Source organism: Lentzea sp. NPDC051838 (assembly GCF_040681245.1).
Classification (GTDB): Bacteria; Actinomycetota; Actinomycetes; order Mycobacteriales; family Pseudonocardiaceae; genus Lentzea.
Genome location: NZ_JBFAYI010000014.1, coordinates 1 through 111,876, shown reverse-complemented (window position 1 = coordinate 111,876; position 111,876 = coordinate 1). Strand labels below are relative to the sequence as shown.

At 68.4% G+C, this 111,876-nt stretch carries 107 protein-coding genes; 54 read left to right on the top strand and 53 right to left on the bottom strand.

Going from position 1 to position 111,876, the window contains the following annotated elements:
* Positions 1 to 5 precede the first annotated feature (5 nt).
* Entirely contained in the window at positions 6 to 557 is a 552-nt protein-coding gene (locus AB0M24_RS27490; RefSeq protein WP_363773776.1) for a DivIVA domain-containing protein, read from the bottom strand.
* A 96-nt stretch (positions 558 to 653) separates the two neighbouring features.
* Here AB0M24_RS27490 and AB0M24_RS27485 point away from each other — a divergent pair, with 96 nt between their 5' ends.
* The 4 genes from AB0M24_RS27485 (at position 654) to AB0M24_RS27470 (ending at position 5,207) form a co-directional block, all read left to right on the top strand.
* Positions 654 to 1,022, top strand: coding sequence for a YchJ family metal-binding protein (locus tag AB0M24_RS27485; RefSeq protein ID WP_363773773.1), 369 nt, complete (start codon positions 654 to 656; stop codon positions 1,020 to 1,022).
* On the top strand, positions 1,019 to 1,708 hold the full coding sequence (locus AB0M24_RS27480) for a hypothetical protein (protein ID WP_363773770.1): 690 nt from the start codon (positions 1,019 to 1,021) through the stop codon (positions 1,706 to 1,708). Before AB0M24_RS27485 ends, AB0M24_RS27480 begins: the two co-directional genes overlap by 4 nt.
* A gap of 188 nt (positions 1,709 to 1,896) precedes the next feature.
* Positions 1,897 to 4,308 (top strand): hypothetical protein, encoded by a 2,412-nt coding sequence (locus AB0M24_RS27475; protein WP_363773767.1) that lies wholly within the window; start codon positions 1,897 to 1,899, stop codon positions 4,306 to 4,308.
* Positions 4,309 to 4,406: 98 nt separating this feature from the next.
* Complete coding sequence (locus AB0M24_RS27470) at positions 4,407 to 5,207, top strand: carboxylesterase family protein (RefSeq protein ID WP_363773764.1); 801 nt, start codon at positions 4,407 to 4,409, stop codon at positions 5,205 to 5,207.
* Here AB0M24_RS27470 and AB0M24_RS27465 read toward each other — a convergent pair.
* Together AB0M24_RS27465 and AB0M24_RS27460 are read right to left on the bottom strand one after the other, a co-directional pair.
* Positions 5,191 to 6,189 (bottom strand): GDSL-type esterase/lipase family protein, encoded by a 999-nt coding sequence (locus AB0M24_RS27465; RefSeq protein WP_363773762.1) that lies wholly within the window; start codon positions 6,187 to 6,189, stop codon positions 5,191 to 5,193. The two genes, AB0M24_RS27470 and AB0M24_RS27465, sit on opposite strands and share 17 nt — an antisense overlap.
* 22 nt (positions 6,190 to 6,211) lie before the next feature.
* Positions 6,212 to 6,646: a hypothetical protein gene (locus AB0M24_RS27460; protein ID WP_363773759.1), complete on the bottom strand. Its 435-nt coding sequence runs from the start codon at positions 6,644 to 6,646 to the stop codon at positions 6,212 to 6,214.
* 109 nt (positions 6,647 to 6,755) lie between these two features.
* Here AB0M24_RS27460 and AB0M24_RS27455 point away from each other — a divergent pair, with 109 nt between their 5' ends.
* Together AB0M24_RS27455 and AB0M24_RS27450 are read left to right on the top strand one after the other, a co-directional pair.
* The gene (locus AB0M24_RS27455) at positions 6,756 to 7,718 is read left to right on the top strand and encodes a DJ-1/PfpI family protein (RefSeq protein WP_363773756.1); all 963 of its coding nucleotides are present in this window, start codon (positions 6,756 to 6,758) and stop codon (positions 7,716 to 7,718) included.
* Positions 7,718 to 8,338, top strand: a complete 621-nt coding sequence (locus AB0M24_RS27450) for a DJ-1/PfpI family protein (RefSeq protein ID WP_363773753.1) — start codon at positions 7,718 to 7,720, stop codon at positions 8,336 to 8,338. Before AB0M24_RS27455 ends, AB0M24_RS27450 begins: the two co-directional genes overlap by 1 nt.
* On the opposite strand, the gene AB0M24_RS27445 is transcribed toward AB0M24_RS27450, so the two are convergent.
* The gene (locus tag AB0M24_RS27445) at positions 8,324 to 8,968 is read right to left on the bottom strand and encodes a response regulator transcription factor (protein WP_363773750.1); all 645 of its coding nucleotides are present in this window, start codon (positions 8,966 to 8,968) and stop codon (positions 8,324 to 8,326) included. The genes AB0M24_RS27450 and AB0M24_RS27445 overlap by 15 nt on opposite strands.
* Complete coding sequence (locus tag AB0M24_RS27440; protein WP_363773747.1) at positions 8,965 to 10,014, bottom strand: histidine kinase; 1,050 nt, start codon at positions 10,012 to 10,014, stop codon at positions 8,965 to 8,967. The genes AB0M24_RS27445 and AB0M24_RS27440 overlap by 4 nt, the downstream gene beginning before the upstream one ends.
* Positions 10,015 to 10,113: 99 nt before the next feature.
* Here AB0M24_RS27440 and AB0M24_RS27435 point away from each other — a divergent pair, with 99 nt between their 5' ends.
* The gene (locus AB0M24_RS27435; RefSeq protein ID WP_363773744.1) at positions 10,114 to 10,974 is read left to right on the top strand and encodes an ABC transporter ATP-binding protein; all 861 of its coding nucleotides are present in this window, start codon (positions 10,114 to 10,116) and stop codon (positions 10,972 to 10,974) included.
* On the top strand, positions 10,974 to 11,789 hold the full coding sequence (locus AB0M24_RS27430) for a hypothetical protein (RefSeq protein WP_363773741.1): 816 nt from the start codon (positions 10,974 to 10,976) through the stop codon (positions 11,787 to 11,789). Before AB0M24_RS27435 ends, AB0M24_RS27430 begins: the two co-directional genes overlap by 1 nt.
* 365 nt (positions 11,790 to 12,154) lie before the next feature.
* Here the strand turns inward: AB0M24_RS27430 and AB0M24_RS27425 are convergent, their stop codons facing one another.
* Genes AB0M24_RS27425 through AB0M24_RS27410 form a run of 4 tightly spaced genes read right to left on the bottom strand, consistent with a single transcriptional unit; the run spans position 12,155 to position 15,127 of the window.
* A complete protein-coding gene (locus AB0M24_RS27425) occupies positions 12,155 to 13,201 on the bottom strand; it encodes a molybdopterin-dependent oxidoreductase (RefSeq protein WP_363773738.1) in 1,047 nt (348 codons plus the stop codon).
* On the bottom strand, positions 13,198 to 13,860 hold the full coding sequence (locus AB0M24_RS27420) for a class I SAM-dependent methyltransferase (protein ID WP_363773735.1): 663 nt from the start codon (positions 13,858 to 13,860) through the stop codon (positions 13,198 to 13,200). Before AB0M24_RS27420 ends, AB0M24_RS27425 begins: the two co-directional genes overlap by 4 nt.
* Positions 13,857 to 14,492 carry a DUF2064 domain-containing protein gene (locus AB0M24_RS27415; RefSeq protein ID WP_363773732.1) on the bottom strand — a complete coding sequence of 212 codons (636 nt, stop codon included), beginning with the start codon at positions 14,490 to 14,492 and terminating at the stop codon, positions 13,857 to 13,859. Before AB0M24_RS27415 ends, AB0M24_RS27420 begins: the two co-directional genes overlap by 4 nt.
* Positions 14,489 to 15,127: a glycosyltransferase family 2 protein gene (locus AB0M24_RS27410; RefSeq protein ID WP_363773729.1), complete on the bottom strand. Its 639-nt coding sequence runs from the start codon at positions 15,125 to 15,127 to the stop codon at positions 14,489 to 14,491. The genes AB0M24_RS27415 and AB0M24_RS27410 overlap by 4 nt, the downstream gene beginning before the upstream one ends.
* Positions 15,128 to 15,248: 121 nt before the next feature.
* On the opposite strand from AB0M24_RS27410, the gene AB0M24_RS27405 reads away from it, so the two are divergent.
* Positions 15,249 to 16,442: a hypothetical protein gene (locus tag AB0M24_RS27405; protein ID WP_363773726.1), complete on the top strand. Its 1,194-nt coding sequence runs from the start codon at positions 15,249 to 15,251 to the stop codon at positions 16,440 to 16,442.
* On the opposite strand, the gene AB0M24_RS27400 is transcribed toward AB0M24_RS27405, so the two are convergent.
* The 5 genes from AB0M24_RS27400 to AB0M24_RS27380 all read right to left on the bottom strand — a co-directional run bounded on the left by AB0M24_RS27400 (position 16,429) and on the right by AB0M24_RS27380 (position 21,441).
* On the bottom strand, positions 16,429 to 17,469 hold the full coding sequence (locus AB0M24_RS27400; RefSeq protein ID WP_363773723.1) for an NAD-dependent epimerase/dehydratase family protein: 1,041 nt from the start codon (positions 17,467 to 17,469) through the stop codon (positions 16,429 to 16,431). The two genes, AB0M24_RS27405 and AB0M24_RS27400, sit on opposite strands and share 14 nt — an antisense overlap.
* A gap of 69 nt (positions 17,470 to 17,538) precedes the next feature.
* Positions 17,539 to 18,189: a hypothetical protein gene (locus AB0M24_RS27395; RefSeq protein ID WP_363773720.1), complete on the bottom strand. Its 651-nt coding sequence runs from the start codon at positions 18,187 to 18,189 to the stop codon at positions 17,539 to 17,541.
* A gap of 18 nt (positions 18,190 to 18,207) precedes the next feature.
* Entirely contained in the window at positions 18,208 to 19,524 is a 1,317-nt protein-coding gene (locus tag AB0M24_RS27390; RefSeq protein WP_363773717.1) for a HAMP domain-containing sensor histidine kinase, read from the bottom strand.
* Positions 19,521 to 20,192 carry a response regulator transcription factor gene (locus AB0M24_RS27385; protein WP_363773715.1) on the bottom strand — a complete coding sequence of 224 codons (672 nt, stop codon included), beginning with the start codon at positions 20,190 to 20,192 and terminating at the stop codon, positions 19,521 to 19,523. The genes AB0M24_RS27390 and AB0M24_RS27385 overlap by 4 nt, the downstream gene beginning before the upstream one ends.
* Positions 20,193 to 20,274: 82 nt before the next feature.
* On the bottom strand, positions 20,275 to 21,441 hold the full coding sequence (locus AB0M24_RS27380; RefSeq protein ID WP_363773712.1) for a beta-1,3-glucanase family protein: 1,167 nt from the start codon (positions 21,439 to 21,441) through the stop codon (positions 20,275 to 20,277).
* A gap of 100 nt (positions 21,442 to 21,541) precedes the next feature.
* Between AB0M24_RS27380 and AB0M24_RS27375 the strand changes: the two genes are divergently transcribed.
* Entirely contained in the window at positions 21,542 to 22,513 is a 972-nt protein-coding gene (locus tag AB0M24_RS27375) for an alcohol dehydrogenase catalytic domain-containing protein (RefSeq protein WP_363773709.1), read from the top strand.
* On the opposite strand, the gene AB0M24_RS27370 is transcribed toward AB0M24_RS27375, so the two are convergent.
* Entirely contained in the window at positions 22,431 to 23,522 is a 1,092-nt protein-coding gene (locus tag AB0M24_RS27370) for a YbfB/YjiJ family MFS transporter (protein WP_363773706.1), read from the bottom strand. The genes AB0M24_RS27375 and AB0M24_RS27370 overlap by 83 nt on opposite strands.
* Positions 23,519 to 23,809, bottom strand: coding sequence for a muconolactone Delta-isomerase family protein (locus tag AB0M24_RS27365; protein ID WP_363773703.1), 291 nt, complete (start codon positions 23,807 to 23,809; stop codon positions 23,519 to 23,521). The genes AB0M24_RS27370 and AB0M24_RS27365 overlap by 4 nt, the downstream gene beginning before the upstream one ends.
* Positions 23,810 to 23,885: 76 nt before the next feature.
* Here AB0M24_RS27365 and AB0M24_RS27360 point away from each other — a divergent pair, with 76 nt between their 5' ends.
* The 3 genes from AB0M24_RS27360 to AB0M24_RS27350 all read left to right on the top strand — a co-directional run bounded on the left by AB0M24_RS27360 (position 23,886) and on the right by AB0M24_RS27350 (position 25,932).
* Complete coding sequence (locus AB0M24_RS27360) at positions 23,886 to 24,818, top strand: LysR family transcriptional regulator (protein ID WP_363773700.1); 933 nt, start codon at positions 23,886 to 23,888, stop codon at positions 24,816 to 24,818.
* A 71-nt stretch (positions 24,819 to 24,889) separates the two neighbouring features.
* Positions 24,890 to 25,591 carry an SDR family oxidoreductase gene (locus tag AB0M24_RS27355; protein ID WP_363773697.1) on the top strand — a complete coding sequence of 234 codons (702 nt, stop codon included), beginning with the start codon at positions 24,890 to 24,892 and terminating at the stop codon, positions 25,589 to 25,591.
* Between the two features lie 2 nt (positions 25,592 to 25,593).
* Complete coding sequence (locus tag AB0M24_RS27350) at positions 25,594 to 25,932, top strand: hypothetical protein (RefSeq protein ID WP_363773694.1); 339 nt, start codon at positions 25,594 to 25,596, stop codon at positions 25,930 to 25,932.
* On the opposite strand, the gene AB0M24_RS27345 is transcribed toward AB0M24_RS27350, so the two are convergent.
* From AB0M24_RS27345 to AB0M24_RS27330, 4 genes are read right to left on the bottom strand one after another with little or no spacing between them, the layout of a single operon-like run.
* The gene (locus AB0M24_RS27345; RefSeq protein ID WP_363773691.1) at positions 25,929 to 28,247 is read right to left on the bottom strand and encodes a glycosyl hydrolase family 65 protein; all 2,319 of its coding nucleotides are present in this window, start codon (positions 28,245 to 28,247) and stop codon (positions 25,929 to 25,931) included. The two genes, AB0M24_RS27350 and AB0M24_RS27345, sit on opposite strands and share 4 nt — an antisense overlap.
* Positions 28,244 to 28,921, bottom strand: a complete 678-nt coding sequence (locus AB0M24_RS27340; RefSeq protein ID WP_363773688.1) for a beta-phosphoglucomutase family hydrolase — start codon at positions 28,919 to 28,921, stop codon at positions 28,244 to 28,246. The genes AB0M24_RS27345 and AB0M24_RS27340 overlap by 4 nt, the downstream gene beginning before the upstream one ends.
* Positions 28,922 to 28,928: 7 nt before the next feature.
* On the bottom strand, positions 28,929 to 29,141 hold the full coding sequence (locus AB0M24_RS27335; protein WP_363773685.1) for a hypothetical protein: 213 nt from the start codon (positions 29,139 to 29,141) through the stop codon (positions 28,929 to 28,931).
* A gap of 24 nt (positions 29,142 to 29,165) precedes the next feature.
* A complete protein-coding gene (locus AB0M24_RS27330) occupies positions 29,166 to 29,867 on the bottom strand; it encodes a VIT family protein (RefSeq protein ID WP_363773682.1) in 702 nt (233 codons plus the stop codon).
* A 23-nt stretch (positions 29,868 to 29,890) separates the two neighbouring features.
* Here AB0M24_RS27330 and AB0M24_RS27325 point away from each other — a divergent pair, with 23 nt between their 5' ends.
* From AB0M24_RS27325 to AB0M24_RS27315, 3 genes are all read left to right on the top strand, one after another.
* A complete protein-coding gene (locus AB0M24_RS27325; protein WP_363773679.1) occupies positions 29,891 to 30,850 on the top strand; it encodes a zinc-binding alcohol dehydrogenase family protein in 960 nt (319 codons plus the stop codon).
* A gap of 98 nt (positions 30,851 to 30,948) precedes the next feature.
* Complete coding sequence (locus AB0M24_RS27320; protein ID WP_363773676.1) at positions 30,949 to 31,593, top strand: hypothetical protein; 645 nt, start codon at positions 30,949 to 30,951, stop codon at positions 31,591 to 31,593.
* Between the two features lie 77 nt (positions 31,594 to 31,670).
* On the top strand, positions 31,671 to 31,973 hold the full coding sequence (locus AB0M24_RS27315; protein WP_363773673.1) for an iron-sulfur cluster biosynthesis protein: 303 nt from the start codon (positions 31,671 to 31,673) through the stop codon (positions 31,971 to 31,973).
* A gap of 379 nt (positions 31,974 to 32,352) precedes the next feature.
* Here AB0M24_RS27315 and AB0M24_RS27310 read toward each other — a convergent pair whose 3' ends face one another.
* The 7 genes from AB0M24_RS27310 to AB0M24_RS27280 form a co-directional block, all read right to left on the bottom strand.
* Positions 32,353 to 33,279, bottom strand: coding sequence for an NlpC/P60 family protein (locus AB0M24_RS27310; RefSeq protein WP_363773670.1), 927 nt, complete (start codon positions 33,277 to 33,279; stop codon positions 32,353 to 32,355).
* Positions 33,280 to 33,561: 282 nt separating this feature from the next.
* Positions 33,562 to 34,533: an NlpC/P60 family protein gene (locus tag AB0M24_RS27305; protein ID WP_363773667.1), complete on the bottom strand. Its 972-nt coding sequence runs from the start codon at positions 34,531 to 34,533 to the stop codon at positions 33,562 to 33,564.
* A gap of 65 nt (positions 34,534 to 34,598) precedes the next feature.
* Positions 34,599 to 34,850 (bottom strand): hypothetical protein, encoded by a 252-nt coding sequence (locus AB0M24_RS27300; RefSeq protein WP_363773664.1) that lies wholly within the window; start codon positions 34,848 to 34,850, stop codon positions 34,599 to 34,601.
* A 50-nt stretch (positions 34,851 to 34,900) separates the two neighbouring features.
* Complete coding sequence (locus tag AB0M24_RS27295) at positions 34,901 to 35,218, bottom strand: hypothetical protein (RefSeq protein WP_363773661.1); 318 nt, start codon at positions 35,216 to 35,218, stop codon at positions 34,901 to 34,903.
* A gap of 31 nt (positions 35,219 to 35,249) precedes the next feature.
* A complete protein-coding gene (locus tag AB0M24_RS27290) occupies positions 35,250 to 36,494 on the bottom strand; it encodes an MFS transporter (RefSeq protein ID WP_363773658.1) in 1,245 nt (414 codons plus the stop codon).
* Positions 36,446 to 37,513, bottom strand: a complete 1,068-nt coding sequence (locus AB0M24_RS27285) for a PLP-dependent cysteine synthase family protein (protein WP_363773655.1) — start codon at positions 37,511 to 37,513, stop codon at positions 36,446 to 36,448. The genes AB0M24_RS27290 and AB0M24_RS27285 overlap by 49 nt, the downstream gene beginning before the upstream one ends.
* A gap of 100 nt (positions 37,514 to 37,613) precedes the next feature.
* Positions 37,614 to 37,961 (bottom strand): hypothetical protein, encoded by a 348-nt coding sequence (locus AB0M24_RS27280; protein ID WP_363773652.1) that lies wholly within the window; start codon positions 37,959 to 37,961, stop codon positions 37,614 to 37,616.
* Between the two features lie 79 nt (positions 37,962 to 38,040).
* On the opposite strand from AB0M24_RS27280, the gene AB0M24_RS27275 reads away from it, so the two are divergent.
* From AB0M24_RS27275 to AB0M24_RS27255, 5 genes are read left to right on the top strand one after another with little or no spacing between them, the layout of a single operon-like run.
* The gene (locus tag AB0M24_RS27275) at positions 38,041 to 39,030 is read left to right on the top strand and encodes an ABC transporter substrate-binding protein (protein WP_363773649.1); all 990 of its coding nucleotides are present in this window, start codon (positions 38,041 to 38,043) and stop codon (positions 39,028 to 39,030) included.
* A gap of 4 nt (positions 39,031 to 39,034) precedes the next feature.
* Positions 39,035 to 40,234: an MFS transporter gene (locus AB0M24_RS27270; protein WP_363773646.1), complete on the top strand. Its 1,200-nt coding sequence runs from the start codon at positions 39,035 to 39,037 to the stop codon at positions 40,232 to 40,234.
* Between the two features lie 12 nt (positions 40,235 to 40,246).
* Positions 40,247 to 41,251 (top strand): hypothetical protein, encoded by a 1,005-nt coding sequence (locus AB0M24_RS27265; protein ID WP_363773643.1) that lies wholly within the window; start codon positions 40,247 to 40,249, stop codon positions 41,249 to 41,251.
* Positions 41,252 to 41,264: 13 nt separating this feature from the next.
* Complete coding sequence (pip, locus tag AB0M24_RS27260) at positions 41,265 to 42,182, top strand: prolyl aminopeptidase (RefSeq protein ID WP_363773640.1); 918 nt, start codon at positions 41,265 to 41,267, stop codon at positions 42,180 to 42,182.
* Positions 42,179 to 42,586 carry a DUF1992 domain-containing protein gene (locus tag AB0M24_RS27255; protein WP_363773637.1) on the top strand — a complete coding sequence of 136 codons (408 nt, stop codon included), beginning with the start codon at positions 42,179 to 42,181 and terminating at the stop codon, positions 42,584 to 42,586. Before pip ends, AB0M24_RS27255 begins: the two co-directional genes overlap by 4 nt.
* Before the next feature lie 5 nt (positions 42,587 to 42,591).
* Here AB0M24_RS27255 and AB0M24_RS27250 read toward each other — a convergent pair whose 3' ends face one another.
* Positions 42,592 to 43,107 carry a lytic polysaccharide monooxygenase auxiliary activity family 9 protein gene (locus AB0M24_RS27250; RefSeq protein WP_363773634.1) on the bottom strand — a complete coding sequence of 172 codons (516 nt, stop codon included), beginning with the start codon at positions 43,105 to 43,107 and terminating at the stop codon, positions 42,592 to 42,594.
* 320 nt (positions 43,108 to 43,427) lie between these two features.
* On the opposite strand from AB0M24_RS27250, the gene AB0M24_RS27245 reads away from it, so the two are divergent.
* The 3 genes from AB0M24_RS27245 to AB0M24_RS27235 all read left to right on the top strand — a co-directional run bounded on the left by AB0M24_RS27245 (position 43,428) and on the right by AB0M24_RS27235 (position 50,360).
* Positions 43,428 to 46,910 carry a glycoside hydrolase family 2 TIM barrel-domain containing protein gene (locus tag AB0M24_RS27245; RefSeq protein ID WP_363773631.1) on the top strand — a complete coding sequence of 1,161 codons (3,483 nt, stop codon included), beginning with the start codon at positions 43,428 to 43,430 and terminating at the stop codon, positions 46,908 to 46,910.
* Positions 46,911 to 47,073: 163 nt separating this feature from the next.
* Positions 47,074 to 49,095: a LuxR C-terminal-related transcriptional regulator gene (locus AB0M24_RS27240; RefSeq protein ID WP_363773628.1), complete on the top strand. Its 2,022-nt coding sequence runs from the start codon at positions 47,074 to 47,076 to the stop codon at positions 49,093 to 49,095.
* A gap of 95 nt (positions 49,096 to 49,190) precedes the next feature.
* Positions 49,191 to 50,360, top strand: coding sequence for a LuxR C-terminal-related transcriptional regulator (locus AB0M24_RS27235; RefSeq protein WP_363773625.1), 1,170 nt, complete (start codon positions 49,191 to 49,193; stop codon positions 50,358 to 50,360).
* On the opposite strand, the gene AB0M24_RS27230 is transcribed toward AB0M24_RS27235, so the two are convergent.
* Positions 50,344 to 50,991 (bottom strand): DedA family protein, encoded by a 648-nt coding sequence (locus AB0M24_RS27230; RefSeq protein WP_363773622.1) that lies wholly within the window; start codon positions 50,989 to 50,991, stop codon positions 50,344 to 50,346. The two genes, AB0M24_RS27235 and AB0M24_RS27230, sit on opposite strands and share 17 nt — an antisense overlap.
* 23 nt (positions 50,992 to 51,014) lie before the next feature.
* Here AB0M24_RS27230 and AB0M24_RS27225 point away from each other — a divergent pair, with 23 nt between their 5' ends.
* The 3 genes from AB0M24_RS27225 to AB0M24_RS27215 all read left to right on the top strand — a co-directional run bounded on the left by AB0M24_RS27225 (position 51,015) and on the right by AB0M24_RS27215 (position 52,705).
* Positions 51,015 to 51,806, top strand: coding sequence for a cytochrome c biogenesis protein CcdA (locus AB0M24_RS27225; protein WP_363773619.1), 792 nt, complete (start codon positions 51,015 to 51,017; stop codon positions 51,804 to 51,806).
* A gap of 8 nt (positions 51,807 to 51,814) precedes the next feature.
* On the top strand, positions 51,815 to 52,285 hold the full coding sequence (locus tag AB0M24_RS27220) for a redoxin domain-containing protein (RefSeq protein WP_363773616.1): 471 nt from the start codon (positions 51,815 to 51,817) through the stop codon (positions 52,283 to 52,285).
* A 144-nt stretch (positions 52,286 to 52,429) separates the two neighbouring features.
* Positions 52,430 to 52,705, top strand: coding sequence for an HPF/RaiA family ribosome-associated protein (locus AB0M24_RS27215; RefSeq protein ID WP_363773613.1), 276 nt, complete (start codon positions 52,430 to 52,432; stop codon positions 52,703 to 52,705).
* Positions 52,706 to 52,847: 142 nt separating this feature from the next.
* Here the strand turns inward: AB0M24_RS27215 and AB0M24_RS27210 are convergent, their stop codons facing one another.
* Positions 52,848 to 55,076, bottom strand: a complete 2,229-nt coding sequence (locus tag AB0M24_RS27210) for a PEP/pyruvate-binding domain-containing protein (protein WP_363773610.1) — start codon at positions 55,074 to 55,076, stop codon at positions 52,848 to 52,850.
* A gap of 61 nt (positions 55,077 to 55,137) precedes the next feature.
* Between AB0M24_RS27210 and AB0M24_RS27205 the strand changes: the two genes are divergently transcribed.
* Together AB0M24_RS27205 and AB0M24_RS27200 are read left to right on the top strand one after the other, a co-directional pair.
* Positions 55,138 to 55,482: a YciI family protein gene (locus tag AB0M24_RS27205; RefSeq protein ID WP_363773607.1), complete on the top strand. Its 345-nt coding sequence runs from the start codon at positions 55,138 to 55,140 to the stop codon at positions 55,480 to 55,482.
* Positions 55,479 to 56,708, top strand: coding sequence for a DUF6596 domain-containing protein (locus AB0M24_RS27200; protein WP_363773604.1), 1,230 nt, complete (start codon positions 55,479 to 55,481; stop codon positions 56,706 to 56,708). Before AB0M24_RS27205 ends, AB0M24_RS27200 begins: the two co-directional genes overlap by 4 nt.
* Here the strand turns inward: AB0M24_RS27200 and AB0M24_RS27195 are convergent.
* A complete protein-coding gene (locus tag AB0M24_RS27195; RefSeq protein ID WP_363773602.1) occupies positions 56,613 to 57,158 on the bottom strand; it encodes a copper resistance CopC family protein in 546 nt (181 codons plus the stop codon). The two genes, AB0M24_RS27200 and AB0M24_RS27195, sit on opposite strands and share 96 nt — an antisense overlap.
* Positions 57,159 to 57,253: 95 nt before the next feature.
* Between AB0M24_RS27195 and AB0M24_RS27190 the strand changes: the two genes are divergently transcribed.
* Complete coding sequence (locus AB0M24_RS27190) at positions 57,254 to 57,757, top strand: sigma-70 family RNA polymerase sigma factor (RefSeq protein ID WP_363773599.1); 504 nt, start codon at positions 57,254 to 57,256, stop codon at positions 57,755 to 57,757.
* On the opposite strand, the gene AB0M24_RS27185 is transcribed toward AB0M24_RS27190, so the two are convergent.
* A complete protein-coding gene (locus tag AB0M24_RS27185) occupies positions 57,704 to 58,198 on the bottom strand; it encodes a hypothetical protein (protein WP_363773596.1) in 495 nt (164 codons plus the stop codon). The two genes, AB0M24_RS27190 and AB0M24_RS27185, sit on opposite strands and share 54 nt — an antisense overlap.
* Positions 58,195 to 59,358: an MFS transporter gene (locus tag AB0M24_RS27180; RefSeq protein WP_363773593.1), complete on the bottom strand. Its 1,164-nt coding sequence runs from the start codon at positions 59,356 to 59,358 to the stop codon at positions 58,195 to 58,197. Before AB0M24_RS27180 ends, AB0M24_RS27185 begins: the two co-directional genes overlap by 4 nt.
* A 103-nt stretch (positions 59,359 to 59,461) precedes the next feature.
* Here AB0M24_RS27180 and AB0M24_RS27175 point away from each other — a divergent pair, with 103 nt between their 5' ends.
* Entirely contained in the window at positions 59,462 to 59,857 is a 396-nt protein-coding gene (locus AB0M24_RS27175; protein ID WP_363773590.1) for an ATP-binding protein, read from the top strand.
* Between the two features lie 82 nt (positions 59,858 to 59,939).
* Positions 59,940 to 60,341, top strand: a complete 402-nt coding sequence (locus AB0M24_RS27170; protein WP_363773587.1) for an ATP-binding protein — start codon at positions 59,940 to 59,942, stop codon at positions 60,339 to 60,341.
* Here the strand turns inward: AB0M24_RS27170 and bla are convergent.
* The 5 genes from bla to AB0M24_RS27145 form a co-directional block, all read right to left on the bottom strand.
* Positions 60,334 to 61,218: a class A beta-lactamase gene (bla, locus tag AB0M24_RS27165; RefSeq protein WP_363773584.1), complete on the bottom strand. Its 885-nt coding sequence runs from the start codon at positions 61,216 to 61,218 to the stop codon at positions 60,334 to 60,336. The two genes, AB0M24_RS27170 and bla, sit on opposite strands and share 8 nt — an antisense overlap.
* A 9-nt stretch (positions 61,219 to 61,227) precedes the next feature.
* Positions 61,228 to 65,145, bottom strand: a complete 3,918-nt coding sequence (locus tag AB0M24_RS27160) for an amino acid adenylation domain-containing protein (protein ID WP_363773581.1) — start codon at positions 65,143 to 65,145, stop codon at positions 61,228 to 61,230.
* 238 nt (positions 65,146 to 65,383) lie between these two features.
* Complete coding sequence (locus AB0M24_RS27155) at positions 65,384 to 66,064, bottom strand: GntR family transcriptional regulator (protein WP_363773578.1); 681 nt, start codon at positions 66,062 to 66,064, stop codon at positions 65,384 to 65,386.
* Positions 66,065 to 66,098: 34 nt separating this feature from the next.
* Complete coding sequence (locus AB0M24_RS27150; protein ID WP_363773575.1) at positions 66,099 to 69,614, bottom strand: BTAD domain-containing putative transcriptional regulator; 3,516 nt, start codon at positions 69,612 to 69,614, stop codon at positions 66,099 to 66,101.
* A gap of 18 nt (positions 69,615 to 69,632) precedes the next feature.
* Positions 69,633 to 70,745 (bottom strand): lipase, encoded by a 1,113-nt coding sequence (locus tag AB0M24_RS27145; protein ID WP_363773572.1) that lies wholly within the window; start codon positions 70,743 to 70,745, stop codon positions 69,633 to 69,635.
* 133 nt (positions 70,746 to 70,878) lie between these two features.
* Between AB0M24_RS27145 and AB0M24_RS27140 the strand changes: the two genes are divergently transcribed.
* The 5 genes from AB0M24_RS27140 (at position 70,879) to AB0M24_RS27120 (ending at position 75,695) form a co-directional block, all read left to right on the top strand.
* Positions 70,879 to 72,258, top strand: a complete 1,380-nt coding sequence (locus AB0M24_RS27140) for an extracellular solute-binding protein (protein ID WP_363773569.1) — start codon at positions 70,879 to 70,881, stop codon at positions 72,256 to 72,258.
* A gap of 119 nt (positions 72,259 to 72,377) precedes the next feature.
* Positions 72,378 to 73,202, top strand: a complete 825-nt coding sequence (locus AB0M24_RS27135) for a sugar ABC transporter permease (RefSeq protein ID WP_363773566.1) — start codon at positions 72,378 to 72,380, stop codon at positions 73,200 to 73,202.
* Entirely contained in the window at positions 73,199 to 74,020 is an 822-nt protein-coding gene (locus AB0M24_RS27130; protein ID WP_363773563.1) for a carbohydrate ABC transporter permease, read from the top strand. Before AB0M24_RS27135 ends, AB0M24_RS27130 begins: the two co-directional genes overlap by 4 nt.
* Positions 74,020 to 75,003, top strand: a complete 984-nt coding sequence (locus AB0M24_RS27125; RefSeq protein ID WP_363773560.1) for an ABC transporter ATP-binding protein — start codon at positions 74,020 to 74,022, stop codon at positions 75,001 to 75,003. The genes AB0M24_RS27130 and AB0M24_RS27125 overlap by 1 nt, the downstream gene beginning before the upstream one ends.
* Before the next feature lie 5 nt (positions 75,004 to 75,008).
* Positions 75,009 to 75,695 (top strand): phytanoyl-CoA dioxygenase family protein, encoded by a 687-nt coding sequence (locus AB0M24_RS27120; RefSeq protein WP_363773557.1) that lies wholly within the window; start codon positions 75,009 to 75,011, stop codon positions 75,693 to 75,695.
* A 1-nt stretch (position 75,696) separates the two neighbouring features.
* Here AB0M24_RS27120 and AB0M24_RS27115 read toward each other — a convergent pair whose 3' ends face one another.
* Positions 75,697 to 76,836 carry a mandelate racemase/muconate lactonizing enzyme family protein gene (locus tag AB0M24_RS27115; protein ID WP_363773554.1) on the bottom strand — a complete coding sequence of 380 codons (1,140 nt, stop codon included), beginning with the start codon at positions 76,834 to 76,836 and terminating at the stop codon, positions 75,697 to 75,699.
* 73 nt (positions 76,837 to 76,909) lie between these two features.
* Between AB0M24_RS27115 and AB0M24_RS27110 the strand changes: the two genes are divergently transcribed.
* The 7 genes from AB0M24_RS27110 to AB0M24_RS27080 all read left to right on the top strand — a co-directional run bounded on the left by AB0M24_RS27110 (position 76,910) and on the right by AB0M24_RS27080 (position 85,680).
* Entirely contained in the window at positions 76,910 to 77,731 is an 822-nt protein-coding gene (locus AB0M24_RS27110; RefSeq protein ID WP_363773551.1) for an ABC transporter permease, read from the top strand.
* Positions 77,728 to 78,735 carry an ABC transporter substrate-binding protein gene (locus AB0M24_RS27105; RefSeq protein WP_363773548.1) on the top strand — a complete coding sequence of 336 codons (1,008 nt, stop codon included), beginning with the start codon at positions 77,728 to 77,730 and terminating at the stop codon, positions 78,733 to 78,735. Before AB0M24_RS27110 ends, AB0M24_RS27105 begins: the two co-directional genes overlap by 4 nt.
* Positions 78,732 to 79,523, top strand: coding sequence for an ABC transporter ATP-binding protein (locus AB0M24_RS27100; RefSeq protein WP_363773545.1), 792 nt, complete (start codon positions 78,732 to 78,734; stop codon positions 79,521 to 79,523). The genes AB0M24_RS27105 and AB0M24_RS27100 overlap by 4 nt, the downstream gene beginning before the upstream one ends.
* A 103-nt stretch (positions 79,524 to 79,626) precedes the next feature.
* Positions 79,627 to 81,648: a PQQ-dependent sugar dehydrogenase gene (locus AB0M24_RS27095; RefSeq protein ID WP_363773542.1), complete on the top strand. Its 2,022-nt coding sequence runs from the start codon at positions 79,627 to 79,629 to the stop codon at positions 81,646 to 81,648.
* Positions 81,648 to 82,586, top strand: a complete 939-nt coding sequence (locus tag AB0M24_RS27090; RefSeq protein ID WP_363773539.1) for a LamG-like jellyroll fold domain-containing protein — start codon at positions 81,648 to 81,650, stop codon at positions 82,584 to 82,586. Before AB0M24_RS27095 ends, AB0M24_RS27090 begins: the two co-directional genes overlap by 1 nt.
* Before the next feature lie 155 nt (positions 82,587 to 82,741).
* The gene (locus AB0M24_RS27085) at positions 82,742 to 84,751 is read left to right on the top strand and encodes a PQQ-dependent sugar dehydrogenase (protein WP_363773536.1); all 2,010 of its coding nucleotides are present in this window, start codon (positions 82,742 to 82,744) and stop codon (positions 84,749 to 84,751) included.
* On the top strand, positions 84,751 to 85,680 hold the full coding sequence (locus tag AB0M24_RS27080) for a hypothetical protein (RefSeq protein WP_363773533.1): 930 nt from the start codon (positions 84,751 to 84,753) through the stop codon (positions 85,678 to 85,680). Before AB0M24_RS27085 ends, AB0M24_RS27080 begins: the two co-directional genes overlap by 1 nt.
* Before the next feature lie 36 nt (positions 85,681 to 85,716).
* Here the strand turns inward: AB0M24_RS27080 and AB0M24_RS27075 are convergent, their stop codons facing one another.
* Complete coding sequence (locus AB0M24_RS27075; RefSeq protein ID WP_363773530.1) at positions 85,717 to 86,271, bottom strand: DUF4232 domain-containing protein; 555 nt, start codon at positions 86,269 to 86,271, stop codon at positions 85,717 to 85,719.
* Between the two features lie 211 nt (positions 86,272 to 86,482).
* On the opposite strand from AB0M24_RS27075, the gene AB0M24_RS27070 reads away from it, so the two are divergent.
* Together AB0M24_RS27070 and AB0M24_RS27065 are read left to right on the top strand one after the other, a co-directional pair.
* Positions 86,483 to 86,704 (top strand): hypothetical protein, encoded by a 222-nt coding sequence (locus tag AB0M24_RS27070; RefSeq protein WP_363773527.1) that lies wholly within the window; start codon positions 86,483 to 86,485, stop codon positions 86,702 to 86,704.
* Positions 86,701 to 88,827: a TOMM precursor leader peptide-binding protein gene (locus AB0M24_RS27065; RefSeq protein WP_363773524.1), complete on the top strand. Its 2,127-nt coding sequence runs from the start codon at positions 86,701 to 86,703 to the stop codon at positions 88,825 to 88,827. Before AB0M24_RS27070 ends, AB0M24_RS27065 begins: the two co-directional genes overlap by 4 nt.
* Here AB0M24_RS27065 and AB0M24_RS27060 read toward each other — a convergent pair whose 3' ends face one another.
* Positions 88,828 to 90,003 carry an SGNH/GDSL hydrolase family protein gene (locus AB0M24_RS27060; protein ID WP_363773521.1) on the bottom strand — a complete coding sequence of 392 codons (1,176 nt, stop codon included), beginning with the start codon at positions 90,001 to 90,003 and terminating at the stop codon, positions 88,828 to 88,830.
* Between the two features lie 66 nt (positions 90,004 to 90,069).
* Here AB0M24_RS27060 and AB0M24_RS27055 point away from each other — a divergent pair, with 66 nt between their 5' ends.
* Both AB0M24_RS27055 and AB0M24_RS27050 read left to right on the top strand, forming a co-directional pair.
* Complete coding sequence (locus AB0M24_RS27055; protein ID WP_363773519.1) at positions 90,070 to 90,600, top strand: class I SAM-dependent methyltransferase; 531 nt, start codon at positions 90,070 to 90,072, stop codon at positions 90,598 to 90,600.
* Positions 90,601 to 90,673: 73 nt separating this feature from the next.
* Complete coding sequence (locus tag AB0M24_RS27050; RefSeq protein WP_363773516.1) at positions 90,674 to 92,359, top strand: hypothetical protein; 1,686 nt, start codon at positions 90,674 to 90,676, stop codon at positions 92,357 to 92,359.
* Here AB0M24_RS27050 and AB0M24_RS27045 read toward each other — a convergent pair.
* Both AB0M24_RS27045 and AB0M24_RS27040 read right to left on the bottom strand, forming a co-directional pair.
* Positions 92,356 to 92,997 carry a response regulator transcription factor gene (locus tag AB0M24_RS27045; protein WP_363773513.1) on the bottom strand — a complete coding sequence of 214 codons (642 nt, stop codon included), beginning with the start codon at positions 92,995 to 92,997 and terminating at the stop codon, positions 92,356 to 92,358. The two genes, AB0M24_RS27050 and AB0M24_RS27045, sit on opposite strands and share 4 nt — an antisense overlap.
* A complete protein-coding gene (locus AB0M24_RS27040) occupies positions 92,994 to 94,157 on the bottom strand; it encodes a sensor histidine kinase (RefSeq protein WP_363773510.1) in 1,164 nt (387 codons plus the stop codon). Before AB0M24_RS27040 ends, AB0M24_RS27045 begins: the two co-directional genes overlap by 4 nt.
* A gap of 140 nt (positions 94,158 to 94,297) precedes the next feature.
* On the opposite strand from AB0M24_RS27040, the gene AB0M24_RS27035 reads away from it, so the two are divergent.
* From AB0M24_RS27035 to AB0M24_RS27025, 3 genes are read left to right on the top strand one after another with little or no spacing between them, the layout of a single operon-like run.
* Positions 94,298 to 95,284 (top strand): FtsX-like permease family protein, encoded by a 987-nt coding sequence (locus tag AB0M24_RS27035; RefSeq protein WP_363773507.1) that lies wholly within the window; start codon positions 94,298 to 94,300, stop codon positions 95,282 to 95,284.
* Entirely contained in the window at positions 95,281 to 95,940 is a 660-nt protein-coding gene (locus tag AB0M24_RS27030; RefSeq protein WP_363773504.1) for an ABC transporter ATP-binding protein, read from the top strand. The genes AB0M24_RS27035 and AB0M24_RS27030 overlap by 4 nt, the downstream gene beginning before the upstream one ends.
* Positions 95,941 to 95,982: 42 nt before the next feature.
* On the top strand, positions 95,983 to 96,375 hold the full coding sequence (locus AB0M24_RS27025; RefSeq protein WP_363773501.1) for a hypothetical protein: 393 nt from the start codon (positions 95,983 to 95,985) through the stop codon (positions 96,373 to 96,375).
* Here the strand turns inward: AB0M24_RS27025 and AB0M24_RS27020 are convergent.
* Complete coding sequence (locus tag AB0M24_RS27020; protein WP_363773499.1) at positions 96,372 to 97,037, bottom strand: alpha/beta hydrolase; 666 nt, start codon at positions 97,035 to 97,037, stop codon at positions 96,372 to 96,374. The two genes, AB0M24_RS27025 and AB0M24_RS27020, sit on opposite strands and share 4 nt — an antisense overlap.
* 55 nt (positions 97,038 to 97,092) lie before the next feature.
* Between AB0M24_RS27020 and AB0M24_RS27015 the strand changes: the two genes are divergently transcribed.
* Positions 97,093 to 97,500 carry a MarR family transcriptional regulator gene (locus AB0M24_RS27015; RefSeq protein WP_363773496.1) on the top strand — a complete coding sequence of 136 codons (408 nt, stop codon included), beginning with the start codon at positions 97,093 to 97,095 and terminating at the stop codon, positions 97,498 to 97,500.
* On the opposite strand, the gene AB0M24_RS27010 is transcribed toward AB0M24_RS27015, so the two are convergent.
* The 5 genes from AB0M24_RS27010 to AB0M24_RS26990 form a co-directional block, all read right to left on the bottom strand.
* Complete coding sequence (locus AB0M24_RS27010) at positions 97,497 to 98,585, bottom strand: hypothetical protein (RefSeq protein ID WP_363773493.1); 1,089 nt, start codon at positions 98,583 to 98,585, stop codon at positions 97,497 to 97,499. The genes AB0M24_RS27015 and AB0M24_RS27010 overlap by 4 nt on opposite strands.
* A 711-nt stretch (positions 98,586 to 99,296) precedes the next feature.
* Positions 99,297 to 101,984, bottom strand: a complete 2,688-nt coding sequence (locus AB0M24_RS27005) for a BTAD domain-containing putative transcriptional regulator (protein WP_363773490.1) — start codon at positions 101,982 to 101,984, stop codon at positions 99,297 to 99,299.
* Between the two features lie 22 nt (positions 101,985 to 102,006).
* Entirely contained in the window at positions 102,007 to 102,561 is a 555-nt protein-coding gene (locus AB0M24_RS27000) for a TetR/AcrR family transcriptional regulator (RefSeq protein ID WP_363773487.1), read from the bottom strand.
* Entirely contained in the window at positions 102,558 to 103,949 is a 1,392-nt protein-coding gene (locus tag AB0M24_RS26995; protein WP_363773483.1) for a fatty acid desaturase, read from the bottom strand. Before AB0M24_RS26995 ends, AB0M24_RS27000 begins: the two co-directional genes overlap by 4 nt.
* Before the next feature lie 74 nt (positions 103,950 to 104,023).
* A complete protein-coding gene (locus tag AB0M24_RS26990; protein ID WP_363773480.1) occupies positions 104,024 to 104,836 on the bottom strand; it encodes a LysR family transcriptional regulator in 813 nt (270 codons plus the stop codon).
* Positions 104,837 to 104,918: 82 nt separating this feature from the next.
* On the opposite strand from AB0M24_RS26990, the gene AB0M24_RS26985 reads away from it, so the two are divergent.
* Positions 104,919 to 105,776, top strand: a complete 858-nt coding sequence (locus tag AB0M24_RS26985) for an MBL fold metallo-hydrolase (protein WP_363773477.1) — start codon at positions 104,919 to 104,921, stop codon at positions 105,774 to 105,776.
* Positions 105,777 to 106,077: 301 nt separating this feature from the next.
* Here AB0M24_RS26985 and AB0M24_RS26980 read toward each other — a convergent pair whose 3' ends face one another.
* The 4 genes from AB0M24_RS26980 to AB0M24_RS26965 all read right to left on the bottom strand — a co-directional run bounded on the left by AB0M24_RS26980 (position 106,078) and on the right by AB0M24_RS26965 (position 110,654).
* Positions 106,078 to 107,691: a hypothetical protein gene (locus AB0M24_RS26980; protein WP_363773474.1), complete on the bottom strand. Its 1,614-nt coding sequence runs from the start codon at positions 107,689 to 107,691 to the stop codon at positions 106,078 to 106,080.
* 124 nt (positions 107,692 to 107,815) lie between these two features.
* Positions 107,816 to 108,166: an MmcQ/YjbR family DNA-binding protein gene (locus AB0M24_RS26975; RefSeq protein WP_363773471.1), complete on the bottom strand. Its 351-nt coding sequence runs from the start codon at positions 108,164 to 108,166 to the stop codon at positions 107,816 to 107,818.
* Positions 108,166 to 109,404: a serine hydrolase domain-containing protein gene (locus AB0M24_RS26970; RefSeq protein WP_363773468.1), complete on the bottom strand. Its 1,239-nt coding sequence runs from the start codon at positions 109,402 to 109,404 to the stop codon at positions 108,166 to 108,168. The genes AB0M24_RS26975 and AB0M24_RS26970 overlap by 1 nt, the downstream gene beginning before the upstream one ends.
* Positions 109,404 to 110,654 (bottom strand): serine hydrolase domain-containing protein, encoded by a 1,251-nt coding sequence (locus tag AB0M24_RS26965; protein WP_363773465.1) that lies wholly within the window; start codon positions 110,652 to 110,654, stop codon positions 109,404 to 109,406. The genes AB0M24_RS26970 and AB0M24_RS26965 overlap by 1 nt, the downstream gene beginning before the upstream one ends.
* A gap of 113 nt (positions 110,655 to 110,767) precedes the next feature.
* Between AB0M24_RS26965 and AB0M24_RS26960 the strand changes: the two genes are divergently transcribed.
* The gene (locus AB0M24_RS26960; RefSeq protein ID WP_363773462.1) at positions 110,768 to 111,505 is read left to right on the top strand and encodes a carbonic anhydrase family protein; all 738 of its coding nucleotides are present in this window, start codon (positions 110,768 to 110,770) and stop codon (positions 111,503 to 111,505) included.
* Positions 111,506 to 111,876: the final 371 nt, after the last annotated feature.

Sequence of the window (111,876 nt, the reverse complement as noted above, 5' to 3'; positions counted from 1 at the left end):
TATCCCTAGTCGATTCTTGCGCCATGCACCTTCGCTTCTGCGATAATGCGCTCCGCCTCGTCGATGGCGACATTGCGCAATTCCGCGAGGGCTCGCATCGCTTCCGCTCGGCGTGCCGACATGGCGAGCCGGAAGTCCTCGCGAATCTCCTCGCGCTTGGCCGCCGCCTCCTCGTCGAGCTTGCGGGCGCGCTGTTCGGCCTCGCCCACGATCATCAGGGCCTTGAGCTGGGCGTCCCTGATGACGTCACGACGTTCTTCCTCGGCCAGCGCGACCATGCGGGCGAGCCGTTCCGGCAGGCCCTTCGGGTCGATCGGGGTCAGGCAGATGCGGTGCAGGCCGTCCTGCAACCCCGCGTTCTCCTCCTGAACCGACATCAACCTGCTGGCCAGGGCGTCGGCACGCGCTTCTGACGCGTCCCTGTCCGCGGTGACCAGGCGAAGCTCGGCCTCCAGCTCGGCGACGTAGTCGTCCACCTCGTCGCGGTCGTAGCCGCGCCACCTCAACCCGAACCACGTGCGCAGCGGTACGAGCTCAGTCCTGCTCTCGACACTCACCTGACGTCTCCTCTGCCTCCCGCGAGTCAGTCTTGACAAGGTGTACGTACGGGGCGTGCCATCGGTTCTAACGGGTTCACCAGGCACAATGTCGGCGTGAACAACAAACTGTGCCCCTGCGGTACCGGCCAGTCCTATGTGGACTGTTGCGGTGCGCTGCACTCCGGGGCCCGCACCGCGGCCACCGCCGAGCAGCTGATGCGGTCGCGTTACAGCGCTTTCGCCGTGTCCGATGAGGACTACCTGCTGCGCACGTGGGCAGCGAAACACCGCCCCGCGAGCGCCGGGATCGACGCGACCGACCGCTGGTTGAAGCTCGAAATTCTGGCAACGGAAAACGGCGGGTTGTTGCAGAGCGAAGGAGTTGTGGAGTTCCGCGCGCACTACGTCGGGGGCGTCGTGCACGAGCGGAGCCGGTTCGTCCGGGAGAACGGTCAGTGGGTCTACGCGGAGGCGCTGTCGTGAGCTCTGCTGTGCACACCGTGAAGGTCGCGAGCCGCTTCAACGGGCCGCCCGGGATGGGCAACGGCGGCTATTCCGCCGGTCTGCTCGCCGCGCACGTCGACTCGGCGGCGGTCAGTGTCCGTTTGCGCAAGCCCGTGCCGCTCGACCGCGAGATGGAGGTTCGCGGAGGTGACCTGTTCGACGGTGACCTGCTGATCGCGTCCGCCGAGCCCGCCACGCTCGATCTGGACGTTCCCGCTGTTCCGACGCTGGACGAGGCGCGCGAGGCCGCCGCGAAGGTGCCGTGGCGGGGGAAGCACCCGTTCCCGACGTGTTTCGGTTGTGGTCCCGGTCGGGAGGACGGGATCGCGGCGCTGCTCGGGCCGCTGGACGGGCGTCCCGAGTGGGCCGGCGTGTGGCGGCCGACCGACCTGCTGCCGAACGACGGCGTGAGCGTGCTGCCGGAGATCGTCTGGGCCGCGCTGGACTGCCCGTCGGCACAGCCCGTGGCGCCCGACGGCGGTCCGGCGTTCGTGCTGGGCACTTTCGTCGCCCAAGTGGAGCAGCCGGTGGAACTGGGCGTGGACCACGTGCTCCTCGCGTGGGAACTTGGCCGGGATGGACGCAAGGCCTACTCGGCGTCAGTCATCATCGGCCCTCACGGAGTGTGCGGACGAGCGCGCGCCGTGTGGGTCTCGATCGGATGAGATCAAATAACCCGACTGGGTGACATGAGTGCGTCGCGCCTTGATAGCGTGCACGACCGTTGCCCGATTAAGCCGAAAGGGCGAGTGAACGGGATGGCACGGAGGTGATCAGGCGCTTGATGGGCCGACGTGCCGCCGCCCATGGCGACCAAAAAACACAGACCCGGAGTTCACAGGCCTCGAATCCTGTGACGAACACGGATCTGTTCCCCGTCGAGCAGCCCCCGGCAGCGGTGGCGGCAGCGCCGCCGCCGGAGCCGTTGCCGCAACGAACGCCGTTCGCGGCGAACTTCGTCGGCGCGACGCTCGTGGTGTCCGCACCGGAAGGGCCGAGTCAGGCCGCTTCCGGGCTCGCGCGCACGCTGCCGGTCGACCGCGGCAGGACCGTGGTCGTCGTCGACTTCCCCGCCGGTGACCAGAGCACCTTCTGGCCGCACGTGGTGACCGCGCTCGGCGGCCGCGGGCCGATCCGGCTCGCCGTGTCGCACGCGGGCACCATGCGGCCCACCGCGCCCGCGCAGTGGCTCGCCGAGCAGCTGCAGAGCGAGGTCGTGGCGCCGGACGGCGTGCTGACCACCGTGCCGGGTGCCGCGTTCGTCGTAGGAACCCAGGGCTACGGCAGCTGGGTGCGGTTCCAGCCGAACGCGTCGCCGATGCCGTTCGGCCGCCGGTTCCCGGTGCCGCAGTGGGAGGCGATGGACCCGAACTCGCCGTGGCCGACGGGCGAGATCGGCATCTCCGAGCCGATTCCTGCCGGTCTGTGGCTGCGTGCGCAGACGCCGCCGTTCGACCCGGCCGCGCAGGACGCGCGGCCGATCGTGGCGCTGCCGTGCCGCGACAACGTGCTGACCGTCGTCGTCGGCGGGCCTGGCCAGTCGGCGATCCCGACCGACGAGGTGTGCCGGCTGCTGACCGCGCTGCCCCAGGCGGCCCGGTCTCGCGTGCGGCTCGTCCCGTACGGCATCGACACGTCGCTCGGCCGGCTCGTCGCGGATCAGCTGGGCGAGCCGATCGCGATGTTCACCGGTCTGCCGGTGGGCAACCTGCGTTCGGGCGGACCCGCGGTGATCGCGGTCGACCCGCGCGGGCAGCAGACGTGGCGGCCGTTCGTGACCGAGGTGATGTGTTCGCCGCACGAGCCCGTGCCTGTTGTGTCCGGGTATCGCGCGCCGGTTGCCGGTCTCACCGAGGTCGAGTCCGGGGTGTTCTCCCTCGGCGACGGGGTCGTGCTGGAGGTCGTGCCGTCCGGTCTGTGGGTGCGTGAGCAGGACGAGCCGTACAACGCGGCCGATGTGCGCTCTCAGCCCGTCGACCCGGAGTGGGCGCGTCTGACCGTGGGCACGCCGGGGCGCACCACGCCCGGTGCGGTCGCGGTGCACGGTGCTGCTCTCGTGGAACGCCTTGAGCCCGAGGTGCGCAAGCTGCTGCGGGTCGTGTTCTGCGACTCCAAGGTGTCGGCACCTCCGCCGCCACCGCCGCCCGCTCCGCCTGCCGCGCCGGCCCATGCCATCGCGGAAAGCCCCGCGCCTGCGCCGACGTTCGGCACCCAGACCACCGGCTTCCAGACGAGCGGGAGCGGTTCGCCGACGATCGGGGCGGCGCTGAGCGCTGCCGCGCAGGCGTTGTCGAACCGCGACTCGCCGGGCAACGGCACCGGCTTGTTCGCCGCGAACATCCCGGCCGAGCCCGAGCCCGCCTACGTCCAGCTGCCGCCGTCGGAGACCGCGACCGTCACGGTGTCGTCGCAGATGGTCGCCGACGCGGAGGAGGCGGCGTTCCCGTCCGCCGACCCGGACGCGGCCGCTGTCCGGTTCCGCGTGGACGGTCCGCTGCCGACGCAGCCGCTGGCGTCCTGGGAGCTCCCGGCTCAGAGCAACGGTGAGCGCGAGACCATCCTGCCGGACCACAGCAGCTCGGACATCGAGCGCGACGCCGTCCGCCGGGCTCTGGGCGAGCGTTACGGCGTGCACGCGGCCACCGTGTGCCGCCTGCTGGCCCAGCGTCCTGACGCCGAGGAGGACCCGACGGCGTTCGAGGCCATGGTCACGGACCTGACGGCGTTGCTGGCGTGCGTGTCGCAGGACGAGGAAATGGTCGTCGACACGCTCCGCATGGGTCGTCTCGGCCGCCTGCGTCCGTACGTCGCGTGCATCGTGTCGGGTCTGAACCGCCTGCCGTTGCACAGCGGTGTCGCGGCGGTGTGGGGGCAGAGCGGCCCGACCGGCCCGCGTCGCTACCGCAGCGGCGACGTGCTGGTGGAGCACGGCCTGCTCGACGCCATCGCGAACCCGACCCAGCGCGTCGAGGGCGCCACCGAGTACCTGATCTGGTCGGTCACCGGCCGCAGGGTCGAGGTGGCGGACCGCGTCGCCGTGGCCACCGAGGAACGCGTGGTCTTCCCGCCCGGCACGGCTTTCCGCGTGCTGGCGGTCGCCGACGCCGAGGGCGATCACCCGCAGCAGGTGCTGATGCAGGAGATGGCCGGCGCCGCGGCGGACCAGGAGATCGCGTCCTTGCGGCCCAGCGTGCTCTCGCAGCTCGAACGAGCGGCGGCGAACCTGCGGGTGCTGCCGTCGTACCAGGTGACGGTGGAAGCCTGACCTCGCGATCGAGCGGCCGGCCCGCCGGACCGGCCGCTCCGCACCTCGGCATCCGGTACGCCGAGCCCGCGTCGGGTCCGCTGCGCTTCGAGCCACCCGTGGACTGCGACGGCGAGCCTGCGGGCGCGTTCGGCGACTCCCACACGCTCAACGTGTGGTCCACTGTGGACTCCCTTGGCCCGGTGGTGTTGTGGGTGCACGGCGGGGCGAACACCGTCGGCTCGTCCTCGCAACCCGAGTACGCGGGTGACGTGCTGGCGTCGCTCGGTGTGGTGTTCGTGAGTTGCAACTACCGGCTCGCGGTCGACGGATATGGTGCGGTGGAAGGGTTTCCGCACAACCGAGGGCTGCTCGACGTCGTGTCCGCGTTGAGGTGGATCCAGCGGAACATCGCCCGGTACGGCGGCGATCCGGGCAACGTCACGGTCGCCGGGCAGTCTTCCGGTGCACAGACCGTGGCGTCGTTGATGGTCATGCCTTCCGCTCGTGGCTTGTTCCACCGGGCGATCGTGCACAGTCTGGCCGGTCGGTTCTTCACTCCTGCGGAAGCTGTCGCGGTGCAACGGGCCGCTGAGCCGGATGTCGTGCTGTACCAGCCGATCGTGGACGGTGTTTCGTTGCCGCGGTCGCCGCTGGAAGGCCCGTACGACGTGGATCTGCTCGCGTGCCACACCGCCGACGAGGACGTCGAACTGTTCGTGAAGCCGACGGTGCGGCTGGCGGAGGAGCACGGGCGGGCGTTCCGGTCGGTCTACGCGGGACCGCCGACGCATCACGGCGCGGACGTGCCGTCGATGTTCCGCGGCGACATCGCTTCCGCGTGGGCTTCCTTCGCCCGTGACGGTGATCCCGGCTGGTCTCTCGCGGAAGTGCGGCGCTGGGTCAGCCCTCGGTCGTGAGGCCCAGCGAGCCGTCCAGCTTCGGCAGGCACGCGCCGTCGCGCTTGTCCGTCGCCAGGAAGTCGGTGAGGCAGCGGCCGATCTGCTCGTGACCGAGTGCGTTGGGGTGGAACGACTCCTGCAACGCGTGCGGTGCGCGTTTGCTGTCCTTGAGGCCGTCCCAGTCGACCGTCAGCCTGGTGAACCACTCGTTGCCCGGCTTGCTCACGCACGCCTCGTGGCCCTCGCCGGCCCGGGACAGGTCCAGGAACCGGGCGTTGACCTTCTCCGCGGCGGTGCGCAGGCCGTTCGACAGCTCCGGCACCGCCTCCTCGACGACCCAGTCCAGGTCGGAGCTCCGCAGCGGGCAGCCGGACAGGTTCTGCAGCGAGCGTTGCATCTTCGGCGACACCGGTGCCGCGTACGACTGCACGACCAGCTGGTAGCCCGAGTCCGGGTGGCCCGAGTCGCGCATGGTCTGGCGGATGGCGTTGAGCGTGTTCTCGACCTTGGGAATCATCCTGCGCACGCGCTTCGACCACTCCGGCGCCACCGCCGACGTGCAGTCGCTGCGCTTGCCCCACGCCTCGAAGCACTTGTTGAGCACCTCGGCGAAGTGCGGGTCGTCGTTCGCCCCGATCGCGACGACGATCGCGGTGATCCGGTTCGCCCCGGCGATCTTGCGCAGCTGCGGCAGCTGGTCGTTGCGCAGCTTGTCGGAGTTCGCGCCCGAGCACGCCAGGTTGAACTTCTGGTCGGCCTGGATCTGCGCTTTCATGATCGACGCCTGGGTCGACCGGTGGCACCAGTTGCCGCCGTCCTCGCCGTTCGTGCCGGGCTCGTAACTGCCCGCGCCCTCACCGGACATCGTGCTGTCGCCGAGCGCCACGACCGCGGTTCTGGACTCGCGATCGGGTTCCGAGGGCGGCGGGAACGGGTGGTCGCTCACGATCAGCAGGACCGCGAGCAGGCCGATCACCGCGAGGGGCAGCACTTTCCGCATCGCGCACCAGTTTACCGGCGCCTCAGAAGTGCATCTCGGACCACATGCGCACGCACCGGTAGAGCATCTGCTCCGGGATCAGCACCCACCCCGCCACGACGCCGGCGACGCCGATCGCCGTCCCCCAGACGTTGCGGGACAACAGCGCCGCCACCACACCGAACGGCAGGCTGCAGAACAGGATTCCCCACTGCGTGTGCTTCGTCGCCACGTAGACCAGCGTGGCGGCGGCGAAGCCGACCAGCGAGACCACGAGCCCCCAGAAGACCCGCCACGTCCAGTCGCCGTCGACGACCCAGCACCCGATCGCGATGAAGAGCCCGGTGAGCAGGGCGACGTAGAGCACCACCCCCGGCGCCCATTTCAGCCCGAACGCGAGAGCCAGCAGCCATCCGGAACTGATCAGGCAGAGCACGCCGGCGACCACGGGAAGTCCGATCTGGACAGCGATTCTCACCCGGCCGAGTGTGGCAGTTCGTCGATCGGCGTATGACCGTTTTCGTGGTGGCCGAATGCGAGGGGGATAAGGCGTTGCCGCCACCACCCGTGCTGAGGAAAGTGGAGGTGTGGGGAATCTGAGGGAAATAGTCGTGGTCGGTTACGACCGCACGGCGCTGCTGGATCTGGCGGGACCGATCGAGGTGTTCCAGGCAGCGAACTACGGGGGCGACCGGTACCGGGTCACGGTGGCCACGCTCGGGGGCGGGCCCTTCACCGCGACGGCCGGGGTGCGGATCGAGGCAGGAGCGGACCTGCGCACGCTCGACCACGAGATCGACACGCTGCTGGTCGTCGGCGGCTGGGGGTACGACGAGGCCGCGGCGGACGCGGTGCTCACCACGAACCTGCGCCGCCTTGCTTTGAAGTCCCGGCGGGTCGCGGGCGTCTGCACCGGGGCCGTGGTGCTGGCCGGGGCGGGGTTGCTGGAGGGGCGGCGGGCGACGACGCACTGGGCGTTCACCGGCGAGCTGGAGAACCGCGGTGTCTCCGTCGAACCGGACGCGATCTTCGTGTGCGACGGGCAGGTGTCCACGTCCGCGGGTGTGACCGCGGGCATCGACCTGGCCCTGGCCATGGTCGAGCAGGACCACGGACCGGGGCTCGCCCGCAAGATCGCGCAGTACCTGGTCGTCTTCCTGCAGCGTTCGGGCGGCCAGTCGCAGTTCAGCGTGCACACCAGGTCGAAGCCGGTGTCGGACACCTCGTTGCGGGCGTTGCTGGACGACATCCACGCCGACCCGACCCGCGAGTGGACCGTCCCGGTGATGGCCCGCAAGGCGATGATGAGCGTGCGGCACTTCGCCCGCGTCTTCTCGCGCAACGTGGGCGTCTCGCCCGCTGTCTACGTCGAACGAGCCCGCGTCGAAGCCGCCGCGGACCGGCTGACGTCGACCGGCGACTCGCTCGACCTCGTAGCCCGTCAGTCGGGATTCGGCTCGGCCGAAACCCTGCGGCGGGCCTTCCTGCGCGTGCTCGGCGTGTCGCCGGGCAGCTACCGCGCCCGTTTCCGGACCACTGGGGTTGCCTGATGGATGCGACGTTCGTGCTCTACCCGAACATGACCGCTCTCGACTTCGTAGGCCCGTACGAGGTGCTCGGCTCCGTGCCGGTCGTCTCCGCGCGGTTCGTGGCGGCGACTTTGGACCCGGTCCGCTCGGACAACGGGCTCGTCGTGACGCCGACCGACACGTTCGCCTCGCTGAAGTCGACCGACATCGTCGTCGTGCCCGGCTCAGGCCACTGGCGGGAGCTGCTCAAGGACTCCGGCGGCGTCGTCGAGTGGTTGCAGGAGATCCACCCGACGACGAAGTGGACGACGTCGGTGTGCACGGGGTCGACGCTGCTGGCCGAGGCCGGGCTGGTCTCGCGGGCCACCACGCACTGGGCCGCGCGTTCGGACCTTTCGGATCGCGGTGTGGAGGTGTCCGAGGACAGGGTCGTGTTCGACGGCAAGGTCGTGACCGGCGCGGGCGTGTCCGCGGGCATCGACATGGCGTTGCGGCTGGTCGAGGCCGAGTTCGGGGAGATGGTGGCGCAGGCGGTGCAGGTCGGCATCGAGTACGACCCGCAGCCGCCGCGCGCCTACGACTCGATTCCCGCGTCGGTCGCGGAGGGCCTCAAGGCCGCGTTCGAGTCACGTCAGGCCTGACTGGACGGCGAACACGACGAGCTGGGCGCGATCTCGCGCGCCCAGCTTCACCATCGCCCGTGACACGTGCGTGCGCACCGTCGCGGGCGAGATCACCAGCACCGCCGCGATCTCGTCGTTCGACGCGCCGGACGCGACGTGCCGCATGATCTCCCGCTCGCGCTCGGTCAGCTTGTCCAGGTGCGGCACGGGCCTGGCCGAGGCGCCGGACGCGAACCGGTCGATCACGCGGCGGGTGACGGAGGGCGACAACAAGGAGCCGCCGTCGGCGACCACGTGGACGGCGCGCAGCAGGTCGGTCGGGTCGGAGTCCTTCACCAGGAAGCCGGACGCGCCGGTGCGCAGTGCCTCGAAGACGTACTCGTCGAGGTCGAACGTCGTGAGCATGACGATCCGGACGTCGGCGCACGAAGGATCGGCCGAGACTCGGCGCAACACCTCCAGGCCGTCCATCAAAGGCATGCGGATGTCGAGGAAGACGACGTCGGGGCGTATCGACTGGATCAGCGACAGGGCTTCGCGGCCGTCGGCGGCCTCGCCCGCGAACTGGACGCCGTCCTCGGTCTCGATCAGGGTCCGCAGTCCCATCCGGACGAGCGGCTGGTCGTCGGCCACCACCACGCGAATCATGAGGGCAACGGTATCCGGGCGGTCACCTGGAAACCGTGCGATGTGGAGACTTCGAGCGTGCCGCCCAGAGCCGAAGCCCGTGAGCGCATGCCGGTGATGCCGTGGCCTTCGACAAAAACACTCGGCGTGCCGGTGTCGGCGACTTCCACTACGAGAGACCCGCGCACGCTGTAGACGCGGACCGAGGCGGTGACGCCGGGGGAGGAGTGGCGCAGCACGTTGGTCAGCGACTCCTGCACGATCCGGTAGGCGGCCAGCTGGTAGTTGTCGGGCAGGGGAACGTCATCGACTTCGACGCTCACGACCAGGCCCGCCTCGCGCATCCGCGAAGCCAGGGCCGGGATGTCCGCCAGGGAAATCGTGGGGCGCAACGGGGCTGAGCCGCGCAGAGTGTCCAGTTCGGACCGGAGGCCGTCCAGGGCCTCGCGAGACGTGTCGCGGATCGCCTCCAGCGAGGCGCGGGCCTTCGCGGGATCCTTGTCCAGCACGTACAACGCGACGCCCGCCTGCATGGCGATCACTGAGAGGCCGTGGCCGACGACGTCGTGGACTTCCTGGGCCAGCCGCAACCGTTCGGACACCACGGCGTGCTCGCGAGCGTCCACTGCGGACCGCCGGCGCAGCTTCATCAGCACGCCGAAAGCCGCGGGCAGCAGGATCCAGCCCGCGGACCAGGTGATCCACGACGTCACAGAGTCGTTCCACCACGGCAGGATCGCCAGCGCGTAGAGCAGGGCGCAGCCGGCGGCCAGTTCGAGGGACGAGTACGTGGCCACCGCGTACATCGCCGCGACGCCGCTGATCAGGATCGGCCCGAACGGGTAGCCCAGGGCCAGGTACACGGCGATGGACAGGACGGTCACGCCGAACGTCCACAGCGGACGGACCGAGCGGAACAGCAGGCCCGCCGCCGCCACCGCGATGAGCAGGTAGGCGAGGACGTCGAGCGTGACAGCGCCCTGCAGGCGGGCGGCGAACCGCGTGCCCACCAGGCCGAAGAACAACAGCGCCACGGTCAGCGCGATGTCCTGCCATTTGATCCGCATGCCGCTGACGATACGACCGGGGGCGTACGCAGATGTGCGTATCTTCATGACGCTCCGGAGCGGACGACCCGCGGCCTCGCCGAGCCCAATCTAGTACCCATGATCGTGACGACGGAGAAGCTGACGAAGCGCTACGGCGACCGCGCCGTGGTGGACGAGGTCAGTCTGTCCGTGCGGCGGGGCGAGGTCTACGGGTTCCTCGGTCCGAACGGCGCGGGCAAGACGACCACGATCCGCATGCTGCTGGGGCTCGTGAAGCCGACCAGCGGGACCGCGACGGTGCTCGGTGAGGCGCCGGGCACCCCGAAGGCGTTGCTGAAGGTCGGGTCGCTGATCGAGGGACCCGGTTTCTACCCGTACCTGTCCGGGCGCGACAACCTGCGCGTGCACGCCCACCGGCGTGGCGTCACCAAGACGCACGTCGAGGCCGCGCTGGAGCAGGTCGACCTGGTCAGCGCCGCCAACGAGAAGTTCCGCCGGTACTCGCTCGGCATGAAGCAACGGCTCGGCGTCGCGGCGGCGCTGCTCGGCCGGCCCGAGCTGTTGATCCTGGACGAGCCGACCAACGGGCTCGACCCGGCGGGCATGGCGGACATGCGCGACCTGGTGCGGGCACTCGCCGCGCAGGGGCAGACGGTGCTGCTGTCGAGCCACCTGCTCGGTGAGGTCGAGGAGATCTGCGACCGGGTCGGCGTGATCTCGCAGGGCAAGTTGGTCGCGGAGAGCACGGTCGAGCAGCTGCGCGGCGACACCGTGCTGCTGATCAAAGCGGACCCGATCGAGAAGGCGCACGTGCTGATCGAGGGCAGCGAACTGCGCGGCGACGTGCTGCACGTCCGGGAAACAGACCCCGGCGCGCTGATCAGGACGCTCGTCCACGCCGACGTGGACGTGCGGGAGGTCCGGCCGCTGCGCCGGACCTTGGAAGAGGTGTTCTTCGAGATGACGGGAGTCGCGTGATGGGCAGCGTCAAGGCGGAGCTGCTTCGCCTGTGGAAGTGGCCGGCGACGTGGGTGCTGATCGGCGTGTGGCTGGTGATGACGCTGACGTTCGGCTACGTGTTCAACTACCTGGCGCTCAACGGCGGCACCAACACGCGGGGCGCGTCCCAGCAGCAGCTGATCAGCGCGATGCAGCCGGAGAACGTGGGCGCGGCCGTCGTGCGCGGCCTGCCGATGTTCGGCGGCGCGATCATCCTGGTGCTGGCGGCGCTGGCGGTCGGTTCCGGCTACGGCTGGGGCACCTGGAAGACCACGCTGACCGCCGGTCCGCGCCGGGTGTCCGCGATGGCGGGCACGCTGGGCGCGTTGGCGATCATCGTGGTGATCCTGGTGGCGCTGACGTTCGTGGTGAACCTCGGTGCGTCGATCACGGTGGCGTCGCTGGAGGGCTGGGACTGGAGCCTGCCTGGCTTCGAGGTGTGGAAGCCGCTGGTCGCGTCACTGCTGATCGCCGCGATGTGGACGGGGTTCGGCGTGTTCCTCGGCGTGATCACCAAGGGGCCCGCGCTGGCCGTCGGCCTCGGGCTGATGTGGGCGATCGTCACCGAGAACCTGTTGCGCGGCGTCGGTTCCCTGCTCGGGCCGATCGAGGACCTGACCAAGGTCCTGCCCGGCGGTTCCGCGGGCAACCTCGCCGGTGCTGTCGGCGGATCCGGTGCGCCCGGCGTGCTGAACGACCTGAGCGGCACCACGGCCGCCCTGTTCCTCGTCGGCTACGTGGTGGTCTTCGTGGGCGCGGCGACGCTTCTGAAGGCGCGCCGCGACCTCGTATAGGGCCACGGCGGCCCAGACCACGGCCAGCGCGACCGCGACTCCGGTGGGGTAGTCGCGGTCGTGCAGGCCTGGGTTGGTGCCGCCGCTGTGTTCGCGCCACAGCAACGGAACCGCGAGCAGCCCGAGGACTCCGGTGACGACCAGCCCGATGCCGATCGACGCGCGTTTGACGACGAACCCGGACATGCCGACGAGCGGGGCGATCAGGAAGTCGTGCAGCACTACGCCACCGCCGAGCCAGAGCAGCAGGTTGATCGTGATCTGGGGGAGGAGCAGCCACGCGCCCCACGCACCCAGACCCACGCCTGCGGCGCCGAGCACGATCCTCGCCACGCCGCTTCCGGTGACGCCCCGAGTCTGATTCCTCACGCCAGCACCTCCAGCGACGTGACCCACTTGGTCTGCAACACACCCGGCCGGTTCGGAGCGATCAGCCGGCACGGATAGCCGTGGTCCGGGCTGAGCTCCTCGCCGTCGAGCCGGAGCGCCAGCAACGTCAGCGGGTCCTGCGCGAACGCCTCCGGCAGCGTGGTCTCGCGGTACAGCCCCTCCTGCTCCAGCGACTTCACCCTGATGTCGCCCTTCTCGACCAGGTCGACGACGCGAACGCCGGTCCAGGTCGCGTTCTGGCTCCAGCCCTCGACGCACGCGATCGGCAGTTCGACGGTGGTCTGCGGCATGGCATTCAGGTCGGCGAGCGAGTAGCTCTTCGCACCCACCTTCAATCGCCAGTCTTGTGGCACAACGATGTTCGCGGCTTTCGCCGTCCGGTTCACCGGCAGCGCACCGGGTGACCTCCAGGCCAGAACCGAGATCTCCCGCAGCCACGGCACGGTGGCACCTGCCGTCGCGACGACCGCGACACCTGTCGTCAGGGCGGTCGTACGGAGGAAAGCCCTGCGGGACAACAGGGTTTTCTCGGTCGACGCCGGTTCGAGCGTGCGCCGGATGACCGGGATCTTCACCGCGATGTGCACGAGCAGCGCGCCGATCGCGATCCACGCCACCGCGTAGTGGGCGGTCGGGAAGTAGAACGACCACGGGTAGTTCTGCGCCGCGTTGAAGAGCCCGGTCGCCAGCTCGAAGAACGACGCCCCGATGAGCACGAAGATCGAGCCGCGTTCCAGCGCGTGCGGCACGTTGCGGACCAGCGGCCGTTCGAACAGCTTCGGGTAGACGCTCCACAACTTGGCCAGCAGCAACGGGATCGACGCGACCCCGGAGATCACGTGCACCCCCTGCGTGACCCGGTACAGGTCGACGGGCCGGGTCGGCCACGGCCAGTCGTGCTGCACACCGTGGCTGAGCAGCCCGGTGATGAAGCACAGCCCGAACGTGATGCCGAGCCACGTCCCGACGCGGCTGGTCACGCCGGTGTGGTGCGCGGGTGCCCTGAAAGTCGGCAGTTTCACAGTTTCTCCCAGCACGCGAAGAAGCGTCCGGCGCGTTCTTCTTGCCACAGCAGGAAGAACCCGTCGGCGGGAACGGACTCGGCGTCGCTCCAGGCCCACGGGAACCACGGGCCGAGCGTGCCTTCCGTGCGCACCCGTGCCTGGCCGATCGCGAGCCCGGAGCCGGGTTGCTCGACCTCGACGACGACGGTGCCGCTGGGCTTTAGCAAAGCCCTGGTGCGCCTCAGTAGCGCGGCCGGGTCGCCGCCGATGCCGATGTTGCCGTCGGCGAGCAGCACGTGTTGCCAGTGACCTTCGCCGGGCAGCAGGTCGAACACGTCGCGCCGGATCGCGATGCCGCCGCGCTCGGTGGTGCGGCGGATCGCTTCCGGGGACACGTCGACGCCGAGCGCCTGGACGCCACGGGCCAGGAGGGCGGCCACGAGACGGCCTGGGCCGCAGCCGATGTCGAGGGTGGGGCCGGTACAGGCGTCGAGCAGAACGTCATCGGCGCCGCCGGCAGCAGCGTGCCACCGGGAGACGCTGAGCTCACGCGGACTGGTGCCGCGCTCGCGCGGGGTGGTGGCTGGGCGTCGCGGGCCGGTGGTGAGGTCGCGCGGGCTGAGGACGGCGAGATCGAGCCAGCTGGGATGGCCCTGCAGAGCCTGGTCGAACATCATCGGGCCACCGCCGCTATCTCGGCCAGGGTTGCGGCGAACCGGCTCTGCGGCACCTGAGCCGCGACCGCGCGGGCGTCGACCATCGTGTCCACATCAGACAGAATCGGGAGCTGGCGGATCTTCAACCCGCGCAACGCCTCCATCGTTCGCAGGCCGGTGTCCGCCTGCGACATCGGGACGCCACTCAGCACGTCCGCGCGCTGCGGATCCCGCAAGCCCAGCGCCCACCAGCCGCCGTCCAACGCGAAGCCGAGCGCCGCCTCCTCGAACTCCGCGCACGACTCCAGCAGCGACGGCGTCACCTGTGGCGTGTCCATCCCGATCTGCAGGACCGGCATCCCGAACCGTGCGACATCCGCGTGCGCGTTGACCAGCCGTTCGGCGAACGTCCAGCCCCGCTGCGGAATCACCACGCACTCGGCGAGCGCGTCCCGCACGTCCTCTCGCCGCACGATCCCCGCCAGCGCCACCACGGGCACCGCGCCAGGGGTCTCGAGCGCTGCCGAGATCGTGTCGAGCAACGAAGCCGCGGCCACGTCGGCGGCCTCCTCAGCCGTCAGCGGCGGGCACAGCCGGGTCTTCACCTGGCCCGGCACCGGCGACTTGGCCATGATCAGCAGACAGAACCTCACCGCAGCACCCCCGCCATGTCCCGCGCCGCCCGCAGCGTGCCGCGCACCGAACCAGAGACCTTGGAACGCGTTCCCGCCGCGCGTGGGCCGTACGAGACGTCGACCTCGCGCACCCGCCATCCCGCGGCCCCGGCGCGCACCAGCAGTTCCAGCGGGTAGCCGAACGCGCGGTCCTGCACGTCCAACGCCAGCAACGCTTCCCGGCGGCACACCCGCAGCGGCGCGATGTCGTGCACGTTCAGCCCCCGTCGGCGGAGCAACCCCGAGATCACGGCGTTGCCCGCCCGCGCGTGCCACGGCCACACACCGGCGGACACCGGCACCCGCCGGCCGACCACCAGATCGGCATCGGAGAGCAACTCCGCCATCGCGGGCAGCTCGGCCAGGTCCAGCGAGCCGTCCGCGTCGGCGAACGCCACGACGTCAGAAGTGGCAGCGAGCAGGCCCGTGTGCACGGCGGCGCCATAACCGCGCTTCTGCTCGTGCACGACCAAGGCGCCCAGAGACGCCGCCACGGAAGGAGAGCCGTCGACCGAGCCGTTGTCCACGACGATCGCGCGGTGGCCGGGAGGCAGGGAGGCGAGCACCGCCGGTAGTGCGGCGGCCTCGTCCAGGCAGGGCAACACGACATCCATGTGTCCACCCTGGACCATCGGAAAGTGTTGTGGTGCTTACGGAATTGTGACGCACGAAAGAGTTCTTACGATTGTCTTGCGTGGTCTGCGAGGCCGGCCGACTGGGCCTAAGTTGGGCGCGGTGCGTCTAGTCATCGCGGGCCTGCTCGTCGCTGCCGCCGTCATCGTCGGCCTTGTGGTCAACACCTACCACCCCGGCCTGACCTATGTGTCCGCCCCGCCGTTCTTCGGCGAGTGGCAGCCCCACATCGGGCCCGGCACGCCCGCGGCGATCCTCATCGCGTTCCTCGTCGTCGCCAAGGGGCCCGAGCTGGCGCGGCACCGGTTCGCGTTGCCGATCGCCTACGTGACGGCGGTGGCCTGGACGTTCGCGCTCGCGATGATCGACGGCTGGAACCTGTTCGTCGGCCGGCTCGCCACCATGGACGAGTACCTGCACCACGTTCCGGAGATCACCGACATCCCGGCCACGTTGAACAGCTTCACCACCCGCATTCTCGACTTCCAGCCCGACTCGTGGACCACGCACGTCTCCGCGCATCCGCCGGGCGCGCTGCTCACGTTCGTCTGGCTCGACCGCATCGGACTCGGGGGCGGGACGATCGCGTCGATCTTCTGCGTGCTCGTCGGAGCGCTCGTCGTCGTGGCGGTTCCCAAAGCGATCGACAACTACGCGGTGCTGCCGTTCCTGGTGCTGTTCCCCGGCGCGGTGTGGGTGGGGGCGTCCGCGGACGGCATGTTCATGGGCGTCGCGGCGGTCGGGCTCTACCTGCTCACCAGGTGGCCGGTGCTGGGCGGGATCGTGCTGGGCTGGTGCCTGTTCCTGTCGTACGGCCTGATCCTGCTCGCCCCGCTCGCGCTCGCGGCTGTGTGGCAGAAAGGCGACCTCGGTGCCACCGGCCGGAGGGTCGTGCTGGCGCTGGGAGGCGCGCTCGCGGTCGTGGGGGCCTTCGCACTGTTCGGCTTCTGGTGGTACGACGGCTACGAGCTCGTCAAAGAGCGCTACTACCAGGGTTACGGCATCGTCCGGCCGTACTGGTACTTCGTGTGGGCGAACCTGGCGGCTCTCGCGGTCGTCATCGGCCCGGCCGGAATCAAGGGGTTGCGCAAGGACAAGTGGGTCATCGCGGCGGGCGTCGCCGTCCTGGCCGCGGACCTGTCCGGGTTGAGCAAGGCCGAGACCGAACGCATCTGGCTGCCGTTCGCGATCTGGCTCCTGGTCGGAACCTCGAAACTGGAAAACCAGAAGAGGTGGCTCACCGCCCAGGCCGTCACAGCCCTGGCGGTGAACCACCTCGTGCTCACGAACTGGTGACCGGCTCCCGCTGCTCGGCGAACGCGAACTCCCGCACGCCCTCGGCGAACCCGACCTGAGCCTCGAAACCCAGCACTTCCAACGCTTTCGCGGGCGAGGCGACGACGTGCCGCACATCGCCGGGCCGCGCCCCGCCGACGATCGACGGCGTGGGCCCGTCGCACGCGTCGGCCAGCGCGAACGCCAGCTCGCCGATCGTGTGCGGAGAGCCGGAACAGACGTTCACGGCCTCGAACCCGGGACGCGGCGACGACAACGCGAGCACGTTCGCCCGCGCCACATCGGTGACGTGCACGAAGTCCCGCCGCTGCCGCCCGTCTTCCATCACGCGCGGCGACTCGCCGTTCTGCAACGCCGACCGGAAGATCGACGCCACGCCGGCGTACGGGGTGTCGCGCGGCATCCGCGGCCCGTAGACGTTGTGGTACCGCAACGCCCACACGCTCCCGCCGGTCTGCCGCGCCCACGCCGACGCCAGGTGCTCCTGCGCCAGCTTCGTCGCCGCGTAGGTGCTGCGCGGGTCGAGCGGCGCGTCCTCGGGCACCAGTTCGGGCACGAGGAAGTCGCCGCAGAAGCAGCGCGGCTCGTACAGGCCGTTCTTGAGATCGTCGGCGTTGCGCTCGGCCCGCACCACGCCGTGCGACAGGCAGCGGTAGCGCCCCTCGCCGTACACGACCATCGACGACGCCAGCACCAGCCGCGACACCCCGGCCCGGTACATCTCGGCCAGCACCACCGCCGTGCCGAGGTCGTTGTGCCGCGCGTACGACGGCGCGTCGAAGGGATCGACGCCGTGCCCGACCATCGCCGCCTGGTGGCACACCGCGTCCACTGTGGACAGCAATGGCCGCAGCACGTCGGGAGAGGTCACGTCGCCAATGACAAGTTCGTGGTCCAGCTCCGGGAGGGAACCGTGCGCCTCGGGCAGCAGCGCGTCGAGCAGCACGCAGTCGTGGCCTTGGGCGGCCAGCTCGTCCGCGACGTGCGACCCGATGAACCCGGCCCCGCCGGTGATCAGTACTCGCATGCGTCGACCGTAGGACCGCTGGGCGTGCCGGGCGCTCCGAGAGGCGATGACGTCAGAACTCCGTAATGGCTAGTGGTCGGCGAGCCATCTGCCGTGCAGTTCGTGCAGCACGCGAAGGGCCTCGTCCGGTTCGATGACTCCGGCGCCCTCGTAGTCGAGGGTGTAGGACTTCCAGCCGAAGCCGTCCACCTCGACCTGGAAGCAGCACTCGTCACCGCGGCACTTGATCTCGTACTCCTCGCCCGTCGGCACATGGCCTTCCAGCACCACCGGCGGACCGTCGATCCTCAGCCAGGTCTCCCGCCAGCCCTGCGCGTTGAGCGCCGCGACGACGCGCTCCCACCCGCCACTGCGCCGCAGATCCGCTGCTGTCGCACGCGGCATGATGTAGTTCAGGCGGAACGGCGGACCGGACAACGCCTCGACGATCTCCCGGCCCACAGCGGTGTGCCGCACGTAGATCGAGGACGGCTCCGGCCCGATGGCCTCCCGCATCGACGCTTTCTCCTCGTCGGTCAGGAAGTCGGGAATCTCCCGGTCGTTCGCGGACACGCTGACCGTCGCGCCGGACGCGTCCGGTCCGCGGAACCGCCCGTGCTCGTTCTCGACGAGCCGGATCCCGAGCCGTTCCTCGACCAGCCGCACGGCCGTGGCGAGGTCGGCGTCCACCTTGATCGACACGGTCTGCGTGGACCAGTCGTCCTCGAAGTCGTCCCCCATGAACCCAATCTAGTGCGTTCAGACCGCCGGCAACTCGACGACGAACCGCGCGCCACGCGGGAAGCGATCCTCCACCCACACGCGGCCGCGGTGGCGGTGCACGTGCTCGCGAACCAGCGCGAGCCCGAGGCCGCTGCCCGTGTCGTCGCCGCGGCTGCCGGGCCTGCCGCGCGCGAACCGTTCGAAGATCTGCTCCCGCAACGCTTCCGGCACACCAGGCCCGTCGTCCTCCACCTCGATGCGCGCCACGGAACCGTACTGGCGCACCGACACGAAGATCGCGCCGTCCGCGTGGCGTTCGGCGTTCTCCATCAGGTTCGCGAGCACGCGGTCGAGCCGGCGGCGGTCGCCCTGCACCGTCACCGGCGACGCCGAGACGGGGACCGCGCGCCACCGGGAAGCGATCACGTGACGCACCAACGCACTCAGGTCGAGCTCCTCGGTCTCGTAGTCGTCGGTCTGGTCGGCGCGCGAGATCTCCAGCAGGTCCACGACCATCCGGGCGAACCGATCCACCTCGGAGGTGAGCAGTTCCAACGCGGTTCCGGCGGTGCCTGGAAGGTGTTCGCGACGGCGCCGCAGCACCGCGCCCGCGTTGACCATCGTCGTCAGCGGCGACCGCAGCTCGTGCGACACGTCGGAGGCGAACCTGGCGTCCCGCAAAGCCCTCTGCTCCAGGGCCTGAGCCGTCGAGTTGAACTTCGCCGCCAAAGCAGCGAGATCCGGGTCGTCCTGGTCGGGCAGCCGGGCGCGGAGGTCGCCGCCCGCGATTCGTCCGGCGGCGGAGTTCAGTTCCGCCAACGGTTTCAACGCGCGCTTCGACGCCCACGAGCCCAGCGCCGCGCCGAGCAGCGCGGAGCCGATCGTGCCCGCGATCAGAACAGCGCTGAGGAACCCGAACGTCCGATCCAGCTGCTGCAACGGGAACAGCTCCACGTACACGGAACCGCCGGCCACCGGCCGCGTCACGGCGATCACGGACAGGCCCGCGACCGTCAGCCGCGCCTTGCCCGGCGGGTGCTCCACCAGATCGGCCGGCAGCTCGGACGGCTCGACCTTGCGGCCCGCCGTCACCAGCCGGTCGGGGCTGAGCACCAGGATCGACGAGTCCGGGCCGGTGGTGAGCCCGGTCAGCAGCTCGTCGAGTCCTGGCGAGGACAGCGACTTCTCGATCAGCCGCACGTTGACCTCCGCCTGCCGCGCCGCGCTGGCTTCCCGTTGCCGCATCATGTAGCCGGAGGCGAGGTTCCAGGTCGCGAACGCCAGCACGCTCGTGACAACCAGCAGGCCGAAGCCGAACGAGAGGGTGACGCGGCAGCGCAGGGAGAGCTTCACGACCGGATCCGATACCCGGTGCCGCGCACGGTGAGCACCAGGGCGGGATCGTCCGGGTTCGCCTCGATCTTGCGGCGGAGCCTTCTTATGTGCACGTCGAGCAGTCGGGTGTCACCAAAGTAGTCATATCCCCAAACCTTTTGCAGCAACTGTTCCCTGGTGACGATTCGTCCGCCCGCACCAGCGAGTTCCAGCAGCAGCCGGAATTCGGTGCGAGTGAGATGAACGCGTTCGCCCGCTCGGTGCACGAGTCCTTCCTGCGGACGGATTTCCAGATCGCCGATCCGGACTGCTTCCCTGCCGGGTCCGCGTCTGCGCAACAAGGCGCGTATCCGTGCCGCGAGAACGCTCGCCATCAACGGTTTCGTGACGTAGTCGTCCGCGCCGGCCTCCAGCCCGGCGATCACGTCACGGGCGTCCGTCCTGGCTGTCACGACGATGATCGGCAGGTCACCGCGGGACCTGAGCGTGCGCACGACCTCCAGGCCGTCGACGCCGGGCAGCGTCAGGTCGAGCAGCACCACGTCGAACGACTCGGACTCCAGACGCCGCAACGCCTCTTCACCCGACTCCGCCTCGTCAACGGTGAATTCCTCGTCGGACAAGGCGAGACTGAGCGCCTGACGGATTCGCTCGTCGTCCTCGACCAACAGGACCTGTACGCACACAACGACTCCACTGTGTGAGAGCCGCGGCGACGGCGTCTCACACAGTGGAGTGAAAGTCGATCAAAAGCAAGAACACTTCGGTTCAGAATGCGGTCAGGGTGACTTTTGCCGAACGCGGGTTCGGTTCGTGGACAAGTGACTCGAAGGCGCCGACGTCATCGAACGCGAACCCGTACGCCTTCCCGTCGACCATGTTGGCGTGCACGATCTTCGAGTAGTGGTTGGTGGTCGGGCGGGTGTAGAACTGGCTCGCGTCGTAGGTCGGCGCGGTGTGGATGAAGCCGAGCGTCGAGCGGTTCAGCGCCGCGCAGAGCGACCGCGAGATCGCGCCGACGTCGTTGTTCGGTGCCGCGAGCCGGCCGTCGCAGTTGAGGACGTCCCGCGTCGGCGGCTGCTGGAACGACGCGACCTGCTGGCCCGCCGTGTTGGTGAAGTTCAGGACCCCGCCGCTGGTGCGTCCGGTGAACTTGCGGTTCGGCTCGTTCTGGAACGGCACCACGGTCAGCGGCGTGTTCTGGTACGTCGCCCACGTGTTGCTGACGTAGCTCGCGAAGTACGAGCTCGAGAACAGGCCCGCGTCGAGACCCTTGCTGGGGTTGAGGACGCGCAGCCGCGTGCCGTCACCGCGCGTGTAGACCAGCCGAGCCCAGTCGCCGCCGAGCTGCTGGTGCTGGTCGAAGACGCGGTTGCGACCGTTCGCGACGAGCTGGCCGGTCTTCTTGGTGGCACCGGCCTGCGACGTCGCCTCGACCGCGTGCGGCACCGAGAACATGTCGACCTGCGAGCTGTTCAACCACAACCCGCCGCCGTTGTAGGTGAACTCGCTCCAGTCGAACAGGATGTCGCGGTTGGGGTCGCCGCCCGCCCAAGGCGCCGGCTGCACCAGGCCGTTGGGCACGAGACTGAACTTCAGCTTGTCCCGGAAGGACATGTAGAGCCGGCCGCCGGCGAGGTTGATCGGGATCTGCAGGGTCCTGCTACCGCCGTTGGCAGGACCGGGGATCGAGACGTCCGGAGCGGGCACCGGGGGGATGGCGCCGCCGGACCAGGCTGTGAACTGGCCGTTCGCGTTCACGTAGCCGAGCCTGCCTCCCATCTCGCCGGTGATGTACAGGAACACGGCGTCGCCGCGGCCCGAGCTGTTCGTGACGGTGAGCGGGAGCAGGTTGGGTGGAGCTGCTTGCACTGGTGCGGACATCGTTGTCAGCCCAAGTAGGGCCGATGTCGCGAGCAGCAGGAGCTTGCGCATCGACTATCTCCTCACTGAGACAGGGCACTCACCGGGTTCAGGGCGGTGAGAGCGCTCTCATACTCAGCGTGAAGGTGTTGATGTGTCAAGAATGGTCTTCATGCGCGCACTGACGGTTGATCTTGCACGAGCCGGCTCTTTGTCGATCTCCGAACTGCCCGATCCGGTGCCGGGACCGGACGAGCTGCTGGTGGAGGGCGTGGCGATCGGGATCTGCGGGACCGACCGCGAGATCGTGCGCGGCGAGTTCGGTGTCGGCGGAACTCTCGTGATCGGACACGAGTCGCTGGGGCGCGTGGTCAGCGGTCCGGGGTTCACGCCGGGCTCACTCGTGGCGGGCGTGGTCAGGAGACCCGACCCGGTGCCGTGCGTGGCGTGTGCGCGCGGGGAGTTCGACATGTGCCGGAACGGGCAGTACACCGAGCGCGGGATCACCGGGCTCGACGGCTACGGCTCGACGTTGTGGACGATTCCCGCCGAGTACGCCGTGGGTGTCAGCTCGTCGACAGGTGTGCTCCTGGAGCCGTTGTCGGTGGTGGTGAAGGCGTGGGAGCGGCTGGATCGGCTCGCGTTGTTCCCGTTTTCCAGTGTTCTCGTGACGGGTGCGGGGCCGATCGGCCTGTTGGCGGCGTTGGTCGGGGTGCAGCGCGGGCTCGACGTGCACGTCTTCGACCTGGCCACCGACGGCCCGAAGCCCGCTTTGGTGGAGTCTTTGGGTGCGACCTACCACCGTTCGTTGCCTGATCATCAGGTCGTGATCGAGGCGACGGGCGCGCCTTCGCTGGTGGCGCGGCTGCTCGGGCGGGAGCTGGTGTGCCTGACCGGGGTACCGTCCACAGAGGTCGTTCCGGTGGATCTGGGGCAGGCGAACCGGGATCTGGTGCTGCGCAACGGAATCGTGTTCGGCACCGTCAACTCGAACGTCCGGCACTACCAGGAGGCCGCCGCCGTGCTGGACAGGGCGGACGACTCCTGGGTGTCGTCGCTGATCACTCGACGAGTTCCGCTGGAGTCCTTCGCGGAGGCGTTCGAGTCACGGCCGGGAGACGTGAAAGTGGTGCTAGAGCTGTGAGAACGATCGCCGCGGCCAGCAGCAGCGCGTCGTGGTAGCCGTGGTGGAGCACGGGAGTCGCGACGAGCGGGCCGATGATCTGGCCCGCCGAGTAGCCGGTGGTGAGAATCGCGGCTGAGCGCGGGAAGCCAAGGCCCGCGCCGGTCTTGAGCGTGATTCCCGCGATGGTGAGGAACGTGGCTCCGAACAGCGTCACCGCGATCAGAGCGGCGACCGTTCCGCCGACGAGAGCGGGTAGAGCGATGCCCACGGCCTGCACGGCGAAGACGGCCGGCAGGAGGTAGCGGCCGCCGAGCTTCACCAGAGCGGGGGAGAGGGCGGCGGAAGCGCCCACGAGGACCCAGGAGAGGGTGCCGAGAGGGCCGCTGATGGCGGCGACGAGGAAGGTGCCCGCGATGATGTAGCCGACGCCTTCGAGGGTGTAGGCGGCGAGGAGGGCCGCGAACTCGCGACGGTTGGGGCGGGTCGACCACGGCCGCGTGTGGATCTCTTCGTTCCCGCCGGGCGGAAGCTGGGGCGCCGGACCCTTCGGCTGCATCCGCCAGGCCACTGCCGTCAGCAAGGCCGACACCCCCGCCGCGACCCACCAGGCGAACCCCCACTCCGCCCGCACCAGCACGATCACACCCGACAGCGCGATCCCCAGCCCTACTCCGCTCAGCCCCCACCCCGGCCCGGCGTTCACCGCGGCGACGAACACCACCGCACTCGCCACCCCGGCCACCAACCGCAACACGAACCACGCGGCGAAGCTGTGCGTCAGCGGCATCCCGGCGAGCGTCACCACGAGCAGCACTAGCGCCCATCGGTTCGTGGCGCGTGAAGGTGCCCGGACGATCGTGGCGAGCGCGCCCACGAAGTACCCCAGGTAGTTGGCGGTGGCCAGGCTCGCCGCTCCCGTCGCGCTCAGCCCTGCCTGAGCGGTCATCAGCGGCAGGATCGGGGTGTAGACGAACCGTCCGATGCCCATGGCGGCCGCGAGTGCCGCACCGGCCTGGCGAGCGCTCACGAGCGGCCGGGGTCGTTCGGGTGCGGCTGCACGGCGGTGACCTCGAACGTCATGTACGGGCTCAGCGGCAGTGTCCCGAGGACGTTCGTGTGGAGGTCGGACTCGTCCTCGGCCGCCCACACGCCGATGCTGCGCATCTCGCCGATCGGGCGCCACAGCCGGACCAGGTTGCCGGAAGCAGTGAATTCCTTGGCTCGCACGGCTTCCAAAGCACGCAGCGAGTCCACTTCGGACTGCGCCATGGTCGACGGGAACGTGGTGGTGATCTCGACGATGAACTCTCTCATGGACCCATCGTGCGTCCGCGCGCGTGGGGAGCGCCACGACCGGCTTTCTCCTGCGTGAGAGGCTCAGCCTCCTAGGATGCGGGGTGTGGAACTGCGTCAGCTCCGGTACTTCCTCGCGGTCGCCGAGGAGCTTCACTTCGGCCGGGCCGCCGCACGCCTGCTGATCGCGGGGCCGTCGCTGTCGCAGCAGATCAAGGCCCTCGAACGCGACCTCGGCGTGCCGTTGTTCGCGCGTGATCGCCGGACGGTGGCGCTGACCTCTGCCGGAGCGGCGCTGGTGCCCGAGGTGCGGGCGTTGCTGGAACGGGCCGACGAGCTGCAACGGCACGCGCGGCAGCTGTCCGGGTCGCAGCCGGTGCGGATCGGGTACGTGAACTGGCTTCCGCCGGATCTGACCGCGCGCACGGCCGGTGTCGCGCAGCTCTACGTCGACGCGTGGGTGGTGCCGTCGCACGCGCAGGCCGCACGGGTCGCGGACGGCAGCCTCGACCTCGCGGTGTGCTGGATTCGTCAGAAGGACGTCGAGCAGCTCGGGCTCACCGCGCAGCTGCTCGGCGCCGACCGGCTCTACGCGGTGTCGACGGGCACCGACACGAGTCCGGTGCACGCCAAGGACATCGCGGTGCTGGTCGACGACGACGTCACGTCGTGGCAGTCGTGGAACGAGTACGCGGAGGAGTTCGCGCACGACACCGGTGCCGCCGTCCGGCGCATCCACAACGGTGCCATCACCGGGCCGGCGTTCTTCGACCACGTGCGGGTGTGCACCACACCGGTGCTGAACTCGCCCAAGGGACAGACCACCCCGTTGCCGCCGGACCTGGTGCAGCGGCCGGTGATCGACCCCGAGGTGCTGTGGACGTGGTCGCTGGTCCGGCGCGCCGACGAGGTCCGGACGGGTGTGCTGGCGGCAGCGGAGGCCATCACGCGGCCCGTGGGCGACCTCGGGCTGCATCGAGAGGGCGTCTGGCTGCCCGCGGACGACCCCTGGCGTGCCGTGGAAGGCTGAGCCTCCCACGTCGGAGAAAACGCGTCGCAATTCCGGGAAATCAACCCGGAGCGCGTGCCGTTGTGGCGAGCATGGAAAACACGAACAAAGTTGCTGTCATCACGGGAGCGTCGCAGGGAATCGGTGGTGCGCTCGTTCCGGCCTATCGCAAGCTCGGCTATTCGGTCGTAGCGGTGTCGCGGTCCATCGAATCCTCGGACGACCCCGAGGTGCTGGCGATTCGCGCCGACTTGTCGAAGCCCGGTGAAGGCGCACGGGTCGTCGAGGAAGCGCTTGCGCGGTTCGGTCGCGTCGACACGCTCGTCAACAACGCCGGGATCTTCGTCGCCAAGCCGTTCACCGAGTACACCGACGAGGACTTCGCGAACGTCGTCGGCACGAACCTGGTCGGCTTCTTCGACATCACCCGCAGCGCGGTCGCCGCCATGACCGGCGGGCACGTGGTCAACGTGTCGACGACGCTGGTCGACCACGCGCTGTCCGCCGTGCCGTCCGCACTCGCGTCGCTGACCAAGGGCGGTCTGAACGCCGTCACCAAGTCGCTCGCCATCGAGTACGCGGCCCAGGACATCCGCTTCAACACGGTGGCGCTGGGCATCATCCGCACGCCGATGCACGCCCCCGAGACCCACGACGCGCTCGCCGACCTGCACCCCGTCGGCCGCATCGGCGAGATCTCCGACGTCGTCGACGCGATCACCTTCCTGGAACAGGCCGGCTTCGTCACGGGCGAGATCCTGCACGTCGACGGCGGCCAGAGCGCGGGGCACTGATCATGAGCATCGAGACGGTCATGAACCGGTGGAAGGACGCCGTGGACGCGCACGAACCCGAGCGTGTGTCGTCGAACTTCACCGAGGACGCCATTTTTCAAGGCCTGCACCCGTACGGGGTGGGCAGAAAAGCGATCGCCGAGTACTACGATTCCCAGCCCATCGGTCTCAAAGCCGAGTACAAGATTCTGGAAACGCGTTTGCTCGCCGACGATCTGGAGCTCGCCTATTTGACGGTCGATTTCTCGTTCGTCGACCGGCCCACGATCACGGTGAACCTCAGCGTGCTCGTGAGGGGAGACCTGATCACGCACTACCAGGTCTCCCTCCTCCCGAACTAGTGCCTGCGCGGCTCCCGGCCGAACGGTGAAGGCGGCCGTTCGAGCTCGGGAGCCTTCGGGATCGGCAGCGTTACCGGGGTGTCCGCGGTGATCGTGATCGGCTCGCCGTGGTGCTTGGTCCGGAGCTCGGCGCCGTCGACGATCCGGTAGGTGGCCTCGGTCTCGTGCACGTCGATGGCGATTCTGGTGCCCTGGAAGCACATGCGGAACGAGAACCGGGTGAGGGCGTCCGGCAGCCGCGGCGCGAACGTGAGCTCACCGCCGTGGTCGCGCATGCCGCCGAACCCGGCCACCAGCGCCATCCACGCGCCCGCGAGCGAGGCCATGTGCAGGCCGTTGTCGACGTTGCTGTGCAGGTCGTGGAGGTCGGTGTAGACGGCCTCGACGAGGTAGTCGAACGCCAGCCCGAGGTGCCCGACCTCCGCGGCCAGCACCGCCTGCGTGCCGGCCGACAACGACGAGTCGCGCACCGTCCGCGCCTCGTAGTAGGCGAAGTTGCGGGCCTTCTCCTCGGGCGTGAAAGCGTCGCCGCGCACGTGCATCGCCAGCACGAGGTCGGCCTGCTTCACCACCTGGCGCCGGTACAGGTCGAAGTACGGGAAGTGCAGCAGCAGCGGGTACTTCTCCGGCGGTGTGTTCTCGAAGTTCCACTCCGCGTGCTTGGTGAAGTTGTCCGCCTGCGAGTGCACCTGCAGCATCTCGTCGTACGGAATCGCCATCGCGTCAGCGGCCTTCCGCCACGCCGCGATCTCCGCCTCGGACGCGTCCGCCTTGTCCGGGTGGCGTTCCGCGGCATCGGCGGCGGCGCGCAGGTTCTGCTGGGCGATCAGGTTGGTGTAGAGGTTGTTGTCGACGATCGCCGAGTACTCGTCCGGGCCTGTCACGCCGTCGATGCGGAACCCGTCGTGCCGGTCGTGGTGGCCGAGCGACATCCACAGACGTGCTGTCTCCGCAAGGATTTCCGTGGCCTCGTCGCGGTCGAAGCACTCGTCGTTCGTGGCGTTGAGGTACTGCTGCGTGGCGTAGGCGACGTCGCCGTTGACGTGGAACGCAGCCGTGCCCGCCGGCCAGTACGCACTGCACTCGGCGCCGTTGATCGAACGCCACGGGAACGCGGCTCCCTTGAGTCCCAGCACCTTCGCGCGGTCGCGGGCCTTGTCCAAAGTGGAGTGACGCCAGCGCAGGGCGTCCCGTGCGGCGTCCGGGAGCGTGTAGGTGAGCACCGGGAGCACGAACATCTCGGTGTCCCAGAACGCGTGACCGTCGTAGCCCGGCCCGGTGAGGCCTTTCCCCGGAATGGCACGGGTTTCGCCGCGGGCACCGGCCTGCAGGATGTGGAACAACGCGAACCGGATCGCCTGCTGCAGCTCGTCGTCGCCGTCGATCTCGATGTCGGCGACCTGCCAGAAGTCGTCCAGGAACGCCCTTTGCTCCTGTTGCAGGCCTTCCCAGCCGGTCTGGCACGCACCGGCGAGCGCGGCCTCCACCTGGGCTCGCAGTGCCGGGGTGGAACGCTGGCCGGACCAGCCGTACGCGAGGTACTTGGTGAGCTTGAGGCAGCTGCCCGCCTTGACGTCGACGGCGGCGGTGAAGCGCGCCAGGTCGGCCTCGGCGCGGATGTCGGTGCTGACGACGCTGTCGACGTCGATCTCGTGGTCCATCGCGGCGGCCATGCGAAGACCGGACACCTTGGTGTGGTGGCACAGCACGGCGCGCGTCTTCTCGGCCATCGTGAAGTCGTCGACCAGCGGGGCGTCCAGCGCGGCGGCGACGCGGGGATCGTTGGAGCGGCTGACGGTCGGCTCGTTGGCGAGCAGGTCGGACTGGACGACGAGCTGCACGTCGTCCATCGGCTCGACCTCGTACCGGATGGCGGCGACCGCGCGCTGCGTGAACGACACGAGCCGTTCGCTGCGCACGATCACACGGCGACCGGTCGGCGACTCCCAGACCGTGCGGCGGCGCAGCGTGCCGGAGCGGAAGTCGAGGACGCGTTCGTGCTCGATCGCGGTGCCGTAGCGCATGTCCAGCGGCTCGTCCTCGACCAGCAACCGGATGATCTTGCCGTCGGTGACGTTGACGACCGTCTGCCCGGCCTCGGGATAGCCGTAGCCCGCTTCCCCGTACGGCAGCTGGTGCTGTTCGTAGAAGCCGTTGAGGTAGGTGCCGGGCAGGCCGCGCGGCTCGCCTTCGTCGAGGGTGCCTCTGAACCCGATGTGACCGTTGGCCAGGGCGAACGTCGACTCGGTCCGGTGCAGCTGGTCCACGGCGAGGCCCTGCCAGCGCAGTGCCCACGGTTCGACGGTGTAGCTCATGACAGCAGCTCGTCGAGCTCGTCGACGACCTGGTCGGCGCCGTTGGTCTTGAGGGCTTCCCGCTGGTGGCCGCGGTCGACGCCCACGACGAAGCCGAAACCGCCGTCGTGGCCCGCTTTCACGCCCGCGAGCGCGTCTTCGAACACCGCGGCGTTCTCCGGTGCTGACTTCAGTCTCCTGGCGCCTTCGAGGAACGAGTCCGGTGCCGGTTTGCCCTGCAGGTTCGACGCGGTGATGACGTTGCCGTCCACCAGCGCGTCGACGTAGTCCAGGAGATCGCCCGCCCTGAGCACGCGCATGGCGTTGGCCGAGGACGTGACGACACCGATGGGGACGCCGGCCTTTCTCGCGGCTTGGAGGTAGCGGACCGAGCCGGGGTAGGGCGTGATGCCCTCTTCGTCGATGATCTGGTTGACCAGGTCGTTCTTCTGGTCGCCGATGCGGCGGATCTCGTCTTCTGGTGGCGTGAGGTCGCGCGAGGCGAGGAAGCTGCGGACGCCGTCGTAGCGCGGCTTGCCGTCGACGTAGGCGAGGTAGTCCTGCTCGCTGAACGGCTGACCCATGGCTTCGAACGTCTGCTTCCACGCCTTGCGGTGCAGGACCGCGGTGCTCGTGAGCACGCCGTCGAGGTCGAACAGCAACGCCGTGATCCGCTCCGGGAGGCCGAGGCTCATACCTCGATCATGCACCCGTCTCGTCGTCCTCGCCGCGCTCTTCCTTGAGACGTTCATCGAGTGGTCGCGGGTGGGCCTGCTCGTATTCGGTCATCCCGTACTTGTCGGACTCCGCCCAGCCGTCCGCGAGCTCCTGCGGGTCCGGTCCGAGGTTGTCCTCGTCGACCGCCTCGAAGTCCTCCGTGCCCTGGGCGACGTATGCCTCGCGTTCTTCGCTCATCGCGTTGCAGTACCCAGTTCGGTGCTATCCGATGCTTTGGCCCACCAACGAGCCGATGGCGTACGTGACGCCCATCGCGATCAGTCCACCCGCGATGTTGCGGATGATCGCGCGCTGCCTGTCGGCGCCGCTGAGCTTCGCGCTGATGAAGCCGGTCAGGGCGAGGGTGAGGATGGCGGTGGCGACCGTGACCGGGACTCTGGCGCTGGTTGGGGTCAGGGCGATCGCGGCGAGGGGGAGGAGTGCGCCGATCGTGAAGCTGATGAAGCTCGCGATGGCGGCGCCCCACGGGTTGGTGAGCTCGTCCGGGTCGATGTGCAGCTCGGCTTCGGCGTGGGCGGCCAGGGCGTCGTGCTTGGTGAGCTGCTTGGCGACCTCTTGCGCGGTGTCCTCGTCGAGGCCCTTGCCCTCGTAGATCTCCTTGAGCTCCTCGAGTTCTTCGTCGGGCATGTCTTTCAGCTCTTGGCGTTCCTTGGCGAGCAGGGCGCGTTCGGCGTCTCGTTGGCTGCTGACCGAGACGTACTCGCCGCTGGCCATGGACATCGCGCCCGCGAAGAGTCCCGCGAGGCCCGCGATGAGGATCTGGGCCCTGTCGGTGGTGGCGCCGGCGACACCTACCACGAGGCTGGCGGTGGAGACGATGCCGTCGTTCGCGCCCAGAACACCCGCGCGGAGCCAGTTCATCCGATCGCCGGTGACCTCGTCGTGGGGCTCGTGGTGTGCCATTTTCGGAGGCTAACCTGGGGATCATGCTTTCGTGGCAGACCACGCCGCTGAGGTTGACCGACGTGCCGGTGCCGTCACCCGCTCCGGGTGAGCTGCTGGTGCGGGTGCTGGCTTGTGGGGTGTGCCGGACGGATCTGCACGTGGTGGACGGCGATCTGCCCGTGCATCGTGCGTCGGTCGTGCCTGGCCATCAGGTCGTGGGTGAGGTTGTCGTCGCTGCCGGGGACTTCGCTGTCGGCTCGCTGGTGGGAATCGCCTGGTTGCGGCACACATGTGGTTCTTGCCGGTTCTGTTTGCGCGGTGACGAGAACCTTTGTCCGTCCTCGCTTTTCACCGGGTGGGACGCTGATGGTGGATATGCGTCTTATGCGGTCGTTCCTGCTGCGTATGCGCTGCGGCTGCCTTCCGGGTATTCCGCCGAGGCGGTGGCGCCGTTGTTGTGCGCGGGGATCATCGGGTATCGGGCTTTGCAGCGTGCTTGTGTTCCTGACGGTGGGCGGCTGGGGATCTACGGGTTCGGCGGGTCGGCTCACCTGGCCTTGCAGGTCGCGGTGGCTCGCGGGTACGAGGTGCACGTCGTGACGCGGTCTGCTTCCGCTCGCTCGCTGGCGTTGTCGTTGGGGGCTGTGTCGGCTTCTTCGGACGCGCCTCCGGTGTTGTTGGACTCGGCTGTGTTGTTCGCGCCGGTGGGGACGTTGGTGCCTCCTGCTCTGGAGGCGCTGGACCGGGGTGGGACGTTGGCGATCGCCGGGATCCATCTGTCGGATGTGCCGGTTTTGTCTTACTCGCGGCACCTCTTCCAGGAGCGGCAGATCCGTTCGGTCACCGCGAACACCCGTGCTGATGCTGCTGAGTTCTTGGCCTTCTGCGCCTCGCACCGGCTGTCGGTGGCGACACAGGCTTATGGGTTGGCTGAGGCGAACCTGGCGTTGTCGGACCTCCGTGCCGGCCGCGTGACGGGTGCGGCAGTGCTCGTGGCGTGAGGTTTTGCCTGGTCATCGCTTGGATGTTCAGTTTTTGTCAGACCTCCGTGGCACCATGTCGAACAGGTGTTCGTCTGTGGTGTAGGAGGTAGGTCAAGATGCAGATCGATCCCCGTCGCTGGCCGGGCCGCGTGGTGCCTACCACCGACGCCGACGTGGCCATCGCGGTCGAGTCGCTGGTCACGCGCGCCTCGTGGCCGGACGCGGACCGCCGCTGGGTCCGCCGCACGCTCGAGCCGTGGTTCAAGGCGGGGTGGAGCGTCGACGCCGTGCTGGTGGCGCTCGACAAACGCCCGGACGGCACCCGCCAGGGCGCGCCTCGCTCCCGCGCGCAGGTGGCGCACGAGTTCCTGCGCGCCCGGATGATGGTGTGGACCGACGACGGAGCGCGCCTCGCCCGCCCGCCTTTAACCGGCATGTCGCTGGGCGAGTGGTTCCGCGTCAACCGCCGCAACGCCCTGCTGCACGCCCGTCGTTCGTCCGCGGTCTTGACGTCCGAGGGCGAGCGCGCACGGGCGGAGTCGCGCGCCCTGGCCCACCGCCGCGACCCGGTGGAACGCAGCCGCGAGAAGGCCCGCCGCCGCACGGAGGCGCTGGACAGCCTGCTGGTCCCAGGCCAGGAGGCCCCGTCCTTCGCCGACTCGTGGCGCCTGGTAGCCGAACTGATCCCGGTCCCGCGCGTCTGCTCGGCGTGCGGCCACGTGCGAAACGAGGTGACCCGCCCAGCCCACCGCGTGGCCTGAGTTTTTCGGCCGTCGATGGTTGAAGCCGGCGTCGGCAGGGAACACGAGTCCTTTGTTTCCTGTCTGAAGGGGCCGACATGCTCGAAGTGACGCCGATGGCTGCCGAGGTCATCAACGAGCTGACGTCACAGTCAGCCGCCACCAACGACGGCGTCGGCCTGCGCTTCGCCCTCGCCGCCGAGCAGAACAGCCAGGCGGCGCTGGAACTCTCGCTGAGCGAAGCGGTGGACGGCGACCAGGTCGTGACGGCCGACGCGGGCGCGAAGGTCATCATGGAACCCGCGGCGGCCCAGTACCTGGACGACAAGGTGCTCGACGTGCGTGAGGACTCGGAGGGCAACCCGGCCTTCGCCATCGCCCGCCAGGACCAGCCGACCTGACGTCTGCCGGTGTGAGCGGCGTGGCGCCTCGGTCTGTCCGCGCTCAGGCCGAGTGCGTCCGTGCGTGCTGGGCGAGTTGGGCGAAAGCGGGCCGGGCTTCTTCGCGTGGAGTGGGGCAGCCCGGCCCGGCTCGACAGTCAGCTCGGCTCTGCGGTCGGCCCCCGGTTGAAACATCCGCAGGCACGACGAACGTCCCCTGGCCGAGGGCAAGGCGCGCGTCTGGCGGTGAGCAGGTGGGGCGAGCGAGGCTCAAACACGCCCGTGGGCGTGACGCCTCGGCCTGCCCGCGTCTCCACGCGGAAGTGCACAGCCCCGGACATCGGGAACGACGAAGCGCCCCCTGCCCGAAGGCAAGAGGCGCTCCGAAGTACGAACCAGGTCAGCCCGCGATGCGGCGAATCGCCGTGACCGGACCGATCGAGTCGATGTCGGCGATCTTCACCGGCACGCCCTCGGTGGACGCGTGCACGGCGCGGACGCCGTCGATCGCCAGCGCGACGTGCGACTGGCTGGAGTAGTAGACGAGGATGTCGCCCGCCTGGACGTCGTTGCGGCTGACCGCGCGACCCGCGGCGGCCTGGGCGTAGCTGGTGCGGCCGATGGTCACGCCGGCCGACGCGTACGCCTTCTGGATCAGCGAGGAGCAGTCCCACGCGTCCGGGCCGTTGGCGCCGTAGACGTAGGGGTCGCCGCGCTGGGCCAGGGCGAACGACACGGCGGCACCCGCGGCGCCGGGCGGCACCGAGATGTTCGACATGTCGCCGTTCTGGTTCAGCTGGTTGCGCACGGAGACGCTCAGCGAGTTGTACTGCGCCTTCGCCTCGGCGAGCTGCTTGTCGAGGTCGGCCTTCTTGGCCTCGATCTCGCCGAGCAGCTTCTTCGAGGCCTCGGTGGCCTCGTTCGCCGTCTTCGTCGCGTTGTCCGCGGCGGAGACAGCGTCCGAGAGCTTCTTCAGCGCCTCCGCGTTGTCGGCCGCGAGGATGTTGATGGCCGACATGCGGTTGAGGAAGTCCTGCTGCGAGTCGCTCACGAGCAGCGCGGAGATCTGGTTGAAGCGCGCGCCCTCGAACGTGGACTCGGTGAGGACGTCGACGTGTCCGCGGAGAGCGTCCTCCGCCTTCTTGGCCTCGGCGAGGTCGCCCTTGGCCTTGTCCAGTTCACCCTGCTTGGCAGCGAGGTCGCCCTGCGCCTTCAGGTGGTCCTGGTTGAGCTGTGAAGCCTTCTCGGACAGCTCGTTGTACTTCTTGAGCGCGTCTGCCGCGGAAGGCTGTGCGGTGGCCGGGGCCGTGGGGAGAGCTGCTGCCACGACCGCTGCGGTCGCTACGAGTGCTCCACGCACGGTACGGCGTGAGGGGTGCGACACCACGTCGCGGGTCCTCCTTTGTCCTGGCAGCCGCCTCGCGAGAACTACTGCGCGTGAGGCGGCAACCTTGGCGTGTGCCCCGAGTGGGTTAACTGCTGGGCCGAAGGTCTCGGACAGGTTACGGAACGACCTTGTATCCGTCTACCACCGGGTCCTCAACAGTTCACCGGACAGCACGCTCTCACAGTCGTCTACGTCGGTTTATCGCGGGGTGGGAGAGAAGCGTCACCCGACAACTCGACGAATCACCGAAATGGGGCCGATCGAGTCGATGTTCGCAACTTTCACCGGCACACCCTCGGTGGACGCGTGCACCGCGCGAACGCTGTCCACGGCCATGGCCACGTGCGACTGTCCCGAGTAGTAGATGATCAGGTCACCGGGCGCGACCTCGCCTCGGCCCACTGCGCGGCCGATCTTCGCCTGGTCGTAGGTGACACGGGGGATCGTCACGCCGGCGGCCCGGTACGAGGCCTGCATCAGCGACGAGCAGTCCCACGAGTTCGGCCCGTTCGAACCGAAGACGTACGGCTTGCCCTGCTGGCTCATCGCGAACGACAGCGCCGCCCCCGCCGCACCGGGAGGCGCGTTCACCGTGACCGTCGGGCCGGGATTCGCCAACGCCTTCTGCTGCGGCACCGTCAACGACTGGTACTTCGTGCGCGCCGCCGTCACCTGCTGGTCCATGGCGACCTTGCGCGTCGACACGTCCGCGGCGAACTTCTCCGCCGCCGCGGCCGCCTTCGTGGCGTCGGTGCGGGCCTTCTGCGCGGTGTCGATGTTGGCGGCCATCTGCGACACAGCGGCGTTCTGGTCCGAAGCGATGATGTTCATCGCCTGCATCCGCTCCAGGAAGTCCTGCTGGGACGTCGACGTCAGGAACGCGGACAGGTTGTTGAGCCGCGCGCCCTCGAACGACGCCGTGGTCAGCACGTCGACCTGCCCGCGGTACTGCTCGGACTCGGCGAGCGCCTTCTTCTCCGCCTCGGTGGCGGCCACGACGATCGCGTTCGCCCTGGACAGGTCGCTCTGGGCCTTGAGGTGGTCCTGGCTCAGCTTCTCGGCCTCGCGGGTCAGGTCCGTGTAGGCCTTCAGCGCCTCGTCGACGGGCTGGGCGTGGGCCGTGGGCATCGACACCACCGTCGCGGCGACCACGGCGGCCAGAGCGGTTGTCCTTGCAGCACGTCGGCCGGGCACGCGGCCTCCTCAGGAGTCGGGAATCGGACTTCTGAGGAGGCGTACGGCCTAACGGCCCAGAGGGTTCACTTTCCCGAATGGTCGATCACGTTGCCGTTGGAGCAGTTGTTCTTGTGGTTGCCCGTCCAGTCGCTGAGCGCCGGGACGACCGCGAGCTCCTGGATGCAGACGTCCGCGGCGGTGAAGGCCCAGTTGGTCGCGGCGTTCACCCCCGGCGCGAAGTTCGAGTCGCTGTCGGCGAGAGCCGGGGAGGCGGCGGCGAGCGTGGCGCCCGCGGCGGCGAGAACGGTGGTTGCGATGCGTGAGGATTTGAACACGGCGTGCAACCTAGCCGTCCTCGCCTGCCGAACCCGGCGTTCTCACCCGATCAGGCGGCTCGACGTGCCTCGATCGAGGCACGGCAGGCGGCGATCAGGCGGGTGGTGGCGGCGCTGCCCCCGCGCCCACAGCGGGGGCAGCGCATCGCGACATCGCCGGAGAGCTCGTCGACCACCACGCCCAGCTCGGCGTCGCAGCCGCGGCACCAACGGTGTCGCGTGACTCGGTTGACGTGCACGGGCGAGGCCACGCACTGGTGGATCCAGCGACCGTGCACGTGGCAGGTCAAGCGGTCGTCGGGCGCCAGCACGCCGTCGTCCTCCGCGAGGTCTTCCTCGACCAGCGTCGCGATCAGATTGGCGATCATGGCGTTCCCCTCCGCTTCGAACCTGCCTCTGCTACTTCGTCGAACGAGCGAGCCCCGGTTCGACACGCGACGCCAACTTCCGCTGCGCCAGTTTCTTCAGGGCCCACGCACATCCGAGCCCCACCGACGTGAGAGCGAGCCATGGCATCCATGGCACACCCGCGCGCGCGGCGGCGTCGAACGCAATTCCGGTGAGCAGATTTCCGAGCAGGATGCCGACGCCCACGACCGTGTTGTAGAGGCCGTAGTGCGTCGCCACGAGCCGGTCGCCCGACAGCGAGACGATCTTGTCCATCTCGAACGGGAACACCACCATCGTGCCCAGCGCCAACAGCCCGGCGCACGCGATCAGCCCGGCCCAGCCGCCGAAAACCGCAGGTAGGAACGCCAGTCCGAGCACCAGTACGCCCAACGCCAACGATCGTTCAGGCCCCAGCCGGGCACGCGCCCACGCCGTGACCCGCATCTGGCCGAGCACCGCCAGCACTCCCGACACCGCGAACAACACGGCTGTCAGCACCGCCGAGCCGGAGGCCAGCGGTAGCGCCAGGTAGACCTGGAACGACAGCACGTAAGACCCGGTCATGGCCAACGCGAACAGCACGAACCGGCGATTCCCGAAGACCAGCCGCCAGTCCGCCAGCACCGAGTCACCCGAAGGCGTGCCGGACCGTGACGGCAGCGACCGCCACTGCAGCACCGTCAGCACCAGGAAGACGAAGGCCGCCACCAGGCACGTCAGCCGGAAGTCCACAGAGGTCAGTGCGAGCCCGATCAGCGGCCCCACCAGGATTCCGGTCTGGTAGAAGACGTTGAACAACGCGAACGCCTCCACCCGCCGCGGCCCGGCGTCGGCGGCCACGTACGCGCGCACGGCCGGGTTGAACAACGCCCCGGCGAATCCGGTCAGAGCGGAAGCGACCACCAACGCGGGCAGACCGTCCACGAGACCGAGCAGCAGAAACCCTGCGGTCCTCAAAGCACACCCCGCGACGATCAACGGCTTGTACCCCAACCGATCCGCGAGAGTGCCGCCGATCAGGAACATGCCCTGCTGCGCGAAGTTCCGCACTCCCAGCACGAGCCCGACGGCCCATCCGGCCAACGCGAGCGTCACGGACAGGTGCGAAGCGAGGTACGGCATCAACATGTAGAAGCCCACGTTGATGGTGAACTGGTTGAGCAGCAACAACTGCACACTGCGGTCGAACGTGCGGAACTGCCCGATCACGCCGTCACCGCCAGCGGGTCCACAACGGACGGACACCGCGTCCACGACAGCACTTCGCGCTCCCCGAAAGAGGAAATCTCCAGCGGATCAGCGGCCGGCACCACGTCCAGCAAGCCATGAGAAGCGCAGTACTCGTCGCTGAACACCGTGTCGAAGTAGCGCTGCGGCCCGTCCGGGAACACCGCCGCGATCCGCGTGCCGGCAGGAGAGGTACGAGCTAACCAGGACGCCACCAGAGCGACCGCCCCGACGCTCCACCCACCGCTCGCGTAGTGCCGCGAAGCCAGCGTCCGGCACGCCCACACGGCCTCGCCGGGGTTGACCCAGTGCACCTCCGAGAACGCCGGGTAGTCGACGTTGCGCGGGAAGATGCTCGACCCGAGCCCGCGCATCAGCCGGGTCCGCGCCGGTTGGCCGAAGATCGTCGACCCGATGGTGTCGACTCCGACCAGTCGCAACGACGGACAGTGCTGCCGCAGCACGGAAGCCACCCCGGCCGAGTGACCACCGGTGCCCACCGCGCACACGAGCACGTCCACCTGACCGAGCTGCGCCGCGAGCTCGTGGGCGAGCGGCGCGTACCCGGCCACGTTGTCCGGGTTGTGGTACTGGTCAGGGCAGTAGGCGCCGGGCAACGTCGACAGCAGCTCGGCCACCCGCCGGCGGCGCGCCTCCTGCCAGCCGCCGGTCGGATGCGGGCTTTCGACGAGATCCACGGTGGCGCCGTACGCGCGCAGCATTCGCCGGATGATCGGCTCCAGACCGGGATCGGTCACCAGCGTGACCGGGATGCCGTGCACGACCCCGGCGAGCGCCAGCCCGAGGCCGAGCGTGCCGCTGGTCGACTCGACGATGTGGCCGTCACGACGCAGATCGCCGCGCTCCAGCGCTTTCTCGACCATGTGCAGGGCGGCGCGGTCCTTCATGCCACCGCCGGGGTTGGCGCACTCCAGCTTCGCCCAGAAACCGGACGAAGAGGTGCGGGAGAGCTCGTCGATCCACAGCACGGGCGTGTTGCCGACGATGCCCGCGGGCGTGTTGCGGTCCAGAACGGGTACAGACATGGGGATTCCCTCAGGGAAGAAGAAGACAGGCCGGTTCGGGGGCGCGCGACAGCACGACAGGACCGCGGAAAGTCCTGTCGTTGCGCGCGAAAACGGCGGTCTAGGTCCGGGATATGCCGAGGTCGAGCAGCAGTGCGCGCCCCGAGCGAGACAGCTCGGAGCGCTGGAGACACGACTGCGTGGTGGCGGCGGGACGCGGGGCGGCGACGGCGTCCACGTCCGGAAGAGCGATCGAGGCAGCGCTTGCCTGAACGGCGGCCTGGGCGGGCGCGGCGGCGGACAGGTGGTGGGTGTCGCCGTGGTGGCAGAACTCCCCGGAGATGCCGGGCACGAACGCGCCGTGGTGGGCGGGCTCTGGCGGGCACCACGGGAGGAGCACGGACACCGCGAGGAGCAGCAGCGCCACGACGACGGCGACACGACGCCCTGTCGTCGATTGGTTCCGCACGGTGACCAACCTACCGGCCTGGCGGATCTTGTAAAGCCTCTTGATAAGTTAGGTAAGGCTAATCTCAGGAGGTGGACAGGTGCGCAGGACAGTCGCCGCGGTTCTGCTGCTCGGCCTAGTGGCCGGGTGCGGGAACGCGCAGACGGAGCAAGGGGCCGGTCAGTGGTCGTTCAAGGACGACCGCGGCAAGGAGGTCACCGCGCCGAAACGGCCGGAGCGCGTGGTCGCCCAGGTGTCCGCCGCCGGTGCGCTCAAGGACTACGGGATCAACGTCGTCGGCACGTTCGGGCCGCTCAAGCGTCCGGACGGCAGCACCGACCCCGAGGCGGGCAGCATCGACCCGAGCCAGGTCACCGACATCACCGGCCCCGGCTACGGCGAGATCGACTTCGAGAAGTTCGCCGCGCTGAACGCCGACCTGGTCGTCGCCGGCTACTACCCGGAGGTCACCGGACTCTGGCATCTCACCGCCGAGTTCGAGGAGAAGGTGCTCAAGATCGCCCCGACCGTCGGCATCGGGCAGTCGAAGATCCAGCTGCCGGACGGTGTCAAGCGCTTCCGCGAGCTCGCCAAGTCGCTGGGCGCGGACGTCGACTCGGCCAAGGTGAAGGCCGACGAGGCCGCGTTCACCAAGGCTGCGGACCGGCTCAAGGTCGTCGGCAAGAAGATGACGGACGCCGGCCAGAAGATCCAGGTCGTCGGCGCGGACCCGAAGCTCTTCTACGTCGCCGTGCCCGCCCGCAACCCCGATCTCGACTGGTACGCCAAGGAGCTCGGGCTGCCGCTGCTCACGCCGGACAAGCCCGACACCGAGGGCGGCGGCTACTTCCAGTCGCTGTCGTGGGAGAACTCCGGCACCTACAAGGAGCACGTGATCATGTGGGACACCCGTGCCCACGTGCTCAGCCCGGAGAAGATGAAGGAGGGCCACCCGGTCTTCCAGGCACTCCCGGCGGTGCAGGCGAACCGGTTCGTGGAGTGGAACGCGGTCGCCCCGCTCAGCTACTCCTCGTACGCGGGGATCATGAACAAATTGGCTGACCAGCTCGAACAGGTGTTGGCACGATAGCCGTGTGCTGACGCTTCTGAAGGAGAACGGCCCGTTGCGCGTGCTCAGCACCGCACGGGTCGTTTCTGTTGTGGGGGACGCGCTCAGCCTGGTCACGCTGATGCTGCACGTGCAGTCCGTGCTCGGGAAGGCGATCGCCGTCGCCGCGCTGCTGCTCGCCGGTGACTTCGCGCCGTCGTTGCTCAGCCCGTTCACCGGGCTCATCAGCGACCGGTTCGACCGGCGGACCGTGATGATCGTCTGCGAAGTCGCGCAATGCGCACTGCTCGCGGTCATCGCGTTCACGTTGCCACCGCTGCCGATCCTGCTCGCACTGGTCGGCCTGCGAGCGATGCTCGGGCAGATCTTCATCCCGGCTTCGCGGGCCGCCGTGCCGAGCCTGGTCGCGGAGAAGGATCTGCCGCAGGCCAACACCGTGCTGGGGTTCGGGGCGAACAGCGCGGACGTCGTCGGGCCGTTGCTCGCCGCCGCGCTGTTGCCGTTCCTGGGCACCCGAGGCGTGCTGCTCGTCGACGCCGTTTCGTTCGGTGTGTCCGCATTGTTGTTGCTGCGCCTGCCGAAACTCATCGTGCCCGCGGAACCGGGTGGGTCGGTGCTCGCCGACGTCCGGGACGGCCTCGGCGCGATCTGGCGCACCAGGGCGTTGCGCATCGTCTTCCTCGGCTTCTGCGGGGTCGTCGCGTGCACGACGATCGACGACGTGGCGATCATCCAGCTGGCCAAGGAGACGTTCCACGCGTCCGACAGCGCGGCGAGTGTCGTGCTCGCCGCGGTGGGCATCGGTCTGCTGGCCGGTTTCGCGTTGCTGGCCAAGGGAGCCACCAGGATCGGCATGGTCGCGCTGCTCGTGACGGGCTTCGTGGTGAGCAGCGCGGGCAACCTGCTGACCGGCTTCGCGTGGGGCGTGGCGGCGGCGTTCGCGGTGCAGACGGTGCGCGGACTCGGCATCGCGGCGATGGACGTCGCGCACAGCACGCTCATCCAACGGCTCTCACCCGCTGACAAGGTGGGCAGGGTCTTCGGCAACTTCTACGGCGGAATCGGGGTGGCAGCGGCGATCGGGTACGTCGGCGGTGGTCTGCTGCTGGACGCGGTCGGCCCCGAGCTGACGTTCATCCTCACCGGCGGCGCGGGCGTGCTGGTCGCGGCCTGGGTGGTTGCCGCTTCACCCGAAAGAGGTGTTGAGTGGAAATCAGCCTCTTGAGGGGAGAAGGCGATGTGGGGGAAGCGCATTGCCGTCCTTGCCATTTCACTGTTACTGGCCGGAACCACCGCGTCCGTCGCGCAGGCGAGCACTGGGGTTGTGCCCGCGTCGACGTCGTGGGTGTCCGCTGACCGCGGCTGGGTGCTGGGCCTCGACACCCTGTGCCAGACCGCGAAATGCCCGCAGCTCGTCCGCACGCTCGACGGCGGCACGACGTGGACGCGGGTGAAGACACCGGCGTTGTCGATCCCGGAGACCGACCGGTTGCGGGTGGTCTTCGCGAACGACGCGGCGGGCATGGTGACCGACGGCGAGCAGCTGTTCGTCACCAGCAACGGCGGCAACCGCTGGGAGCCGCTGGGGATGAAGGGAACCGTTGGGGCGCTTGGGTTCGACTCCAGCGGGTTCCTCGCGGTGATCTACGACGGCACGTCCAGCAGGTTGTTCCACCGCGAGCTGTGGTTCGGTTCGTGGAAGCCGGTGCCGGGCGTGGAGATCAAGGGTCAGACGGTCGGCGAGATCGCCTCCGGTCAGGTCTCGTTGTCGCGGTTCGGCGAGGAGAACCGGTACTGGACGCAGTCTCCGGCGGGCTGGAAGGAAGAGCCCGCGCCGTGCGACATCTTCGCGTCGACGCAGCTAGGCAACGTCGGCACCGACCGGTATGCGTTGTGCAGCTTCGATCCCGGCTTCGGGAACATGACCAAGGAGCTGCGCAAGTCCGAGGGCGGGCCGTTCAAGACGGTCAGCACGCCGCCGCGCGAGGGCATCACGACGGGCTTCGCGATCTCACCGGAGGCGGCGCTCGTGGCCGCGACCGGGCGCGACTGGTCGTTCGTGCACCGCGGTCCCGGCGACAAGTGGGACACGCTGCTCACGCTGGGCGGGCCGCCGTTCGAGGACCTGGCGTTCTCGGACGCGAAGCACGCCGCGCTGGTGCGGGGCGGGCCCGGTCAGGAGTTCGCCGAGGTGTATCGGACCGATGACGCCGGAATCAACTGGAAGCTCCTGAAGATCTAGATACGCTGGCTGCATGGAGCCTTACGAACACGGCATGCTCGACGTCGGGGACGGCAACCAGGTCTACTGGGAGCTCGTCGGCAGTCCGGACGGCAAGCCTGCCGTGTTCCTCCACGGCGGCCCCGGCGGACCCGCGAAGGGTGCCCGCAAGGCGCTCGACCCCGAGAAGTTCAAGCTGGTGATCTTCCACCAGCGCGGCTGCGGTCAGAGCACACCGCACGCGAGCGACCCGGCCGTGGACATGAGCGTCAACACCACGGACCACCTGATCGCGGACATGGAGCAGCTCCGCGAGCACCTCGGCATCGAGAAGTGGCTGGTGTACGGCGGTTCCTGGGGCACGACGCTCGGAGTCGCCTACGCGCAACGGCACCCGGAGCGCGTCTCCGAGATGATCCTGCTCGCGGTCACGATGTCCTCGCAGCGCGAGATCGACTGGCTGTACAAGGGAGTGTCCCGGTTCTTCCCGGAGGCGTGGGCCAGGTTCAGCGCGCACGCCGGCGACGAGCCGGACGTTGTACGCGCGTACGCGGAACTGCTGGGCAGCCCTGACCGCGCCGTGCAGGAGCAGGCGGCGGCCGAGTGGTGCCGGTGGGAGGACACCGTGCTGTCGCTGGAGAACTTCGGCAAGCCGGACGTGTTCAGCGACAGGGCCTCGGACGACGTGATCGCGCTCGCACGGATCATCGCGCACTACTACGCGGAGTACGGGTTCGTCGGCGATCTGCTGGGTGACGCGGGCAAGCTCGCGGGGATTCCGGCCGCGTTGATCCACGGCCGCAGGGATTTGAGCTGTCCCGCCGACACGGCGTGGAAGCTCGCGCAGGTGTGGCCGGACGCCGAACTGACCCTTGTGGACGACAGTGGCCACAAGGGCAGTCCCGCGTTCGGAGAGGCGATTCAGGCCGCGGTCAGGAGGTTTTCCCCGTGACGCAACGCAAACCGCACGGCATGGACTTCGAGTCGTGGATCGACAAGCAGATCCGCGAAGCCCAGGAACGCGGTGAGTTCGACGACCTGCCGAGCGCCGGGAAACCGTTGCCCGGCGCGGGTGAACCGCTCGAAGAGGACTGGTGGGTCAAGAAGAAGGTCCGGGAGGAAGAGGGCACGGCAGGGTTGCCCCCTTCCCTGGTGTTGCGCAAGCAGGCCGAGACCGCCAGGACCCGTGCCCTGGCGGCCAAGACCGACGCCGAGGCGCGCGCGATCATCGAGGAGATGAACGCGGAGATCCTCGACGCGTTGCGCAAACCGTTGTCCGGTCCGCCTTTGACACTCATGCCGTTCGACGTGGACAAGCTGCTGCGTGAGAGGAAGGGGACCTCACGCGGTGACTAGCTCGGTCAGCTCGCCTTGATGTCGATGCAGGAGTAGAACGCCATCGCGGTGTCGCCGATGTTCCACACGGCCAGGACCTTGTGGTTGCCCGCCGACCCCACGTTGACGGTGTGCGACACGGTCGCCGGCGGCTGCTGGTTGTTGCCGCTGAAGTTGGCGACCTTGCGCCCGTCGACGTAGTAGTCGTAGTCGCGCGTGCGGTGGCGTGCGGTGAAGGTCCACTTGAACGTCACCGAACGGCCGGTGCTGTGCCTCTTCCAGCCCTTGTTGTCGTTGCTGAGCTCTGCGAACTGCGACAGGTTGGCGTGGCAGCTCTGCAGGCCCTTCGGCCCCTCGACCGACTGCGGTTCGTACTGGATGGCACCACAGGAGATGGTGCGGGCGGCGCACTGCGCCTGACGGCTGGCCGGCGACGAGATGTAGCCGTGCGCGAATGCCGTGCCCGTGGGGAGAGCCACCAGGACCAACGGGGCAGCCAGAACGCCTGCCAGCGCGGCAGCGAGCCTGGGTCGATTCTTCATGTGACTTCCTTTGCCTTGATGTTGCGTGCAGGCCTGACATCGCGGCGGCGGTTGAAGGTCTAGACCATACCGCGCGTAATCGCGGGGCCACAAGACGTGTCTGATAGATCAGTCAGGTAAGCGATTACCGCTCAGCTTTGTACAAGAGCGAAATTTCGGTCACTCTTGAGTGAAGTCGTTTGTTTCTGGGATGTTCTGCGCAACTTCGAGCTGTCTTGGGGTGCCAAGTGCGTTCGATCGTGGCGCTGTTGCTGGCTTCTGTCGTAGTCGTTCCTCCAGTGGAAAACCGGGATGTGTACCGGTATCTGGAGGATCCGCGGATGACAGGGGAGGGCCAGGAGTCGCATCATGCCGAGCTCAGGCCGTACTCGAGTGTCGAAGAAGCGTTGCGCGGCAAAGAGAGCACGCCGTACACCCGAACGCTCGACGGCTCGTGGCAGCTGAGGATGTTCGATCTGCCGACTCAGGTGCCCGCTGCTTTCTCCGAACCTGGTTACGACGTGTCACGGTGGCGGACTGTGACAGTGCCTCACACCTGGCAGACCGACGGCCTCGACCACCCGATGTACCGGAACACGGTCGAGGAGATGTGGCCGGACGATCCGCCGCACGTGCCGCGTGACGTGAACCCGACGGGCGCGTACGTGAAGTCTTTCCACGTGCCTTCGAATTGGGACGACCGTCGAACGTTCCTCAGGTTCGAGGGTGTGACGGCGGGCTACTTCGTGTGGGTCAACGGGAAGTACGCGGGCTTCGACCAGGGCGGGTACACGCCGGCCGAGTTCGACGTCACCGACCTGCTGGTGGCCGGGCGGAACCGGCTCGCGGTGCAGGTGCACCGGTGGGGCGCCGGGTCGTACCTGGAGGACTACGACCAGTGGCGCTACAGCGGCATCTTCCGGTCGGTCTGGCTGTACTCCGCGCCCTCCAAGCGGATCCGGGACGTCTCGATCACCACGTCCGGCTCGGTGCTGACCGCCGATCTCGACCTGACGGCGCCCGGCACGGTGTGGGGCGGGCTCTACGACAAGGATCAGCGGCTCGTTGCAGAGGGCACGACAACCGGGAAACTCGTGCTGCCGGTCCAGGACCCGGTGCGGTGGAACGACGAGACGCCGAACCTCTACACGCTGGTGCTCAAGCTCGACAACGGGTTCGTGACGCGCGAGACGACCGGGTTCCGGGACATCACGATCGCGGACCGGCAGCTCAAGGTCGACGGCAGACGAGTGCTGTTCAAGGGAGTGAACCGGTCCGAGACCGATCCCGACCACGGACGGCACGTGCCGCGCGCGAACCAGCGGCGTGACGTCGACCTGATGAAGAGCCTGCACATCAACGCGGTCCGCACGTCGCACTACCCGAGCGATCCCTACTTCTACGACCTCGCGGACTCGCGCGGGATGTGGGTCGCGGACGAGATGGACGTCGAGACGCACTCGCACGAGAACTGCCCGGACGACTGCCTCGCCGACCGTCCTGAGTGGAGTGACGCGTTCCTCGACCGCTTCGTCGCGATGGTCGAGCGGGACAAGAACCACCCGAGCGTCTTCATGTGGGACACGGGGAACGAGGCGGGACTCGGCGCGGCGCACTACCGGATGGCGGAGTGGGCAAAGGCGAACGAACCGTCGCGGCCGCTGTACCACCAGCCGAACAAGCCGAGCGGCGACGCACCGTTCGCGCACGTGTGGGGGCCGCGCTATCCGTCGCCGGAGAAGTTCGCCACGCAGGTCGCGCAGACCACGAAACCGCTGATCATGGGCGAGTACGCGCACGCGATGGGCAACAGTCTCGGCAACTTCCGCGAGTTCTGGGACATCATCCGCGCGAACCCGCAGGCGCAGGGCGGGTTCCTGTGGGACTGGGCCGAGCAGAACATCCGGCAGCCGCTGCGGATCTCGCCCGACTCGTCTCCCAGCGGGATCCTGGCCCACGTCACCGGTCTTCCGTCCACTGTGGATGGCCATCACGGCAAGGCCCTGGAGTTCTCGGGGCTGGACGACTTCGTCGAGGTGTACCGAGATGACCGGCTGGATCTGCTCGGGCCGTTGACGCTGGACGCGTGGGTGAAGCCGTCGAGGCCGTTCACGGACTTCACGATCGTCGCCAAGGGCAACCAGTACGGGCTGCGGATGGCCGACGCCGAGACGGTGGAGTTCTACGCCGGTGGCAAGGTTCAGGCGAAGGTTCCTCCCGACTTCTACGACAGGTTCCACCGCGTCACCGGGAAGTACGCGGGCGGGCGGCTGTCGTTGCTGATCGACGGGACCGAGGTCGCGTCGGTGGCGCAGGTCGGGCCTGTGCCGCGGTCCGCGCATCCGGTGAACATCGGGCGCAACGCCGAGACCATGCGCGAGAAGTACGAGGGCCGGATGGCGCACGGGACCATCGACGAGGTGCGGATCACGGACGGCTCGCGCGTGGTGCTGGCACTGGACTTCGACCGCGAGGAGCGGCGCGGCACCTACCTCTCGCACGGGCAGAGCGTCGCGGGCGTGGACGGCGTGGTGGACGCGGATCGCAACCTCCAGCCCGAGACCGCGCAGCTCGCGTGGGTGCACCAGCCGATCAGGTTCTCGTTCGCGGGCGGTGCGCTGACGGCGGCGAGTGAACGGGTGTTCGCGCCTGTCGCGGGTGAGCTGCGGTGGGAGGTGATCGAGGGTTCGCGGACCGTGCGGTCGGGGAGTTCGCGGGTGTCGATCGAGGCCGGCGGTTCGGTGCGGGTCGCGGTGCCGGAGTCGGGTGCGGAGAAGGAGAGGTGGCTCAACGCTCGGCTGGTGGTCGACGGCGAGGTGTACGCGCACGACCAATTTTCCCTGGGCGGCAAGGAATCAGCCGGCGAGACGGGCGGGGTTCCTGGTGTCGAGGCGAGTGGCCTTGGCGGCGGCCCTTCAGCCGGTGAGGCGAGCGGGCCCCCATCGATCTCCGAAACCCAGGACCACGTCGTCATCGCCGGGCGAGGCTTTCGGTACGTCGTCCAGAAGGCGACCGGCGCCCTCACCTCCATGCGGGTGCGCGGCACCGAACTCCTGCAGGGCAGCCAACTCGACGTGTGGCGAGCACCGTTGAGCAACGAGACCGCCTCCTGGGGCACCGACGAGTCGCTGCAGTGGCGTGCGGCTGGCCTGGACCGGTTGCGCACCAAGGCTTCCTCAGCGACCGTCAGCGGCTCGACGATCACCGTGAAAGCCGTGGCCGCCGCCGAGGACGTGAGCGACGCGGCGTTCGAGCAGACGCTGACGTACGACGTCGACGCCGCCGGGACAATTCGCATCGGGCAGGAAGTCACGCCGACAGGACGGATGCGGTCGTTGCCTTATCTGCCGCGGATGGGAATCGCGTTCGCGGTGCCGGAGCGGTTCGGGAAGTTCTCCTGGTACGGGCGCGGGCCGGGCGAGAGTTTCAACGATCGGAAGGACGGCACTCCGATGGGGGTGTGGCGCTCGACCGTCGAGAAGGAATACGTGCCTTATGACAGGCCGCAGAGCAATGGCAACCACACCGACACGCGCTGGGCGCTTCTCACCGACGGGCGAAGCGGGTTGGTGGTCGCGGGCGTCCAGGACGTGTCGGTGAGCCAGTACGACGAGCTGGATCGCGCCGAGTACGGGTTCCAGCGGCAACGCAACGCCGGGTGGACCACGCTGCACGCGAACAGCGCGGTGACGGGTGTCGGCGACACCCCGAATCCGGTGCGGCCGAGGTTCCAGGTGCGGCCGGACCGGACGCACACGAGTTCGTTCGTTTTGCGGCCGTTGACCGTTGCCGAGGCAGCCAGAGGAATTCCAATTGGCGGCTGATCGTCTCAATTCGCAGTCGGTGTTGGGGCGTTTGGGCGTTGTGCAGCGGGCATTTGGGCTGTTCAAACCGGTTTCGTGAGAGGTCCTGCATTTATGGCGGTACTCTGTCAATCGCGATTGGACGACATTTCTTCGCACTGCATTCGCTCCTAGAATCGCGCGCATGTGGTCGTCGGTCAGCGCGCGTACTCGTCTGGTGGGACGGGAACGCGAGCTGGCGACCGTGCGCCGCCTTCTGCGCAAGCACCGCCTGGTGACTCTCGTGGGTCCCGGCGGGTCCGGGAAGTCCAGGCTGGCGGCCGAACTCTGCCCGGCGGAACCCGGTACGGCCGTCGTCGAGCTGGAGTCCGTGCTCCGGCCGGACCTGCTGTGGCACGTGGTCGCGTTCTCACTGAACGTGTGGGAAGAACCGGGGACACCGTTGCCGCAGACGGTCGCGCACGCGCTGACCGAGCACCGGATCCTGGTGCTGGACAACTGCGAGCACCTCGTGCACGAGGCCGTCGAGGTCGTCTCGGTGCTGCTCGCGCGATGTCCGAAACTGCGCGTGTTGGTGACGAGCAGGGAGTCGCTCGATCTGGGCGGCGAGATGTGCGTGGACGTCGGACCGCTTTCTCCCGCCGACGCCCGGCAGATGTTCGTGGAGTGCGGAGGGGCCGAGGAGCTCGCCGACTCCGTGCTGGACCAGTTGCCGCTGGCGATCGAGCTCGCGGCGGCCAGGACGGACGTGCCGGCGCGGCACCGCACGCTCGACGCGGTGATCAGGTGGAGCTACGACCTGCTCTGCCCGGCAGAGCAGGCGGCGCTGCGCAGGCTGTCCGTGCTGGTCGGCGAGTTCGACCTCGACCTGGCCTCCGCTGTCTGCGCCTGTTCCGACGACATCGTGCCGCTGATGGCGTCGTTGCGCGCCAAGTCGTTGCTGGTCCGGTCGCGCTCGCGGTTCCGCGTGCTGGAGTCGATCCGCCTGTTCGGCCTGGCCCGCCTCGCGGAGCACGGCGAGACGGACGCGGCGGTCGACCGGCTCGCCACCGTGCTGACGCTGACGATCCGCATGGTCGCGGCGGCCCCGACGATCACCGAGGAGGCCAACTCCTGGATCGCCGGCCAGGAACACCAGCTGCTGCACACCGTCGCCCGCGTGCCGCCGGCCGACTCCCGGCACACCTGGCTGGTCGCCGCGATCGTGCACATCTGGTACCTGCGCGGCTCGTTCGTCGAGGCCGTGCGGCTGGCGGAGGCGACGCTCGCGAGCGGTCCGCTGTCGGCGCACTCGGAGCTGCTGCTGTTCCGCGCGGCGTGGCTCGCGGGCCTCACCGGCGACGGGGAGGAGGCGATCCGGCTGGCCGAGGCGATGGTGGCGCACCCGTCGACGCAGAAGCCCACCTGGCAGGCGAGGGCGTGGAACACCCTGGGCTACGCGCGTTCCAGGGCCGGCGACCTGGAGGGCGCTCGGGCGGCCAACGAACTGTCGGTGGCGGCGGCGCGGGCGCAGGACAACGAGCCGTTGCTGATGACGTTCCTCAACAACCACGCCTGGCTGCTCCTGCAGATCGGCGACCTCGACGCCGCCGCCGCGATGATCGACGAGTCGTTGCTGCTGGAGGCACCGGACGGCTTTCGCTGGATGGCCGCGCGACACACGGCGGGCGCGATCGCTCTCGCACGGGGTGACCTCGATCTGGCCGCGGAGTACTTCGCCACAGCACTGCGCGATGGGACTCGTTCGTGTGTGGCGGTGGCGGAAGTGTTGGAGGGCCTGGCAATGGTCGCCGCACGCCGCAGCCAGACCGATCGCGCGGTCGTGCTGATGTCCGCGGCGGCAGCGTTGCGCCGGTCTCGCGGGGCGCAGTCCGAACAGCCGTGGACCGAGCTGGTCGCCGGCACGTGGAGTCTCGCGGTGGCCGAGGCGGGGGAGCGGCGGGCGTCGCGGGCACGGCGGCTGGGCGAACGGCTGGACCACGCCGGGCTGGTCGAGTACGTGAGCGAAGTGGAGCGCGATGAGCCGTTGACCGCGCGGCAGCAGCAGATCGCGGACCTCGTGGTGGAAGGGCTGACGAACCCGGAGATCGCCGCACGCCTGGGAATCTCCATCGGCACCGTGCGCTCCCACGTAACCCAGATGCTCACCCGCCTGGGCCTGACCTCCCGCACCCAACTGGCCGCCCGAACGGCCCGCGCCCGATGAACGGCTGGGATGAAGGGAACCTTCATCGACCTCACGTGGATGAAGGTTCCCTTCATCGAGGGCGGGGCCTGTGTGAGGAGTGTGGCGGGGCGGTTGTGGGGGCGGCGAAGTACTGCTCGGGTGCGTGCCGTCAGCGGGCGTATCGGCGGCGGGCCCGGGACGTAGTGCACGGTTCGGCGCGGCTCGACACGTTCGTCGGGCGGCACGCTGAGCTCGCGGATCTCACGAAACTCCTTGCACGCCACCGGATCGTCACGGTGATCGGGCCACCTGGGGTCGGCAAGTCGCGGCTCGTCCAGGAAGCCGTCGCTCACCGGCAGCACACGACGCTGGTCGACCTCGCCGAACCGGCACCCGGCCAGGGCCTGCACGTTCTCGACGGTTGCGAGCACGTGCTCCAGGAGTGCGTGGAGTTCGTGCAACGCCATCCGGCCGTTCGTGTGCTGGCGACGAGCCGCGAGTTGCTGAACGTGCCGGGCGAGCAGGCCTACCGGCTCAGCCCGCTCGAGTCGCACGACGCGAAGAGACTGTTCTGCGACAGGGCTTCGGCGGTCGACGGCGAGTTCGACGAGAACGCCCCGTTGCTGGATTCGTTGTGCGACAGGCTCGATCGGTTGCCGCTCGCGCTCGAGCTCGCGGCACGGCTGGTGCGCGTGCTGACGCTGGAGGAGATCGCGGCGCGCCTCGACCACCGGTTCGCGGTGCTCACGGTCGGACCTCGGGACGCCGAACTGCACCACCGGTCGTTGCACGCGGCGATCGACCGGAGCTACCAGCTGCTGACCGAGGAGGAACGGTCGGCGCTGCGGATGTTCTCGTTGCTGCCCGGCGGCATCGGCGAGGAGATCGCCGATGCCCTCCTGCCGCACGGGTGGGAGCTCGCGAAGAGCCTGCACGCGCGGTCACTGCTGGAGGGCGGCAAGCAGTTCACGATGCTCGAGTCGGTGCGGGTGTTCGCGTTCGACGCGTTGCTGCAGCACGACTCCGTCGCCGTTCGCGACCGGTTGCTGGACGTGCTGGCGACCCTGCCGGAGCCCGACGAGGGCGACGAGACCGAGGAGGTCGCCCTCGGACCGTTGTCGTGGCGGGAGGAACGGTTGCTCAGGGTCGCCGCGATGGTCGCGGAAGGGTTGACCAACAAGCAGATCGCGGACGACCTGCACGTGTCGCTGCGGACCGTGGAGGCGGACGTGCGCGACCTAAAGACAGCGCTCGGGGTGCGGTCGCGCGCGCAGATCGCCGCCTGGGCTACGCGGGCTCGGTGACTTCCTCGGGGACCTCTTCGGCTTTCTCGGCCGCTTTGGCGAGCCGCTTCTTCACGATGAAGACGCCGGCGACACCGGCCACGACGGCGATCGCCAGGCCCGCGTAGGAGAAGCCCTTCAGCCACTTCTCCGCCACCACGCCGAGGTAGTAGACAGCCGCCGCCGTGCCGCCCGCCCACACCACACCGCCGAGAGCGTTGGCCACCAGGAACTTGCCGTAGTTCATGTGCAGCGACCCCGCGAGAGGTCCGGCCAGAATGCGCAGCAGTGCCACGAAACGACCGAAGAACACGGCCCAGGCGCCACGTTTCTGGAACACGCGCCGGGCGTGCTCGACCTGCGTTTCGCCGAAGTGCTTGGGGAATTTCTTCCCCATCCACACGAACAACCGCGGCCCGTGGCGACGCCCGATCAGGTAACCGAAGTTGTCGCCGATGATGGCGCCCGCGCTCGCCCACACACCGATCCACAACGGGCTCAGCGTGTCGTGCTGCGACGCCAGCAGTGAGGCCGTGACCAGCACGATCTCGCCGGGCAACGGGATGCCGAGCGACTCGAAGCCGATCACCAGGCCGACGATCACGTACACGAGCAGAGGTGGGATGGCTTCGAGCCACTGTTCGATCGGCACCTCTCAACACTACCGTCGCGGTCGTGAACGACGTCGCGTTAGCCGTCCTCGCCGGAATGCTCGCCACCGTGAACCCGTGCGGATTCGCGATGCTGCCTGCGTATTTGGGGTTCGTGGCACGGGACAGTCCCGCGCGAGCCTTTATGTCCGGTTTGGTGATGACCGCCGGGTTTGTCACCTTTTTCGGACTGTTCGGTCTTGTCCTCACCCCGATCGCCACGACGCTCAAGCGCTACCTGCCGTTCGTGACCGTCGTGATCGGACTCGCCATGCTCGCGATCGGCGTGCTCCTGCTGCTCGGCCGGGAGCTCTACCTCCGGCTGCCGAAGCTGAGCGCGGCCCCGAAGAGCCTCTGGTCGATGTACGGCTACGGCATCGCGTTCGCCATCGCCTCTCTCTCGTGCGCGATCGGCCCGTTCCTCGTGCTGATCGGCGCGTCCCTGCAGGAAGGCCTGCCCGCGTTCTTCGCCTACGCGCTCGGCATGGGTCTCGTGGTCACCGCACTGGCCGTGGCCGGCTCACTGCTCGCACCACGCATCAGGAAGCTCCTCCCACACGTCGGACGCATCGGCGGTGTCGTCCTCGTGGTGATGGGCGCCTACGTGACGTACTACGGCGTCTACGAGCTGCGGCTCTTCCTCGCTCAGGGCAGCCCGCGGGATCCGGTCGTGCAGGCCGCGGGCTGGTTCCAGAACGTGCTCGCGGGCATCGTCGGCGCCTTGGGGCCGTGGCCGTTCGTGGTGGTGCTGGTCGTGGTGGGCGCGTGGTGGCTGAACCGGAGGAGGCGGACGGCCGTACGCCCAGACAGGAGGTGAGGAGCCCGATGCGCGTCCTCGGAGTACTGCTGGGAGTTGTGCTGCTGCTCGCCGGGTGTGCCGAGAAGGCACCGCCCCCGGAGAAGTTCCAGTTCACGTCGAAGACCCTGGAGGGCGCGGAGTTCCGCGGCGACAAGCTCGTCGGCCATCCCGCCGTGCTGTGGTTCTGGACGCCGTGGTGCCCGTCGTGCAACGCCGAGGCGGAGACCGTCGCCGAGGTCGCGAAGAAGCACGACAAGGTCCAGTTCGTCGGTGTCGCGGCCGAGGACCAGCTCGACGCGATGAAGAAGTTCGTGTCCGACCACAAGATGACCGGGTTCCCGCATCTGGCCGACCTCGACGGGTCCGTGTGGAAGCGGTTCGGCGTGACCGCTCAGCCCACCTTCGCGTTCGTCCGCAGTGACGGCAGCGTGGAACTTCTCACCGGCGCGCCGCTGAAGGAGCAGCTCGACCAGCGCGTGTCCGCTTTGGTCCAGTGACATCACTAGCGCGTATAGCCGCACCATCTCAGTAGAAAGACCCTGCGCTGTCGGGACCAACGCCTGGTTCGGCGTTGCGATCGGATTCGTATCGTCGAACTGGCCACGTGGCCATGCCGCGTTGCCTTGAGGAGGCAGGTGTCGATGGACTACATCCAGGTCTCGCTCGCGGAGGCCATTCCCGAGCAGGCCAGGGACTACGCGTCGGCGCGCATCGGTTCGCTCGACAGATACGCGCCCGCCAGGGTCGACTTCGCCTGGGTCAACCTGACTTCGGACAAGGCGGTCATCCACGCGCACGCCCGCTTCGACCTCCAGTGGGTCGAGGTGCAGGCGTACGCGGAAGCCAACACGGTCACCGAGGTGATCGACCTGCTGCGCGAACGCATGCGGCGCCAGCTGGTCTCCATGCACAACTGATCTCGGTGAACAGAACCCACCACTCGGCGGCGGACGGGTGGTGGGTTCACGACACCTTCCGCACGGTTCCTGGTGCGGCGTCGGGTGGTGTGGTCACGTCGACTTCGTGGCGGTTCCCCGGCGCGGCGCTGGGGTGGTGGGTTCACGACACCTTCCGCACGGTTCCTTTGGCCCCGTCGACCTGAACCACGTCTCCCGTCGCGATCCGCGTCGTCGCGTTCCCACAGCCCACGACCGCCGGGATGCCCAGCTCTCGCGCCACGATCGCCGCGTGCGAGAGAGGTGCGCCCACATCGGTCACGACGGCGGCGGCACGGGTGAACAGCGGCGTCCAGCCGATGTTCGTCACCGTGGTCACGAGGATCTCGCCCTGCTGGAACGTGTGTCCGTCCTCGACCCGTGTCAGCACTCGAGCCACGCCCTCGACCACACCGGCCGAACCGGGGAAACCCGTGACGTCCGCCGGCATCGGCACGTCGGTGGTGGCGTCGTAGAGGTCGGCGCGCCGGTTGCGGGAAGCGGCCCAGGACTCCGGGTCGAACCTGCCGCGGATCACCGCCGGGTAGGGCGGGAGCGCGCGATAACGCTCGTAGGCCTGCCTCTGCCCGTGGACGCGATCCAACAACGACGTCTCGCCACCCAGCACACGCAGCACGTCGTCGATCGGCAGGAAGAACAGGTCGTCGCCGGACTGAGTGAGCTCGCCTGCTCGGAGCACGAACGCGCGCATCACCCAGAACGCGCGCACCATCTCCGACCGGGCCTGCTCGCGCGCGCGAGCACCGGAGCCGATGCGGTCGAGCTGCTTGCCGATCTTCGCTGCCTTCTCGGGATGCGTGGAGATCAGCCTGTCCCACGCGGCGTCGCGTGCCGCAGCCTGGCGGGCGAGCAGCTTCTCGGGGTCGGCCAGCGTCTCCAGCTGCTGGGAGATCCACTCCGGGTCCTCGGCCGGGCGCGGGGCGTGGATCTCGAACTCGGTGGCGGACCGGTGGCCCCAGGTCTGCGCGAACGTGTCGCGGTCGATCTCGCCGGACCGCAACCGCGCCAGCCCGACCAGCGGACCCATGCTCGCGAGCCCGGCGCCGTCGTGGAAGCCGGTCAGCAACGTGGCCGCGTCCTCCTCGCCGGCCAGGTCGGTCAGCTCACGCCGGAACGCCGCCGGGCCGCCCGCGATCATGCGCGCACCGGCGTCCAGGATCGGGCAGACGAACCGCAGCAGGTCGTCGAGCTCGCGCCGCCACAACCCGAGCAGCTCTGCCGGTGAGGCGCAGTCGGCGATCCGCTTGTGCGCGACGGCGCAGCGGCCGGGGTTGTCGCGGACCAGCTGCGCGAGCCGCGTCCGGTAGAGGAACTGCTGCTTGAGCGGCCCGCCTGCCCCTTTGAGCACCGCGCCCATGATCTGCAGCCGGGACAGCGGCAGCGGCGGCACCGTCACGCCGGCCGGGATGCGCCCGAACGTCTCCTCACCCGACCGCAGCATCTCCTCGGCCTTGCCGATCACCGTGCCGATCGCGGTGTAGGTGCTGATGTTGAGGTAGAAGCGGCCGCCGATGTTGCCGGAGATCCGGTGCGGCCCGATCGCCGCGCTCGACAGCACCTTCACCAGCGACCACGTCACCGGCGTCATGACCTCGGGGATCGCCTCGCCGACGTTGCCGTTGGACCACAGGTAGTCGCCGTCGAGCGTGTCGTTCCACTCGACCCGCAGCGAGGTGATCGGCCGTGCCTGCAGAATCCGGAACTCGCTCCCGACCAACGCCCATTCGACGTCCATCGGCATCCCGTACAGCGCCTCGATCTCCTCGCCGAACCGGACGAGCTCGGCCTTCTGCGCCGGGGAGAGCAGTTCCGAGGTGTCCGCCTCACCGCTGACCAGTGCCTCGCCGAGCCCGCGCACCGCGTTGACCACCGGCTCGGCCCGCCCGGTCACCGGATCCGCCGTGAACAGCACACCCGAGATCTCCGCGGGCGCCATCCGTTGCACCACCACGGCCATCTCGGCGTCCTTGACGCCGTTGTTCGAGCGGTAGGCAACCGCGCGTGCGGACTGCAACGAGTCCCAGCACTTCAGGATCGCGTCGAACAACCCGGCCTCGTCGACGTTCAGCACCGTGTCGTGCTGCCCGGCGAACGACAGCCCCGGCAGGTCCTCCGCGGTGGCCGACGACCGCACCGCCACCGGTCCGCCCAGCGTCTGGAACGCCTCCAGCACGCCTTCCATCGACCGCTCCAGGTAGGCGCGGGTCGTGAGGCAGAACCCGGCGGGCACCGGCAGCCCGGCGCGCGTCAGCCGTGCCAGCGAGGCGCCCTTGCCGCCGACCGCCGCCAGGTCCGCTGCCGGGTCGTCGAGCGGAAGGATCAACGGGATCATGTTTCCCATAGTTGTCGAAACGGGCCCTCCGCGTTCGTACAAAGGGCGAAAGGAGTCCACGATGACCCAGAAGTACCTGCTCAGCATCTATCAGCCCGACGGCGAGGTCCCTCCGCCCGAGGTCCTCGACCCGATCATGGCCAACCTTCAGGCGCTCAACGAGGAGATGCAGGCCAAGGGCGCGTGGGTGTTCGCCGTCGGCCTGCATCCGCCGTCGACCGCGACCGTCCTCAAAACCAAAGACGACGACGTGCTGATGACCGACGGCCCGTTCACCGAGGGCAAGGAGCACATCGGCGGCTTCACGGTGATCCAGGCCGAGGACCTCGACGAGGCGCTGGAGTGGGGACGCCGGCTGGCCCGCGTGCTCGAGCCGCTGTCCGTCGAGGTGAGGCCGGTCTTTTGATCGACGAGATCTTCCGGGCGGAGTACGGCCGCGCGGTGTCCGTGCTGACTCGCGTCCTCGGCGACCTCGACCTCGCCGAGGAGGCGGTGCAGGACGCCTTCACCACGGCCGCCGAACAGTGGCCGGTCAAGGGCGTTCCGCCGGCACCAGCGGGCTGGATCATCACGACCGCCCGCAACCGCGCGATCGACAAGCTGCGCCGCGAGACCAAAGGGCAGGAGAAGCACGCCCAGGCCGCGTTGCTCCAGCACGAGCCGGAGGAGGAGGTGGGTGACGTGCCGGACGAACGACTGCGGCTGATCTTCACCTGCTGCCACCCGTCGCTCGCGCTGCAGGCCCAGGTCGCGCTCACCCTCAAACTCCTGGGCGGGCTGACCACGGGGGAGATCGCCAGGGCGTTCCTCGTGCCGGAAGCGACGATGGCGCAACGGATCGTGCGCGCGAAGGGCAAGATCCGCGCGGCCCGCATCCCGTACCGCGTGCCAAAAGACGCCGACCTGCCCGAACGCCTCAGGGCGGTGCTCGCGGTCGTCTACCTGATCTTCAACGAGGGCTATCTCGACAAGGCCGAGCTCGCGGACGAAGCCATCAGGCTCGGACGCGTGCTCGCCCAGCTCATGCCGGACGAACCCGAGGTGTGGGGGCTGCTGGCGTTGATGCTGCTGGTCGCGTCACGCAAGGACGCTCGCCTGCACAACGGCGAAATCGTGCTGCTCGCGCACCAGGACCGCACGCTCTGGAACGCCGAGCAAGTCGCGGAAGGCCAGGACATCGTGCGCAGATGCCTGCGGTGGAACCAGCCCGGCCCGTACCAGATCCAGGCCGCCATCAACGCCGTGCACAGCGACCCGCCCACCGACTGGCATCAGGTCGTGGCGCTCTACGACCAACTCCTGACGCACACACCGAGTCCGGTCGTGGCACTGCATCGCGCTGTGGCAGTAGCCGAGACCGAAGGACCGCAGAGAGCACTCGAACAAATCGACGCGCTCGACCTCGACCGCTACCACCTGTTCCACGCCGTCCGCGCGGATCTCCTGACGAGGCTCGGCCAAGACCCCACAGCAGCACTGGAGGCCGCGCTCGAACGGGCGGAGCACCCGGCCGAACGCGACCTCCTCGGAAACCGGCTACGCCTTGCGGCGGCGAACCAGCAGGATCACGCCCACGAGCACGATCAGGATGACCACGATCCACAGCCAGGCGGGCACGCCACCGGACGATGACGGCGTGGTCGACGGGGGAGCGTTGGTCACCGGCGCGCTCATCGTCACGGACGACGTCGGGGCCGCCGACGAGGTCTGTCCCGACAGGGCGAGCGTGAACTCGACCGTGCCGGAGATGACGTCCCCGTCGTCGGACTTCGCCTGCCACGCCAGCTTGTGCGCACCGGCGTGCGTCTCCGCGGTGCCCACCGACGCCGTGATCGTGTTGTCCAGGGCGTGGACCTGGGTGATCGGCCACTTGGCGCCGTCCGGGCCCGTCACGGTGACCGCGTCGCCGTCGGGCAGGCTGATGGCCTCGCTGAACACCAGCTCGATGGCCTTGGGCGGGGCGTCGAGGGCCGCGCCGGACGCCGGGTTGCTGCTCTTGAGCTCGGCGTGGGCCTGTGCGGGGACGGCCAGGGCCGTCGCGGCGAGCAGTGCCAGCACGAGCGCGCTGAAGTAACGCCTCACGTGCGCAGCGTAATGGCCAACGCGCGGTAAGTGGTTCCCTGTCGGATTAGACAGAGTCGTTGTCTCGTCCACCCGGTGTGGATTCACTGTCCGGCATGCACGACTTCCTACGCGTGCTCTACGAGGACCATCAACTCAGTCTGCTCAACTTCGCGACCCGGCTGACCGGAGACCGCGCGGCCGCCGAGGACGTGGTGCAGGAGACCTTCCTGCGCGCGTGGCGACATCCCGAATCGTTTGCCGAGGGAACTTCTGCTCGCGGCTGGCTGATCACGGTGGCGCGCAACGTGGTCATCGATCGGATCAGGGCGAGGACAGCGCGGCCGCACGAGACCGGCGAGCACGAACCGGAACCCGTTCCGGATCACGCGCAGCAGGTCGTGGACGCGATGGTCATGGACGCCGTGCTCGCATCACTGTCCTATGAACACAGACGCGTGCTCACCGAGCTCTACTACAACGGCCGCACGTACACCGAAGTCGCTGTGTGTCTGGGCGTGCCGACGGGAACGGTGAAGTCACGCACGCACTACGCGTTGTGCGAGCTACGCCGTCAGTTCGAAACCGGCCAGGTTCTCGAAGCGGGGCCGACCCGGTGAGCTCCGATCGGCGACCAGCGAGATCCGGTTGGCCATCCACATCGCGCTGATCTCCTGACCGGCGGCGGCAGCGGGCACCCGGCCGCGCGCGATCCACACGAAGGCGCGGAACGGCTGCGGATGCGTGACCGGCACGATCGGCGCGGTGGCCGCGAACACAGCGGCGCCCAGGTCGTCCAGGCCGGTGACGGGAACGCCGATCCACCCGCCGAGCGCCTTCGTCCGCGGTCCCAACGCGCACGGCGTCGGCGGGGCGCCGTCGAGCTCATCCGTCAGCGCCTCGACCAGATCCGGCACGACCCGCTCGGGCACTGTGCCCAGCGGCCGCACCTTGATCATCCACTGGGCGGGTGCGGACCACTCGATCCCCGGCGGCCGAGGCAACGCGCCGAGCACCTCGACGACCTCCGGTGGTGGCCAGATCGCGACGGAGAGCCTCACGCGGACGATTGTGGGACTCGCGGCGCCATCAGCGCCAACCCGGCCGCGAGCACGGCGGCCACTCCGGCGGCGATCATCGGCGCGACGGGGGTCAGGCTGTACAACGCGCCGCCGACCGCCGGCCCGATCAGGGTCGACAGCCCGGCGGTGGCGTTCACCGATCCCGCCACCAGACCCTGGCGGTGCGGCCCGACGCCCAGCGAGGCCGCCGCGGCGAACCCGGTGAGCGCGAAACCGAGCCCGACCGCCAGCACCAGCAACGCGAGAGCGGTCGCCGACGTACCCGGGACAGCCGCGAGAATCACGCACCCCGCCACCGCGATCGGCGGGCCGACCCGCAGCAACCGATCAGCGGGCCACCTCAGGACCGGCACGAGCACTCCCTGCGTGACCACGAGTCCGATCCCGAGCACGAAGGCCAGGGCCGTCAGGGCGAGGATGCCCCCGTCCCGCCGGTCGAACGCGAGCAACGTGGCCGCCACGCTCACCAGCCCGAGCGCCAGGTGCGCCAGGAACCCGATGCCGAAGACGCGCGCCAGGTCTCCCGGCTGCGTCCTGACCATCGGCTGCGGGTTGGCCAGTTTTCCAGGCTGGACGGCGACCAGGACCGCGATCAGGAGCACCAGCGCGATCGCGGGCGCGACGAACAGCGGCACCAGCAACGACCCGATGGCGAGCACGCCACCGAGGAAAGGCCCGATCACGCCGGCCAGTCCCTGCACGGCACCGACCACACCGACGGCCGTGGTGCGCCAGGCCTCGTGGGTCGTGCCGGCGACGGCGAGCGCCGCGACCGGCAGCACGGCGATCCCTGCGCCCACGAGGAAGCTGCGGAACACGAGCGCCAGGACGAACGTCAGCTCCGGCGTCAACGTCTCGTCGGCAACGAGCGTCGAGGCCGCGGCGAACCCGGCCAGTCCCACGAGGCTGAGGCCGAGACCTGCGGCGAGGACGGGACGCAGGCCGAACGCGTCGAGCGCCAAACCCCACAGCGGGCTCGCGACGGTGACGGAGACCGAGGCGACCGTGAACACGAGCCCCAGCTGGCTACCCGTGAGGTCGAGCTGAAGGGACAAGGGTCCGAGAGTCGGTGCGAGCAGGTGCTGGACCGTGAACATCCCCAGCAGCGCGATCAACAGCAGTACGAGCGGTCTGGGCACGCGGTGACAGTAGCCGGAGTTCCACGCGTCCGAACGGATGGTTTCGGGGCTGATGCACTTGGGTAACCCGCGCCCGAACTGATCAAGACGACCTAGGAGCGGTTTGGCTCGCGACCAGGCAGCGAGGACGGGTGAGGCGGCGCATCTGCCCCTGGGCAGGCAGCGGCCGAGTCTCGCGACCGTCCGGCGCTGGGTGCGGCTGCAGCTGATGGGGGAGGCCCCTGACTGCGTCGGCGACGTGCTGCTGGTGGTGAACGAGCTCGTCTCGAACGCCTACCGGTACACGTCCGAGCCGTCGTTCCTGCGGGTCGCCGTGGACAGGTCCAGGATCCGGGTCGAGATCGCCCACGACGCCCAGGCCCGCCCTCCGTTGCGGAAGGTCTCGCGGCCGCAACGGGGATACGGCCTGGTCCTGGTCGCGCGGCTCTCGGACCGCTGGGGCGTCGACCGGGCGCACGGCGGAACCGTGGTCTGGGCGGATTTGCCGAGAGAGACGTGATTCCAGTTCGGTGGGTTTCGATTTTCCCCCGCGTGGGTACGGATCCTGCTGCCTTGAACGAACAGGGCACGGGGAGATGGTGATGGGTATTGCAGGACGGTCCGGCGAACGCCTGGACCTAGTCCTACCAGAGGGAATGTTGCCGCTCGCGAACGTGCGGGCGGAGGTCAGGCGGCTGCTGAGGGGGATGCACGAGAACGTCGTGGTCGACGTGATGGTGGTGGCCACGGAACTGGTGAGCAACGCGTACCACCACGCCGCCGCACCCCGGCGTGCCCGGATTCTGTGCCTGCCGGAGCGCGAGGTGGTGCGGGTGGAGGTCGACGACGGCACGCCCGGCCGGTTCCCGCAGCTCGGGCGGATGGGATTCCTCGGCCGGAGGCAGCGAGGGTTGTTGCTGGTCAACGGGTTGGCGCAGGTCTGGGGGCACAACCGGTTCCCGGACTCGAAGACCGTGTGGGCGGACGTGTCCTCGGTCAGATGAGGGTTTTGGCGACGTAGGCGGCGGCCTCGGCGATGAGGGCCTCGTCGTACTTCGCGTCCGCGGCGGGTTTGCTGGACATGATCGAGATCAGGATCGGCGCGCGGTTCGGCGGCCAGGCGACGGCGATGTCGTTGAGGGTGCCGTAGTCGCCGGTCCCGGTCTTGTCCGCGACCCTCCAGTCCTGGGGCAGGCCCTTGCGGATGCGGTTGGCACCCGTGGTGTTGCGTTCCATCAGGTCCTTCAGGAAGTCGCGCTTCTCCGGTTCGAGGGCGTCACCGAGGACGATCTTCTGGTAGTCAGTGCCGAGCGAGCGCGGGGTGGCGGTGTCGCGCGGGTCGTCCGGAACGGCCGACGTGATGTCGGGCTCGATGCGGTCCATGCGGGTCTCGACGTCGCCGAGCTCGCGCAGGTACCGGGTGAGCTCGCCGGGGCCGCCCAGCTCGCGCAGCAGCAGGTTGCCCGCGGTGCCGTCGCTGTACCGGACCGCGGCGTCGCACAGGTCGCGCAGCTTCATGCCGGTCTGGACGTGCCGGCTGGTGATGGTCGAGCTCTTCATCAGGTCTGACGAGCTGTAGGTGATGACGGTGTCGAGGTGCGCCATGGGGTTGCGGTGCAGGACCGCGGCCGTGGCGAGGCCCTTGAACGTCGAGCAGAACGCGAACCGCTCGTCCGCGCGGTGTTCGATCGTGGCGACGCCGGCCGCGTAGACGCCGAGCCTGGCGCCGTATTTCTTCTCCAGCTCGAACAGGGCTTCGTGGCGGATCGTGGTCGGGCTGGTCGCGGTCGGCGTGGTGGTCGGATCGGGAGTGGGCGCGGCGGTGCAGCCGGCGAGGGGGAGCAGGGCCAGCGACTTGAGCAGGGTGCGTCGAGCGGTCACGCTCCCACGCTATTCGATCTCCGAAATCCTCAGCGACGGGTCCGCGGTGACGGCCTGCAGAACGTTCTCGAACTCGGTGAGCAGCGTCGTGGCCTGGTCCGGCTTGAACAGCAGTGAGTTGTAGACGACGTGGCCGCCGGTCTCGTGCAGGTGGAACGTGACCTCGGACTTCACGATCACCGGGCCGCGCTGCCTGGCCTCGAACGGGGTCGCGGTCACGCCGGGGAGTTCGAGCGCCGGAATCGGCGGCACCAGGGCGAACGTGACGCGCAGCGGGATGCCTTCGACGACCTCGTGGAACGGCACCTCCTGGTGGGCGTGCGCGGCGGCGGTGGTCGCACGCACGCGCCGGAGCACCTCGTGGAAGTCCGGGTCGCCGGAGAGATCGGTCCTGAGCGCCACGACCTTCGCGAAGAAGCCGATCACCTGTTCCAGCTCTGGTCGCACGCGGTTCGCCATCGGGGTGCCGACGACGACGTCCGTTGCGCGCGTGGTCCGGGACAGCAGGACTTTGAACGCCGCCAGCAGCACTTCGTAGGGCGTTGCCTGTTCCTGAGAGGCCACTGTGGTGACTTTGGCGAGCAGTTCGGGCGTCGGGGTCCACGGCAGCAGCTCGCCCGGGCCGAGCGGGTTGAGGTCGCGGTCGGCCTTGGTGGGCAGCTCGATCGGGCTCATGCCCTCCAGGTGCTGCTGCCAGTACTTCGCGTGCTCCGGCGACAGGGTTTCCCGCTCCCACACGGTGAAGTCGGCGTACTGGACGCTCGGTGCGGCCGCGGTGCCGTTGAGCTCCTCGATCAGCAGGCCCTGGGACCAGCCGTCGCTGACGAGGTGGTGCATGGTCAGCAGCAGCACGTGGTCGTCGTCGGCGAGCTTGAGAACGCGGGCCCGCAACAACATCCCGCTCGCCAGGTCGAACGGTACGGTCATCTCGTCGCCCGCGATGAACGCCGCCTCCTCCGCCGAACGCGCGTCGACGACCTTGAGCTCGACCGGCTGGGCGGGCCGAACCTCTTGCAGCACAACGCCGTCCCGTTCGACGAACGCCGTCCGCAACGCCTCGTGCCGCCGCACCACGCGGTCCAGCCTCGCCTGGAGGTCGTCGAGGTCGAGCTCGCCGTGCAGGCGGATCGCCAGCGGCACCGTCCAGAAGCCCGCGGCCAGCACCGAGCCGAACCAGCGGTTGCCCTGGTTCTGCGCGAGGGACAACGGCACCGGGCCGCGCGGGCGAGAGGTCACCGGCTGGGTCCACGACTTCTCGCTGAACGTTCGAGCGAGGCGTTCCGGCGTGCGGTGGTGGAACAACGCCGGCAGCGGCAGCTCGACGCCGAGTTCCGCGCGGACACGGGTGATCACGCGCGTGGCGACGAGGGAATGGCCGCCGAGTGCGAAGAAGTCGTCGGTGGCGCCGACGTCCTCGATGCCGAGCACGTCCGCGAAGATCTGGCACAGCGCGGCTTCCTCGGTCGTGCGCGGCCGGACGTGCGGGGAGCGGAGTGCCGGTGCGGGCAGCGCACGGCGGTCGACCTTGCCGTTCGCCAGCAGCGGGAACTCCTTCAGCTGCACGAAAACCGACGGGACGAGCTGGACCGGCAGCCGGGAAGCGCAGTACTCGTGCAGATCGATCTCACCGATGACATAGGCGATGAGTTGCTTGTCCCGCACCACGACCACGGCCTGCCCGACTGCGGGATGCGCGTTCAGCACGGCCTCGACCTCGCCCGGCTCGACCCGCACGCCGCGGATCTTCACCTGGTCGTCGACCCGGCCGTGGAACTGCAACTGGCCGTCGTCGCTCCACGACGCGAGGTCGCCGGTCAGGTACATGATCTCGCCGGGCTCGTGCGGATTCGCCACGAACGTCCGCGCGCTCAGCTCCGGCCGTCCGTGGTAGCCCTGTGCCAGACCGACTCCCGACACGCACAGCTGACCCGCGACACCGACCGCGGTGGGCAGCAGGTTGGCGTCGAGCAGGTGGACGCGGGTGTTGTCGATCGGGCGGCCGATCGGCGCGGTCGTGGGCCAGTCCAGCACGTCGGCTGGCAGCGAGTACGACGTGATCACGTGCGACTCGGCGGGGCCGTAGTGGTTGTGCACGCGCAGCCACGGCCGCAGCGCGCAGAAGTTGCGCAGCCGGACGTCGAGCGTCAGCGGTTCGCCGGCCTGCGAGACGTGCCGCATCGAGGCGAACGACGGGTCCTCGTCCAGCAGTGCCCGCAACACCGAGTCCGGCACGAACAGCCGGGTGATCTTCTTTGCGTCGAGCCAGGCGGCCAAAGCCCTGGGATCGCGCCGGACCTCGTCGGACGGGATCACCAGGGTGCCGCCGAACAACAGCGCCGAGAAGATCTCCTGCACCGACACGTCGAACGTCGAGGTGGTGAACTGCGCGGTGCGGCTGTCCGGCTCTCGTTCGAGCGTCTTCTCCTGCCACCGCAGCAGGTTCACGACACAGCGGGACGGCATCAGCACGCCCTTGGGCCGCCCGGTCGAGCCGGACGTGTAGATCATGTAAGCCGGACCTGGCTCCACTCGTTCCAGGGCGGTGTCCGGGAGGTTCGAGGCCTTTGAGGGACACAGTGGACTGTGGAACAGCACGCGGTTCCGGCTCACCACAACGGCGAGCCGCGCGTCGTCGACCAGGAACTGGATCCGGTCGAGCGGGTGCTCGGGGTCGATCGGCACGTACGCCGCACCGGCCTTCAGCACACCGAGGATCGCCACGATCATCTCGATGCCCCGGTCCAGGCACAGCCCGACTCGGTCACCCGCGCTGACGCCGTTGTCCCGCAACAGATGCGCGAGCTGGTTCGACCGCCGGTCCAGCTCGCGGTAGGTCACCGCGTCGTCGCCGTGCTCGACCGCGACCGCGTCCGGCGTCGTCAGCACCTGCTCGGCGAACAGGTCGGGGATGCCGACGTCCGGCAGGTACTCGGCGGTCGAGTTCCACCGCTCCAGCAGCACGGCCTCGTCCTGGTCGATCATCGAGATCCGGGACAGGCGCTGGTCGTTCGACGCGTTCAGCACCCGCGCGAGGTGCTTGAGGAACCGCGAGATCCGCGGTCGGTCGAACAACGCCCGGTTGTAGAGGACACGGCCGTTCTGGATCTCGATGTCGAAGCTGGTGAACGCGACCTCGGGGTCGTAGAGGTCCCGGCGCGGCCGCAGGTCGACCTGCACCTGCACGAGCGGATGCCGCGACAGATCCCGTTCCGGCGCCAGCAGATCCACGACCTGGTCGAACGGGACGAGCTGGGTTGCCGCCGCGGCCAGCAGCTCCGCGGTCAGCCCGCACAGCTCGCCGAACGCCGGGTCGCCGGACAGATCTCCGCGCAGCACAACGAGTTCGTCGTCGACGACAACACCGATCGGCACGTCGGCCGACCGCGTGTACCGGCCCAGCACCACCTGCAGCGCCGCCAGCAGAGCGTCCGAGTCGACGTCGACCGACCACGGCACGACCCCGGCTTCGGGTCTGTGCAGCGGTGGTCGCGGCCGGTCCGTCGGCAGCTCCGGCACCGGCAGGTCCCGCAGCTGCTCCAGCCAGTAGTCCGGAGAACCCGTTGGTGCGTCAGGCGGAGCGCCGCCGAGCACGGACTCCAGCACGCGGATGTCGCCGAGAATGCCGTGCATGGTCAGCACGAGCAGCGACGAGTTGATCTCCAGGGCACGGACGAGAGGCCCGGTGCGCAGGTCGAACGGTTCGGTGATCTCGGCGCGAACCGCGGCCCGCACATCGGACACCTGAATCTTCCGCGTGACGACGGGCGGCCCACCGGGGACGGGCCGCCCGTCGTCGTCGAACCGGACCAGGAGGGTGTCCGGCACGCTGATGACGACAGGGGTGGTGATCAGCGTGATGTGATGGCCGGGGTTGCCGGGATCCAGCTGATCGAGGAACCACATGCGGCGCCGGGTGTGGTCGGTCACGGTGCCTCCCTGCGAGTCACCACCGACGCTAACGCCGAGAATCTGGTCGGATCCCTCGTCTTTGCTGGTCTAGCCCAACACGGGCGTTCCTCGCGTTCGGCTGGCACGCTTTACGCATGACCAACGAGGACGGGACGGAGACGGATGTGTGCACACGTCTGCTGCATCCCGGTCTGCGTTGGGGCACAACGGTTCTCCCGTGTGCCTGCGTCCGGTGCGGGCCGCCTGAGCCGCCGTCTCAGGCGGTCGACCGGCGGATGACGTGATCGGCCCGCGGCAGGTGCATCGTGAGGTGCGCGCGATCACCCCGCAGGACGACCCATGATCGTTCGATCGGGACACCGCGGTAGTCGTGTGCCATCCACGCGATCGACAGGACCGGTGTGGCGGGCCTGATGTCGAGCATCCCCGCGATGCGCGGCGTCGCCAACGCGGTGGTGCACCACGGGTGCAGCTCGCCGAACCGGACTTTGTACCTGTCGACGAGGAACTTCCGCAGCGGCGCACTGCGGTCGTAGGCCTCGGCCAGGCCGGGGAACTGGGAGGCGCGCAGGTACGTGGATCTGACGCCGATCGGCTCGTCCCCGCGGACGAGCACCGACTCGACGTTGACCACGTCCTGGGCGCCGATGGTCCGCACCACGATCTGCTCGCGGGTGGCGAGGTCCTGGACGAGGGCGTCGAGGCTCAGCCGGTGGACCTGCTTGCGGGGCGCGACAGCCGTGCCCTGCCGACCGGCCTTGCGGATGAGCTTGCCCTCGAGCACCAGCTCGTCCAACGCCTTGCGGATCGTGGTGCGGGACATGCCGAACAGCTCGGCGAGCTCGCGTTCCGGCGGGAACGGGGTGTTGTCGGGCAGCTCGCTCAGCAGGTCGAGCAGCTTGGTCTTGGCCTGGTAGTAGCGCGGAATGGCGGACACACCTGGACGCTATTTCCGGGCGATAACTGGCGACTCATCGCGCCTCGTGAGCGTCCGGGATCGAGCCGATCTCCTGATATATCCGGAAAGCTTCTTCTCTATTTCCTTGGAGGTAGGCGACGGCGGCGTCCAGCCAGCGCGACGGGGCCACTTCGGCCACGGCCTCCACGCCATGTCCGGCGGCGGCGAGCACTTTCGGCAGGTTGACGCCGATCGGGCCGGTGATCTGCCGTCCGGGCAGCACGGTGAGCAGCTCGTCGACCCATTCGGTGACTTGCTCGCCGTCTTCCAACGCGATCCGTGCGCGCATCACGAGCGGATGCTGCATTTCGGCTGGATGGCCCCTCAGACGGCCGCATTCGACCGCCTCGATCGCATCCTCACGAGCACCGGCGAGATCACCCGTCAGCAATCGCAGCCGGGACCGCATCGCACGGTAGAACGGATCCGCGGGGTTGTTGGTGACGGATTCGTCGACGATCGCGAGCGCCTGCGGGTAGGCGCCCTCCCAGAACAGCTCGACGTAACGGGTGGAGTCGAGCCAGCCGAGCGTGTAGCTGTCGCCGTGCCGCAACGCCGCGATGCGTGCTTCCGACCGCGCGGCGAGCCGTCCTGCCCTGTTGCCGAGCAGGCCGTACGCGGTGCCGAGGTTGTAGAGCGTCAGCGCGGGGGAGACCCCGAGCCCGCGCAGCACCGCGACCGCCGCGACGATGTCCTCGACGCCGTCGCGGTCACCCGACTTGACCCTGGCGAGCCCCAGCGACTCGAGCGCGGTCGCCCGGTGCTCGTTCTCGGCCCCGACGAGCGCCGCCCGCGCCGCGCTGATGGCCTCGCCCATCCGGCCCTGCAGCGACAGGGTGCGCGCGAGGCTCGCCTGCGTGCGGTAGGTGCGCTCGTCCGGTTCGGCTCGCGCGAGGAGGTCGATCGTGCGGTCCGCCGCCGTGATCGCCTTCTGGTGCTCGCTGCGGTGCCGCCACGCCCGCCACAGCGCCTGGGACGCCTCCGCGGCGCCGGCGAAGTCGCCCGCCGCCTCGAACAGGGCGATGGCGTCGGTGAGCTCGTCCGTGCCGCCGCCGCTCCAGGCGAGGCTCGACCCGAGCATCGTCAGCTGGTCCGCGCGGTCCGGGTGCTCGGGCGGGCACACCGCCAGCGCTGCCTGGTAGCAGCGGATCGCCGTGTCCCGTGCGGCGAGCCCGGTCGCCTTGTTGCCGGCCTCGGTGAGCGCCTCCCGTGCCTTCTGGCCGAGGATGTCGCACGGCCGTCCGGCGGCTTCGGCGAGCCACACGGCCTGCTGGAAGTGGTGTGCCAGCAGCGGAACGTGTTCCAGCGGCAGGGCTTTGAGCCACTCCGCGGCGTGGTAGTGCTTCATGGCTTTGGTGGTGCGCGGGACGCGGTCGTACGCGACGTCGCGGACCAGCACGTGGCTGAACGTGTACTCGGCCTCGCCGATCACGTTGCTGGTGGCGCTGCGCTTGAGGAAGTCCTTCTGCCGCAGCACTTCCAGGCACCGCGTGACCTCGGGAACCTCGCGTTCGGCGACCGCGGCCACCGCACCCGGCCACACCGTGGTGCCGATGACGGCCGCGTCCTGGAGAACGACCTTTTCCAGCGGTGGCAACGAGTCGAGGCGCGCGCCGATCACCGTCTGCACGGTGTCGGGCAGCGTGTGCTGGTCGCCGTCGCGGAGCATGCGGACGTACTCACCGGCGAACAACGGGTTGCCCGCCGAGCGCTGCAGCAGCTCCGGGAGGTCTGCCGTGACGTCGTGCTTCGTCGTCAGCATCTTGAGCAGCAGTGCGGTGTCCTCTTCGGACAGTGCGTCGAGCGGGACGACCTCTCCCCACGCCGGGCGGCGTTCGAGCAGCTCCGGCCGTGCGGTGGCGAGGATCAGCAAGGGCACGTCGTCGGCGGTGCCGGCGAGGCCGTGCAGGTAGTCCAGCAGCAGGTCGTCGGCCCAGTGCAGGTCCTCGACGATCACCACGAGCGGTTCGGCGGCGATCTGCTCGACCGTGCGGCGCCACGCCATCAGCACGTCGCTGCCCTGCGGTGTCACGCCCAGCAGAGCGCTCAGCTGCGTGACGAGCCACGGGTCGTCGCTGATCGCCTTGATCTTGCCGGTGACGACGTCCGGCGCGTCGGAGTCGAGGATTCCCGCGTGGCCGCGGATGACCTGCGCGAGCGGGGCGAACACGTCGTCGCGGCCGAACGGGGGAGTGCGGCCGGTCAGCGTCCGCCGGCCGGCGGCGAACTCCCTGGTGAGGCGGGACTTGCCGGTGCCGGGCTCGCCGACCAGCGTGATCATGCGCGGCCGGCGTGCGCGCTGGACCTGCTCGAAGGCCTCGCACACCTTGGCCAGCTCGCACGACCTGCCGACGAACGGGGTGTCGTCGCCGGCCGGGGTGAGCGTGCGGTCCGTCGTCGGGCAGGTCCTGACCTCGCCCACGACGGTCAGGGCGACTTCCCGCAGGCCTGTGTCGAGCAAGGTGCCGCCGACTTCGAGCTTGTCGCCGGACGTGACGAGCGCCGGACCCGTGACCACCGCTGCCGCCACCGGGTGGCCGCTGGTGATCTCGAACGCCGCCCTGACGGCCCGTGCCGCGTCGTCCTCGCGGCTGGTCGGAGCACCGAACGCCGCCGCGATGGTGGAGCCGAGCGTCGTGACGATCACGCCGCCGAGGCCCTCGATCGTCTCGCTGATCGCGGCCACCTCGGCTTCCAGCAGCTCGTCCGCTGCCTCGTCGGCGCCGCGCAGGTCGAGTCGCGTGACGAGCACGCTGACCTTCTTGCGTTCCAGCACGAGCGGATGCACCGAAGCGGAGAGCGCGAGCGACGGGTCCTGCGTGAGGATGGCCTGTTCCAGCGCGACCAGGTCGCGGCCGGGGTCGATGCCGAGCTCCGCCGCGAACCTCTCCCGTGCCGCGCGGAAGGCCGCGAGCGCGTCGGCCTGCCTGCCGGACCGGTAGAGAGCGAGCATGAGCTGGCCCTGCAAACGTTCCCGGAGCGGGTGATCACGCACGAGAGCTTCGAGCTCCGCGATCACCTCGCGGTGTTTGCCCGAGGCCAGCTCGGCGTCGAACCTGTCCTCGACGGTGATGTCGCGCAGGTGCTCGATCTCGACGAGCGCGGGCCACCTGACACCGTCCGCCACCAGGTCCGCGAGCACCGGCCCTCGCCACAACGCCAGCGAGTCGCGCAGGATCACGGCCTTCTGCTCAGGCCCCGGTGCGGTGGCGGCACGAGCTGTGGCGGCGCGGAACCGGTGCAGGTCAACGCGATCCGGTTCCGCGCGCAGCAGGTAGCCAGGCTTGCGGGTGACGAGGTCGAGCTCGGCTTTTCTGAGTGCCGACACGACGTTGAGCAGAATCCCGCGCGCCGTCGGAGGATGCCCGTCCGGCCACAACGCCTCGGTGAGCTCGCTGATCGACACCACGCGCCCGGCGTTGAGCAGCAGGAACCCGAGCGCCGCCCGGCGGGTGAACCCACCGAGCCGCAGCTCGTGGCCGTCCACCCGGACCAGCAGCGGCCCGAGGACGTTGAACTCGACAGACATCGGTCTGGACCATACCTGTCACTCCACGAGTCGGATCCCCTCGTGACGCGGCCGGTCGAACAGCGTCGTGCTCCGGTGCTTGAGGTGGAGGTCGAAGAACGCGGCCACGTAGTCGTGCTGGGCCTTCAACGCGTCCTTCGGATCGATCGTCCCAATGAGACCGTCCGCGCGTTCCGGGTCGATCTCGGGGATCTGGGGCACCGACCACTGGAGGTCGCTGAACCCGAAGTGCGCGCCGTCGTCCAGGTGCACGTCCCGCTTCCACCCGCGCTGGTTCGGCCAGAAGTCCGCCCACGTCCTGGTCAGGCTCGTGTCGCGATGGGTGAGCTCGCGTTCGCCGTCGTCGCCGCCGAACAGCAGGAACGGCCGGTCGAGGCCCTTGACCACTTCTCCTGGCGCGTAGGAGCCTCCGTCACCGGTGTGCTCCATCCCGCCGTCGATGTTGATGCCCGCGTCGAACCTGCGGTCGTGCACCATCGTCTCGCCGGCCGTGTAGCCGCCGGTCGAGTGCCCGGCGATCCCGACTTTGCTCAGGTCGGCGTTCTGCGTGAGCTTCGGCAGCTGGTCGAGCACGAACCGCATGTCCGCGACCCGCGTGTCGATGACCTTCTTCATCGTCGCCGGGCTGCCGTCGACGCCGCCGTACTCGATGCGGTTGCCGGGGAACTCCACGGCGAACGCCTCGTGCGTGTGGCTCACCGTCACCACGACGTAGCCGCGGCTCGCCAGGTCGTCCGCGGCGCTCGTGTAGAACTCGCGCGGCGCCTGCAGAGCCGGGGAGAACAGCACGACGGGCCACTTGTTCTTGATCGGTGGAGCGTCCACACGGGCCTGTCGCTTCGTCTTGGCCCAGTCGACGGTTCCGACCGGAACGTCGAGGAACGCCGGGCTGGAGATGATCGGGTCGGCTGCCTTCGCGAGGCCCTCGGCGAGCCAGGGCGCGTGCTGTCCCCTGCGGTGAGCCGGGTAGCTGACGGTGACCATCAGTTCCCGGTTCTTTGACGGTTGGAACGGGTCAACTCGCGTGGAATCTGTCAGGTGAGCGTCGAACGTCCCCACCGGGAACGGGCCGCTGACCTGCGGTGATATGAGCGTGGAAGCGGCCAGGACAGCCGCTGCGACCAGGTGCATGTTGATCTACCCCCTTCGCGCGTGAGCCTCCCAGGCGCGCGCTGAGAGGGGGCTGAGACCTTGTGGCTGCCGTGATCCAGTGCCAGGTTGGGAGTTGACGTACCAGCTGGTCCTCTGGGTGGGGAGATCACGGATGCGGCGGACAAGGGTGTTCGGGCTGCTGGCGGTGTGCGGACTGGTTTCCGGCTGCCTCGGGCAGACGCAGGAGGGTGATCAGGCGCGCAACGCCGACGCCAAGGAGATCACGCTGACGATCGTCGCCAACGCGGCGCAGGGCGGCAAGAACGCCCGTGGCGCCAACTGGCTGCAGAACTGGGTGATCCCGAAGTTCACCGAGCTGCAGAAGTCCCGCGGGGTCACGGCTGTGGTGAAGTTCGAGCAGAACGGCACCGGCGACGAGGACTTCAAGACCAAGGTCGCGCTGGACCTGAAGACCGGCGGTGGCGGCGACATCATCGAGATCGACGGCATCTGGCTCGGCGAGTTCGCGCAGGCAGGGCAGATCAAGCCTCTTGACGACGTTGTCGGAAACACCGCGTGGGACGGCTGGGACAAGATCCCCAAGGCCGTGCAGGGGCTCGGCGAGTTCGAGGGCAAGCGGTACGGCGTGCCGATGGGCACCGACGGGCGCGTGCTGTTCTTCAACAAGAAGCTGTTCGCTTCCGCTGGTCTGCCCTCGGACTGGCAGCCTCGGTCGTGGCAGGACGTGCTGGACGCGTCCGCTCGCTTGAAGGCCCTGCCCGGTGTCACGCCGCTTCAGCTCAACGCCGGCAGCGCGATGGGCGAGGCGACGACGATGCAGGGCGTGCTGCCCGCGTTGGCCGGCACCGGCAAGCCGATCTACGACGGCGGGAAGTGGCAAGGGGACTCGGCTGGGGTGAAGGACGTTCTGGGGCTGTACCAGAAGGTCTACGGAAGCGGCCTCGGCGATCCCGTGCTGCAGCAGGAGGCGAACGGGCGGCAGCGGTCGTTCCAGCTGTTCAGCGAGAACAAGATCGGCATCCTGCTGGAGAGCGACTACTTCTGGCGTTCCGTGGTGGAGCCCAAGAACGGCGTCGCCAAGATGGCGGACCGCGACACGGCGGTGGGCTGGGCTCTGGTTCCGTCGCGTCAGGCCGGCTCGGGTGTCGGTGGGCAGGACTTCGTGTCGATGTCCGGCGGCGGCGTGCGGGTGATCAACCCCAACACCAAGTACCCCAGGCAAGCGTGGGAGTTCATGCAGTTCCTGAACTCCGCCGAGGCCGTGAAGGAGTCGCTGGCCGGGACCGCGCAGCTCACGCAGCGGCAGGACGTCAACGACGAGGTGCTCAAGGGCGACCCGATGCTGACGTTCATCGCGGAGAAGGTCCTGCCGATCACCCGGTACCGGCCTGGGCTCGCGCAGTACCCGAAGGTGTCGGCGGCCTTGCAGCAGGCGACGGCGGACGTGGTGTCCGGCAAGAGCCCGGACGAGGCGGCGCGCGCCTATCGCGACGCTTTGGTGAAGGCCGTCGGCGAGGCCAACGTTGGCTAGCGGGTCGTTTTCGATGAACGGCGCTTTTGTCCACCTGAGGTGCACGAAAGCGCCGTTCATCGAAAACGGGCGAAGGGATGGATAGCTCCGGGTTGGGGGTTCGGCGGGCGGTTGTGTTTGTGGCGCCCGCCCTGCTGCTCATCGGGCTGTTCCTCGTCTTCCCCGCGCTCTGGACCCTCTACATCGGCATCACGAACTACCAGCTCACCGGACCCGCCGCCGCCAACCCGCAGGTCGTCGGGCTCGACAACGTGATCGAGGCTGTGCGCGACCCGCTGTTCACGAACTCGGTGTGGCTGACGGCGTTGTTCGTGCTGTTCTCGGCGGTGATCGGGCAGAACGCGCTCGGCTTCGCGCTGGCGTGGCTGCTGCGGTCGGTGAGCCCGTGGCTGCGGCGCACGACCGAGGGCCTGGTGCTGCTGTCGTGGATCCTGCCGAGCACGGTCGTGGCGTTCCTGTGGTTCGCGGTGCTGAGCCGCGACACCGGCACGCTCGGCCTGCTGCTCGGCTCGCCGCAGACGTCGTGGCTGGTCGAGTACCCGATGACCAGCCTGATCATCTTCAACGTCTGGCGCGGCACGGCGTTCTCGATGCTGCTCTACACCTCGGCCCTGGCCGCGGTGCCGCCGTCGCAGCTCGAGACCGCGCGGCTGGTCGGGGCGTCCGGCTGGCAGACCGTGCGGGACGTCGTGTTCCCGCACATCCGCGGGCACGTGCTCACCAACACCCTGCTGATCAGCCTGTGGACGGCCAACGACTTCACGCCGTTCCTGCTCACGTCCGGCGGGCCCAACCACCGGTCCGAGGTGCTGCCGGTGCTGATCTACCGGCAGGCGTTGGAGGGTGGGCAGCTCGGGTATGCGTCGGCGATGTCGATGCTGCTGCTGGTCGGGAACCTCGTCGTCGCGCTGGTGTACCTGCGGCTGTTGCGGAGGCGGGCATGAGTCCTCTGTGGATCGTGCGCAGGATCGGCTTCTACGTGCTGGTCACGGTTTTGCTGGCGTTCTTCGCGGTGCCGATGCTGTGGCTGGCTTCGGCGCCGTTCGACTCCAAGCCCGGTCTCGGGTTGCGCTGGCCGGATTGGACTCTGTCGAACGTCTCCGCCACTTTCGACCACCCTTACACGTTGTCGTCGCTGGTGAACTCACTGATCTTGTGCGTCACCGCGACTGTCGTGACGACTGTGCTGGCGGCGCTGGCGGCCTATGCGTTGTCGCGGGTGCGGATTCCCGGGCGGGATCTGTTGCTGTACCTGCTCTTGTTGTTGTCTTCAGTGGTGACGGGGACGGCCGCGATGGTGCCGATCTTCGTGATGATGCTGCAGCTCGGCCTGATCAACTCGCAGCTCGGGACGGCGCTGGTGATCGCGGGCGGCATGCTGCCCGCCGCGATCTTCATCCTGAAGGACTTCATGGACGCCGTGCCGCGCTCGTACGAGGAGTCGGCGCGGGTGTTCGGCGCCTCGCCGCGCCAGGTGCTGAGCCACGTGGTGCTGCCGGTCGCGCGGCCCGGTGTCGCGACGATCTTCGTGTGGGCGTTCGTCAACGCCTGGGGCAACTTCCTGCTGCCGTTCCTGCTGCTGCGCGACGTCGGTCAGCAGCCGGCGGCCGTGCTGCTGCGGACCCTGTACGACGAGGGCGGCAGCGCCAACCTGACGGTGATCCCGGTGTTCTCGTTGCTGTACTCGATCCCGGTGGTCGTGCTGTACCTGTTCGTGAGCAAGCGGTACGGGTTCCGATTCCACGGAGGCATCAAGAGCTGATGGCGGGCATCACTGTGTCGGGGCTGTCCACGGTCTACCCCAACGGGGTGCGGGCGGTGGACGCGTTGGACCTGGAGATCGCCGACGGCGAGCTGTTCGCGCTGCTCGGCCCGTCGGGCTGCGGCAAAACGACTTTGCTGCGCACGATCGCGGGCCTCGAAGGTGCTTCGGAAGGAGCGGTCGGCATCGGCTCGCGGGACGTCACGCGGCTGCAGCCCGGCGATCGCCGCGTCGCGATGGTCTTCCAGGACTACGCGCTGTTCCCGCACATGACGGTCGCCGAGAACATCGCTTATCCACTCCGAGTCCGCGGTGTTGCGAAGTCGGTCCAGCAGGAGACGGCGGTGCGCACGGCCGGCGGGCTCAGCCTGGGAGCGTTGCTGGACAGGCGGCCTGGGCAGCTTTCCGGTGGCCAGCAGCAACGGGCGGCCCTCGCCCGTGCTGTCGCGGCCTCGGCCGAGGTGCTGCTGCTCGACGAGCCTCTGTCCAACTTGGACGCGCGGTTGCGGTTGGAGGCCCGGACGTTCCTCAAGAAGCTGCAACGAGAACTTGCCTTGACCACGGTGTTCGTGACGCACGACCAAGCCGAGGCGCTGGCGTTGGCCGACCGGATCGCCGTGATGGACGCGGGCCGGATCCGCCAGCTCGGCACGCCGCGCGAAGTCTTCCAACGGCCTGCGGACACGTTCGTCGCCAACTTCATCGGCTCCACGCCCATGAACCTCGTGCCACGCGATGACGTGATCATCGGCGTGCGGCCCGAGTACCTCGTACCGGCTGACGGGGGTCTGTTCACCGGCTCGGTGTCCATTGTGGAGAACCTCGGCGTCACGTCGCTGGTGACGCTGGACTGCGGCGAGGACCAGATCGGCTACATCGTGCCCGAGGACGCCGAACCGGAGATCGGCGCGACCGTGACCGTGGACGCTCCCGCCGCCCGCGTTCTGCGCTATGACAAGGAGACCGGCCTACTCGTGAGGTGACCGCGATGTTCCAGACCGACGGCTACGAGACGCGTCCGAGCGTGCTCTCGCCGGCCAAGTTCGAAGCCCTGGCCGCCCATTTCGAGGCCAAGCTGGCAGCCTTGCCACCGGGAGAGCGCCCGGAGCACATGGACGTGCCTCACCTGACGGATCCAGCGTTGTTCGAGTGGCTGCTGGACCCGGACGTGCTGGACCTCGTCGAGTCGCTGATCGGCCCGGACATCGCCCTCTTCTCGTCCCACTTCATCTGCAAGCCCGCGGGCGACGGCAAACCCGTGCCGTGGCACCAGGACGCGCACTTCTGGCGCGACACCATCGCACCCGCCGGCGACGCGATCACCGTGTGGCTCGCCATCGACTCCAGCACGGTCGAGAACGGCTGCCTGCGCGTGATTCCCGGCAGCCACCTCGCGCCGGTCGAGCACACCGGCACCGAGGACTCGTTCTTCAACCAGGAAACGGCGGTCGACGAGTCGCGCGCGGTCGACGTCGAGCTTGCGCGCGGCGCGTGCAGCATCCACTCGGCCATGCTGGTGCACGGCAGCCCGCCGAACCGCAGCACGTCACGGCGCTGCGGCTACACCATGCGCTACATGCCGACCACGGTCAGGTTCCTGAGGGAGGACCGGAAGATCTATCTGGCCAGGGGACGCGACCACGCCGGGAACTCCTACGCGGAGGTCGGGGTCTGATTCACGGCCAGAGTTCGATCGCGAGCTCCTTGACCGTCTTCTCGTCCACCTCGACCCCCAGTCCCGGTCCCGATGGCACCCGCGCCATTCCCCCGCGGACCGTGATCCCGTCCGCGTAAGGCGACGAGATGAACTGGCGCCCGTTGAGATCCGCCGGCCCGCCGATGCCGTGCGCCGCGAACAGGTGCAGCGACGCGGCCAACCCGACATCGGAATCCGTGAGCCCGGAGCCGAGAAGCCTCACCCCGCAATCCTCCGCGAGCTGGCACAACCGCCGCGACAACGTGAGCCCACCCGACCGTTGCACCTTCGCGACCGCGACATCGATGGCATCCAGCTTCACGAACGTCGCGAGATCACTGGGGTGCCGCAGGCTCTCGTCCAGCGCGACGGGCAGGGGAGAAGCGGCCCTGAGTCGTCGCTGGCCGGCGACATCGTTGGCAGGCAACGGTTGTTCGAACGCGAACACGTCGAACTCCTCCAGCTTCCGCGCGATCCGCAACGCCTCGTCGACGGAGTAGGCCTGATTCGCGTCCACCCACAACGGCGCTTCCGGAGCCTCCGAACGCACCGCTCGCACCACGTCCAGGTCGGTGCGCTCGTCGTGCAGCCCGATCTTCACCTTGAACGCCCGATAACCCTCACCCAGTCCCTCGGCAACGCACGCAGCCACCTCGGCAGGCGTCTGACCGGACACGATCCACGCCAGTTCGACCTCCTCGCACCGCCGCTGCCCCCACAGCACCCCGAGCGGCACCTCCAGCGCCCGTCCGACCAGGTCGTGCAGCGCCACGTCCACGGCGGACTTTGCCAGTGGCGCCCCGATCGAGAAGCCGCGGTTGATCGTCCGGTCGAACACCCGGCTGACCCCGTCCAGCTGCCAGATCGGCAGCCCGATGATCGCCGGTGCCAGATAGCGGGAAATCGTCGTGAAGATCGATTCAGCCGTCTCGTACGTCCACGCCGGAATCGGGGTCGCCTCGCCCCACCCGTGCACCCCGCCGCCACTCACCTTCGTCAGGATGCGAATGCTCGGATGACCTGCGACGGCGACGCTGCCACCTGATACGCCGAACGACCGGATCGTCGGCAGCGCAACGGCGTAGACGTCCACTCGTTCAACGGTCAGGTCAAGCTTCATCGTTCCTCCATCTTGACCGGTCAGTGGACCGGACATAGCGTACGGGAAAGCGCTTTCCGACCTAGGGAGCTTCGTGAAACCGGTTTCGGGGGACCGCTGGCGCGGCGTTGTCGAGCGATCGTGGCGACCGGCCGCGCTGCTCGCCGCCTGCCTCGCGATCTGGCACCTCATCACGGTCACCGGCCTGGTCGAGGCCTACCTCGTGCCGTCACCGGGCAAGACGTTCGACCTCCTGGTCGACAAGTGGTCCTACCTCTGGGGCCACACGTGGGTCACGACCTACGAGACGCTCCTGGGTTTCGCGCTCGCGGGCGTCCTCGGCGTCCTGATGGCCGTCGCGATGGTCTACTCGAAGACGATCGAGAGCACGGCCTACCCGCTGCTGCTGTTCGCGCAGGTCATCCCCAAGATCGCCATCGCACCGCTGTTCGTGGTCTGGCTCGGCTTCGGCTTCGAGCCCAAGGTCATCGTGGCCGTGCTGATGGCGTTCTTCCCGGTCGTGATCTCCACGGTCACCGGTCTCAAATCGGTCGACGCCGAGATGCTCGAGCTCGCCGCCACCATGGGCGGTGGACCGGTCAAGACGTTCGTGAAGATCCGCTTCCCGGCCGCGCTGCCGCACCTCTTCGCGGGTCTCAAGGTCGCCGTCACGCTCGCCGTCACCGGTGCCGTGGTCGGCGAGTTCGTCGGCTCCAACGAAGGCCTCGGATACGTGATCCTGCAGGCCAACGGCAACATGGACACCCCGATGCTGTTCGCCGGCCTGATCGTCATCTCGGTCGTCGGCATCCTCCTCTTCCTCCTGCTCGACCTCGCCGAACAGCTGATGCTGCCGTGGCACTCGAGCAGGCGTGGCGCCGCCGTCACAACCCTTCTCGCGAAAGGCGGATCATGAAGAAGCTGCTCGCAGGCTTACTCCCCGCGTTGCTGGTGGTCGCCGCCTGCGGTGGTGGTGGCGGTGGCACCTCGACGCAACCCGGTGAGGCCAAAGAGGTCACGCTGACGCTCAACTGGTACCCGTACGGCGAGCACGCGCCGTTCTACTACGGGGTCAAGCAGGGCATCTTCGAGAAGCACGGCATCAAGCTGAAGATCCAGGCGGGCCAGGGCTCCGGCAAGACCGTGCAGGCGACGGGTGCGGGTCAGACGGACTTCGGCTGGGCCGACACGTCCGCGCTCGCCACCGCGGTCGAGACGGGAGTGCCGGTGAAGAGCGTCGGCGTGTTCCTGCAGACGACGCCCGCGTCCGTGCAGTTCTTCTCCGAGAAGAACATCAAGAAGCCCGCGGACCTCAAGGGCAAGTCCGTCGCCACGACGGCGGGTGACGCGCTGACCAAGACGTTCCCCGCGTTCCTCAAGCAGAACGGCATGCAGGAGTCGGACGTCTCGATCCAGAACATCGACCCGGCGGGCAAGATGGCCGCGGTGATCTCCGGCCGCACCGACGTGCTGCTGGGCTTCGCGTCCGACCAGGGGCCGACGATCAAGGAGAAGGCCGGCAAGGACGTCGGTTACCTGCGGTTCTCCGAGTTCGGCCTCAACTACTTCAGCAACGGGCTGCTGACGTCGAAGTCCATGCTGCAGAAGGATCCCGAGCTGGTGAAGAAGATGGTCGCGGCCACCCAGGAGGCGTGGGCCGAGGCCGAGAAGGCACCGGAGGCCGCGGCCGAGTCGATGAAGGGCGCCGCCGAGCAGCTGCCGTCGCCGACGGTGGTGCTGGAGCAGTTCAAGACCACGCTGACGTTGCTGCACACCGACGCCACGAAGGGCAAGGCGCCGGGCGTCAACAGCCTGGACGACTGGAAGAAGACCATCGACACCTTCCAGAAGACAGGGATCATCAAGGCCGCGTCCGAGCCTTCGGCGTACTGGGAAGAAAGCGTGGCACCCAAGGGATGACCGGAACGTTGAACGCCACAGCCGCAGTCGAGATCAACGGTGTCGCCGTGCGCTTCCACTCGAAGCGCACGGAGGTCACCGCGATCGAGCAGGTCTCGCTCGACGTCGCGCCCGGCGAGTTCGTGTCCATCGTCGGGCCGTCGGGATGCGGCAAGTCGACGCTGCTCAAGCTGGTCTCGGGGTTGTTGACACCGAGTGCGGGCTCGGTGACGTTGCTGGGCGAGCCGGTGCGCGGGCCGCGGCACGACATCGGGTTCGTGTTCCAGCGGGCGGCGTTGCTGGAGTGGCGTTCGGCGCGCAAGAACATCCTGCTGCAGGCCGAGATGCGCGGCATGAGCTCGGCCGAGGCGGGCAAGCGCGCTGATGAGCTGATCGAGATGACCGGACTCTCGGGGTTCGAGAACGCCCTGCCGCACGAGTTGTCCGGTGGCATGCAGCAGCGCGTGGCGTTGTGCCGCGCGCTGCTGCATCAGCCACGTGTGCTGCTGATGGACGAACCGTTCGGCGCGCTGGACGCGTTGACGCGCGAGCAGATGAACGTCGAGCTGCACCGGGTGTGGCGGGAGACCGGCACGACGGTGCTGCTCGTGACGCACTCGATCGCGGAGTCGGTGTACCTGGCGAACCGGGTGATCGTGCTGACGCAACGGCCCGCCGTGGTCAAGGAGGTCATCGAGGTCGACCTGCCGGGCGAACGCGACTACTCCGAGACGATGGCCCGCCCGGAGTTCGCGGCGGCCACGGCACACATCCGGGACCTGCTGGGGGCTGTCACGGCGCACGAGTGACACGGCTCGACCAGTCCCCTTGTGACTGGCGTCACCCGTGGGTAGAGTCTGGCACGCCGCCGCGTGGTAAGCGCTTTCCAAAGCCGATCCACGAGGTGGTGCGATGTCCAGGCGGTCGTTCCCGGTTGTCTTCGCCGCGCTTGCTCTGACCGCGGCTTCGCTGGTGCCGCAAGCAGCTGCCCAACCCGGTCCTGTCTCCGATCCGCTCCCGACGCCGGCACCGTCCGGCATCGGCGTGAAGCTGCAGGAGGTCGCGCGGCTGCCGCAGTCGTCGACCACTCCGACAGCCGGGGACAGCCGGCTGAAGCAGTACAACAGGATCAACTACCTCGGCGAGATCCCGGACGGTTCCGGCCGGTTCTTCGTGCCGGACATGAACGGCAAGCTGTACACGCTGAGCCGCGACGGCAGCGGGCAGCGCACGTACCTCGACGTCCGCGCGACGATCGGTGCGACGTTCCACAACCACCAGGGGCTCGGCAGCGGGTTCGGGTTCGTGGCGTTCCACCCGCAGTTCGCCACCAACGGCAAGTTCTACACCGCGCACACCGAGGCCAAGGACGCGCTGAAGAACCGCAAGCCGGACCTGCCGTCGTCGTCCAACGCGGTGGTGCACGGCGTGATCACCGAATGGACCGCCTCGAATCCCGCGGCGGCCACGTTCTCGGGCACCCGGCGCGAGCTGCTGCGGATCGGGTTCGAGATGTACCTGCACGGGTTCCAGCAGATCGGCTTCGGCCCGGACGGCTTGCTGTACCTGGCGACCGGTGACGGCGGCATCGGCTACCGCTCTGACGTGCCGCAGGACGTGAAGGTGCCGCAGGGCAAGATCCTGCGCATCGACCCGGCAGGATCCAACAGCGGCAACAAGAAGTACGGGATTCCGCCGTCGAACCCGTTCCTGGGCAGGCCGGGCGCGCTGGCCGAGCTGTACGCGATCGGCATGCGCGACCCGTACAGGTTCAGCTGGGACAACGGCCGGATGTTCCTGGGGCACATCGGCGAGAAGGTCGTCGAGTCGGTCTACGAGGTCAAGCCGGGCGCGAACCTCGGCTGGGGGCAACGGGAAGGCCACCTGACGTACAAGCGCAACGACTCCAAGTGCCAGCTCTACCCGTTGCCCGCCGACGACACGAAGTTCGGCTACACGTATCCCGTCGCCGGGTTCGACCACAACCGGCCCAACGGTGGCTGCGGGGACAGCGGGAACGCGTTGATCGGCGGGTTCGTGTACCGCGGGGCGGCGGTTCCTTCGTTGCAGGGCAAGTACGTCTACGGCGAGGGCGTGAAGGGCCTGCTGTACTTCGCCGACGAGAAGGACATGCGGGCCGGTGCGCCGATCGCGAAGTCGTTCGAGCTCGCGGTGTACGACTCGGCGGGCAAGCGGACGACGCTGAAGACGTTGACCGGCAAGAGCCGCGTCGACCTGCGGCTCGGCACGGACGCCGCCGGTGAGCTTTATGTGCTGGCCAAGGCGAACGGCAAGATCTGGAAGGTCACCGGGACGATCCAGACGCTGGAGGCCTGTGACCCCGGCAGCGATGTCGTCAGTGGAGTGACTTCGGCCAAGGACTGGAAGCCTGTCACGGTCTCGCGTTGGCGCTTCCCCGGAACCGAAGTCGTGCTGTCGAAGGCGGGAACCGCGCGGCCAGGTCCGCGGCGCCCCAACGAGTACGCGGTGGTGACCAAGGGACCGGCGTTCGGCAACGTGACGATCGACGCCCAGGTGCGGCTGGACACCCCTGTGTCGCAGAAGGACCGCGACGTCGTGATCGTCTGGGGATACCAGTCGGACACGAAGTTCTACTACGCGCACCTGTCGTCGGACAACAAGATCTACCCGCACAACGGGATCTTCCTCGTCGACAACGCCGACCGGCTGCGCATCGACGACCAGTGGAACGGCTCGGTCGGCGCGCCGCCCGCCGTGACGGACATGAAGTGGCACAAGGTCCGGATCACGCACTGCGTGGACACCGGCTCGATCGCGGTGTTCGTGGACGGCTCGTCGCAGCCGTTGATGACCGCGACGAACACCGCTCTGAAGTCCGGGCGGGTCGGGTTCGGTTCGTTCGACAACATCGGTCGCGTCGCCGACCTTCGCATCACCGGAAAGGGTCTGTGATGAGGAAAGCCCTGCCCGCACTCGTCCTGGTTCTGGCGTGTGCGGCACCAGCGCAGGCCGAACCGTCCTCGGAGGTGTTCCCCGGCATCGCGTCCGCGGTCGTCAACCACTACGACTTCGAGCACCCGCTCGCCGGTGACTCGAAGAAGGAGGACGACATCGGCCGGGCCGACTCGCGCACGCCGATCTCGTTGATCAACGGCGGCGCGGCGATGCGGGTGGCCGACGGCGCGTTCCCCGGTTCCAAGACGTCGATGCAGCTCAAGCAGGTCAACCCGGCCAAGTCGGGCAACGACGACTGGAAGGCCGGCGTCTACGACTCCAAGGGCGTCGCTTCGATGAAGGCGTTCAACAAGGTGCGCTCCATGTCGATCATGACGTGGGTGAAGATCACCGGCGAGGCACCCGCGCGCAACTCGAACTCGTCGGGCACCGGCGACTTCTACGGCGCGATCGGGTTCGCGGGCGTGCTGACCGGCAACTCCGACGGCCACGCGGCGCGTGCGCTGCTGGAGACGGAGAACCACGACGGTTCGATGAAGCTGATCGCGCTGGCCCGCCGGGTCGACGGCGCCGACAAGCAGTTCTGGGTGTCGAAGGCCGAGTGGAAGACGCTGGTACCGGCCGGGAAGTGGGTGTTCCTCGCGGGAACGTTCGACTTCGACAACGGCACGGTCGGGCTCTACGTCGACGGCAAGCCGGTCGACGGCGCCTACGCGGTCAAGGGTGACCCGTTCAAAATCATCGGACCTCCTGAGCCCGATTTCTCGTCCGCGACGAACCCTCGCGGGATCAAGATCGGCGGCAGTCACCCGCAGAACAACCGCGAGACCAACGCCTGCAACTGCCGCATGGACAGCTTGATGCTGCTGGATCGCGCGTTGACCGCGGACGAGGTGAAGGCGCAGTACGAGTGGGTCACGAAACCTCGGAGGTGAGGGTTGTAACCACCCTGTTCGGTAGGTAGATTCCGGGGGCCGCTGCACTTGGAAAGCGCTTTCCGCTGCCGTGCTGCCACGGCCTGGCCCACAGGGTGGTGGGGATGTACAGACGGTTATCTCGTTTGGCTGTCACAACATTCGTGCTCTCAGCCTTGTTCGTACCCGTCGCGTCGGCGCACTCGGATGCGCCGATCGCCGACCCGTTGCCCACGCCCGGCGCCTCGGGCCTCGGCCTGGAGCTCACCGAGGTCGCGCAGCTGCCGCAGTCGACGCCGGTTCCGCCGCCGACCGATGCGAGGCTGAAGCGCTACAACCGGATCAACTACCTCGGAGAGCTGCCCGACCGCTCCGGCCGCCTGTTCGTGCCGGACATGAACGGCAAGCTCTACCTGCTCGACCACGGCGTTCAGCACGCCTACCTGGACCTGGGCGCTGTGGTGGGCCCTGACTTCCACAACCACCGCGGCCTGGGGAGCGGGTTCGGGTTCGCCGCGTTCCACCCGAACTTCAAGCGCAACGGCAAGTTCTACACGGTGCACACGGAGACCGGGTCCGCGCTGACGACGAAGAAGCCGGACCTGCCTTCGCCCGCGGACGCGCAGGTCCACGGCGTGATCACCGAGTGGACCGCGTCGGATCCTCGCGCCGATCTCTTCGCCGGTACGCACCGGGAGATCCTGCGGGTGGGCTACGCGTCGTTCATCCACGGGTTCCAGGAGATCGGCTTCAACCCGAACGCGCACTGGTGGGACGAGGACTTCGGGTTGCTGTACCTGGCGTCGGGTGACGGCGGCATCGGCCTCACGACGACGGTGCCGCAGGATCTCGGCCTGCCGCAGGGAAAGATCCTGCGCATCGATCCCGCCGGCAAGAACGGCGTGAACGGCCAGTACGGCATTCCGCGCGCGAACCCGTTCGTCGGGCGTGCGGGTGCGTTGGGGGAGATCTACGCCTACGGCATGCGCGACCCGTACCGCTTCAGCTGGGACTCCGGCGGCTCGCACAAGATGTTCCTCGGCCACATCGGCGAGAAGGCGGTCGACTCGGTCTACGAAGTCCGCAAGGGCGCCAACCTGGGCTGGAGCGAGCGCGAAGGCTTCTGGTCGTACAAGAAGAACGACCCGTCGTGCGGGGTGTTCCCGCTGCCCGCCGACGACGCGAAGTACGGCTACACCTATCCCGTCACCGCGTTCGACCACAACCGGCTGGCTTCGTCGCGGCCGTGCGCGGACAGCGGCAACGCCTTGATGGGCGGCTTCGTCTACCGGGGCTCGAAGATCCCCGCGTTGCGCGGCAAGTACATCTACGGCGAGGGCGTGAAGGGTCTCATCTACTACGCCGAAGAACGCGAGATGCGCACCGGCAAACCGATGGCTGCCACCCGCGAGATGATGGTGTACTTCAACGGCCAGCTGACCACCCTCAAGGCCCTGGTCAACGACCCGAACCGGGTCGACCTGCGCTTCGGTCAGGACGCCGACGGTGAGCTCTACGTGCTGGCCAAGGCGAACGGCAAGATCTGGAAGGTGACGGGTGCTCGCACCTTCGCCTCCTGCCGCACGGGCCACGACTTCGTCGCCGGGGCTTCTTCGTCGCGCTCGTGGGAACCGGTGACGCCCGCTCTGTGGCAGTTCCCCGGCCGTGAGGTCGTGCTGGCAGAACCGGGTGTCGCTCGTCCTGGCCCGCGGCGCCCGTTCGAGTACGCGGTGCTGAAGAAGGGCCCGGCGTTCGGCTCGGTGCAGATCGAAGCGTCCGTGCGCCTCGACACCCCGGTGGCCGAGTCGAACCGCGACGTGATCATCGTGTTCGGCTACAAGTCGGACACCGAGTTCTACTACGCGCATCTCTCGTCGGACAACAAGATCTACCCGCACAACGGCATCTTCGTCGTGAACAACGCCGACCGCCTGCGCCTGGACCACCAATGGGACGCCGCACGTTCCGTAGGCGCTGCTCCTGCGGTCTCTGATTTGGCCTGGCATCGGGTGCGGGTCAGACAGTGCGTCGAGAGCGGCGAGATCGCCGTGTACATGGACGGCTCGCCCTATCCGCTGATGACCGCCGTCGACAAGACGTTCTCCTCCGGTCGCGTCGGCTTCGGTTCGTTCGACAACATCGGCAGGCTGCGCGACCTGCGCGTGCAGGGCAAGGGAGTGCGGTGATGAGACGACTTCTGGTTCTCGGTGTGGCGGCGGCGTTCCTCGTGGGCCTCGCCGCACCCGCGCAGGCCACGTTCGGCACGGTGCTGCCCTCCCTGTCCCGCAACCTGGTGTCGTACTACGACTTCGAACACCCGGTGCGCGGCAACAAGGCCCTGGAGCAGGACAGCGGCCGCTCGGGTACTTCGTTGCAGTTGATCAACGGCGGCGCCGACATGCGCGTGCGCGACGGTGCATTCTGGCGCAGCCGCACCTCGTTGCAGCTCAAGCAGGTCAACCCCACCGTCGCCGGCAACGACGACTGGAAGGCGGGCCTCTACAGCGAAACGGGCGTGCCGTCATTGCGGGCCTTCAACGGCACCCGTGAGGCGTCGATCATGGGCTGGGTGAAGATGACGGGCCAGAACCCGGCCCCGAACTCCAACTCCGCCAACCCGTCCGACTTCTACGGTGCCATCGGTCTCGCGGGCGTGCTGTCCGGCGACTCGAACGGCCACGCGGTCCGAGCCTTGCTGGAGCTCATCCAGGTGGACGGCGAACTGAAGCTCGTGGCGCTGGCCCGCCGGGTCGACGGTGGCGAGTCGCAAACGTTCGCAGCTGTTGAGCCCTGGCAAAAGCTGTTGCCTCAGAACGAATGGGTCTTCCTCGCGGCGACGTTCAACTTCGACACGGGCGCGATGGTCCTGTACCGCAACGGAAAGCCCGTCGACGGCAAGTACGTCGTGGCGGGCGACCCGTGGAAGCTGGAAGGTGAGCCGGAGCCTGATCTCGCGTCGGCCACCGACCCGCGCGGCATCAAGATCGGCGGTAGCTACCCGCAGAACAACCGCGAGGGCAACGCCTGCAACTGCCGGATGGACAGCCTGATGTTCCTGAACCGCGTCGCGAAGCCGTGGGAGGTGCACCTCCAGTACCACTGGATGAAGGGCTGACCAAGGGGGGTGGGCGGCGACCGCCGCCCACCTTCGTCAGTCGAAGACGAGGACGCCCTGCGTGACCGGCTGCATCGTGCCCACCTTGGCCTCGCTCACCTTCATCTTGCTGACGTCGGCGATCGGCTGGCCGTCCGTCCCGATGAACGTCACCTTTGCCGGCACCAGGCCGGGCAGCTCAGCCGTCATCTCGTTGATGGCGAACGAGTTGGCGTCGTCGTCCACGTCCAGCTGCACGCCGGCGAACGCGGTCTGACCAGGCTGCAGCGTGATCGACGGGCCCTCGCCCGGCACCAGCTTCTGCTCGACCGGGATGGCGGCGGGCTGGTTGGCGGGGTTGGTGAAGGTGAGCTTCGGCCAGCCCTGGAACGTGACGGGGGCCTTGCCGTTGTTGGTGGCGGCGAGGAGGCCGAGGCCTGGTTTGCCCTGCAGGGTCAGCTTCACCTCGATGGCGGGCTTCTGCTTGTCGGAGCCGGAGGTGGGTGCACTGCTGGTCGGGGAGGGCGCCTGACTCTGGGGAGCCGAGGTCGTCGACGTTCCGCAGGCCGCACAGGCAGCAGCGAGAACGGCGGCGAGAATCGTGACACGCATTGGCCAACCCCTTAGCACCCGGTGAGTTGTATTGATCACCATCGAATATCCCGGTCGGGGAGCGTCGTAAACCTCGACCGCTCGATCGGGTGGGGTGGAATTCAACTCCCGAGTAAGAGGACGTTGGGACAGTTCGCGGGTTCCACGATGTGATCAACGGACTTTCCGGCATGCTGGGCTCGAGGGACCGTCGTGGGAAGGGGAGGCTGTCATGAACGAGTTCGCGGCTGAGCTGGAACAGGTGTTCGGGGCGGCGCCGAGCCGGGAGACCGGCCTGGTGGTCGACATGTTCGACGGGGCGGGGCTGGACGGCGGGGGAGGGGTCGCCTTCTGCGTCACCAACGGCACCCGGCCGTCGGTGAGTCCGTGTCGTGCGTGCCCCAACACGCGCGTTGCCGCGTGTGGTGGCACTCGCGCAGTCGTTCCGGCGTGACGTCACGCCACATCGGGTTCAAGCGGCACCTGCGTGCCGAGGTGGTGCCGGGCGACGCGGTGTATGTGTTCTCCGAGGAGGACACCACCGCGTTGCGCGGCCCCCACGTCGAGGCGCTCGCGCCGTTGCTGGACGGCAGCCGGGATCTGGCCGCGGTGCGCGGTGAGCTCGACGCGCCTCCTGAACACGTCGCGGGGCTGCTGGGCCAACTCGCGCAGGCAGGGCTCATCGGGCTGAGCACTTCCGGTTCGGCTTACTGGGACGCGCTGGGCGTCGAACCCGCCGGAACGCCTGATGTCGACGTGATCTCGCTCGGTGTCGACGCTGAACTGCCGCCGATCACCGAAGGCGACGGCGTTCTGACCGTTGTGCTGGTTTCCGACTACCTCGTCGACGGTCTGTCCGAAGTGGATGCGAAGATGCGCGCGGCGAACAGGCCGTGGCTGCTGGCCAAACCGTTGGGCGCCAAGGTGTCGATCGGTCCGTTCTTCACGCCCGGCGAAGGGCCCTGCTACCACTGTCTTTCCCATCGGCTGTGGGCGAACCGCGCCGCCGAGGCCCACGTGCGCGAAGCTCTTGGTCTGCCCGGTGCGGTGCCACGTGCCAATGTCGACTTCGCGCCACTGCGGGCCGTCGCGCTGAACCTGGTGGCGCTGGAGGCGGCGAAGTGGGTTGCCGGTCATCGCTACGACGGTCAGCGGGAGCTGTGGACGTTCGACAGCCGTGACCTGACGGGCAGGCGTCATGCCGTCGCCGCTCGCCCCCAATGTCCTTCATGCGGAGATCCGGACCTGATGCGGGAGAAGGCCTGGCGTCCGGTGGAGCTGTCTTCACGGCCGGCGCTGCACACGTCGGGTGGTGGGTACCGGTCCTCGGCGCCCGAAGAGGTGCTCAAGGCCTACCGGCGCCTGATCAGCCCGCTCACCGGAGTCGTGAAGGACGTCGTGCGGTACGACGGAAGTCCGGCCTTCTTCAACGTCTTCCGCTCCGGCCCGAACGTCGCGGCCGGTCACCGAAGCGCGGCACATCTGCGGTCCGCCCTGCGTTCCCAGAACGGCGGCAAGGGCGTCACGGCGCTGGACGCCGAGGTGGGCGCGTTGTGCGAGGCGCTGGAACGGCACAGCGCCCAGGCCGACGGCGACGAGGCCTGCGTTCGTGGCAGCTACCGTTCCCTTGGCGCACAAGCGATCCACCCGGACAGCGTGCACCTCTACGATCCACGTCAGTTCGGCGACAGGGACGCCTGGAACGCCGCGCACTCCGGTTTTCAGCACGTCTGCGTCCCGTTCGACGACGACGCCGAGCTTGACTGGTCGCCGGTGTGGTCGCTGACGAAAAGCGAACACCGTTTGCTGCCAACGGATCTGCTGTACTTCAAGGCTGACGCGGACGAACGGCTCATGGCCGACTCGAACGGCAACGCGGCCGGTTCGTCGCTCGAAGACGCGGTCCTGCAGGGGATGCTGGAGCTCGTCGAACGCGATGCCGCCGCTTTGTGGTGGTACAACAGGACTTCACCGCCGCCCGTCAGTCTCGACGGAGACCCGTGGGTCAGCGAGCTGCGGTCCGTGCACGCCGGACTGGGCCGCGAGGTGTGGGCGCTCGACCTGACCTCCGACCTCGGCGTGCCTGTCGTGGTGGCGTTGTCGAGGCAGGTTTCCGGTGGGCACGTCGTGATGGGTTTCGGCGCGCACCTCGACCCTGCGCTCGCGACGCGCCGCGCGTTGACCGAGATGAACCAGATGATGCCCGCGGTGCTGCAGGGCCACATCGGGGACGATCCCGACCTCCTGCACTGGCTCGACATGGCCACGGTGACGAACCAGCCCTACCTGCTGCCGTCCGGCGGTCCGGTCACGCGCCCGTACACCGCGTCCGGTGATCTGTTCGTGGATGTGCTGGATGTCCAGGCACGGCTGGAGAAGGCGGGGCTGGAGGTGCTGGTGCTCGACCAGACCCGGCCGGACATCGGGTTGCCGGTGGTGAAGGTGATCGTGCCGGGGCTGCGTGGTTTCTGGGCGCGGTTCGCACCCGGACGGCTGTTCGACGTGCCTGTCACGCTCGGCCGGCTCGCCGCACCGACCCCGTACGACGAGCTGAACCCGATTCCGCTCTTCCTGTAGTCACAGCGTGGCGATGCGCACCGCCTTCGCCATCGCCTCGAACCCCTTGTCGCCGGGGTGCAGGTGGTCGCCCTGGTCGTAGTCGGGCCGGATCCGCTGCGGGTCGGCCGGGTCGCGGATCACCGCGTCGAAGTCGACGACGGCGTCGAAGTCCTTGCTGGAGCGGATGAACGTGTTCACGGCCTGCCGCACCGCTTCCAGCTCGTCGGTGTAGCTGCCCCAGCCCTTGAACGGCGTGATCGTCGCGCCGATCACGCGCAGGCCGCGGTCGTGGGCACGGGACGCGATCTGCTTCAGTGCCGCGATGATCTTGGCTGGATCGGTCTCGTGCGGGGTCTGCTGGATGTCGTTGATGCCCTCGAACACGATGACCGTGCGGACACCGGTCTGGGTCAGGACGTCGCGGTTCAGCCGGGACAGCGCGTTCGGGCCCGCCCAGCCGCCGTCCAGCAGCAGCCTGTTGCCGCTGATGCCCGAGTTGAGGATGCCGAAGCGGGTGTTCACGCGGTCGGCGAGCTGGTCCGGCCAGCGCAGGTTCGCGCCCCAGGTCGAGTTGGCGCCGTCGGTGATCGAGTCGCCGAGCGCGACGACGCTGCCCCGCAACGTGGACGAGCGGACGTCGACGCCGGAGACGTAGTGCCAGGCCGTGGTGCGTTCGCCGAAAGCCGCGCCGGACTCGTCGGAGGTGCGGTTGCCGTCGCGGGTGAAGTACGAGTTCTGCATCGTGAGCTGGTGGTGCGTGACCGGGCCGCCAGGTGCCGGGGTGAACACGCTGACCAGCAGGTTCGAGTCGGCCGGGACGTCGAGCCGCACACCGTCGCTGATGACGTCCGCGCCGGGCGGGGCGGTGATGCTCGGCGAGCCGCCGAACGTGAGGGTGCGCATCGTGCCGGGCAACGCCGTCGGGGTGTCCGGGCCGGCCGCGCGGGCCACGGTCACCGCGCCGAACTGGACAGGTGTGCGGCCGTAGGAGTTCGAGAGCCGGACGCGGATCTCCTTGCCGCCCGCGCTGACGTGCACGATGTTGCGGATCGAGAAGTTCGGGTAGCCGTTGTCGGTTCCCGGCACGGCCGACGACGGCGCGGTGGCCCAGGTGCCGACCCATCTCGCGGGTGCGGCCTGCGCGGGTGAGGCCGCCGCGACCACCAACGCCACTGCCAGCACGAAGCGCGTCATGCCCTCGACCTTGGCAGCGCTCCCACTCGGACGGTATCCGCCGATCTGCGGGTCTACGCTGCTGCTGTGTGGAACGGGGCTGAGTACCAGCGCAGGTTCGACTCGCTCGCCGAGTCGGGGATGGACGTGCACGGCGAGGCCGCGTTCGTGCGGGCCTACGCGCCGAAGTCGGTGCTGGACGCCGGTTGCGGCACCGGTCGGGTGGCGATCGAGCTGGCCAGGCACGGCATCGAGGTCGTGGGCGCGGATCTGGACGAGTCGATGCTCGCGTTCGCCCGAGAGCACGCTCCCGACATCACGTGGGTGCGGTCCGACCTGGCCGAACTCGATCTGGGGCGCACCTTCGACGTGGTCGTGATGGCGGGCAACGTGCCGCTGTTCACCGCGCCCGGCACGCAGGGCGAGCTGGTCGCGGGCGTGGCACGGCACGTGGGCAAGGTGCTGATCGCCGGGTTCAGCCTCGATCGCGGGTACACGGTCGAGGAGTACGACGCGCACTGCGCCGCCGCCGGGCTGCGGCTCGCCGAGCGGTTCGCGACGTGGGACCGGGAAGAGTTCCGCGGCGGTTCGTACGCCGTGTCGGTCCACCTGTCTTGATTGGGCCAGAAACCTGGTCTTGCGTCCTCTGCACGGTGTAGGTCTTTAGTTGATCTACTCGGCAGGGGGATGCATGCGTTTACTGGGAGCAGTCGCCGTCGCCGCGCTGGTGCTGAGCGGGCAGACCGCCGTCGCCGCACCGGCGCCGATCACACCGGACCCGTTGCTGGCGTTCCTCGCGGATCCCGGTCGCGTGGACCTGGCCGCGGCGTCGAGGGCGCGGGAAGCGAGGACTCGCGCACGCGTGTTGAGCGCTGCAGCGCCAGAACAGACCTACGCCGAACGGGAACCTGCTTCGGTGCGCGGCCGCAACGACACTCCGTGGACGGCGGAGGCCACCGGATTCCGGCGCAGCGCGGTGTTCACCGGGTCGCTGCTCGCGGATCCGACCATGCCCTCGGTCGGGGAGTTCGCGGAACCCAATGACACGCAAGCGACTGCGAGCGCGACGGGCGTGGGCACGTCACGTCGCGCGATCCGCACCGTCGGGAAGATCGCCGGTTCGGACGCGGACTTCTACTCGTTGCGCGGTGCGGGACTCACGTCGATCGCCACGCGTACGGACGGCAGTGATCTCGACACCGTGCTGACGGTTTTCGACGCTGCGGGCAAGGAAATCGCCTCCAACGACACCGTTGGGGTGAGCACCGATGCGCGGCTCGAAGCCGAGCTCGTCGCGGGTGCTGACTACTTCGTGCGGGTGACCGGCACGCAGAACACCGCCGGTTCGTACGAACTGACGCTCGCTGCCGGGGAAGGCTTCGGGGACAAGGACTTCTTCGCGGTCGACCTCAAGGCCGGTGACGTGATCGGCGCGTCGGTGGTGGGTGCGGCGCGCAAGATCGCGGTGCACGACAGCCGCGGACGGCTGGTCATGGGCTCGCAGCAGGACTTCTCCGGCGTGTACCCGGCATCGAGCCCGTTGCCCGGCGGTGGCAACGCGGTCGCGGACTACATCGCGCCGCGCGACGGCCGCTACTACCTCGGGGTCGAGGACGGCGCCGGCGCCTACTCGCTCACGGTGAAGGCGTTCCGGCCCGGCAGCGAAAAGGTGCCGCAGACGGTGTTCGTGGACTTCGACGGTGCTCTCGTCGACACCTCCGTGTGGGGTTCGCCGGGGGAGAAGCAGCTGTCGCCGTTGTCGCGGTTCCTCTCCGCGTGGGGTCTGTCCTCAAAGGACTCCGCCGCGGTCGTGTCGGTCGCGGTCGACACGATCCGGGAGAACCTGGCGCTGCACGGGAACTTCGGCGTCCGGTTGCTCAACAGCCGTGACCACGCCGACCCGTGGGGGCAGAAGAACGTCAGCCGTCTCGTGATCGGCGGCACGATCGCCGAGTCCGGCGTGGAGACCGTCGCCATCGCGCAGACCATCGACCCCGGCAACTTCGGGCACGAGGAGACGGCGATGGTGCAGCTCGACCTGCTGAGCGCGCCCGCCGGTTCGCCGGTCTCGCTCAACACCTACATGTCTTCCGCGAGCGACAAGGTCAGGTTCGTCGGCCGCGCTCTGGGCAACGTCGCGGCGCACGAGCTCGGGCATCTTTCCGGGTCGTGGCACCAGCACCAGTTCAACGAGCTCGACACCCTGATGGACCAGGGCGGCAACCCCAAGGCCATGTTCGCGGTGGGTGCGGACGGCATCGGCGGCACCGCGGACGACACCGACATCGACTTCGGCGAGGACGTGCTCGTGCCGAACGAGGGCTTCACCGGCCTGGAGGACGCCTTGTCCCGCACCAGGTGGGGCTACCGCCGCTAGCGCCGCGAGCCGATGATGCCGAGGTCCGTGGCGGCGGCGACGGCAGCCGTGCGCGACCCGACGCCGAGCTTCGTGTAGATGCGGGCGAGGTGCGACTTGACCGTGCCTTCGGTGAGGTGCAGACGCGCGCCGATGGCCTGGTTGGACAGCCCGTCGGCGACGAGGCCGAGCACCTCGGCCTCGCGCTGGGTCAGTCCGGTGCCGGGTGTGCGCATGCGGTTCATCAGCCGGTCGGCGACGGCGGGGGCGAGAGCGGTGTGTCCGGCGGCGGCGCTGCGGATGGCGGCGGCGAGCTCTTCGGGCGGCGCGTCTTTGAGCAGGTAGCCGGTGGCGCCCGCGGCGATGGCGGGCACGGTGTCGGCGTCGGTGTCGTAGGTCGTGATGATGACGACTCGTGGTGCTCCCGCGCGGCTGGTGATGACGGCGGTGGCTTCGGCGCCGGTCATGCCGCCCTTGAAGCGGAGGTCCATGAGGACGACGTCGATGCCACCTTCGGACGCGCGGGCTACGGCTGATTCCGCGGTTTCGGCTTCGGCGACGACGGTGAAGCCGGGTTCGGTCTCCAGGACGGCGCGCAGGCCGGCGCGGACGATCGGGTGGTCGTCGGCGAGGAGGAGACGGATGGGTGGGGTGGTCACCGGAAGTCCTGAGAAGTGAGGGGGAGTCGTGCGGCCAGCGCCGTGCCGTGGCCGGGTGTGCTCTCCACGGCGAAGGTACCGCCCAACGACTGTGCCCGCGCACGCATGGAGGTCAGGCCGAAGCCCGTGCCGCTGTCGACCGGGCCGGAGCCCGTGTCGGTGGGGCCGGAGCCCTTGTTCTCCCCTGCGGTGAAGCCGGTGCCGTCGTCCACCACGTCGACCGCCACCTGATCACCCAGGAAGCTGAGCGTCACGTCGGCGGTGCGGGCATGGGCGTGCCTGACGGTGTTGGCCAGCGCCGACTGGGCGATCCGGAGCAGAGCTGCCTCGTGGGTGGCGGGCAGCGAGACCGGGTCGCCGGTGAGGTGGAAGCGGACGATCACCGGGTGCTGGGCGGACGTGGTGGCGCACAGGCGTTCCAGCGCGTCGGCGAGTGAGGAGTCGTCCAGGGCGGGCGGGGCCAGCGCGGCGACGAAGCGGCGGGCTTCGGCGAGGTTGTCGACGGCTGAGCGGCGGGCCTGGTCGACGTAACCCGCGGCCTTCGAAGGCGAGGCGGGCAGGGCTCGTTCGGCGGCGCGGAGCAGGAGTTGGATGCTGGAGAGGCCCTGGGCGAGGGTGTCGTGGATCTCGCTCGCGAGGCGTTCGCGTTCGGCCAGCACGCCCGCGTTGTGCTGGGCCTCGGCCAGGGAGGCACGGGTGGAGACCAGTTCCTCGATCAGCCGGTGTTGCTTCTGGTAGCCCCACACCACGGCAACGGCCACCGCGGCGCCCAGCAACGGGCCGATGGCCACGGCCGGAGCGAAGCCGGTGTGGGCCGAGTAGCCGGTGATCGCCACCAGAGCGGTGGTCACGACGGCGGCGAGGCCCCAGCGGCGGGACAGCAGGTGGAGCTGGAGGAAGTACCAGGGGAAGGCGAGCCACACGGCGTCGGCGGACAAGACCAGCAGCACCAGCCATCCGACACCAACGACGGCCAGCCACAGCGGGACGAACCGGCGGGGCAGGAACGGGCCGGCCGCGTACACCAGACCCAGAGCCGCGGAGACCGCCACGACCGCGGGTGAGCCGAGGTGCTTCACCGCGACGAGGGCCAGCAGGCCGGCCACCAGCAGGTGCAGGCACCAGGTCAGCACGCGGCTCGGGGTGAAGGTCGTGTCCACAGTGTTTCCAGCATAGGTACGACCAGGAGAATCGGCCTCTGTCGAAAGACACAACTCCCGTGTCCTCTTTGGCCAGATGTGGGACGAACGCGCGGCGACGACAGTGGAGGAAGTCCCCACCGCCGAGTGAAAGGCCGACCGTGTTCGTCGCACTGCGAGACCTGAGGTTCGCCAAAGGTCGTTTCGCCCTGATGGGTGTCGTGATCGTGCTCATCACCCTGCTGGTCGGCCTGCTGTCCGGGCTGACCGCGGGCCTCGGCCGGCAGAACGTCTCCGCCATCACGGACCTGCCCGTCGACCGGATCGCGTTCAACGGACCGTCCTATTCGGACTCCACGGTCACCGCGGAAGAGCAGAAGCGCTGGGCCTCCACTCCAGGCGTGCTGCTGGCCGAACCGCTGAGCATCAGCACCACCAAGGCAGCCGGCAACCGGAGCGCGGCGGTCTCGGTCTTCGGCGTCCCATCCGGCTCTGTGCTCGCGGACGTGGGCGAGCACTCCGTCGTGCTGTCCGTGCCCGCAGCAGAAGAACTCCAGGCAACGGTTGGCGGCAAGATCACCCTCGCCGGCCGGGAGCTCACCGTCGCCGACGTGCGCGGAGACGCCTACTTCAGCCACACCCCGGTCGTGTGGACGAGACTCGCCGAGGGCATGTCCGCGACGGTTGTCGTCCTGAGAACCGACGGAGACGTACCAGGCACCGTCACCAAGGAGGAGTCGCTCAACGCCATCGGCTCCTACAGCTCCGAAAACGGCTCGCTGCAACTGATGCGCGGCTTCCTGTTCGTCATCTCCGCACTCGTCATCGGCGCCTTCTTCACCGTCTGGACGATCCAGCGCAGCGCGGACATCGCCGTCCTGAAAGCCCTCGGCACCTCCACGTCCGCACTGCTCGGTGACGCCCTCGGCCAAGCACTGGTCCTGCTGATCACCGGTACCGCCCTCGGTACCGCACTGGCCGCCGCGATCGGGGCAGCTGTCGAAGGCACAGTCCCGTTCCTGCTCGAACCGGCGACCGTGCTCACCCCGGCCGTCACCACGATCCTGCTCGGGGCGCTCGGTGCCGCGCTGGCCGTGCGCCGCGTCGTCACCGTCGACCCGCTGACCGCGCTCGGGAGCGTCCGATGAGCCTCACCCTGACCAAGGTCAGCCTCACCTACCCGGACGGCGACGGCAGGCTGACCGCACTCGACCGCGTCGCGCTCCACGTCCCCCGAGGCAGCACGACGGCGGTGATCGGCCCGTCGGGCTCCGGCAAGTCGAGCCTCCTCGCCGTCGCCGCCACCCTCGTCGCCCCCGACGCAGGCACCGTCACCGTCGACGGCACCCCGACCGAAGGCCTCACCAGGGGCGAGCTCACCGAACTGCGGCGGCACCGCATCGGCATCGTCTTCCAGCAGCCCAACCTGCTGCCCGCGCTCACCGCCGCCGAGCAGCTCCAGGTCATGACCGCGAAGCCCGGAAAGGCCCGTCACAAGGCCCTCGAACTGCTCGACGCGGTCGGCCTCGCGGACCAGGCAGGACGCCGCCCGCACCAGCTCTCCGGCGGTCAGCGCCAACGCGTCAACGTCGTCCGCGCGCTGATGAACGATCCCGCGGTGCTCCTCGTCGACGAACCCACGAGCGCCTTGGACCACGAACGCGGTGCCGCGATCATCGACCTGATCACGACGCTCACCCGTGCCAGGAAGACGGCGACCGTCCTCGTGACACACGACCGCAGCCACCTCGCGGAGGCCGACGCCGTGGTCACGATTCATGACGGACAGCTGCAGTCCGGGTGAACGTCCCGGTGCGGCACGGGATCGCCCGCTACCGTGTGCCGCGTGACGTCGTGGACCGAAGTGATCAACTATGTTCGGGTCCGGCACGAGGTGCTGGAGGAGACCGGAGACTGGCTGCGCTTCCGCCTCGCCACCGAGGGGGAGCGGACGCAGCAGGTCGCCGTCCACCACCTCCCGGACGTGGACGGCCAGGCGTGGGTGGAGATCTCCTCGCCCGTCGGCCGCGCTGACGACGTGGACCTCCGCCGCTTCCTCGAGCTGGCCGGGTCGCCGGAGATCGGTGGCGCGGCGGTCGTGGACGGTCTCGCGCTGCTCAAGCACACGGCGCCGCTGGAGGACCTGAGCATCCGCGAGGAGTTCGAGCGGCCGCTCACGCTCCTGGTCGCCCGCGCCGACGCGATCGAGCACGAGCTGACGAGCGGCGACCACTTCTAAAGGGCTTCGAACAGCTCCTCCGGGGTCTCCAGCTGCGGCAGGTGACCGGTGCGGGGGAGCAGCGTGAACGTCGATCCCGGGATCGCGGCGGCATAGGCCTTGCCGTACTCGGGGTCGACGATGCGGTCGCTCTCGCCCCACAGCACGCGGACGGGAGTCCGCACGTCGCCGAGTCTCTTGAGCAGCGTCGGGTCGGACATCGAAGGCCCGGTGTAGCTCAGGAGCGCGCGGATGTCCGGGCTCGGTCCCGCGGGTGCCTTCGACGGGTCGTGCCACGAGTGCGCCTGTATCTCGGCGAGCGAGAACCCGCTGATGTCGGTCACGGGGTGGTCCTCGACCTCGACGCCGATCCCGTTCACGATCACCGCCGCGGTCACGCGCGGGCTCCCGAGCAGGGCGATCTCGGCCGTCAGCCAGCCGCCGAACGAGTTGCCGAGCACCGTCACGTCGGTGAGGTCCATGCTGTCCAGCATCTCGGCGTAGTGCCGGGCGAGACTGGCGACATCGGTGAGCCCGGCGGGTTTCGGAGTGTCGCCGAAGCCGGGATGCGTGGGCGCCAGCACCAGCGAGTTCGTGCGATCGGCCAGCAAGTCCGCGAACGGCGTCATCGTGTGCACGCCGCCCCCACCGTGCAGCAGGAGGTAGGTCTGTGTGGGAGTCATATAAGGAACCTTAGATAAGCATCCTTATCTAAGCAAGATGGTTAAGCTGGAGAGCGTGAAGCACCGTGCCCCGGACGTCGCGCTCGCCGTGAAGCGCCTGCAACACCGCCACCACCGCGCGATGAGCCAGGCGCTCGCCCCGCTCGGTCTCTCGCTCGTGCAGTGGGACACCCTGCGCCACCTGCACCGGCAGCCGGACGCCTCGCTGCACGACCTCGCGGTGCTCACGTTCCAGACGGATCAGTCGTTCGGCTCGCTCGCCGTGCGGATGGCCGAGCGCGGGCTCATCGAACGAATCGACGGACCAGGCCGAGCCGTGCGGCACAAGCTCACCGACGAGGGCGCGCGGCTGAGGGCCGAGGGTCAGGAGCTGGTCGACGGCATCACCGAGAAGTCGTTCAGCGCGCTGTCGGTGGAGCAGCTCGACCAGCTCGGCGACCTCCTCGCCATCGCGCTGGGCTAACGAGGGTCGCCGAGCTCGACCGGCGTGCCCTGGAACGCCCAGATGTCGTCGCCGAGTGAACGATGCGACCAGCGCAGCACCCCGTGTCCGAGCAGGTCGCCGGTGAGCCACGACTGGTAGGTGATCAGCGGGCTGCGGTGCAGTGGCCACGGCGCTGTCGGCACGGTGTCGCGACGGTGGGCTTCCAGCCGGTCCCACGGAAACGACTTGGCGAGCTCGCCCAGCGCGTTCGCCCGCCGCAGGACGCTGTGCACCGGCAGGCCGGCGGGCGTCAGGACGGTCGAGACCAGCTGGTCACCGGAGATGACCCATGGCAGGTCCAGGTCGTGCGCCGCTCGCCGCACGGCCGGCACGGACAGCATCAGGGCAGCGAACTCCGGGTCGTCCGTGTGCCGCAGTTCAGATGGCACACCGACTTCGTCCTCGTCGACCTCGCTGACGAGGGCCTCGGTCATGCCAGGGCCGAACGCGGCGAGGATCGAGAGGTACGGGAGCGGGAACGGCAGCGTCACCGCGCACACCGTCAGGTAGCAGGTGGAGAGGGTGAACGCCTGCTCGAACGTCGTCTTGCGGGACAGCCGGGCGAGGTCGACCTCGTTCGCCACCTCCAGGTCGAACGCGGTGACCGGCCGACCGTGCAGTGACATGCGCAGAACACCTTGCGCCACAAGCTCGGCGGCGTGCTTCACGCGGTGGGCGTGGGCCGGAGTCGCGTGGCGCGGAACGGTTTGCTCGACCCGGCCGAACCGTGCCGCGAGCTCGGCGGACTGTTCCTCGTAGGTCGTGTCGCGGAACTGGTCCACCCCTCGGCGGCTGACGAGCGTGCTCGCGTGGGCCTGCCGGTCCGCCTCGCGCCGCTCCGCGACCTTCGCGACGGCTCGCCGGGCGAACACAGCGCCCGCGACCAGCAGCGCGATCACCCAGACGATGAAGGTGACCAGCAGCCAGGTCCATCCCGCGGAAAGCAGGACGGCGATGAACAGTGCGAGCGACAAAAACGCGGCGATCTGGTTGTACGGTGTCCGTGCGAGGGCGTGCGGAGCAATTTCTGTCCGGTCCACGGGAATCGTTGGCGCGTTCTGCATGAAGCCAAATTCTAGTGAGCCGCGTTTGCGCTGTCCTGTGCTGCTGAACTGGAACTTCAAGGTTCGTGAAAGAATTGCCGGGCATCCTGAAGTGCATGTGGATCACGCATTTTCTTCGCGTGCTCGGGGGCCTGCTCGCGGTGCTCGGGCTACCGCTGGCCGCCGCTGGTCTGAACGTGCTGAAGAGCTATCAACAAACCCAGATCGAGAACGGTGCCACCCGGTTCGCGGTCGCTCTCGGGCTGGCCGTGGTGGTGTGGGCGATGGTGGTGTTCTCGTCGTTCCTGCACCACCCGGTCGTCGGTTTCCTGACCTTCCTCAGCCTCGCTTGGGCCGTCTGGTCCGCGGGCTCGGCGGTGGAGCTGGGATACCTGCGGCAGCACGGGCAGACGACCTCCTGCGCCGTGCTCGCCGCGAACAAGCGCGTGGAGACCTCCTACACGCTCAACGGCGACGGCACTCGCTCGATGGAGAGATACACCTACTACGACCACGAGCTGGACTGCGTCGACCGCGGTCGCGTCGAGCTGACGCTGGGCCACGAGCTCGCGCCGAAGGGACAGCGGCTCGACCTGACCTTCGCCCCGGACAACCGCTTCGACCCGGTTCCGGCCGGCGACCTCGGCAAGGGGGAGGGCAGGACCGCGACCGCCGTCGCCCTCCTCGGGCTGACGTTGTTCGTGCGCCTGGTGGACTTCGTGGTGGTCGCCTTCAGCCCGACAGCTTCGATCGAACGGCCGTGGTCTCGGGCAGCTCGAGCAAGGAGAACAACGCCTCCGCGCGCTGCCAGGCCTCCCGTGCGGCCGCTGACCTACCGAGAACATTCAGCGCGTCGCCGAGCTGATCGGCGGTGACGGCCTCGCTGTAGGAGTCGCCCAGCTCGCGGAACAGCGCGCACGCCCGTTCGTGATGACCGACGGCGGACGCGTGATCGCCGCGTTGCTGGTGCACGAACCCAAGAGTGCGCACGGTGTGTGCCTCGCAGTCGCGGTCGTCCACCTCATCGAGCAGTGTCAACGCCTCGGTGCTGTGGGCGACCGCGAGTTCGTGCTCGCCGAACTGCGCGTGGTACCAGCCGAGCGCGCTCAGGCTGAACGCCTCCCACGCGCGGGTGCCGACACAACGGGCCAGTTCCAGCGCTTGCCGTGCTTCTTGGACGGCCGCGCGGTCGTTGCCGCGGGCGTGGCAGAGGCTGAGCGAGAAGTGCGTGATGGCCTCGCCCGTGCGGTCACCGAGAGCGCGGTACGACGCCAACGCCTCGGTCAGTTCCGCGATGGCCGCCGGCTGGTCGCCCTGCACGCTGTGCGCCCGGCCGAGCAGGTGCAGCACCTCGGCGAGCGCGGCGTGGTCACCGAGCCGGCGTGCCGCGGCGAGGGCCGTGAGCTGGGTCGTCGCGCGGTCGTCCCAGCGGCCGCTGCGGGTCAGGTAGGTCGACAGCGTCCACGGCAGCTGCCAGGCGTGGACGTCCCAGCCGTCCCGCGCGGCCAAGTCGGTGACGGCGAGCAGCACCGCGCGTTCGGCGGCGAACCAGGCGATCGCCGCGTCGTAGGAGCTGACGGTCAGCGGGGTGACGCACGGATCGGTCAGTGTGATCGGTGGCCAGTGCGGGGAGAGACGGCGCTCGGCGGCGAACCCGGTGTGCAGGTAGTGGTCGAGCACTCGGTGCAGTGCATCGCGTGACTCGTCCCGTGTGGCCTCGTCGCGGGCGAAGGCGCGCATCAGGTCGTGGAGGGCGAACCGGCCGGGGAGGTGCTCGGTCAGGACATGCGCCCTCGTGAGTTCAGCGAGCAACGGCCTCACGTGCTCACCAGCCAGCGCAGTGGCTGCATCGACGTCGATGTCGGGTCCGGGGTGCGCGCCGAGCAGTCGGAACAACCGAGCGGCCGCGGGGGAGAGTCGCTGGTACGACCACGACGTCACGGCGCGCACACTCGAGGCGGGATCCCCGGCGTCGAGTGCGTCGAGCCGGCCGCGTTCGTCGTGCAGCTCCGAAACCAGCGTGCTGAGCGGGAAACCTGGATCCGCCAACGCACGCGCCGCCACCACTGCGAGCGCGAGCGGCAGCCCGGCACAGAGCCGGATCAACCCGTCCACCGCGGCCGTGTCCCGCACCCGCTCCTTGCCGAGTCGCTGGGTCAGCAACGCGACGGCGTCCGGCACGGCGAGCATCGGCACGCCTATCGGACGGGCCTGCTGCGTCGCGACGAGGCCGGTGAGGCGGTGGCGGCTGGTCACGATCACCAGACAGCCGGTTCCGCCGGGCAGCAGCGGCCGGACCTGGTCCTCGTTCAGCGCGTTGTCCAGCACGACCAGCATCCGCCGCCCGGCGACGAGCTCGCGGAACAGCGCGCCCCGGTCGTCGAGATCGGCGGGCATGCGTTCCGGCAGCACCCGCAACGCGTCCAGGAACCCGCGCAGCACCGCGGCCGGATCCGACGGCGGCGCGGACGGGTCGAAACCGCGCAGGTTCACGTAGAGCTGGCCGTCGGGGAAAGCGTCCACGTGGTCGTGCGCCCAGCGCAGCACCAGCGACGTCTTGCCGACCCCGCCCGGCCCGCCGACCACGACCACCCCGTTCGACGCGGCGTCCAGCAAGGCTCGTTCGGATGCCCTGCCCACGAACGCGAGCGGCGGCGCGGGCAGCTGACGCGGGACGGCGTGCCGGGCGGGCGGGGCGATGGCGGCGTCGTCGGTGAGCATCTGCAGGTGCAGCAACCGCAGTTCCGGGCTGGGGTCGGCGCCCAGCTCCTCGGCGAGCCTGCGCCGCAGCTCTTCGTAGCGCTGCAACGCTTCCGCCTGCCGTCCGTCGCGGTAGAGCGCGAGGAACAGCTGCCAGGCCAGCCGTTCGTCGAGCGGGTGCTCGGCGGCCGCGGCCGTCAGGTCCGGCACCAGGTCGCTGTGCCCGCCCGAGCGCAACGCGATGTCGTTGCGGCGCAACCAGGCCGTGAACCGCTCCTCGACCAGCGCCGTCCGCAGCGACGTGAACCAGGGCGTGTCGGCACCGTCGAACGGCTCGCCGCGCCACAGGCCCAGCGCCTCGTCGAGCAGGCAGGCCGCGTCGGGGTCGGCGAGGTCGTGCGAGCGGTAGATCAACGACCGGAACCGGTGCAGGTCAACGGACTCCGGCGCGACGTCGAGCAGGTAGCCGCCCGGCCGCCGCAGGATCTCGACGCTCTCGACCTGCCGCAGCCGGGCGATGTAGGTGTGCAGGGTGTTGCGGGCGCGGTGCGGCAGGTTCTCGTGCCACACCGACTCTACGATCTGGTCCGACGACACGACCTGGCCCGCGTGCACGGCCATGACGGCGAGGACCCTGCGTTGCACCGCATGGCCCAGTTCGAGCGGCTGATCGCTCGCGTGTGCCTCGATCGTTCCGAGCACCGCGTAACGCGTTGTCACCCCGCAACCCTACTGAGGGTGATCAAGCGAGCAGTTTCCCGGCTGCCCAAGTCACGGCTCTGGCGGTCTTCGCGGGCTCGTTCGACGGCTGCATCACGTGGCTGAGCACGTGCCGGACGATCAGGTCGACCGCGATGTCGAGCTCTTTCGGCTTCAACGCCAGCTCGTAGGTCTTCAAGCTGCGCGACACCACGGACTTCGCCGCGTCGAGCAGTCCGTCCGTGTGGGTGGTGAGCAGTGGCAGCAGCTCCGTGTTCGCGCCGTGCGTCGCGGACACCACGGCGTGCAGCAAAGCGTTGTCCTGAGCCAGTTCCAGCACGCTCTGGACGGCGGCGTGGATCGCCTTGAGCACGTCGTCCGGGTTGTCGTCGAACGCGGTGGTGACGACGGCGAGGAAGCGCTCGAGCTCGGCCAGCACGACCGCCTCCGCGAGCTGCGGTTTGGCGCCGACCTCGTTGTAGACGGTCTGCCGGCTCACGTTCAGCTCGGCCGCCAGCCGTGACATGGTGACCGCCTGCCAGCCCTGCTCGGTGATGAGCCTGGCGGTCACCGCCACGATGTCGTCGTGCAATGTCATGGGGCTCCGATGGAGACGAAGTCGACCTTTTCCCGCACCCCGCAGTCGGGGCAGCACCACGAGTCCGGCACAGCCGACCACGGCGTTCCGGCCGGGAACCCCTCGCGAGGCGCGCCGACCGCGGCGTCGTAAACGTAGCCGCAGCCAGGACAACGGCCTCCGGCGGCGTCCAGGTCGAGCGTCGCGATGGTGTCCGGCGCGGTGTCGTGCGCGGTGACCGGCTGCGGGTAGCGGGCCAGCACCTTCGCGCGCTTCGGCGGGTGGATGTTCGCGAGGCTGATGTCGCCGTGGAAGTGGCCGAGCACCCGCGGGTCCATGACGCGGCGCCACACCGGCGGCACCAGCGCGAGCAGGATCATGCCCGCGTACCCCGTCGGCAGCACCGGCGACTCCTCGAAGTCGCGCAGGGTCTGGTAGCGCCGCACCGGGTTCGCGTGGTGGTCGCTGTGCCGTTGCAGGTGGTACAGCAGGACGTTCGTGGCGATGTTGTTGGAGTTCCAGCTGTGGCTGGGGTTCACCCGCTCGTACCGCACGCGGCCGGGGATGCCGACCTTCTGCCGCAGCATGCCGTAGTGCTCCATGTAGTTCACGACTTCCAGCAGCGAGAAGCCGATGATCGCCTGCAGGACCAGGTACGGCAGGATTCCCCAGCCCAGCCACCAGATCATCGCGCCCCACAGCACGGCCGACATCAGCCACGCGTTGAGCACGTCGTTGCCGATGCGGTACGGGTGGCGGTCGCGGCGGGCGTAGCGCTTCTTCTCCAGCCGCCACGCGCTCTTCACCGAACCGACCACCGTGCGCGGCCAGAACCGGTAGAAGCTCTCACCGACCCGTGCGCTCGCGGGATCCTCCGGCGTCGCGACGCGCACGTGGTGGCCGCGGTTGTGCTCGATGTAGAAGTGGCCGTAGAAGCTCTGCGCCAGAGCGATCTTGGACAGCCAGCGCTCGTGGCTCTCCTTCTTGTGCCCCAGCTCGTGCGCGGTGTTGATGCCGATGCCGCCGATGGCGCCGATCGAGACCGCGAGCCCGATCTTGTCCACAACGGACAGATCGCCGGTCGCGATCACGTAGAACGCCGCCGCGAAGCCCGCGTACTGGATCGGCAGGAACAGGAACGTGATCCAGCGGTAGTAGCGGTCCTGCTCCAGCGCCTCGATGAGCTCGTCCGGCGGGTTGGAGCGGTCGAGGCCCACGAGCAGGTCGATGGCGGGAACGATGATCAGCACGACGATCGGGCCGGTCCACAGCCAGATGCCCCAGCCGGTCAGCGCGTGCATGCCCAGTGCCACGAAGGCGAGCGACGGCACCACCAGGCCGATCAGCCACAGGTAGCGCTTGCCGTCCCTCCACTGCTCGGTCGACCCAGGTGTGACGGTGCCTGTCATCGCACGCTCCTCCCGTTTTACAAAACGGTAGGAGATGTAAAAGTGATTTGACAAGAGGCGGCTGGTTGTAAAGTTCAGGAGCTCGTGGCGGCCTCGATGAAAGCCCTGGTCAGCGGGTCTGTTTTGGTCCAGGCGAGGACGACCGGGCTCGGTGGCAGGTCGTCGATCGGCACGACCGCGAGGTCTGGGCCCAGGTCGTGGCCGAGCGGGGCCAGGCCCACCGTGCCGTTCCACAGCACCGACTGGACGCACTCCTGGACCGCGCGAACCGTGGGGCCCTGCCGGGGTTTGCCGCCGTTCCAGAAGCTCCGCCAGATCTCGTCGGTGCCTTCGGGGAACTGGAACCAGGTGCGGTCGTCGAGGTCCGCGGTCGTGAGGCTCGTCCTGGTGGCGAGCGGGTCGTCGGCCCTGAGGACCGCGCCTACCGGATCTTCTTTCAGGACAAGGGTTTTGAGGCCTGTGGTGTCGAAGGGGCCGCGGGTGAGGGCGATGTCGACCTGGTTGGTGCGCAGGCCGCACGTCGGATCGGTGAGGTCGGCTTCGCGGATGAGGATCTCGACGTCGGGATGCTTCTCCCTGAAGGCTTTCGCGATCGTGGTGGCGGTTCTGTCGTCGAGGATGCCGATGGTGATGGTTTTGTGCAGTTTGGCCTTGATGCGGTCGGCTTGATCGAGGAGGGCTTTCGCTTCGTCGAGCAGGGTGTGGCCGGACTCGGTGAGCGTGACGCCGGCGGGGGAGCGGTGCAGCAGCGTGGTGCCGAGGTCGGTTTCGAGCTGCTTGATCGCACGGCTCAGCGGTGGCTGACTCATGTGCAGACGTTTCGCGGCTCTTCCGAAGTGGCGTTCCTCGGCGACGGCGACGAAATAACGCAGGGTCCGCAGCTCCATGAACAGGCACGATACTCGCTCGGTATCGGGCTGACCTTCTTGGTCTTGGACTGCGCGCGGGGTGTGGCGGTTCGGTGGAGACATGAACCTTCCTGACCCCGTCGTCCACGTTTCCGATGCTGTCGAGGTGGCTCCCGATGTTCTGGTGATCCCGAACAAAGGTGTTGGTCTCGTGCCCAACATCGGTGTGATCGGTGGCTCTGACGCCGTGCTCGTCGTGGACACGGGCCTTGGCCTGGAGAACGCCTCTGCTGTGCGGGAGTTCGCTGTCGAGGTGGCTCGTGGGCGGCGGATTCACCTGACCACGACGCACTTCCACCCCGAGCACGCATTCGGGGCTTCGGCGTTCACCGGCTCGTACGTCGTGAACCGGGCTCAGTCCCTTGACCTGCAACGGAAGGGTGTTGGTTACCTGGAGATGTTCCGGGGCTTCGGTGGGGCTGTCGCCAAGCGGTTGGACTCGGTTTCGGTGCCGGAGCCGGACGTCGTGTTCGACGGCGTGCACACGCTCGATCTCGGTGGCCGTTCGGTCGTGCTGCGACCCACCGGGCGCGGGCACACGTTGGGAGACCAGGTGATCGAGGTGCCCGACGCCGGCGTGCTGTTCACCGGCGACCTCGCGGAGACCGGGCAGTTCGCGATCTTCCCGTGGTTCCCGCCGCACGACACCGACGTGTCCGGGGTGGCGTGGATCGACGTGATGGACACGTTGATCGCTCGTGCGCCTCAGGTCGTGGTGCCTGGGCATGGCGCTGTCGGCGGTCCTGACGTGCTGGCCGAGGTGCGGGACTACCTGCGCGAGTTGAGGGACGAGACGTGGCAGCGACGGGACTCGGCGGACGTCGTGGCGGAGGTGCGTGCGGTGCTGGTCGAGCGGCACCCGTCCTGGGCAGGGCAGGAGTGGATCGAACCCGGCGTCGGGTGCCTGTGCGCTGAATAGTCGCTTATGCGGTCTGCGCCCGCGTGATTTGCTGACGAGTGAACCCCATCAGTTCGCGCCCCTTTGCAAGGGTAGTCAGAGCGGCAGTCAACTATCTACCAAATTACCGTGCACGTTTTCAGGGAATCATTGATCGCGTCGGATTTTGGCTGAACTCAGCCCGTCGCGGTTCGTGATCTTCTCGCGCCATGAACAATATGGACGTTTCACGTTCTACTTTCGGTGTAGTATCCGCATCGGCGGCACATATTGGCGAGCTACCTCCTTCGGTGGAGGGGAAGTGATCCTGACACGACGGGCGTTAACGTTGACGTGAACCTTTGATGCTCAGATCGTATGTGAGGAGAATTTTCGTACCGCGCACCGCAGACTCCGGCTCGCTGAGCAGGTCGGGGAACCTGTAGAGCTGCTGCATTGCTCTAAGCGCATAACCCACCGCTTGCGAGCGATACTCTTGCGCCTCGATGTAGGAAGGCTCCCTGCTTCCATGCACGAGCTTGCTCCGAGTATCATAGAGGCTCTTAAGCTCCTTAAAGCGTTTAGTCCGCTCTTCTCCGCTTTCTGGCTCTAGAAGGCATGCTAGTGCACCGCAGACTCGAAACGATGTCTCCATGTCGGTGCCAACCATATTTTCCCAGCAAATGATCGCGTCGATCAGTCCGTCTAGAGGGTCTGTACGCGTGCTAACCGCTGAGACCAGTCGCCGAGCTCCGAGTGTCAGCTTACCGGGATGCTTGTCCTTAACTTCCCGCGCCCAGTGCTCAATTTTCTCTGCCCTTGCACTATCGATATGCACGTCTCCATAAGGTGCGAAGCTCACCGCGTGTGTGCCAAAGGAGGAGCCATGCTGCGTCATATCTAGCATCGCTCTACTTACCACGGCCATCGCCATAGGTGAGGTAGGCTCAGACGCCATCAACACCGAGAATCGAACCATGTCGATATCGTGATCGAGCTGCTTGCGAGACTCTTCAAACTTGGATTCCAGACCCTTCCATATATTGGTCATGCCATTGTTGGACAACATCTCCTTGGCAGGAGCGACTTTGAGAATCTTGAAGGCGTGAGTTGTCTCTAGTACCACGGACACCTCGCGACCCAGGCCGGGCTGCCGTCCGAAGAGGAGCCGATCGGCTTCACTTCGCTTCCTCAACCGTCCTTGAGGAAGGTTAACCTCGCGTTCCAGGGTTATGCCTGCAAATCCAACAAGGACGGGAGTTCGGGCTTGCCTGCCTATTGCCAAACGTCGCCAGTCCGCAATAATGGCGGCAACGGCAGAAAGAAATGATTCAAAAGATAATTCATTTTGAATCAACTGTCGCATGCGGGCATGGGAGAGGATTAGATCCGGTAGTGAGACGAGTTGGAACGTGCCGCCTCTACCGGCGGACGTGAGTACGGATGACTGAATTTCAGTCACCTCTCCCCGTGAATCCGGATCATCTGAGTATTCTGGAAACAGCTTTTTGAGCGAATCATCCTGCAGTATTCGATTCCAAGCCTCGTTTCCCGCTGGATGGGTGAAGGTGAGAGCGCCCATGGCGCCAAAGAATGCGGGCCAGTTCTCGTCTTGAGGAATCAAAAACGAGGGCCAGGCATCTCTTGCGAGTCGCCACATGCAGTCGACAAGCGGATCGCCATGATGTGGCTCGGGGATTTCTCCCCCGCTCTGCATTCGCAAAAGCGCGGCAACGCTACAATTGTGTTCGGGAAGATAGCCGCTAATCCGATGGATTATATGGACACGCCTGAGATCTTTGCCATCTTCGGTGTCGACGGCCTCTGCGACATTGTGTAGCAATTTCAACGTAGCCTTCTGGCCGTCGGTGAGATCGTTTATGTGACCATGGTTCGATGTGGCAAGAACGTAGTCGAGGAATGGTCTTCCGTAGGTTTCGGTCAGGTAGTTGTCCATGCGTGAATTGTATCCTTTCAGTAATTCACGTAGGCTTTAATGTCTGATTGTCATGATCCGCAATCATTGGGACCCCCTTCATTGAATGCCTGATTGCCGATTTACTCTATAGCTTCAGTGTTGACTAAAGGTAGTCCTCGCCGAGGTGGGCGCGGATGACCTTCTTGGGCACGCACATGGTCCAAGCGCCGATGACGAGCTCGGTCATCTCCTCGACGTCGAGCTCGGCCATCGACGCGTGCACCCACTGGAACCGCATGTCGGACTGGCTGGGGAACGCGAACTTCACCGGGTCGCTCGCGACCAGCGCCTCGCGTTCCTCGCGCGGATAACCGAAGCCCAGCACGGTTTCGTCGCGGGAGAGGGCCGCGTAGACGATCTGGCCCACGCGGAACTTCACGCGGTCGCGGATCAGGTGTTCGGTGGTGCGCGGCAACTTGAGCGCCACGGCACGGATGTCGGCGACGGTGACCATCAGGCAATCCTGTACGCAGCGGCGCCGTTGTGCAGGTACTTCGCGCGACCGTGCTCGTCGGAACCGATCAGGGACATCACCTCGTTGCTGCTGGTGATGATCGTTCGCTCGCTGTGGCGGACCACCTCGGCGCGCGGCTTGCGGAGCGACTCGGCGAAGCCGGTGCGCGGGCGGTAGGTCAGGTGCTCGGCGTCGAGGGTGATGTCGAAGAGCGGGTTGCGGTAGGTGCCGTGCATCCAGTCGTCGATCGGTGCCGGGTTGTGCGGTGGCGCGGGTGGCTCGTGCATGTCGATGCCGTGGGCGGCGAAGACCTCACGGGCGAGCGGTTCGCCGTTCACGCTGTTGGTCAGCACCGCCACGGCGAGGTTTTCGTCCGGGATCACGCGCAGGAACGCCTTCTGGCCCTTGGAGATGCCGGTGTGGCCGAGGTGGCCGTGTCCGTAGATCATCCAGGCGAGGCCGTAGCCGCGGATGCCGTCGCCGAACTCGGGGATCTCGGTGAGCTGGGGTTCGCGCAGTGCCGCGAGTGCCGGGTCGGTGAGGTGGTGGTGGACGAACGTGAGCAGGTCGCGGGCTGATGTGGCGAAGTGCGAGCCGCTGGGTGCCGTCCGGTACGACACGGCCCAGGACTTCGTGGGTCCGGTGTCCAGGTGGCCGACCGCTGTGCGGTGCAGGATCGCCTCGTAGGGGTCGGTGGCGACGGCTTTCAGGCCGAGCGGGGTGATCAGGTGCTCGCGCAGGACGTCGTGGAAACGCTTGCCGCGCACGACTTCCACGAGTCGGCCGAGGAGGGCGAACCCGGTGTTGGAGTAGGAGAAGAGGGTGCCGGGTTCGAGCAGGTGCTCCTCTGTCCGCAGCGTGGCGATGAACTTCTCCAGGGCGTCGTCGCTGCGGCCGGTGTCGGTGAAGTGGTTGGGCGCGATGCCGCTGGTGTGCGTGAGCAGGTGACGCGGGGTGATCGTGTCGGTTGCTTCCCGGTCGCTCAGCTGGAAGCCGGGCAGGTGGTTCGTTATCGGCTCGTCGAGGTCGAGCTTCTTTTCTTCTACCAGTTGGTTGACGAGGGTCGCTGTCCAGATCTTGGTGATCGAGCCGATCTTGAACACCGAGTCCGGTGTGGTCTCGACCTGGGTGTGGAGGCTGAGGACGCCTGCTGCCTCGTCGTGGATCTCGCCGTCGTTCAGGACGGCTACCTGCGCGCCGGGGACGTCGTACTTCTGGATCAGCTCGCGCAAGGTCATCAGGCGATCCTGCGGCAAGCGTTGATGTTGTGGAACCACTTCGCGCGGCCCTGCTCGTCGCGGTCGACGAACGTGGCGACGTAGTGAGTGCCGAAGTCCGGTTTCTTCGTGATGATCGAGGTGTCGTCGAAGCGGACGATCTCCTGGGGTGGGTGGCTTTCGGTGCCGTCGCGCCAGGAGTAGCGGATGTCGGTTTTGGTGACGGTGTAGTCGACCTTCGTGCCGCGGTAGGTGCCGGTCATCCAGTCTTCGATGGGTGCAGGGTCGTCCGGTGGCGTCGGGCGGGGCGGGGTGTCGATGCCGGCCAGGTCGCGCAGCGTGTGTGTGATGACCTCGTGGGCCAGTGGAGCGCCGCCGAGGCCGTTGGTCAGTACGGCGACCGCGACCCGTTTGTCCGGCACGACGCGCAGGAACGCCTTCTGGCCGATGGTCGTGCCGGTGTGGCCGACGACGCCCTTGCCGTAGAGCATCCAGCCGAGTCCCCAGTGCGGTGCGCCGAGGTTCGGGGGCACGGTGACCTGGGGTTCGCGCAGTTGCTGGAAGTCGGTCATGTGCAAGTTGATGAACTTCAACAGGTCGTGCGCGCTCATCGCCAGTTGGGCGCCACCTGGTGCGTTGGAGTAGGCGAGTGCCCACGTCGTGACGGGTTCCAGCGTGCCGTTGACGTCCTCGTGGCCCACGGCGGCGCGGTGCAGGATCGCTTCGTAAGCGTCGGTGGCGACCGTTCGCAGGCCTAGGGGCGTGACGAGCTCCTCGCGCAGGACGTCGTGGAACGGCTTGTCGCGCAGCACTTCGATGAGTCGGCCGAGCACGGCGAACCCGGTGTTGCTGTAGGAGAACATCGTGCCGGCGGGGAAGAGCTGGTCTTCTGGCGTGAGGGTGGCTACGAACCGTGCGGTGGCGTCGTCGTTGCGGCCGGTGTCCGTGAAGTGGTTGCCGTCGATGCCGCTTGTGTGGCTCAGGAGGTGACGCGCGGTGATCGGCTCCAGCATTTCGAATTCTGGCAAATAGTTATGAATCGGACAATCCGGATCTAGAACGCCGTCGTTCACCAATTTCTGGGCCAGAGTCGCGGTCCAGAGCTTCGTGATCGAGCCGATCTGGAACACCGAGTCCGTCGTCGTCTCAATTCGCGTCCTCGTGCTCAGGACGCCGGCGGCCTGCGTGTCGATCTGGCCGTTGATCAGCACCGCGACCTGGACTCCTGGCACGTCGTGACGCTGAATCAGTTCAGCGAGATTCCACCCCATGGAAAGACCTTATGGGGGTTTGCCTCCACCTGAGACCGGAACGAATTCCGGAACTGTGAGAGCGTGACCACACTTTCGCCCCCTTTTCACTCGATCGGGTGAAAAGTAGAGCGATGAACCTAAGACGGTCCCTTCCGGCTCTTGTTCCGCTGGTGCTCACCGCGTCGTTCTTCGCGGTGGGCACGGCTGAGTCGGGGACACCGAAGCAGAGTCCCGTCAACGTGACGGCCGGGTCGATCCGCTTCGACCCGCACGCGCCGAAGCTGGACGTGTCGTACGGGAGCTCTGCGCTCGAGTTGAAGTACATCCGCAAGGACGCGGACGCTGCTGACGGGTGTACTACCCGTCATCACGAGGAGACTGAGGAAGCGGAGGTCGCGCCTGGGGCCGGTCACGTGACTGTGGCTGGTGTCCGGTACGACCTCGTGCAGTTCCACTTCCACACGCCGTCCGAGCACTCGTTCGGTGGGCGGCACACGCCGCTTGAGATGCACCTTGTGCATCGGAGTGCTGAGGGCAAGCTGCTGGTGGTCGGTGTGCCGCTGGTGGTCGGGTCTCGGTCCGTTGTGGACGATGTGTTGGCTACGTTGGCGCCTGAGTGCGGGGCGCCGGTTGAGGTTTCCGCTGTTGATCTGAATCGGTTGTTGCCTGCGTACAACCATCTGACGTTGCACTACACCGGGTCGCTCACCACTGCTCCGTTTACTGAGGGTGTGGAGTGGTACTTGGCTGGGGAGCAGCACGTTACTGCTGCGACTGTTGCTCGGTTCAAGGGGTTGTTCACCGGTGGGAACGCTCGGGCGGTGCAGCCGTTGAACGGGCGGACGTTGGTTGAGGTGCCTCGGATCTGATCCTGGGTTTTGGTTTGGGGGCCGGTTCGCCTTGGTTGGGGGCCGGTCTTCTTTTGGTGGCGGCTTCTTTGTGGTGGCGGCCTTCGGCCGCGCGCGGTTGGTTCGTCGGTCGTCCCCCTGTTGCGTCGGCGGCTGCCTGTTTCGTGTCCGTAGGTGGTCGCTTCGCCGTTGTGGTGTTCCGGTTTCGTAGCGTTCCCCTGTTGCGTGCGGGCTGGTGCTGTTGCGTGCTTCCCCCTTGGGAGCTCTGCCCCAAACCCCGCCAATCTGATCAGGGGGCCAGCGCTGTGGGTGGGTTGATGGCACGCCTGTTGCTTACAGCGGCTTGCTGTTGCGTAGGTGGTGCGCTCCGGCGGGCCCCGTCACGAGTCGCA

Coding starts and splice junctions, on each gene's coding strand:
- AB0M24_RS27465 (WP_363773762.1), bottom strand. CDS start 6,189: ATGCGGAAAGTGCTGCCCCTCGCGGTGATCGGCCTGCTCGCGGTCCTG.
- AB0M24_RS27450 (WP_363773753.1), top strand. CDS start 7,718: ATGGATGCGACGTTCGTGCTCTACCCGAACATGACCGCTCTCGACTTC.
- AB0M24_RS27445 (WP_363773750.1), bottom strand. CDS start 8,968: ATGATTCGCGTGGTGGTGGCCGACGACCAGCCGCTCGTCCGGATGGGA.
- AB0M24_RS27440 (WP_363773747.1), bottom strand. CDS start 10,014: ATGCGGATCAAATGGCAGGACATCGCGCTGACCGTGGCGCTGTTGTTC.
- AB0M24_RS27435 (WP_363773744.1), top strand. CDS start 10,114: ATGATCGTGACGACGGAGAAGCTGACGAAGCGCTACGGCGACCGCGCC.
- AB0M24_RS27430 (WP_363773741.1), top strand. CDS start 10,974: ATGGGCAGCGTCAAGGCGGAGCTGCTTCGCCTGTGGAAGTGGCCGGCG.
- AB0M24_RS27420 (WP_363773735.1), bottom strand. CDS start 13,860: ATGATGTTCGACCAGGCTCTGCAGGGCCATCCCAGCTGGCTCGATCTC.
- AB0M24_RS27410 (WP_363773729.1), bottom strand. CDS start 15,127: ATGGATGTCGTGTTGCCCTGCCTGGACGAGGCCGCCGCACTACCGGCG.
- AB0M24_RS27400 (WP_363773723.1), bottom strand. CDS start 17,469: ATGCGAGTACTGATCACCGGCGGGGCCGGGTTCATCGGGTCGCACGTC.
- AB0M24_RS27395 (WP_363773720.1), bottom strand. CDS start 18,189: ATGGGGGACGACTTCGAGGACGACTGGTCCACGCAGACCGTGTCGATC.
- AB0M24_RS27380 (WP_363773712.1), bottom strand. CDS start 21,441: ATGCGCAAGCTCCTGCTGCTCGCGACATCGGCCCTACTTGGGCTGACA.
- AB0M24_RS27375 (WP_363773709.1), top strand. CDS start 21,542: ATGCGCGCACTGACGGTTGATCTTGCACGAGCCGGCTCTTTGTCGATC.
- AB0M24_RS27365 (WP_363773703.1), bottom strand. CDS start 23,809: ATGAGAGAGTTCATCGTCGAGATCACCACCACGTTCCCGTCGACCATG.
- AB0M24_RS27360 (WP_363773700.1), top strand. CDS start 23,886: ATGCGGGGTGTGGAACTGCGTCAGCTCCGGTACTTCCTCGCGGTCGCC.
- AB0M24_RS27355 (WP_363773697.1), top strand. CDS start 24,890: ATGGAAAACACGAACAAAGTTGCTGTCATCACGGGAGCGTCGCAGGGA.
- AB0M24_RS27350 (WP_363773694.1), top strand. CDS start 25,594: ATGAGCATCGAGACGGTCATGAACCGGTGGAAGGACGCCGTGGACGCG.
- AB0M24_RS27345 (WP_363773691.1), bottom strand. CDS start 28,247: ATGAGCTACACCGTCGAACCGTGGGCACTGCGCTGGCAGGGCCTCGCC.
- AB0M24_RS27340 (WP_363773688.1), bottom strand. CDS start 28,921: ATGAGCCTCGGCCTCCCGGAGCGGATCACGGCGTTGCTGTTCGACCTC.
- AB0M24_RS27335 (WP_363773685.1), bottom strand. CDS start 29,141: ATGAGCGAAGAACGCGAGGCATACGTCGCCCAGGGCACGGAGGACTTC.
- AB0M24_RS27330 (WP_363773682.1), bottom strand. CDS start 29,867: ATGGCACACCACGAGCCCCACGACGAGGTCACCGGCGATCGGATGAAC.
- AB0M24_RS27325 (WP_363773679.1), top strand. CDS start 29,891: ATGCTTTCGTGGCAGACCACGCCGCTGAGGTTGACCGACGTGCCGGTG.
- AB0M24_RS27320 (WP_363773676.1), top strand. CDS start 30,949: ATGCAGATCGATCCCCGTCGCTGGCCGGGCCGCGTGGTGCCTACCACC.
- AB0M24_RS27315 (WP_363773673.1), top strand. CDS start 31,671: ATGCTCGAAGTGACGCCGATGGCTGCCGAGGTCATCAACGAGCTGACG.
- AB0M24_RS27295 (WP_363773661.1), bottom strand. CDS start 35,218: ATGATCGCCAATCTGATCGCGACGCTGGTCGAGGAAGACCTCGCGGAG.
- AB0M24_RS27285 (WP_363773655.1), bottom strand. CDS start 37,513: ATGTCTGTACCCGTTCTGGACCGCAACACGCCCGCGGGCATCGTCGGC.
- AB0M24_RS27265 (WP_363773643.1), top strand. CDS start 40,247: ATGTGGGGGAAGCGCATTGCCGTCCTTGCCATTTCACTGTTACTGGCC.
- pip (WP_363773640.1), top strand. CDS start 41,265: ATGGAGCCTTACGAACACGGCATGCTCGACGTCGGGGACGGCAACCAG.
- AB0M24_RS27250 (WP_363773634.1), bottom strand. CDS start 43,107: ATGAAGAATCGACCCAGGCTCGCTGCCGCGCTGGCAGGCGTTCTGGCT.
- AB0M24_RS27245 (WP_363773631.1), top strand. CDS start 43,428: ATGACAGGGGAGGGCCAGGAGTCGCATCATGCCGAGCTCAGGCCGTAC.
- AB0M24_RS27240 (WP_363773628.1), top strand. CDS start 47,074: ATGTGGTCGTCGGTCAGCGCGCGTACTCGTCTGGTGGGACGGGAACGC.
- AB0M24_RS27220 (WP_363773616.1), top strand. CDS start 51,815: ATGCGCGTCCTCGGAGTACTGCTGGGAGTTGTGCTGCTGCTCGCCGGG.
- AB0M24_RS27215 (WP_363773613.1), top strand. CDS start 52,430: ATGGACTACATCCAGGTCTCGCTCGCGGAGGCCATTCCCGAGCAGGCC.
- AB0M24_RS27210 (WP_363773610.1), bottom strand. CDS start 55,076: ATGATCCCGTTGATCCTTCCGCTCGACGACCCGGCAGCGGACCTGGCG.
- AB0M24_RS27205 (WP_363773607.1), top strand. CDS start 55,138: ATGACCCAGAAGTACCTGCTCAGCATCTATCAGCCCGACGGCGAGGTC.
- AB0M24_RS27190 (WP_363773599.1), top strand. CDS start 57,254: ATGCACGACTTCCTACGCGTGCTCTACGAGGACCATCAACTCAGTCTG.
- AB0M24_RS27170 (WP_363773587.1), top strand. CDS start 59,940: ATGGGTATTGCAGGACGGTCCGGCGAACGCCTGGACCTAGTCCTACCA.
- AB0M24_RS27150 (WP_363773575.1), bottom strand. CDS start 69,614: ATGTCTGTCGAGTTCAACGTCCTCGGGCCGCTGCTGGTCCGGGTGGAC.
- AB0M24_RS27145 (WP_363773572.1), bottom strand. CDS start 70,745: ATGCACCTGGTCGCAGCGGCTGTCCTGGCCGCTTCCACGCTCATATCA.
- AB0M24_RS27140 (WP_363773569.1), top strand. CDS start 70,879: ATGCGGCGGACAAGGGTGTTCGGGCTGCTGGCGGTGTGCGGACTGGTT.
- AB0M24_RS27130 (WP_363773563.1), top strand. CDS start 73,199: ATGAGTCCTCTGTGGATCGTGCGCAGGATCGGCTTCTACGTGCTGGTC.
- AB0M24_RS27125 (WP_363773560.1), top strand. CDS start 74,020: ATGGCGGGCATCACTGTGTCGGGGCTGTCCACGGTCTACCCCAACGGG.
- AB0M24_RS27120 (WP_363773557.1), top strand. CDS start 75,009: ATGTTCCAGACCGACGGCTACGAGACGCGTCCGAGCGTGCTCTCGCCG.
- AB0M24_RS27115 (WP_363773554.1), bottom strand. CDS start 76,836: ATGAAGCTTGACCTGACCGTTGAACGAGTGGACGTCTACGCCGTTGCG.
- AB0M24_RS27105 (WP_363773548.1), top strand. CDS start 77,728: ATGAAGAAGCTGCTCGCAGGCTTACTCCCCGCGTTGCTGGTGGTCGCC.
- AB0M24_RS27100 (WP_363773545.1), top strand. CDS start 78,732: ATGACCGGAACGTTGAACGCCACAGCCGCAGTCGAGATCAACGGTGTC.
- AB0M24_RS27095 (WP_363773542.1), top strand. CDS start 79,627: ATGTCCAGGCGGTCGTTCCCGGTTGTCTTCGCCGCGCTTGCTCTGACC.
- AB0M24_RS27090 (WP_363773539.1), top strand. CDS start 81,648: ATGAGGAAAGCCCTGCCCGCACTCGTCCTGGTTCTGGCGTGTGCGGCA.
- AB0M24_RS27080 (WP_363773533.1), top strand. CDS start 84,751: ATGAGACGACTTCTGGTTCTCGGTGTGGCGGCGGCGTTCCTCGTGGGC.
- AB0M24_RS27075 (WP_363773530.1), bottom strand. CDS start 86,271: ATGCGTGTCACGATTCTCGCCGCCGTTCTCGCTGCTGCCTGTGCGGCC.
- AB0M24_RS27070 (WP_363773527.1), top strand. CDS start 86,483: ATGAACGAGTTCGCGGCTGAGCTGGAACAGGTGTTCGGGGCGGCGCCG.
- AB0M24_RS27060 (WP_363773521.1), bottom strand. CDS start 90,003: ATGACGCGCTTCGTGCTGGCAGTGGCGTTGGTGGTCGCGGCGGCCTCA.
- AB0M24_RS27050 (WP_363773516.1), top strand. CDS start 90,674: ATGCGTTTACTGGGAGCAGTCGCCGTCGCCGCGCTGGTGCTGAGCGGG.
- AB0M24_RS27030 (WP_363773504.1), top strand. CDS start 95,281: ATGAGCCTCACCCTGACCAAGGTCAGCCTCACCTACCCGGACGGCGAC.
- AB0M24_RS27020 (WP_363773499.1), bottom strand. CDS start 97,037: ATGACTCCCACACAGACCTACCTCCTGCTGCACGGTGGGGGCGGCGTG.
- AB0M24_RS27010 (WP_363773493.1), bottom strand. CDS start 98,585: ATGCAGAACGCGCCAACGATTCCCGTGGACCGGACAGAAATTGCTCCG.
- AB0M24_RS27000 (WP_363773487.1), bottom strand. CDS start 102,561: ATGACATTGCACGACGACATCGTGGCGGTGACCGCCAGGCTCATCACC.
- AB0M24_RS26995 (WP_363773483.1), bottom strand. CDS start 103,949: ATGACAGGCACCGTCACACCTGGGTCGACCGAGCAGTGGAGGGACGGC.
- AB0M24_RS26990 (WP_363773480.1), bottom strand. CDS start 104,836: ATGGAGCTGCGGACCCTGCGTTATTTCGTCGCCGTCGCCGAGGAACGC.
- AB0M24_RS26985 (WP_363773477.1), top strand. CDS start 104,919: ATGAACCTTCCTGACCCCGTCGTCCACGTTTCCGATGCTGTCGAGGTG.
- AB0M24_RS26980 (WP_363773474.1), bottom strand. CDS start 107,691: ATGGACAACTACCTGACCGAAACCTACGGAAGACCATTCCTCGACTAC.
- AB0M24_RS26975 (WP_363773471.1), bottom strand. CDS start 108,166: ATGGTCACCGTCGCCGACATCCGTGCCGTGGCGCTCAAGTTGCCGCGC.
- AB0M24_RS26970 (WP_363773468.1), bottom strand. CDS start 109,404: ATGACCTTGCGCGAGCTGATCCAGAAGTACGACGTCCCCGGCGCGCAG.
- AB0M24_RS26965 (WP_363773465.1), bottom strand. CDS start 110,654: ATGGGGTGGAATCTCGCTGAACTGATTCAGCGTCACGACGTGCCAGGA.
- AB0M24_RS26960 (WP_363773462.1), top strand. CDS start 110,768: ATGAACCTAAGACGGTCCCTTCCGGCTCTTGTTCCGCTGGTGCTCACC.